The organism is Microbacterium sp. 18062, from assembly GCF_902706225.1.
Classification (GTDB): Bacteria; Actinomycetota; Actinomycetes; order Actinomycetales; family Microbacteriaceae; genus Microbacterium.
This window is the reverse complement of the sequence record NZ_CACSKB010000009.1, coordinates 1-88,862: the sequence shown is the minus strand read 5'-3', so window position 1 is coordinate 88,862 and position 88,862 is coordinate 1. Positions and strand designations below refer to the sequence as shown.

82 protein-coding genes are annotated in these 88,862 nt (G+C 70.6%); 21 read left to right on the top strand and 61 right to left on the bottom strand.

Features of this window, described 5'->3' with window-relative positions; translation table 11 throughout:
* Positions 1-157 precede the first annotated feature (157 nt).
* The 11 genes from GVL03_RS05380 to GVL03_RS05330 all read right to left on the bottom strand — a co-directional run bounded on the left by GVL03_RS05380 (position 158) and on the right by GVL03_RS05330 (position 10,951).
* Positions 158-544 (bottom strand): regulatory protein RecX, encoded by a 387-nt coding sequence (locus tag GVL03_RS05380; RefSeq protein WP_235038027.1) that lies wholly within the window; start codon positions 542-544, stop codon positions 158-160.
* Positions 545-822: 278 nt separating this feature from the next.
* A complete protein-coding gene (gene recA / locus GVL03_RS05375; RefSeq protein WP_159499967.1) occupies positions 823-1,875 on the bottom strand; it encodes a recombinase RecA in 1,053 nt (350 codons plus the stop codon).
* 223 nt (positions 1,876-2,098) lie between these two features.
* Positions 2,099-2,323: a DUF3046 domain-containing protein gene (locus GVL03_RS05370; RefSeq protein ID WP_159499966.1), complete on the bottom strand. Its 225-nt coding sequence runs from the start codon at positions 2,321-2,323 to the stop codon at positions 2,099-2,101.
* Positions 2,324-2,632 (bottom strand): helix-turn-helix domain-containing protein, encoded by a 309-nt coding sequence (locus GVL03_RS05365; protein WP_159499965.1) that lies wholly within the window; start codon positions 2,630-2,632, stop codon positions 2,324-2,326.
* A gap of 149 nt (positions 2,633-2,781) precedes the next feature.
* Positions 2,782-3,324 carry a CinA family protein gene (locus GVL03_RS05360; protein WP_159499964.1) on the bottom strand — a complete coding sequence of 181 codons (543 nt, stop codon included), beginning with the start codon at positions 3,322-3,324 and terminating at the stop codon, positions 2,782-2,784.
* On the bottom strand, positions 3,314-3,898 hold the full coding sequence (pgsA, locus tag GVL03_RS05355) for a CDP-diacylglycerol--glycerol-3-phosphate 3-phosphatidyltransferase (RefSeq protein ID WP_159499963.1): 585 nt from the start codon (positions 3,896-3,898) through the stop codon (positions 3,314-3,316). The genes GVL03_RS05360 and pgsA overlap by 11 nt, the downstream gene beginning before the upstream one ends.
* Before the next feature lie 27 nt (positions 3,899-3,925).
* The gene (locus GVL03_RS05350) at positions 3,926-6,619 is read right to left on the bottom strand and encodes a DNA translocase FtsK (protein ID WP_159499962.1); all 2,694 of its coding nucleotides are present in this window, start codon (positions 6,617-6,619) and stop codon (positions 3,926-3,928) included.
* 54 nt (positions 6,620-6,673) lie between these two features.
* Positions 6,674-7,168, bottom strand: coding sequence for a GNAT family N-acetyltransferase (locus GVL03_RS05345; RefSeq protein WP_159499961.1), 495 nt, complete (start codon positions 7,166-7,168; stop codon positions 6,674-6,676).
* A gap of 23 nt (positions 7,169-7,191) precedes the next feature.
* Positions 7,192-8,868, bottom strand: coding sequence for a ribonuclease J (locus tag GVL03_RS05340; RefSeq protein ID WP_159499960.1), 1,677 nt, complete (start codon positions 8,866-8,868; stop codon positions 7,192-7,194).
* A gap of 106 nt (positions 8,869-8,974) precedes the next feature.
* Complete coding sequence (gene dapA, locus GVL03_RS05335) at positions 8,975-9,952, bottom strand: 4-hydroxy-tetrahydrodipicolinate synthase (RefSeq protein WP_159499959.1); 978 nt, start codon at positions 9,950-9,952, stop codon at positions 8,975-8,977.
* Between the two features lie 150 nt (positions 9,953-10,102).
* Positions 10,103-10,951 carry a type IV toxin-antitoxin system AbiEi family antitoxin domain-containing protein gene (locus GVL03_RS05330; RefSeq protein WP_159499958.1) on the bottom strand — a complete coding sequence of 283 codons (849 nt, stop codon included), beginning with the start codon at positions 10,949-10,951 and terminating at the stop codon, positions 10,103-10,105.
* A 233-nt stretch (positions 10,952-11,184) separates the two neighbouring features.
* Between GVL03_RS05330 and GVL03_RS05325 the strand changes: the two genes are divergently transcribed.
* Positions 11,185-11,724, top strand: coding sequence for an NUDIX hydrolase (locus GVL03_RS05325; protein ID WP_159499957.1), 540 nt, complete (start codon positions 11,185-11,187; stop codon positions 11,722-11,724).
* Between the two features lie 27 nt (positions 11,725-11,751).
* Here GVL03_RS05325 and GVL03_RS05320 read toward each other — a convergent pair whose 3' ends face one another.
* Positions 11,752-12,252, bottom strand: coding sequence for a dihydrofolate reductase (locus GVL03_RS05320; protein WP_159499956.1), 501 nt, complete (start codon positions 12,250-12,252; stop codon positions 11,752-11,754).
* Complete coding sequence (locus tag GVL03_RS05315; RefSeq protein WP_159499955.1) at positions 12,249-13,067, bottom strand: thymidylate synthase; 819 nt, start codon at positions 13,065-13,067, stop codon at positions 12,249-12,251. Before GVL03_RS05315 ends, GVL03_RS05320 begins: the two co-directional genes overlap by 4 nt.
* 100 nt (positions 13,068-13,167) lie before the next feature.
* On the opposite strand from GVL03_RS05315, the gene GVL03_RS05310 reads away from it, so the two are divergent.
* From GVL03_RS05310 to GVL03_RS05295, 4 genes are all read left to right on the top strand, one after another.
* Positions 13,168-13,605, top strand: a complete 438-nt coding sequence (locus GVL03_RS05310) for a thioredoxin family protein (RefSeq protein WP_159499954.1) — start codon at positions 13,168-13,170, stop codon at positions 13,603-13,605.
* Positions 13,598-14,110, top strand: a complete 513-nt coding sequence (locus GVL03_RS05305; RefSeq protein WP_159499953.1) for a DUF4395 domain-containing protein — start codon at positions 13,598-13,600, stop codon at positions 14,108-14,110. Before GVL03_RS05310 ends, GVL03_RS05305 begins: the two co-directional genes overlap by 8 nt.
* A gap of 115 nt (positions 14,111-14,225) precedes the next feature.
* Positions 14,226-14,651, top strand: coding sequence for an OsmC family peroxiredoxin (locus GVL03_RS05300; RefSeq protein ID WP_159499952.1), 426 nt, complete (start codon positions 14,226-14,228; stop codon positions 14,649-14,651).
* Positions 14,644-15,552: a TIGR01777 family oxidoreductase gene (locus GVL03_RS05295; protein ID WP_159499951.1), complete on the top strand. Its 909-nt coding sequence runs from the start codon at positions 14,644-14,646 to the stop codon at positions 15,550-15,552. Before GVL03_RS05300 ends, GVL03_RS05295 begins: the two co-directional genes overlap by 8 nt.
* Positions 15,553-15,869: 317 nt before the next feature.
* Here the strand turns inward: GVL03_RS05295 and GVL03_RS05290 are convergent, their stop codons facing one another.
* Both GVL03_RS05290 and dapB read right to left on the bottom strand, forming a co-directional pair.
* Complete coding sequence (locus tag GVL03_RS05290; RefSeq protein WP_159499950.1) at positions 15,870-16,322, bottom strand: tetratricopeptide repeat protein; 453 nt, start codon at positions 16,320-16,322, stop codon at positions 15,870-15,872.
* A complete protein-coding gene (dapB, locus tag GVL03_RS05285) occupies positions 16,319-17,134 on the bottom strand; it encodes a 4-hydroxy-tetrahydrodipicolinate reductase (protein WP_159499949.1) in 816 nt (271 codons plus the stop codon). The genes GVL03_RS05290 and dapB overlap by 4 nt, the downstream gene beginning before the upstream one ends.
* Positions 17,135-17,227: 93 nt before the next feature.
* Between dapB and GVL03_RS05280 the strand changes: the two genes are divergently transcribed.
* A complete protein-coding gene (locus tag GVL03_RS05280; protein ID WP_159499948.1) occupies positions 17,228-17,698 on the top strand; it encodes a GNAT family N-acetyltransferase in 471 nt (156 codons plus the stop codon).
* A 196-nt stretch (positions 17,699-17,894) separates the two neighbouring features.
* Here GVL03_RS05280 and GVL03_RS05275 read toward each other — a convergent pair whose 3' ends face one another.
* The 3 genes from GVL03_RS05275 to GVL03_RS05265 all read right to left on the bottom strand — a co-directional run bounded on the left by GVL03_RS05275 (position 17,895) and on the right by GVL03_RS05265 (position 22,075).
* Entirely contained in the window at positions 17,895-18,497 is a 603-nt protein-coding gene (locus GVL03_RS05275; protein WP_159499947.1) for a histidine phosphatase family protein, read from the bottom strand.
* A 59-nt stretch (positions 18,498-18,556) separates the two neighbouring features.
* Complete coding sequence (locus GVL03_RS05270; RefSeq protein WP_235038026.1) at positions 18,557-19,573, bottom strand: aldo/keto reductase; 1,017 nt, start codon at positions 19,571-19,573, stop codon at positions 18,557-18,559.
* A 222-nt stretch (positions 19,574-19,795) separates the two neighbouring features.
* Positions 19,796-22,075, bottom strand: a complete 2,280-nt coding sequence (locus GVL03_RS05265; protein WP_159499945.1) for a polyribonucleotide nucleotidyltransferase — start codon at positions 22,073-22,075, stop codon at positions 19,796-19,798.
* 351 nt (positions 22,076-22,426) lie between these two features.
* Between GVL03_RS05265 and GVL03_RS05260 the strand changes: the two genes are divergently transcribed.
* Together GVL03_RS05260 and GVL03_RS21995 are read left to right on the top strand one after the other, a co-directional pair.
* The gene (locus GVL03_RS05260; RefSeq protein ID WP_159499944.1) at positions 22,427-22,624 is read left to right on the top strand and encodes a hypothetical protein; all 198 of its coding nucleotides are present in this window, start codon (positions 22,427-22,429) and stop codon (positions 22,622-22,624) included.
* 45 nt (positions 22,625-22,669) lie between these two features.
* Positions 22,670-23,899 (top strand): hypothetical protein, encoded by a 1,230-nt coding sequence (locus tag GVL03_RS21995; protein ID WP_200847070.1) that lies wholly within the window; start codon positions 22,670-22,672, stop codon positions 23,897-23,899.
* A gap of 90 nt (positions 23,900-23,989) precedes the next feature.
* On the opposite strand, the gene GVL03_RS05250 is transcribed toward GVL03_RS21995, so the two are convergent.
* Positions 23,990-25,441: a cation:dicarboxylate symporter family transporter gene (locus GVL03_RS05250; RefSeq protein WP_159499943.1), complete on the bottom strand. Its 1,452-nt coding sequence runs from the start codon at positions 25,439-25,441 to the stop codon at positions 23,990-23,992.
* 148 nt (positions 25,442-25,589) lie between these two features.
* Here GVL03_RS05250 and GVL03_RS05245 point away from each other — a divergent pair, with 148 nt between their 5' ends.
* A complete protein-coding gene (locus GVL03_RS05245; protein WP_159499942.1) occupies positions 25,590-26,849 on the top strand; it encodes an ATP-binding protein in 1,260 nt (419 codons plus the stop codon).
* A complete protein-coding gene (locus tag GVL03_RS05240; protein ID WP_159499941.1) occupies positions 26,846-27,529 on the top strand; it encodes a response regulator in 684 nt (227 codons plus the stop codon). The genes GVL03_RS05245 and GVL03_RS05240 overlap by 4 nt, the downstream gene beginning before the upstream one ends.
* On the opposite strand, the gene GVL03_RS05235 is transcribed toward GVL03_RS05240, so the two are convergent.
* Both GVL03_RS05235 and GVL03_RS05230 read right to left on the bottom strand, forming a co-directional pair.
* Positions 27,481-28,659, bottom strand: a complete 1,179-nt coding sequence (locus GVL03_RS05235; RefSeq protein WP_159499940.1) for a glycosyltransferase family 1 protein — start codon at positions 28,657-28,659, stop codon at positions 27,481-27,483. The two genes, GVL03_RS05240 and GVL03_RS05235, sit on opposite strands and share 49 nt — an antisense overlap.
* Positions 28,660-28,897: 238 nt before the next feature.
* Complete coding sequence (locus tag GVL03_RS05230) at positions 28,898-29,878, bottom strand: sensor histidine kinase (RefSeq protein ID WP_159499939.1); 981 nt, start codon at positions 29,876-29,878, stop codon at positions 28,898-28,900.
* 130 nt (positions 29,879-30,008) lie between these two features.
* On the opposite strand from GVL03_RS05230, the gene GVL03_RS05225 reads away from it, so the two are divergent.
* Entirely contained in the window at positions 30,009-30,956 is a 948-nt protein-coding gene (locus GVL03_RS05225; protein WP_159499938.1) for a CPBP family intramembrane glutamic endopeptidase, read from the top strand.
* 13 nt (positions 30,957-30,969) lie between these two features.
* Here the strand turns inward: GVL03_RS05225 and GVL03_RS05220 are convergent, their stop codons facing one another.
* The 3 genes from GVL03_RS05220 to GVL03_RS05210 are packed head-to-tail and all read right to left on the bottom strand — an operon-like array spanning position 30,970 to position 33,628.
* Complete coding sequence (locus GVL03_RS05220; RefSeq protein WP_159499970.1) at positions 30,970-31,737, bottom strand: fructosamine kinase family protein; 768 nt, start codon at positions 31,735-31,737, stop codon at positions 30,970-30,972.
* Positions 31,738-31,781: 44 nt separating this feature from the next.
* Positions 31,782-32,426 carry an FMN reductase gene (locus tag GVL03_RS05215; protein WP_159499937.1) on the bottom strand — a complete coding sequence of 215 codons (645 nt, stop codon included), beginning with the start codon at positions 32,424-32,426 and terminating at the stop codon, positions 31,782-31,784.
* The gene (locus tag GVL03_RS05210; protein ID WP_159499969.1) at positions 32,426-33,628 is read right to left on the bottom strand and encodes an LLM class flavin-dependent oxidoreductase; all 1,203 of its coding nucleotides are present in this window, start codon (positions 33,626-33,628) and stop codon (positions 32,426-32,428) included. The genes GVL03_RS05215 and GVL03_RS05210 overlap by 1 nt, the downstream gene beginning before the upstream one ends.
* Before the next feature lie 185 nt (positions 33,629-33,813).
* On the opposite strand from GVL03_RS05210, the gene GVL03_RS05205 reads away from it, so the two are divergent.
* Positions 33,814-34,992 carry an acyltransferase family protein gene (locus GVL03_RS05205; RefSeq protein ID WP_159499936.1) on the top strand — a complete coding sequence of 393 codons (1,179 nt, stop codon included), beginning with the start codon at positions 33,814-33,816 and terminating at the stop codon, positions 34,990-34,992.
* Positions 34,993-35,029: 37 nt separating this feature from the next.
* Here GVL03_RS05205 and efeB read toward each other — a convergent pair whose 3' ends face one another.
* Genes efeB through efeU form a run of 3 tightly spaced genes read right to left on the bottom strand, consistent with a single transcriptional unit; the run spans position 35,030 to position 38,555 of the window.
* Positions 35,030-36,346, bottom strand: a complete 1,317-nt coding sequence (gene efeB / locus GVL03_RS05200) for an iron uptake transporter deferrochelatase/peroxidase subunit (protein WP_159499935.1) — start codon at positions 36,344-36,346, stop codon at positions 35,030-35,032.
* A complete protein-coding gene (gene efeO, locus GVL03_RS05195; protein ID WP_159499934.1) occupies positions 36,343-37,572 on the bottom strand; it encodes an iron uptake system protein EfeO in 1,230 nt (409 codons plus the stop codon). Before efeO ends, efeB begins: the two co-directional genes overlap by 4 nt.
* Positions 37,569-38,555 (bottom strand): iron uptake transporter permease EfeU, encoded by a 987-nt coding sequence (efeU, locus tag GVL03_RS05190; protein WP_159499933.1) that lies wholly within the window; start codon positions 38,553-38,555, stop codon positions 37,569-37,571. Before efeU ends, efeO begins: the two co-directional genes overlap by 4 nt.
* Before the next feature lie 155 nt (positions 38,556-38,710).
* Between efeU and GVL03_RS05185 the strand changes: the two genes are divergently transcribed.
* The gene (locus GVL03_RS05185) at positions 38,711-39,730 is read left to right on the top strand and encodes an isopenicillin N synthase family oxygenase (RefSeq protein ID WP_159499932.1); all 1,020 of its coding nucleotides are present in this window, start codon (positions 38,711-38,713) and stop codon (positions 39,728-39,730) included.
* A gap of 245 nt (positions 39,731-39,975) precedes the next feature.
* Here GVL03_RS05185 and rpsO read toward each other — a convergent pair whose 3' ends face one another.
* A complete protein-coding gene (gene rpsO, locus GVL03_RS05180; RefSeq protein ID WP_159499931.1) occupies positions 39,976-40,245 on the bottom strand; it encodes a 30S ribosomal protein S15 in 270 nt (89 codons plus the stop codon).
* 165 nt (positions 40,246-40,410) lie between these two features.
* Between rpsO and GVL03_RS05175 the strand changes: the two genes are divergently transcribed.
* On the top strand, positions 40,411-40,632 hold the full coding sequence (locus GVL03_RS05175) for a DUF167 domain-containing protein (protein ID WP_159499930.1): 222 nt from the start codon (positions 40,411-40,413) through the stop codon (positions 40,630-40,632).
* On the top strand, positions 40,632-41,933 hold the full coding sequence (locus GVL03_RS05170) for an MFS transporter (RefSeq protein WP_159499929.1): 1,302 nt from the start codon (positions 40,632-40,634) through the stop codon (positions 41,931-41,933). The genes GVL03_RS05175 and GVL03_RS05170 overlap by 1 nt, the downstream gene beginning before the upstream one ends.
* 80 nt (positions 41,934-42,013) lie before the next feature.
* On the opposite strand, the gene GVL03_RS05165 is transcribed toward GVL03_RS05170, so the two are convergent.
* The 5 genes from GVL03_RS05165 to GVL03_RS05145 form a co-directional block, all read right to left on the bottom strand.
* A complete protein-coding gene (locus GVL03_RS05165; protein WP_159499928.1) occupies positions 42,014-42,571 on the bottom strand; it encodes a YceI family protein in 558 nt (185 codons plus the stop codon).
* Between the two features lie 258 nt (positions 42,572-42,829).
* Positions 42,830-43,198, bottom strand: coding sequence for an FKBP-type peptidyl-prolyl cis-trans isomerase (locus tag GVL03_RS05160; RefSeq protein ID WP_159499927.1), 369 nt, complete (start codon positions 43,196-43,198; stop codon positions 42,830-42,832).
* Positions 43,199-43,389: 191 nt separating this feature from the next.
* Positions 43,390-44,748 (bottom strand): NtaA/DmoA family FMN-dependent monooxygenase, encoded by a 1,359-nt coding sequence (locus tag GVL03_RS05155; protein ID WP_159499926.1) that lies wholly within the window; start codon positions 44,746-44,748, stop codon positions 43,390-43,392.
* Positions 44,745-45,743 (bottom strand): adenosine deaminase, encoded by a 999-nt coding sequence (gene add, locus GVL03_RS05150; protein WP_159499925.1) that lies wholly within the window; start codon positions 45,741-45,743, stop codon positions 44,745-44,747. The genes GVL03_RS05155 and add overlap by 4 nt, the downstream gene beginning before the upstream one ends.
* An 80-nt stretch (positions 45,744-45,823) precedes the next feature.
* Complete coding sequence (locus tag GVL03_RS05145) at positions 45,824-47,053, bottom strand: PrsW family intramembrane metalloprotease (protein ID WP_159499924.1); 1,230 nt, start codon at positions 47,051-47,053, stop codon at positions 45,824-45,826.
* Between the two features lie 40 nt (positions 47,054-47,093).
* Here GVL03_RS05145 and GVL03_RS05140 point away from each other — a divergent pair, with 40 nt between their 5' ends.
* Positions 47,094-47,957 carry a fumarylacetoacetate hydrolase family protein gene (locus tag GVL03_RS05140; protein ID WP_159499923.1) on the top strand — a complete coding sequence of 288 codons (864 nt, stop codon included), beginning with the start codon at positions 47,094-47,096 and terminating at the stop codon, positions 47,955-47,957.
* An 82-nt stretch (positions 47,958-48,039) separates the two neighbouring features.
* Here GVL03_RS05140 and GVL03_RS05135 read toward each other — a convergent pair whose 3' ends face one another.
* The 5 genes from GVL03_RS05135 to GVL03_RS05115 all read right to left on the bottom strand — a co-directional run bounded on the left by GVL03_RS05135 (position 48,040) and on the right by GVL03_RS05115 (position 52,623).
* A complete protein-coding gene (locus tag GVL03_RS05135; RefSeq protein ID WP_159499922.1) occupies positions 48,040-48,423 on the bottom strand; it encodes a DUF4190 domain-containing protein in 384 nt (127 codons plus the stop codon).
* Between the two features lie 83 nt (positions 48,424-48,506).
* Positions 48,507-49,964 carry an aspartate ammonia-lyase gene (locus GVL03_RS05130; protein WP_159499921.1) on the bottom strand — a complete coding sequence of 486 codons (1,458 nt, stop codon included), beginning with the start codon at positions 49,962-49,964 and terminating at the stop codon, positions 48,507-48,509.
* A gap of 119 nt (positions 49,965-50,083) precedes the next feature.
* Positions 50,084-50,992, bottom strand: coding sequence for a phosphodiesterase (locus GVL03_RS05125; protein WP_159499920.1), 909 nt, complete (start codon positions 50,990-50,992; stop codon positions 50,084-50,086).
* Positions 50,993-51,028: 36 nt separating this feature from the next.
* Positions 51,029-51,364 carry a peptidase gene (locus tag GVL03_RS05120; protein WP_159499919.1) on the bottom strand — a complete coding sequence of 112 codons (336 nt, stop codon included), beginning with the start codon at positions 51,362-51,364 and terminating at the stop codon, positions 51,029-51,031.
* Positions 51,364-52,623, bottom strand: a complete 1,260-nt coding sequence (locus GVL03_RS05115; RefSeq protein ID WP_159499918.1) for an inorganic phosphate transporter — start codon at positions 52,621-52,623, stop codon at positions 51,364-51,366. The genes GVL03_RS05120 and GVL03_RS05115 overlap by 1 nt, the downstream gene beginning before the upstream one ends.
* A 206-nt stretch (positions 52,624-52,829) precedes the next feature.
* Between GVL03_RS05115 and GVL03_RS05110 the strand changes: the two genes are divergently transcribed.
* Positions 52,830-54,416, top strand: a complete 1,587-nt coding sequence (locus GVL03_RS05110) for a molybdopterin-dependent oxidoreductase (RefSeq protein ID WP_159499917.1) — start codon at positions 52,830-52,832, stop codon at positions 54,414-54,416.
* A gap of 19 nt (positions 54,417-54,435) precedes the next feature.
* Here the strand turns inward: GVL03_RS05110 and GVL03_RS05105 are convergent, their stop codons facing one another.
* The 6 genes from GVL03_RS05105 to GVL03_RS05080 are packed head-to-tail and all read right to left on the bottom strand — an operon-like array spanning position 54,436 to position 60,670.
* Positions 54,436-55,362: a sugar phosphate isomerase/epimerase gene (locus GVL03_RS05105; RefSeq protein WP_159499916.1), complete on the bottom strand. Its 927-nt coding sequence runs from the start codon at positions 55,360-55,362 to the stop codon at positions 54,436-54,438.
* A 31-nt stretch (positions 55,363-55,393) separates the two neighbouring features.
* Positions 55,394-56,584: a Gfo/Idh/MocA family protein gene (locus tag GVL03_RS05100; protein WP_159499915.1), complete on the bottom strand. Its 1,191-nt coding sequence runs from the start codon at positions 56,582-56,584 to the stop codon at positions 55,394-55,396.
* Positions 56,581-57,531, bottom strand: coding sequence for a sugar phosphate isomerase/epimerase (locus GVL03_RS05095; protein WP_159499914.1), 951 nt, complete (start codon positions 57,529-57,531; stop codon positions 56,581-56,583). The genes GVL03_RS05100 and GVL03_RS05095 overlap by 4 nt, the downstream gene beginning before the upstream one ends.
* Before the next feature lie 50 nt (positions 57,532-57,581).
* Positions 57,582-58,406, bottom strand: a complete 825-nt coding sequence (locus GVL03_RS05090) for a carbohydrate ABC transporter permease (protein WP_159499913.1) — start codon at positions 58,404-58,406, stop codon at positions 57,582-57,584.
* Complete coding sequence (locus tag GVL03_RS05085; protein ID WP_159499912.1) at positions 58,406-59,353, bottom strand: carbohydrate ABC transporter permease; 948 nt, start codon at positions 59,351-59,353, stop codon at positions 58,406-58,408. The genes GVL03_RS05090 and GVL03_RS05085 overlap by 1 nt, the downstream gene beginning before the upstream one ends.
* 12 nt (positions 59,354-59,365) lie before the next feature.
* The gene (locus tag GVL03_RS05080) at positions 59,366-60,670 is read right to left on the bottom strand and encodes an extracellular solute-binding protein (RefSeq protein ID WP_159499911.1); all 1,305 of its coding nucleotides are present in this window, start codon (positions 60,668-60,670) and stop codon (positions 59,366-59,368) included.
* A 258-nt stretch (positions 60,671-60,928) separates the two neighbouring features.
* Between GVL03_RS05080 and GVL03_RS05075 the strand changes: the two genes are divergently transcribed.
* The 3 genes from GVL03_RS05075 to GVL03_RS05065 are packed head-to-tail and all read left to right on the top strand — an operon-like array spanning position 60,929 to position 65,876.
* Positions 60,929-62,419 carry a GMC oxidoreductase gene (locus tag GVL03_RS05075; protein ID WP_159499910.1) on the top strand — a complete coding sequence of 497 codons (1,491 nt, stop codon included), beginning with the start codon at positions 60,929-60,931 and terminating at the stop codon, positions 62,417-62,419.
* 29 nt (positions 62,420-62,448) lie between these two features.
* Positions 62,449-63,648 (top strand): ROK family transcriptional regulator, encoded by a 1,200-nt coding sequence (locus GVL03_RS05070; protein ID WP_306770313.1) that lies wholly within the window; start codon positions 62,449-62,451, stop codon positions 63,646-63,648.
* A 26-nt stretch (positions 63,649-63,674) separates the two neighbouring features.
* Positions 63,675-65,876 carry a S9 family peptidase gene (locus GVL03_RS05065; RefSeq protein WP_159499909.1) on the top strand — a complete coding sequence of 734 codons (2,202 nt, stop codon included), beginning with the start codon at positions 63,675-63,677 and terminating at the stop codon, positions 65,874-65,876.
* A 46-nt stretch (positions 65,877-65,922) separates the two neighbouring features.
* Here GVL03_RS05065 and GVL03_RS05060 read toward each other — a convergent pair whose 3' ends face one another.
* The 10 genes from GVL03_RS05060 to truB all read right to left on the bottom strand — a co-directional run bounded on the left by GVL03_RS05060 (position 65,923) and on the right by truB (position 77,322).
* Positions 65,923-66,762, bottom strand: a complete 840-nt coding sequence (locus GVL03_RS05060) for an endonuclease domain-containing protein (protein WP_159499908.1) — start codon at positions 66,760-66,762, stop codon at positions 65,923-65,925.
* A 229-nt stretch (positions 66,763-66,991) separates the two neighbouring features.
* Complete coding sequence (locus tag GVL03_RS05055; protein ID WP_159499907.1) at positions 66,992-68,020, bottom strand: 6-phosphofructokinase; 1,029 nt, start codon at positions 68,018-68,020, stop codon at positions 66,992-66,994.
* A gap of 134 nt (positions 68,021-68,154) precedes the next feature.
* Positions 68,155-70,308, bottom strand: coding sequence for a DEAD/DEAH box helicase (locus GVL03_RS05050; RefSeq protein ID WP_159499906.1), 2,154 nt, complete (start codon positions 70,306-70,308; stop codon positions 68,155-68,157).
* A 165-nt stretch (positions 70,309-70,473) separates the two neighbouring features.
* The gene (locus GVL03_RS05045; RefSeq protein ID WP_159499905.1) at positions 70,474-71,118 is read right to left on the bottom strand and encodes a hypothetical protein; all 645 of its coding nucleotides are present in this window, start codon (positions 71,116-71,118) and stop codon (positions 70,474-70,476) included.
* Between the two features lie 80 nt (positions 71,119-71,198).
* Positions 71,199-73,475: a cation-translocating P-type ATPase gene (locus GVL03_RS05040; protein ID WP_306770312.1), complete on the bottom strand. Its 2,277-nt coding sequence runs from the start codon at positions 73,473-73,475 to the stop codon at positions 71,199-71,201.
* Positions 73,476-73,626: 151 nt separating this feature from the next.
* Positions 73,627-74,502, bottom strand: coding sequence for a glycerophosphodiester phosphodiesterase family protein (locus GVL03_RS05035; protein ID WP_159499903.1), 876 nt, complete (start codon positions 74,500-74,502; stop codon positions 73,627-73,629).
* A gap of 96 nt (positions 74,503-74,598) precedes the next feature.
* On the bottom strand, positions 74,599-75,552 hold the full coding sequence (locus GVL03_RS05030) for a bifunctional riboflavin kinase/FAD synthetase (protein WP_159499902.1): 954 nt from the start codon (positions 75,550-75,552) through the stop codon (positions 74,599-74,601).
* Complete coding sequence (locus GVL03_RS05025; protein ID WP_159499901.1) at positions 75,549-76,001, bottom strand: hypothetical protein; 453 nt, start codon at positions 75,999-76,001, stop codon at positions 75,549-75,551. Before GVL03_RS05025 ends, GVL03_RS05030 begins: the two co-directional genes overlap by 4 nt.
* 44 nt (positions 76,002-76,045) lie before the next feature.
* Positions 76,046-76,414 carry a hypothetical protein gene (locus GVL03_RS05020; protein WP_159499900.1) on the bottom strand — a complete coding sequence of 123 codons (369 nt, stop codon included), beginning with the start codon at positions 76,412-76,414 and terminating at the stop codon, positions 76,046-76,048.
* Positions 76,411-77,322, bottom strand: coding sequence for a tRNA pseudouridine(55) synthase TruB (gene truB / locus GVL03_RS05015; RefSeq protein ID WP_159499899.1), 912 nt, complete (start codon positions 77,320-77,322; stop codon positions 76,411-76,413). The genes GVL03_RS05020 and truB overlap by 4 nt, the downstream gene beginning before the upstream one ends.
* Before the next feature lie 53 nt (positions 77,323-77,375).
* Here truB and GVL03_RS05010 point away from each other — a divergent pair, with 53 nt between their 5' ends.
* Positions 77,376-78,242 carry an A/G-specific adenine glycosylase gene (locus GVL03_RS05010; RefSeq protein ID WP_159499898.1) on the top strand — a complete coding sequence of 289 codons (867 nt, stop codon included), beginning with the start codon at positions 77,376-77,378 and terminating at the stop codon, positions 78,240-78,242.
* A gap of 85 nt (positions 78,243-78,327) precedes the next feature.
* On the opposite strand, the gene GVL03_RS05005 is transcribed toward GVL03_RS05010, so the two are convergent.
* The 7 genes from GVL03_RS05005 to infB all read right to left on the bottom strand — a co-directional run.
* On the bottom strand, positions 78,328-81,330 hold the full coding sequence (locus GVL03_RS05005) for a membrane dipeptidase (RefSeq protein ID WP_159499897.1): 3,003 nt from the start codon (positions 81,328-81,330) through the stop codon (positions 78,328-78,330).
* A complete protein-coding gene (locus tag GVL03_RS05000; RefSeq protein ID WP_159499896.1) occupies positions 81,327-83,009 on the bottom strand; it encodes an ABC transporter ATP-binding protein in 1,683 nt (560 codons plus the stop codon). Before GVL03_RS05000 ends, GVL03_RS05005 begins: the two co-directional genes overlap by 4 nt.
* Positions 83,006-83,881 (bottom strand): ABC transporter permease, encoded by an 876-nt coding sequence (locus GVL03_RS04995; RefSeq protein WP_159499895.1) that lies wholly within the window; start codon positions 83,879-83,881, stop codon positions 83,006-83,008. Before GVL03_RS04995 ends, GVL03_RS05000 begins: the two co-directional genes overlap by 4 nt.
* The gene (locus tag GVL03_RS04990; protein ID WP_159499894.1) at positions 83,878-84,837 is read right to left on the bottom strand and encodes an ABC transporter permease; all 960 of its coding nucleotides are present in this window, start codon (positions 84,835-84,837) and stop codon (positions 83,878-83,880) included. The genes GVL03_RS04995 and GVL03_RS04990 overlap by 4 nt, the downstream gene beginning before the upstream one ends.
* Positions 84,834-85,598, bottom strand: a complete 765-nt coding sequence (locus GVL03_RS04985) for an aspartate/glutamate racemase family protein (protein ID WP_159499893.1) — start codon at positions 85,596-85,598, stop codon at positions 84,834-84,836. The genes GVL03_RS04990 and GVL03_RS04985 overlap by 4 nt, the downstream gene beginning before the upstream one ends.
* Positions 85,599-85,863: 265 nt before the next feature.
* Positions 85,864-86,298, bottom strand: a complete 435-nt coding sequence (rbfA, locus tag GVL03_RS04980) for a 30S ribosome-binding factor RbfA (protein WP_159499892.1) — start codon at positions 86,296-86,298, stop codon at positions 85,864-85,866.
* 149 nt (positions 86,299-86,447) lie between these two features.
* On the bottom strand, positions 86,448-88,862 hold a 2,415-nt coding region (infB, locus tag GVL03_RS04975; RefSeq protein WP_159499891.1), incomplete at its 5' end, for a translation initiation factor IF-2.

Sequence of the window (88,862 nt, the reverse complement as noted above, 5' to 3'; positions counted from 1 at the left end):
TCCATGCGCAAACTCATCCACACCCTCCACGACCACGCAGAACCCGCCCGTCCCGAGCTCCACCTCACCGCCTGACCCCATCCATCACAGGAACAACCGAAGTGACACCACGCCACGGGACTTGACCCCGGGGCAGCTGACCCGCGCCCGACCCGCCTCAGGCCCCGATCTCGTCCAGAGCCCGGCGGGCGGCGCTCATCGCGACGCTCGACGGATACCCTCGTCGCGAGAGTTGTCCGACCAGCCGTCGCAGCGCCGCCTGATCGTCCCGCCCGCCGATCGAGGCGGCCTTGCGCCGCGCGAACTCGAGAGCGCGCTCGAGATCATCATCGGGCATCTCGGCGAGAGCCGCCGCCGCGATGTCGCGCGGCACGCCGCGCTTCGCGAGCGTCTGAGCGATGACCTGCCGGCCCTGACCGCGCCGATCGACACCCGCGTGGACGATCTGCTCGGCGAGAGTCCTGTCGTCGAGATAGCCGAGTCGACGCATCCGGTCGAGGATCGCATCGGACTGATCCGACGCGATCGCCGTCGCTCCGAGCACGGCCCGTGCCTCCTGCTCGGAGAGCGAACGCGTCCGCAGCTTTCGGAGGAGATTCCTCTCCGCGAGCTCGACACCCCCGCCAGAATCCCCGCCGGGACCGTCACCGGGCTCCCGCATGTCGTCCGGGAGACCGGAGGCTGCGACAGGGGACGGATCCTCTCGCCAAGTCGGATGCCAACCCGCCGCGTCCGCGGACGGCTCATGCGATGTCGAGCCGCCGAACAGCCTGGTCACGGGGGCGAGCCGCTCCGACTCGCCCCCGTCGCGTCCGCTCACGGTCACGCCGGACGACGCTGAGCCAGTTCGTCCTCGACGGGCGCATCTGCGCCCCGAGGAACGCCGATGCCGAGCTTCGTCTTGATCTTCTGCTCGATGTCCGCCGCGATGTCGGGGTTCTTCAGCAGGAAGTTGCGCGCGTTCTCCTTGCCCTGGCCCAGCTGCTCGCCGTCGTAGGTGTACCAGGCGCCGGACTTCTTGACGATCGCGTGCTCGACCCCGAAATCGATCAGGCTGCCCTCTCGCGAGATGCCGGTGCCGTACAGGATGTCGAACTCGGCCTGCTTGAAGGGCGGCGCCATCTTGTTCTTGACCACCTTGACGCGAGTGCGGTTGCCGACGGCATCCGTGCCGTCCTTCAGCGTCTCGATGCGACGGATGTCGAGGCGGACCGACGCGTAGAACTTCAGCGCCTTTCCGCCGGCGGTGGTCTCGGGCGAGCCGAAGAACACGCCGATCTTCTCGCGGAGCTGGTTGATGAAGATCATCGTGGTGTTCGTCTGGTTGAGCCCACCGGTCAGCTTGCGCAGCGCCTGCGACATGAGGCGCGCCTGCAGACCGACGTGCGAATCGCCCATCTCGCCCTCGATCTCGGCCTTCGGCACGAGAGCCGCCACCGAGTCGATGACGGCGAGATCGATGGCGCCGGATCGCACCAGCATGTCGGCGATCTCGAGCGCCTGCTCGCCCGTGTCGGGCTGCGACACGAGGAGCTGGTCGATGTCGACGCCCAGCTTCTTCGCGTAGTCGGGGTCGAGCGCGTGCTCGGCGTCGATGAACGCCGCGATACCGCCCGCGCGCTGCACATTGGCGATCGCGTGCAGGGTGAGCGTCGTCTTTCCCGAGGACTCCGGACCGTAGATCTCGATGATGCGTCCGCGCGGAAGACCGCCGACGCCGAGGGCGACATCGAGCGCGATGGAGCCGGTCGGGATGATCTCGACGGGAGCCCGGTCGTCGCTGCCCAGTCGCATGACCGAGCCCTTTCCGAACTGGCGGTCGATCTGGGCGAGGGCCGATTCGAGGGCCTTCTCGCGGTCGGCGGGTGATGGCATGTGATGCTCCTTCTGCTCGCGGTCCGTCGCCTGTAGGCTGTCGCGTCCCGCTCGGGATGGGAGCGGATCCTGCGACAAGGCGGGGTGTCGTTCGACGCTGTCCACGGTACGGAGTGCCTCCGACATCGAGGTCGGAACCACCGCATCCGTGGACAGACGTGTCATCGACACCGTCTGTGCAGGAGCCTATGCGCGGATCGAACGAATCTTCGACGACACGCCGTCAGGAGCGGCGGGGTTCGAGACGACCGGCACCGTGTCGGCGCGCCAGGGGGACGTCGGTCTCCGCGCAGAGCGCGAGCCAGACGGCACGGGGCGGCTCCCCCGCCGCGAGAGCCTCGGTCGCGGTGCGATCGCCGACGGCGGACAGCACCAGATCGGACACCAGGGACGGCCCGCGCGCTCCGAACTCGTCCCGGACCGCTCGATCGAACTCGCTGCGGCGCATTCAGTGCAGGGAGAGCTCGGGCGACGCCATCGCGACGAGCTCGTCGGGGACGACGTCCGGGAAGACGGTGAGCCCCTCGAGGACCGAGAGACGGTCGGAGACCTCACGCATGATCGTTGAGATCGGGACGTCGAGAGCCTCGGCCACCGAGGCGAGGATCTCGCTCGAGGCCTCCTTCTGGCCGCGTTCGACCTCGCTGAGATAGCCCAGGGCGACGCTCGCCCGACTGGCCACCTGGCGGAGGGTGCGACCCTTCTGCAGGCGCAGGTCGCGCAGGACGTCGCCGATTTCGTGACGAACCAGGATCATGTCGGGTGCCCTCCTCTAACCGTCTCGGCCGCTGTCCCGGGCGGACAACGGTACAACCTCGCGTGCTGACAATCTAATCCCGAGCGCTGTGGAACGGGTGAGAATCACCGAATGTAACCGAGTGGTAACGCGCCTTGTTCCCGGCTCGTTCACAAGGCCTCCAGCACGAGGCGCAGGGCGCGACGCACCGTCTCGTGACGGATCTGCTCGCGCGAGCCGTCGAGATGCAGCAGCTCGACGCGAGTGCCGAGCGGCGTCGACACCCCGACGTACACCGTGCCCACGGGCTGACCGTCGGGCGAGGCGGGACCCGCGATCCCCGTCGTCGACACGCCGACCTCGACACGCCCGGACCGGCCTGCCAGGGCGTCGCGCACCCCCTCGGCCATCTGCCGCGCCACCTTCGGCTGGACGGGTCCGTCGAGCTCCAGGATGGTGCCGTCCACACCCAGCACGGACTGCTTCAGATCGGTCGCGTACGCAACGATGCCGCCGCGCACGTGCGCGGACGAGCCGGGCACCGTCACGAGCTCGGCGCACAGGAGCCCTCCGGTCAGCGACTCCGCCACGGCGACCGTCCACCCGAGCTCCCCGAGCCGCTCGATGAGGCGCTCGGCATCCGTCCGGCGCCCCGGGATGATCGAGGTCGATTCGTCGATCGCGGATCCGTCGAGGGGAGAGTCACGCTGCATGACCGGTCCCCGCTGCCCGCGATCGACGTGCCCGTACCTCGCTGACCACGTAGTCGACGCCGCTGGCGACCGTGAGGATCACCGCGATCCACATGGTCACGGTGTTCACCCAGCCGATCCAGTCGCCCACGACCGAGGCGAGCGGCAGCAGGGCGAGCGAGAGCGCCACCGCCTGGGCGACGGTCTTGAGCTTGCCCATCCAGGCGGCGGCCAGCACATGGTCGCTCACGACGACGAACCGGTAGACCGTGATGCCGATCTCACGGACGAGCACGACGATCGTGACCCACCACGGGAGCTCGGCCAGGATCGACAGGCCCACGAACGCGCACCCGGTGAGCACCTTGTCGGCGATCGGATCGAGCAGCTTGCCGAGATCCGTCACGATATCGTGCGTGCGGGCGATGTGACCGTCGATGCCGTCGGTCGCGATCGCCACGACGAACAGCGCCGCCGCGGTCCATCTCAGCGGACCGTCGGCGCCGGCATCGGCCAGCAGGAGCCAGACGAAGACCGGGGCGCAGAGGATGCGCACGATCGTGATGGCGTTGGGGAGCTGGCGGGGAACCGTCACGCACCGAGCCTATCCGTGTCGCGGCCCTCAGTCGCGACCGGTCAGACCCCAGGCGTCCTCGGACTCCTCGTCGCCGTCGACGACCTCATGGCCGTCGAACTGGGCCGAGACCGCGTCGGGTCCGTACGGATCCGACACCGTTCCCGGATCGGCGGGCACGTCCTGGCCGCGCAGCCGCGCGAGCACCCCGGGCAGCTGCTCGACGGTCACCATGACGTCGCGCGCCTTCGATCCCTCCGAAGGACCCACGATCTCGCGCGACTCCAGCAGGTCCATGAGCCGGCCCGCCTTCGCGAACCCCACGCGCAGCTTGCGCTGGAGCATCGACGTCGATCCGAACTGGGTCGACACGACCAGCTCGGCGGCGGCGAGGAGAAGCTCGAGGTCGTCGCCGATGTCCGCGTCGATCTCCTTCTTCTCGGCGACCGCCTGAACGTCGGCGCGATACTCCGGCCGCGCCTGCCCGGTCGCGTGCGCCACGACCTTCTCGATCTCGATCTCGCTGACCCAGGCGCCCTGCACGCGCACGGCCTTCGACGTCCCCATGGGCAGGAAGAGCCCGTCGCCCTGCCCGATCAGCCGATCGGCGCCGGGCTGATCGAGGATGACGCGCGAGTCGGTGACGCTCGTGACCGCGAAGGCCAGACGGGACGGCACGTTCGCCTTGATCAGACCGGTCACGACGTCGACGCTCGGTCGCTGGGTGGCGAGGACCAGATGGATGCCGCTGGCACGCGCCAGCTGCGTGATCCGCACGATCGAGTCCTCGACGTCGCGCGGGGCCACCATCATCAGGTCTGCGAGCTCGTCGACCACGACGAGGAGGTACGGGTAGGGCTTGAGAACGCGCTCGCTGCCCTCCGGGAGCTGGATCTGGCCGGCCACGACGGCCTTGTTGAAGTCATCGATGTGACGGAATCCGAACGACGCGAGGTCGTCGTACCGCATGTCCATCTCCTTCACTACCCACTGCAGCGCCTCGGCCGCCTTCTTGGGGTTCGTGATGATGGGCGTGATCAGATGCGGCACGCCTGCGTAGGAGGTCAGCTCCACGCGCTTCGGGTCGATCAGCACCATCCGCACCTCGGACGGCTTCGCCCGCATCAGGAGACTGGTGATCATCGAGTTGACGAAGCTCGACTTGCCGGAGCCGGTGGAGCCGGCCACGAGCAGGTGGGGCATCTTCGCGAGGTTCGCGACCACGAATCCGCCGCCGACGTCCTTGCCGACGCCGATGGTCATCGGGTGGGTCGCCTGCTGGGCGGCGGTCGAGCGCAGGACATCGCCGAGGGTGACGATCTCGCGATCGGTGTTCGGGATCTCGACGCCGATCGCGCTCTTTCCGGGTATCGGCGCCAGGATCCGGACCTCGTTCGAGGCGACCGCGTAGGCGATGTTGTTGGTCAGCGCGGTGATCCGCTCGACCTTCACGCCGGGACCGAGCCCCACCTCGTACTGGGTCACCGTCGGGCCGCGCGAGAAGCCGGTCACGCGGGCGTCGATGCCGAACTGCTCGAAGACGCCCATGATGGCGCGGACGATGATGTCGTTGGCCTCGGAGCGCTCCTTCGGGACCGAGCCGGGGGCGAGCGACGTCATCGACGGCAGCGTGTACGGCGCGGACGGCGGCAAGCGGTCGCCGCTGCTGCCGTAGCCGTCGACGCCGGGCAGTTCCGGTTGCGGGCCCGTGTCGCCGTCGTCCTGCAGCCCGCCGGCGGCACGGCCGTCCGCGACGGCGCGTTCGGCGGCCGCGATGACGGACGGGTCGATGACCTCGGTCAGCGCATCGGGCGCGGGCGGCAGCGGCGGCGGCACCGGGACGGCGGGTTCGATGGCCTTCTCGAAGCCGCCGCGCGCCTGCTGGTCGGAGAACAGCAGCTCGGTGAGGTCCTGGGATCCGGCGGCGGGCGCACCCGGATCCTCTTCGCGCCCCGTCCTGTTGCGCCGCCACCACGGGATCGACTCGGTCGGGTCGTCGTCGACCGACGCGGGCGGCCCGGCCTCGACCGCCTGCGCCGGATCACGACGCTCGGCACCGAACATCCAGGCGTAGAGGTCGCCGAGCCGCCGACCGATGCGGTTCGGCGGGGTCTTGGTGAGGATGAGGACGCTGAGGGCGGCGAGGACGGCGAGCAGGATGCACGCGCCGATCTCGGTCAGCATCGCGGGCGGCTCGCCGACCATCCACCCGAACAGGCCGCCCGCCTCGCTGAGCGTCGGAAGCCCGGAGCTCGGCTGCGGACGCCCGCCCAGCACGTGGCAGAAGCCCGCGATCGAGAGGACGAAGAGGGCGAAGCCGATCCCGATCCGTCCGTTGTCGTGCACCGAGGAGGGGTGTCGGAAGAGCCATCCGGCCAGGATCACGAGGAGGACGGGCATCACGAAGGCGACGCGGCCGACGAGGGCGCCGACGCTGTAGGCGCTGATCGTCGCGGAGGCCTCGACGCCGATGAAGAACCACTCCGTCACCGCGCCGGCGACCGCCAGCAGCACGAGCAGGAAGGGGAAACCGTCCCGGCGCTGCTCCTTCTCGAGCGTCTCGGGGCCGAATGTCCGGAACAGACCGCCCGTCAGGTGGGCGAGCGCCATCCAGGCACGGACGACGACCGAGGGCTTCTCCTCGTCGCCGACGTAGCGCTTGGGAGCCGGGGCGGGCTTGCGCCCGCGGGTCGATGCGCCCTTGGTCGGGGCGCTGCGCGTCGAGGCGGAACTACGGGCCATGCTCCCACGCTATGCGCGGGATCCGACGTCGGGCGGTAGGCACGCGGGAACAGCTCACCGCAGTCGCACCACCATCGTGTCGCGACCGATGCCGGGCGAGGTCACCGCGAACCCCTCCGACCGGTACAGCGTCACGGCGTAGTTGCCCCGCTCCACGCTCAGACTCAGCCGCGCATAACCGCACGCACGCGCCTGGTCCATCAGCCGGCGCAGCAGCGCCCGCCCGACCCCGTGCGCACGCCAGATCGGGCGCACGCCGATGATCAGCTCCGGGACCCCCGTGGCGATGTACCCGAAACCGGGCTCGGTGCGCGGCAGCATCCGGAACCAGGCGGCTCCGATCGGCTCGTCCTGCGGCCCGATCGCGACCAACCCGTCGTCGCCCGGCCGCATCCATCCGGCGATGTAGCGTCCGTGCTCCACGGAGGCGAGGATCTCATGGCGCGGCCGCGCTCCGCCCGCTCGCCAGTTCACCGCCTCGACCACCATGTCCGCGAGGAACGCACCGTCGGCCTGCGCGGCGGAGCGGATGCGGTAGCTCGCGGACATGGCGAGATCCTAGCGCCCGACGATCACGCTTCGATCACGAGCGGCACGATCATCGGCCGGCGGCGCAGGCGCTGGTTCACCCAGCGTCCGATCGTGCGGCGGACGACCTGCGACAGCGCGTGGGAGTCGCGCACGCCCTGACCCGCGGCCTCGGTGAGCGCCGCCGCGATCTTCGGCTTGACGTCGTCGAACACCGAGTCCTGCTCCGCGAATCCGCGGGCGTGGATCTCGGGCCCGGTGATGATGCGCCCGGTCTGCGCGTCGACCACGACGATGACCGAGATGAAGCCCTCCTCGCCGAGGATGCGGCGGTCCTTGAGGTCCGCGTCGGTGATCTCGCCGACCGTCGAGCCGTCGACGTACACGAAGCCGATGTCGAGCTGGCCCACCACGTTCGCCTCGCCGTCCTTCAGGTCGACGACCGTGCCGTTCTCGCCGAGGATCGTGCGCTCGGGCGGGATCCCGGTGTCCTGGGCGAGCTTCGCGTTCGCCATCAGGTGCCGGTACTCGCCGTGCACGGGCAGAACGTTCCTCGGCTTCAGGATGTTGTAGCAGTACAGCAGCTCGCCGGCCGCGGCGTGGCCCGAGACGTGCACCTTCGCGTTGCCCTTGTGGACGACGTTCGCGCCGAGCTTCGTGAGGCCGTCGATCACGCGGTAGATCGCGTTCTCGTTGCCGGGGATGAGGCTCGAGGCGAGGATCACGGTGTCGCCCGGGCCGGGCTCGATCTCGTGGTCGAGGTTCGCCATCCGCGAGAGCACCGCCATCGGCTCGCCCTGCGACCCGGTCGACATGTAGACGATCCGGTCGTCGGGGAGGTCCCGCGCCTTCTTGTAGTCGATCAGCACGCCGTCGGGAACCGTGAGATACCCGAGGTTCTCCGCGATGGTCATGTTGCGGACCATGCTGCGACCGAGGAATGCGACACGGCGACCGTTGGCCGCAGCCGCGTCGATGACCTGCTGCACACGGTGCACGTGGCTCGAGAAGCTCGCCACGATGACACGGCGCGGCGCCTTCGCGATCACCTGGTCGAGCACCGGGCCGATCGAGCGCTCGAGCGGCGTGAAGCCCGGGACGTCCGCGTTGGTCGAGTCCACGAGGAAGAGGTCCACGCCCTCCTCGCCCAGGCGCCCGAAGGCTCGGAGGTCGGTGAGCCGACCGTCGAGCGGCAGCTGGTCCATCTTGAAGTCGCCGGTCGCGAGCGCGATGCCCGCAGGGGTGCGGATGGCCACGGCGAGCGCATCGGGGATCGAGTGGTTGACCGCGACGAACTCGAGGTCGAACGGACCGACCCGCTCCTGCTGCCCCTCCTTCACCGTCAGGGTGTACGACTTCACCCGGTGCTCCTTGAGCTTCGCCTCGACGAGCGCGAGAGTGAGCCCCGACCCGATGAGGGGGATGTCGTTCTTCAGCCTGAGCAGGTAGGGCACCGCGCCGATGTGGTCCTCGTGCCCGTGCGTGAGCACGATGCCGACGATGTCGTCGAGGCGTCCGCGGATCGGGGCGAAGTCCGGCAGGATCAGGTCGACGCCGGGCTGATGCTCCTCGGGGAACAGCACCCCGCAGTCCACCACGAGGAGCTTGCCCTCGTACTCGAAGACGGTCATGTTGCGCCCGACCTCGCCGAGGCCGCCGAGCGGCGTGACACGGAGCGTTCCGGGCTCGAGGGTGGGCGGGTCGTACAGGGTCGTGGCCATGGCGTGCCTTTCCGGGTGCGGCGGGGCGCCGCATCCGTCCTCACCGCCTCCCGGCGGCCGCCCGCGCGGTGCGGGCTCTTCGCGCTCGCCTCGTGGCGAGCTGATGTCAACGTGTCGTGCCGTGCACCTTCGGCAGAGCGCCGCCCGCGGCCGCGTTGCGGTCGGGGCGGAAGTTCGAGAAGTCCGCACCGGGGACGTCGGCGACGAGGGCGAGCTCGTCCTCGATGAGGGCGGCCTCCCACTCCTCCGGGCCAACCAGCGGCAGTCGCACGCGCGGGCTCGAGATGCGGCCGAGACCGTGCAGGATGTACTTCGCGCTCACCGTGCCGGGAACGTGGGTCATGACCGCCCGCACGAGCGGCTCGAGGCGCTTGTGCTCGGCGGTGGCCGCGGCGAGGTCGCCGCGGTTCACGGCGTCGACGATCGTGCGGTAGGGCGCCGCGGCGATGTTCGCCGTCACCCCGATGAGGCCCGTCGCCCCGATGGAGAGGTGCGGCAGCACGTTCGCGTCGTCGCCGGAGAAGTAGAGCAGCTCGGTCTGGTTGAGCACGCGGCTCACCTCGCTGAAGTCGCCCTTGGCGTCCTTGATCGCGAGGATGTTGGGGTGCTTGGCGAGGCGCAGGATCGTCTCGTACCTGATCGGCACGCCGGTGCGGCCGGGGATGTCGTAGAGGATCACGGGCAGGTCCGTCGCGTCCGCGACGAGACGGAAGTGCGTGAGGATGCCGGCCTGCGTGGGCTTGTTGTAGTACGGGGTGACGATCATGATGCCGTCGGCGCCGGCCTTCTCGCTCGCCCGGTACAGCTCGATCGCGTGCGCGGTCTCGTTCGATCCGCCACCCGTGATGATCTTGGCGCGTCCGGCCGCGACGTCCTTGCCGATCTCGACGAGGCGCAGCTTCTCGGGATCGGTCAGCGTGCTCGTCTCGCCGGTGGTGCCCGTCACCACGATGCCGTCGGCTCCGGAGGTGATGACGTCGTCGATGTGCTTCTCGACCGCGGGCCAGTCGACCTCGCCATCGGCCGTCATCGGGGTGACGAGCGCGACGAGCACCTGTCCGAAGGGATTGCCCGTGTGCGTCATGCTCCCAGGTTATCGGTCGCGGCCGTGCATGGCGGCCCGTCATGCGGCCGCGATGGGACTCGGGACGAACGGACGGGGCCCCGAACCGTCGCCGGTCGTCGGGTCGGTGGGGCGGATGCACCCGGAAGCGGCCTGTGGGGCACGTCCGGGTCAATGCATCCGACGACTGCGGATCGATCCCAGCCGGGTGAGCACCGCACGCTCGACGGTCGACCAGTCGTGCACGACCATCGCGTAGTCGAATCGCAGCGTCTCGTACCCGGCGGCGGCGGCCACCGCATCCCGCATCAGATCGCGGTGGCGCTGCGCGGGCCCCTCGTGGTTGCCCTTGCCATCGACCTCCAGGATGAGGACCCCATCGACGAGGAAGTCGACGAACCCGACGCCAGCAATGGCCGCTTGGCTCTCCATCCCGATGCCGAGACGGTGGAGGCGCAGACGCAGGATCGACTCGAGTCCGCTGTCGGCCGACGGGCGGGCGATGTCGACGAGCCATCGTTGATGCGCGGGCAGTCCGGCGCGCACCTCCACGCGCGACGCCGACGTCAGGAGCCCGCGGCGCCAGGCGGACTCGAACGCCGCGAAGAACGCCTCGTCTCCCAGGCACCGCGCGAGCTGCACGAGGGCCTGCACGACGCCGACCATGCCGAACGCGGAGGAGCCCGCATCCCGATGCGCGACGCACGAACAGCCCGGATGCCGATGAGCGCGACCCTTCGCGCCCAGCCACACGTGCGGGCGGTTCACGTCCTCGAGGATCCAGACTCCCCGCGACCGGAGCGCTGACGTGCAGGCGACCTCGCCGCCGTGCCGGGCTGCCTCGAGAAGGATCGGATCCGCGTGCGGCAGCGCGTACACGCCCTCTCGAAGACGGACGAGGGCGTCGCGGCACACGGCGCGACGCAGGTCCTCCCGGGTGGCGCCGAGGCGCAGGAGCTCCCGAGAGCGAGCCACACCGCCGTGTTGGGCGACGAGATCGGCGAGGGAAGAGGGACGCATCGCCCCACCGTGGCGTGCGGCCGTGGCCGCGACAGCGGCACGAGAGCCGACTGTGGACGGAGACGAGCTCTTTTCGGTCTGGGGAGGTCGGATGGCCGACGGCAGAATCGCGGGCAGACCCTCAGTCGTCGGATCGGTGGGGCGGATGACCTCCCCTGAGACACCTGAGGCGCCGGGAAGGCGGGTTCTCCGACGACTGAGGGCGCGCGAGCCGGGCGCCGTAGGGTGTGGGGATGGCATGGCGCACCCGCGGCTCACGCACGGTCTACGAGAACCGCTGGATCCACGTCCGGGAGGACGACGTCCTGGGCCCGGACGGCGAGGGCATCTACGGGGTGGTGCGGATGCAGCATCCCGCCGTGTTCGTCGTCGCCCTCGACGACGAGGACCGCGTGTGCCTGATCGCCCTCGACCGCTACACGACCGGTCGATCGATCGAGGTGCCGGCCGGCGGCACCGACGGCGAGGACCCCCTGGTCGCCGCACAGCGCGAGCTGCGGGAGGAGACCGGTCTCGAGGCGGCGCGCTGGGAGCACCTCGGCACGATGAACGCGCTGAACGGGATCGCCGACGCCCCCGAGCACGTCTTCCTCGCCTGCGGAGCCCGGCTCGCGACGGATGCGGACGCCACCCGCGCCGAGGAGGGCATCGACGAGGTCCGCTGGGTGCCGTTCGCCGAGGCGCTCGGGATGATCGCCTCGGGCGGGCTCACTGACGGCGAGACCATCGCCGCGCTCGCCTACGCGGGCATCCGCCTCGGCCGCTTCGTCTGAGCCGCCGCGCCCTCCCGGCGACCCCGTCTACCCGGCGGTGCGCCGATAGGTCGTGAACCGGTACCGGATGCCGCTGCGCGAGGTGTGCCACCCTCCGGCCGGATCGAGGACGACCGGCGCCCATCCGTCGAGCGCCGGAGCGTGGGTGTCCCCCTCGACCTCGAGGTCGAGGTCGGTGACCTCCAGCAGGTCGGCCCGCTCGATCGCCTCGGCGTAGAGCCGACCGCCGCCGATCACCCAGATCCGTCCGGCGCCGGCGGCCTCCAGCGCCTCGTCGAGCGATGCGGCCGGCTCCGCGCCGGGCGCCGACCACCCCGGGGTGCGGGTGACCACGATGTTGCGACGGTCCGGAAGCGGCCGGAAGCGCTCGGGGAACGACTCCCAGGTGCGCCGCCCCATGACCACCGGATGCCCCGAGGTGACCGCCTTGAAATGCGCGAGGTCCTCGGGCACGTGCCACGGCATCCCTCCCCCGGCGCCGATCACGCGGTCGCGCGCCTGCGCCCAGATGAGGCCGACGCCGCTCACACCGCGACCGCCCCGCGGATCGCGGGGTGGTGCCGGTAGTCCTCGATCACGACATCCTCGTAGCTGTAGTCGAAGATGGAGTCGGGCTTCCGCGCGAAGCGCAGGCGCGGGGCGGGGTAGGGATCGCGCGTCAGCTGCTCCTGCACCTGATCGAGGTGATTGTCGTAGATGTGGCAGTCGCCACCGGTCCAGACGAAGTCGCCGGGCTCGAGGCCCGTCTGCTGCGCGATCATCGCGGTCAGCAGGGCGTACGAGGCGATGTTGAACGGCACGCCGAGGAACATGTCGGCGCTGCGCTGATAGAGCTGGCACGACAGCCTGCCGTCGGCGACGTAGAACTGGAACAGCGCGTGGCAGGGCGCGAGGGCCATGTCCGGGATGTCCGCGGGGTTCCAGGCGGAGACGATGAGCCGGCGGGAGTCGGGCGTCGCGCGGATCTGGTCGATCACCTGCGAGAGCTGGTCGATCGTGTCGCCGCCGGCCGTCGGCCAGGACCGCCACTGCACGCCGTAGACGGGGCCGAGCTCGCCGTCCGCATCCGCCCACTCGTCCCAGATGGTCACACCGTTCTCCTGCAGCCATCGCACGTTCGACGCCCCGCGCAGGAACCACAGCAGCTCGTAGACGATCGACTTGAGGTGCACGCGCTTGGTCGTCACGAGCGGGAAGCCCTCGGACAGGTCGAAACGGATCTGCCGGCCGAACACGCTCGTCGTGCCCGTTCCGGTGCGGTCCGACTTGTGCGTTCCGTGCGCGAGCACGTCGCGGAGCAGGTCTTCGTAGGGCGCAGGGGTCGAGGCGGCGGTCACGCGCATCACGATACCCGCGCGCCGGCTGCGTACGGTGGTGGATCGATTGTTACGAGAGATCGTCATTCGACCGCGCGGCCTCCAGACGGGTCTAGCCTGGGATGCCGTGGACCTCTTCGTCGCCATCATCGTGCTGACCGCTCTTCTGGCGGTCACCGTCGGCGTGGGCGTCTTCCTCCGCTGGGCGCAGAACAGGCCGCGCCGGGTCGATCCCGCCGAGTCGGTGGATCCGCGCCGCCTCGGAGCCGACTCCCTCGGCGACCGGGCGACGCTGCTGCAGTTCAGCACCGAGTTCTGCTCCCGCTGCCCGGGCGTGCATCGCGTGCTGTCGGATGTCGCCGCCCAGCGCAGCGGCGTCGTGCACCTCGACGTCGACCTGACGCATCGGCCCGACATCGCGAAGCACTTCCACGTCCTGCAGACCCCGACGACGCTGATCCTGGATCGGCGCGGCGTCGTCCGCACCCGCTTCGGCGGAACGCCCGGACGCGACGTGATCGAGCTCGAGCTGTCCCGGATCGCCGAGGAGGCACCCTGTGTCTGAACAGACCCCGCCGCGCATCGACGTGCGCGGCCCTCGTTTTGCCGCCGGCATCACCACGGCGCTCCTGCTGGTGGCCGTGTTCCTCGGCCTCGTCGGCATCTCGACCGCCGGGGCGCTCCCGGCCTCGAGCATCGGCGAGCGCGCCCTCGACCCCGCGTTCCTGCTGCTCGTGCTGATCGCGGCTCTGTTCCTCTGGGGCGTCCTCTCGCCGCGCACCGCTCCCTGGGGCGTGCTGTTCCGCCGCGTCGTGCAGCCGCGTCTTCGCCCGGCCACCGAGTTCGAGGACCCGCGTCCCCCGCGCTTCGCCCAGGGGGTGGGCCTGTTCGTCGTCGTGATCGGACTCGTCCTGCACCTCGCCGGCGTGCCGTGGGCGCTGCCGGCCGCGGCCGCGGCGGCGTTCGTCGCCGCGTTCCTGAATGCGGTGTTCGGTCTCTGTCTCGGCTGCCAGCTCTACCTGCTGCTGCAGCGCATCGGCATCATCGGGCGCTCGCGCGCCGCCGCCTGATCGCAGGACGGTTTCCCCGGGGCGCCGCTCGCCCTGTCAAGCCGTCGCGAGCCGGTCGCGGGCGGATTAACCTGGCGTCTGGGCCGACCCGCGGCCGGATCGAAGGGAGCACACGATGAGCGTGACGAGCGAAGCGACGACCAGCTGGACGGGAAGCCTCGCGGAGGGATCGGGGGAGATCGCGCTGGAATCCTCCAACCAGGGCCCGCTCGCGGTCGACTGGAAGGCCCGGAGCGAGGGCTCCGCCTCGGTGACGACGCCGGAGGAACTGCTGGCGGCGGCGCACTCGTCGTGTTTCAGCATGGCACTGTCGCACGCCCTGTCCGAGCACGGGACTCCCCCGACGAGCATCGAGACGACGGCGTCGGTCACCTTCATCCCGGGCACCGGCATCACCGGCAGCCACCTCAACGTGAACGCCGACGTGCCGGGCCTCTCGGCTGAGGACTTCGCCCGCATCACGGAGGAGGCCAAGAGCGGGTGCCCCGTGTCGCAGGCGCTTGCCGGCATCGAGATCACGCTCGAGGCGACGCTTGCCTGAGCCGCGCCACGTCGTCGTCGCGGGCGCGTCCGGCCTGATCGGCCGCGCGCTCGTGACGTCGTTGCGCGCAGATGGCGTCGAGGTCTCGACGCTCGTGCGGCGACCGCCGCGCGAGCGCGACGAGATCGAATGGCTGAGGGATGCGGAACCGCTCGATCCCGGCGTCATCGCGGGTGCCGACGCGGTCGTGTCGCTGAACGGGGCGAGCGTCGGCCGGTTCCCGTGGACGGGCGGATACAAGAGCGAGCTGGTGTGGTCACGGCTTACTCCCACCCGGACGCTCGCCACCGCCATCCGCGCCCTCGGCACCGACGCTCCGGCGCTCGTGTCGGCGTCCGCGGTCGGCTACTACGGCACGGCGCCCGGGGTGCGCCTGAACGAGTCCTCCCCCGCGGGCTCGACGTTCCTCGCCGATCTCTGCGTCAGCTGGGAGCATGCGGCCGCCGAGGCGGGCTCGCACGCCCGCGTGGCGCTGCTGCGCACCGCACCGGTCGTGCACCGGGACGGTGTGCTCAAGCCCCTGCTGCTGCTCACGAGGCTCGGACTGTCCGGCCCGATCGGCCGGGGCACCCAGGCATGGCCGTGGATCACCCTCGACGACGAGGTCGCCGCGATCCGCCACATCCTCGCGACCGACATCGCGGGCCCTGTCAATCTCACCGGACCGACCCGCGCGACGGCAAACGACCTCGGCTTCGCACTCGCCCGGCGGATGAACCGCCCGTATCTCGTTCGCGCTCCGGAGTGGGGTCTGAAGCTCGTGCTCGGACGCGACGCCGCCGAGGCGCTTCTCACGAGCGACCTCGACGTTCATCCCGACGTGCTGGAGCGGACGGGCTTCCGGTTCACGCACCGCACCGTCGAGGATGCGATCGCCGCGGTCGTTCCCGCCGCCGTCTGAGCCGCGTCGGCGTCACGTACTCGCGGGCTCTCCGTGGAGCAGGGAAGGTCCGGTCGCTGCCCCTTGTCTCGGAGCCTCGCGCCTCGCTCGGGGGCCGAGAAGACGAGACTTTCGGGTCAGCTTCTCCGCGCCCCTGCGGGGCGCTCCGTGGGGTGGGGAAAGTCCAGGCAATGCGCCTGTTCAACAGAACCGGGGCGGGGAGACTTTCGGGTCAGCGGCCGGGGTCGCTGACGACCAACGAAGGAAGCGAAATCTCCCCACTCCGGGGAGACTTTCGCTTCAGCTCACGGGATGGCCGAGTGCCTCTGAGCCCGAGCTCAGCCTGCGGGGCGCTGGCGCCCCTCGAGTCGGATGGCGGTGCGCACGGCGGAGCGGGCGCGCCGTCGGTCGCCCGACCCGTCGTACGCGAGGCCGAGCCGATACCACGCCCGCCAGTCCTCGGGCGCCGTCTCGACGGCGTGGCGGTAGGCGGGGAACACCGCATCCGCCTCGTCCCGGAGCACACGACCGCTGGGCCGGGTGACGAGCTGCTCGTCCGGCAGTGCGTCCTCGGCCTCGAGCCGGCGTCCGAGCGCCGCGGCACGGACGCCGAACCAGATCTCCCGCCCGACAGCCCACACGGCGATCAACGGCAGCACGACGAGCGCTAGCCCCATGGCGATCCCGACCGGCTCGCCGCTGGTGACCAGCAGCCAGGCGCGTTGACCGACGAGGACGATGTACAGCGCGAGCGCGACGGTCATCACCGTGACGCCGATGCGTGCGCTCATGAGCCGGTGGCGCGGGCGACCTGACCGGGCACCTCGTCGTCGACGACGGCCTCGTCCGGTGCCGCGGCTCCGGACAGGCGGACGCCGATGTCGAGGAAGCTGTCGAGCCCGATGTGCACGCCGCGCGCATCCCGCGCGGCGGCGAGCGCGAGACGGATGCCGGGCGCATAGGCGAGGGCGGGATCGATCGTGTCGTGCACGATCGAGAGGGACTCTCCGGGGCCGGAGAGGATCACCTCCTGGCGGGCGATGACACCGGGGCGGCGCAGCGAGTGCACCGGCACGCTCGCGACCTGCTGACCGCGGGCGCGCTGATCGACGTGCGTCGCCTCGACCGGGCCGACCGTCGACCGCGCCGCGGCGATCAGCTCGGCGGTGCGCACCGCCGTGCCGCTGGGCGAGTCGACCTTGGTCTCGCGGTGCGACTCGACGATCTCGATCGAGGCGAAGAAGGGCGCCGCGACGGCGGAGAGCGCCGTGCCCATGACCGAGCCGAGCGAGAAGTTCGGCACGAAGACGGCGCCGCTCTCCGCCGCCTGGACGAGCGGACGCACGAGCGCTATCCGCTCCGCCGACCAGCCGCTCGTGCCCACGAGGACGTTGATGCCGCGCTCGATGGCGGCGCGGACGACATCGATCGACACCGCCGGCGTCGAGGCGTCGACCACCAGATCGGCGCCGTCGATCGCGGAGATCTCGTCGCGGGAGGACAGCACCGCGATGACCTCGAAGTCCGGCTCGGCGTCGGTCACCGCACGGATGACACCGCCGAGCTTCCCGGTTCCGCCCACGATGGCCACGCGCGTCGTCATGTGGTCCAGCCTAGTGTCGTGTGTCGGAGGCTCTCTGACCGTCGAGGTTCTCCGCACACACGACACCAGGCGCACGCGGCTAGGCTCGGTCGCATGCTGAGCGTGCGAGCCGTGGCGGCCGACTCCCCCTCCGCGCAGGTCCTGCTGACCGAGTACTTCGCGATGCGGGCCGAGGGATTCCCCGGCGGCGCGTACCGCACCGTGCTCCCCGATCCGGCGGCCTTCGAACCGCCTGCGGGCGTCTTCGTCGTCCTGGAGCAGGACGACGACGAAACGATCGGATGCGGCGGCGTGCGCCGGCTCGCGCCCGGGCCGGCGGGTGCGCGATACGAGGTGAAGCATCTCTACGTGCGCCCCTCGGCACGGGGCCTGGGCGGCGGCAGACGCCTGCTGATCGCGCTCGAGGAGCGGGCACGGGGACTCGGCGCCCGGGAGCTCGTGCTCGACACCCACGACTCTCTGAAAGCGGCGGCCGGCCTCTACGCGAGCAGCGGCTTCATCACGATTCCGGCATACAACGACAACCCGAACGCGACGCGCTGGTACGGCAAGCCGCTCGGGTGAGCACGGTCACGGCGACGCCCCGGCTGTGGGCCTCACCCGCGTCGTGCACGACGGCGGGGGCGTCGGGCGACACACGGCCGCCCCACGACCGGGAACGGCGCGTCGGAGACGATCTCCGCCGTTGTGCATGTACGAACGCGGCGCCCGCGACCGCGGCACTCCGCACGGGCGCCTCCGGGACGGGCGGTACCGGGGCTCAGACGGGCGGCACCTCGGGCAGGCCGGTGCGCAGCTCGAACGGCAGGTGGGCGAGGTCGTTGTGAGAGGCGAGCGTCCACGGACGTCCGTGCCGCTGGGCGATGACGGTGAGACCGCAGTTCGCCTGGTTGAGGGTCATCCAGCGCCACTCGGGCGCGCCGAGCACCTCGCGGACGAACCATCCGATGACGGTGTTGTGAGTGATGAGGAGCTCGTGGACATCACCGGTCTTGCGCACGAGGAACGCACCGAGCGCATCCGCCATCTGCGCGCGTCCGGCATCCACGTCGGCCTCGGTGACGCTGCCGAAGAACGGCTCGAACACCGCCGGGGTCTCGGGCGTCATCCCCGTCGGCACGCAGTCGAACAGCAGCGCCGACGGCTCGGGAGAGATGGCGGGAAGCCGCTCGGCGACCGTGCGGGCCGTCTCGGCGGCGCGGACGAGCGGCGAGTGCCAGACCGCGTCGAACGGCACGCCCGAGAGCCGGTCGGCGAGCAGCTCGGCCTGCCTGCGTCCCCGCGGCGACAGCGGCCCGTCGATCAAGCCGTGCTCGGCATCCTGATGCTCACCATGACGGACGAGATAAACGTAGTGCGTCACTGCTACTCGCTCCATCGGGATCCGGACGCCCGACCGGACGCTCCCAACAGAATACCCGGCTACTCCGAGGCGCGAGCGATGTCCGCCAGCTGCGAACGCGTCAGCCGCACCCCCACGCCCTGCACGATCTCCTCGACGTGGTGCGGTGCGTACGCGTTCACGATCGGTGCGGCGACGATGCGCTGGGCGAGGAGCCAGGCGACCGCGACGGCCGCATCGGGCACGCCGAGCTCCGTGCCGACGGCGTCGAGCGCCCGCAGCACCCGGCTGCCCCGCTTGGTCAGGTTGCCGGCGATCTGGGCGGCACGCACCGAGGTCACGGTCTTCTCCCGCGTCCGGTAGGCACCCGCGAGGAACCCGTGCTCGAGCGGATGCGACGGCGTGAGCGCGATGCCCTGCGCCCCCGTGACGAGCCGCAGGTCGCCGTCGAGCTCCTTGCGGCGCAGCACGTTGTAGGGGACGTCGAGCACCGTGATGCGCGGTAACCCCGCCGAGGAGAGGATGCGTGCCTCCACGAGCTGCTCGGCGCCGAAGCCGAACGCGCCGATGGCACGCACCTTGCCGGCTTCGATGAGCCATTCGGCCGTCGCGAGGGTGTCCTCGAGCGACGTCGTGCCGGCCGACCCGTCGAGGTACAGCACATCGATGCGGTCGGTGCGCAGCCGCGTCAGCGACGCCTCGACGGCGCGCACGAGGTTGACCGGTCCGAGACCGGGATGGTCGGGATGCTGGCCGATCCGCGTCGCGAGCACGATGTCGTCGCGCACGCCGCACGTGTGCAGCCACTGCCCGATGATGTGCTCGCTGCGACCGCCGGTGAAGCTGTCCGCCGTGTGCACCGCGTTGCCGCCATGCTCGACGTAGCTGTCCAGGATCGCGTGACTGGTGTCGATGTCGACGTTCCACCCGAACTCGGCGCCGCCCAGCATCAGCGGAAAGATGCGAAGACCGCTCTCGCCCAGGTCGACTCGGATGCCGCTGCCCACCGCGGGACCCTGCACCGGGATGGGTGCCGACGGATGCGGGGGCGCCGCGACCTGCGACGGCACGCCCGGCCCGATCCCGAAGATCTTCACGCGCACCCCCTCCGCTTTAGGTAGGCGGACGCTGTGACTGCGCATCGCGCGCCCCCTGACGCGTACTTCGAGCGTAGGTCAGTCCCGAACGGATGAGTTCCGCCACGGCGATCGGCGGGTAAACATTCCATAACGCTTTGATCACACTCCGGCCGTCACCCCGGACGCGGATGTGCCCACCCTGCAGCGCAGCGGCGGGCACATCCGGCGTGACGGGCGGGATCAGCCCTCGGCGGGAGCCTCGGGTCCCGGGTTGGCTGCGGCCCGACCCTCCTGGTCCGCGGCCTCCTCGAGGACCGGCTCGAGAGACAGCTTGCCGCGATCGTCGATCTTGGTGATCTTGACCAGCAGCTTCTGACCGACCGAGAGCACGTCGTCGACGTTCTCCACGCGCTTGCCGCCGGCGAGCTTGCGGACCTCGCTGACGTGCAGCAGGCCGTCCTTGCCGGGAAGCAGCGAGATGAAGGCGCCGAACGTGGCGATCTTCACGACGGTGCCGAGGAACTGCTCGCCGACCTCCGGGTTGGTGGGGTTGGCGATCGCGTTCACCTGGGCACGAGCGGCCTCGGCCGAAGGACCGTCGGTCGCGCCGATGTAGACGGTGCCGTCGTCCTCGATCGAGATCTGCGCACCGGTCTCGTCCTGGATCGAGTTGATCGTCTTGCCCTTCGGGCCGATCAGCTCGCCGATCTTGTCGACCGGGATCTGAACGCTGATGACGCGCGGCGCGGTCGGCGCCATCTCGTCGGGAGCGTCGATCGCGGCGTTCAGCACGTTCAGGATGGTCAGACGCGCCTCCTTGGCCTGCGTCAGAGCGGCAGCCAGCACCGACGACGGGATGCCGTCGAGCTTCGTGTCGAGCTGGATCGCGGTCACGAACTCGGACGTGCCCGCCACCTTGAAGTCCATGTCGCCCAGGGCGTCCTCGGCGCCGAGGATGTCGGTCAGCGCGGCGTACCGCGTCTGGCCGTCGACCTCGGCGGAGACCAGACCCATCGCGATGCCCGCGACGGGGGCGCGCAGCGGCACACCCGCGTTGAGCAGCGACAGCGTGGATGCGCAGACCGAGCCCATCGAGGTCGAGCCGTTGGAGCTGAGCGCCTCCGAGACCTGACGGATCGCGTACGGGAACTCCTCGCGGCTCGGCAGCACCGGGACGAGCGCGCGCTCGGCGAGGAAGCCGTGCCCGATCTCGCGGCGCTTCGGGCTGCCCACCCGGCCGGTCTCACCGGTCGAGTAGGGCGGGAAGTTGTAGTGGTGCAGGTAGCGCTTGCTCGTGACCGGGCTCAGCGAGTCGATCTGCTGCTCCATCTTGAGCATGTTCAGCGTGGTGACGCCCAGGATCTGGGTCTCACCGCGCTGGAAGATCGCCGAACCGTGCACGCGCGGGATGACCTGCACCTCGGCGTCGAGCGCACGGATGTCGGCGAGGCCGCGTCCGTCGATGCGAACGCCCTCGGAGAGGATGCGACCGCGCACGATGGTCTTGGTGACCGACTTGTAGGCGCCGGAGAACTCGAGCGTCGCGGTGGCGGGGAGCTCCCCCGCCTCGACGGCGGCGAGGAGCTCGGCCTTGACGGCGTCCTTGACGGCGTCGTCGGCGTTCTGGCGCTCCTGCTTGTCGGCGATCTGGTAGATCGGGACGAGCTTGTCGTAGGCGCGCCCGGCGACGAAGTCGTACGTCTGCTGGCTGTACGCCGGGAAGACCGGGTAGGCCTGGATCTCCTTGGCGGCGGTGCTCGCGACCACGTTCTGCGCGGCGACGAGCTCCTTGATGAAGGGCTTCGCGGCCTCGAGACCCTCGGCGACGACCTGCTCGTTCGGCTTCGTGGCGCCGGCCTTGATGAGGTCCCAGCTGTGCTCGGTGGCCTCGGCCTCGACCATCATGATCGCGACCTCGCCGTCGGGCAGCACCCGGCCGGCGACGATCAGGTCGAACACGGCCTCCTGCAGCTGCTCGGCCTTCGGGAAGGCGATCCACTGGTCGGCGTGCTCGCCGTGGCCCGGGATGAGCGCCAGGCGCACACCGGCGATGGGACCGGAGAACGGCAGACCCGATATCTGGGTCGACAGCGATGCCGCGTTGATCGCGAGCGCGTCGTAGAACTCGCCGGGCGCGATCGAGAGGATCGTGACGACGATCTGGACCTCGTTGCGGAGGCCCTCAACGAACGACGGGCGCAGCGGGCGGTCGATGAGACGGCACACCAGGATCGCCTCGGTCGAGGGGCGACCCTCGCGACGGAAGAACGAGCCGGGGATCTTGCCCGCGGCGTACGAGCGCTCTTCGACGTCGACGGTCAGCGGGAAGAAGTCGAATCCTTCACGGGGGTGCTTGCCGGCACTGGTCGCCGACAGGAGCATGGTCTCCTCGTCGAGGTAGGCGGCGACGGCGCCCTGCGCCTGCTGCGCGAGTCGACCGGTCTCGAAGCGGATCGTACGGGTGCCGAAACGGCCGTTGTCGAGAACGGCTTCGGCGGCGGTGATTTCAGGACCTTCCAAGAGGTCTCTCCTTCTTTGTTTAGGCTCGCCGCCCCGTGTGGGCTGCGAGCGACATGCGAAGGAGCAGGAACAGACAGTTATGGGCGTGCGGCAATGATCTGCGGATCGCCTGCGCTGGCCACCAGTAGAAAGTCACCCGGCGGGATGCGCGCACGCACCGACGGGGAACCCACCACAGGGGACCAGCATTCCTGCCAACCTGCTCCGTTGAGCTCGTATGTAGTTGAGCGATCGCCGGAGGCGACCTCCCACACCCTATCAGCGGCACCTGCGCCCGACGGCCCCTGGCACCGCGTCGAGGCCCGACCTATCGTGGGGGCATCCCCCGTCCCAGAGCAGAGGAGCACGGCGATGAGCGATGCACAGAATCCGACGGCCGGCGACGACGCCGGGACCGAGCCCGCCGACATCGACGAGGTCGCCCTCCAGGAGGAGGGCGCGCTCGACGGCACGCCCCCGGTCGCCGATCCGCGTGAGGAGGCGGAGCTGCGCGCGCAGATCGAGCGCGAACTGCGGTTCGACGGCTTCGAGCAGGGCATACAGGGCTGAGGCCCCGATGTGGCACGGCGCAGCATCCTTGAATACCGTGAGCGCATGCGTTCTCCGGATCTGCGCCGCCGCCCCCTGCTCGCCGCCCTCGCCGTGGCGGCGCTGGTGGGCGGGGCGCTGAGCACGGTCACGCCGGCGCAGGCCGTCGACTACCCGTCGTGGCCGGACGTGCAGAACGCGCTGGCCAGCGAGCAGGCCACGCAGGCCGAGATCGCCCGGATCGAGTCCGCGCTCGCGGCCGCCGAGATCGTTGCGGCGACCGCATCCGCGCACGCCCTGGAGGCCGCGAGCGCCGCCGCGCAGGCGCACACCGACCTGGCGGTGGCGAGCGAGCGAGCAGAACGGCTCACTGGACAGAGCACGGCCGCAGACGCCGAGCTCGCCCGCAGGACCGCCCAGCTCGGGACGCTCGCCGCGGGGCTCTACCGCAACGAGTCCAGCGGACCGCTCATCGCGCGCGTGCTCACCTCGGCCGAGCCGGAGACCCTGCTGGCGCAGCTCGGGCTGCTCGACAAGCTCAGCGCGACCTGGCGCGGCGTCGTCGCCGAGGCGCAGGTCTCGGCGAACGTCGCGTCCTCTCTCCACACGCAGGCTGCGGAGGCGGAGGCGGAGAGGGCGCGGCTCGCGCAGACGGCGGATGAGACCGCCTCCGCCGCGGATGCAGCCGCGCAGGCCGAGAGCGCGGAGGTCACGACCGCGCAGCAGCACGTGGATACGATGTACGCGCAGCTGGCGACGCTCAAGCGGACGACCGCCGAGACGGAACGCCGGTACCGGCTCGGCCAGCAGATCGACGAACAGGCGCAGGCCGATGCCGGCTCCTCGGGATCCTCTGGCTCGTCGGGATCCTCCGGCTCGTCCGGATCCGGCTCCTCCGGATCGGGCTCCTCCGGATCGGGCTCTGGCTCCTCCGGATCCGGCTCGTCCGGATCGTCGGGATCCGAGACGCCGACCTACGGCGTGAGCGTGGACCCGGCCGGTGCGCAGGCATACGCGCGCGGCGCCATAGGCTCGTACGGGTGGGGCGAGGATCAGTTCTCCTGCCTCGTGCGGCTGTGGAATCGCGAGTCCGGCTGGCGCGCCGACGCCCTGAACCCGTCGAGCGGTGCCTACGGCATCCCGCAGGCGCTGCCGGCGGAGAAGATGGTCTCCGCCGGAGCCGACTGGCGCACGAACGGCAACACCCAGGTCGACTGGGGACTCGCCTACATCAACGGCCGCTACGGCTCCCCCTGCGCCGCGTGGGACCACTCTCAGCGGGTCGGCTGGTACTGATGCGAAGCCTCCCCGGAGAGGGAGGCTTTTCGCATCCGACGACAACGGGGCGGTGGCCCGGATGCCCGAACCCACCGCCCCGTCGTTCGTTCAGCGGGCCGCGACCCGCGCGCGCTCGCGGGCCCGCTCCTCCTTCGCCGCGGCCTCGGCGAGCGCAGCCTCCTCGAGTCCCTGCGTGCCGACGGCGTCCTTCGCGTCCGACATCCCGTCGTGACCGTGCCCCGACAGGGTCGCCTCGTCGAAGGGCAGCTCGCCGCGCAGCACCTGCCGGGCACGGGCTGCGTCGAACTGCTTCGTCCAGGTTCCGATCAGCACGGTGGCCACGGCATTGCCGGTGAAGTTGGTGACCGCGCGTCCCTCCGACATGAACCGGTCGATGCCCACGATCACCCCGACGCCGTCCACGAGGTCGGGGCGGTAGGCCTGGAGGCCTCCGGCGAGGGTCGCGAGGCCCGCGCCGGTCACTCCCGCCGCGCCCTTCGAGGCGATGATCATGAAGACGAGCAGGCCGATCTGCTCCCCGATCGACATGGGCTGGCCCATGCCCGTCGCGATGAAGAGCGATGCCATCGTGAGGTAGATGGCGGTGCCGTCGAGGTTGAACGAGTAGCCGGTCGGCACCGTGATGCCGACGACCGGCTTCGAGACCCCGAGATGCTCCATCTTGGCGATGAGCCGCGGAAGCGCCGACTCCGACGACGACGTACCCACGATCAGCAGGTACTCGCGGCCGAGGTACTTGATGAGGGTGAACACGTTGATCCGCGTGACGGCGTACAGCAGCACCCCGAGCACCACCGCGATGAACAGGAAGCAGGTGATGTAGAACGCGACCATGAGCAGCCCGAGGCTCCAGATCGCCGAGGCGCCCACGGCGCCCACGACCGCCGCGATCGCACCGAACGCGCCGACCGGGGCGAGCCAGAGGATCATGCCGAGGATGCGGAAGACGAGCGCCTGCAGGTTCTTGACGAAGCTCATGACCGGCGCGCCCTTCTCCCCCATGGCCTGCAGCGCGAAGCCGACCAGGAGGGCGATGAACAGCACCTGCAGCACGCTCTCGCCGGTGAACGCGGAGAAGAACGTCGTCGGGATGATGCCGAGGATGAACTCCTGCGTCGTCTTGGGCTCCGACGTCACGTCGTACGACGAGTTCGCCATGTTGAGCCCCTCGCCGGGGTGGATGATGTTGCCGACGACCAGGCCGATCGCGAGGGCGAAGGTCGACATCACGATGAAGTAGCCGAGCGCGAGACCGCCGATCTTGCCGACCGTGGCCGCCTTCGCGATCGAGCCCACGCCGACCACGATCGTGCAGAAGATGATGGGGGCGATCATCATCTTGATGAGCGACACGAACCCCTTGCCGAGCGGCTCCAGCGTCGTCGCGAAGTCGGGCCAGACCAGCCCGACGACCGCACCGAGCACCACGGCGAGGATGACGGACACGTACAGCCACGTGTGTCTGTCCCATGCGCGCTTGCCCCGCCGCCAGTTGTAGCCGGGGAGTTTGAAGGACTGGGTCTTCGAGCTGAGAGTCATCGTCGCCTCCAGGTAGAACGTCGTTGTCGGTGCAGGGGCTCCGTCACGAGGCTCCCTGGGATGAGACGATGGACTGCTCCGGATCACCGCACGATTTGTGGTCGTATTGGTCACGAGCCGACGGTCGGGGTCGGCAGAAGGGGACGCCATGACACAGCGCACCACGAGCGCCGCCTCACGGGTCTTTCTCATCGTGCTGGTCGCGGTCCTCGCACTCGGGTCGATCCTCGCGGTGCTGCTCGTGCTCGATGCCCAGCGCGCCGAGCGCGAGGAGGCCGAGGAGCTCACCCGGGCGGTCGCATCGACGATCGCCGCTGAGCCCGGCATCGCGAAGGCCCTCGGTGACGACGACCCCGTCGCCGCGCTCCAGCCGTACGCCGTGCACGTCATGCAGGACGCCGGCGTCGACTTCGTGACGATCATGACGACCGACGGCACCCGGGTCACCCATCGCGACCCCGCACAGATCGGCGCGCACTACCTGGGCACCGTCCCGACGAACCCCGAGACGCTCACCGAGGAGTCGACCGGCACGCTGGGGCCCTCCGTGCGCACGATCGCTCCCATCGAGACGTCCGACGGGATCGTGGGCTGGGTGGCCGTGGGCGTCACGCTCGGCAGCATCGCCTCGGGCATCCTCCCCCGGCTGCCGTTCGTCCTCGCGATCGCCGCCGCGGTGCTCGCCGCGGGAGTGGTCGGTGCGGTGCTGGCCCGGCGCAGCACGCGCAAGGTCGCGGGAGACCTCGCACCCGGCGGCATCCGCGACGCCCTCTCGTCGCACGAGTCGATGCGCACCCTGGGCGAGGCCCTCCGAGCGCAGACGCACGAGCACGGCAACCGGATGCACACGGCCGTCACCCTCATCGAGCTCGGGCGCACCGAGGACGCGATCGGCATCCTCACCGAGACGTCACGACAGTCTCAGGCGCTCGTCGACCGGGTCGCCTCGGGTCGTGACGGCGACCCCGCCATCGGTGCCCTTCTGCTGGGAAAAGCCTCGCAGGCGGCCGAGAAGGGCATCGCGTGGTCCGCGGAGGTCGCCTCCGATGCGCCCCGTTCACCGCTCACCCCGGTCGACGGCGTCGCGGTGATGGGCAACCTGATCGACAACGCCCTCGACGCGGCCGCGGCGGGCGGCGAACCGCGGTGGGTGCGCGTGGAACTCGCCCCGACCCCGGGCGGCGACCTGTCGATCGTCGTGTCCGACAGCGGGCGCGGCGTCCCTCCGGCGCTCCGCGAGCGCGTGTTCGAGCGCGGGTTCTCGACGAAGCCCGCCGGCGCAGAAGGGCGCGGCGTGGGCCTCGCGCTCGTCCGCTCGGTCGTCGAGTCCGCCGGCGGCTCGATCGACATCGACCGGTCGCAACCGACCACGCTGCGGGTCGTCCTTCCGGCCGGAGGACCGGCATGATCAACGTTCTGCTGGTCGACGACGAGGCGCTCACCCTCGAGCTGCACCGCGCCTACGTCGAGCGGCTGGACGGCTTCCGCGTCGTCGGCGAGTGCACCGGAGCCCGCGCCGCCGTGAACGCGATCGTCGGCGACGGCTCGGCGGAGCCCATCCACCTGATCCTGCTCGATCTGACCATGCCCGACGGGTCGGGCCTCGACGTGCTGCGACACGTGCGCTCGCGGGCCGCGGATGTCGACGTGATCGCGGTGACGAGCGTGCGGGATGCCGAGACGGTGCGCCGGATGGCGGCTCTCGGCGTGGCGAACTACCTCGTCAAGCCCTTCTCGTTCGCGGTGTTCCGGGAACGCCTCGAGCAGTACCGCGACTTCCGCCAGCGGGCGCACGATGCGGCCGGCGACGCCACCCAGGCAGAGATCGACGCGCTCCTCGGCGCCCTGCGCCCGCCTCAGCATGTGCCGCTGCCCAAGGGTCTGTCGCGGGAGTCGCTCGAGCGGGTGCTCGAGGCCGTGCGTCGCTCCGCAGGTCTGTCGGCATCCGAGGCCGCAGAGGAGCTGGGCATGTCGCGGGTCACGGCGCGACGGTATCTTGAGCATCTGGTCGCCTCCGGACGCATCGCCCGCACGCCGCGCTACGGCACGCCGGGAAGGCCCGAGTCCGAGTACCGCTGGCTCGACTGAGAGACGCCGCGCTGCATCCCCGACCGGCTCAGCATCCGCGCCTCGTCGTAGTGCGCCAGCAGCTGACCGCACAGCGCTTCCCACGTGCGGCCCCGCACCAACTCGCGCGCCGCGAGGGCGAACGCGGCACGCTTGGCGTCGTCGCCGATCAGGTCCTCGACCCGCGCGCGCAGATCCGCGAGGTCGCCGGGCCGATAGAGCCAGCCGTCGATGCTCGAGCGCACGAGGTCGACGGGCCCTCCCCTGCCCGTGGCCACGACCGGAACGCCGCTGGCGAGAGCCTCCTGGATGGTCTGGCCGAACGTCTCGCTCTCCCCCGGATGCACGAACACGTCGAAGCTCGCCATCGCCTCGGCCAGCGCGTCGCCCGACAGGTGACCGAGGAACACCGCGCTCGGCAACCGGCGCTCCAGTGCCGCGCGGGCCGGGCCGTCGCCGACGACCACCAGGCGCGTTCCCGGGAGCGGAGCCAGCGCGGTCAGGTCCTCGACCTGCTTCTCCGGCGCGAGCCGTCCGACGTAGCCGACGATTCGCCGCCCCGGAGCCACGCGCGCCCGCCACGACTCGCTGCGCCGCTCGGGACGGAACCTCTCGGCGTCCACGCCCCGGCCCCACACCCGCAGCCGGCCGACACCGAGTCCCTCGAGCTGGCGCATCGACGCGGTCGAGGGCGCCAGGGTGAGCGCGGTCCGCTGGTGCAGGCGCGCGACGTGAGCGGCGACGAGTGCGGTGGCGTGCGGCATCCCGTATCTGCGCGTATAGGCGATCACGTCGGTCTGATAGACGGCGACGGATGCGGCGCGCACGGCGTCCGCGGCGGCGAGCGCCTGCCAGCCGAGCACGAAGGGCGAGGCGAGGTGCACGACGTCGGGGCGGAAGGAGCGCAGGATCGCCGTGATCCGCGCGACCCGGGCTACCACGACCCGCACCTGCGGGTAGGCGGGAAACGGCAGCGAGGCGAGCAGCTCGGTGCGGGCGCCCGCGACCGGAGCGACGGCGCCGGCCGCCCGAGGGGCGATCACGAGCACCTCGTGCCCGCCCGCCGAGAGATGTCGCAGCACCTGCAGGACGGATCCGGTGACCCCGTTCATGTGGGGCAGGTACGACTCGGCGATCAGCGCGACTCTCACGCGTCCAGCGTGGCGCGTGCAGGGCCCGAGCGGACAGCGCGGCGCCCCGGATCACGAACCGTTCACCCGATCGTCACCGCGCGTGCTCCTGCCCGTGCACGACGGCGTATTCGGCCGTGCGCAACAGCGGGTTCGGCCCGTGCACAACGGCGGGGATCCTGCCCGACATCCCGCCATCCCGGCGCCCGAGCACCGCGTGTCGTGGTCGATCTCCGCCGTTGTGTCGCTCGAGCAGGGCTCAGTGCTGCACGAGACGGCGGGTGACCGCCGGAGACAGCGGTGTCCCGCCCGAGGCGGCCTGCCGGACGGCGGCCACGAGCTCCGCAGGAGGCGTGTCCTTGAGCAGAGCCGCCTGCACCCCAGGATCGAGGCGGGTCGCCAGCGGCATCCCCGCATCCGTCGCGGCCGTCACCAACTGCGCGATCCGCTCGCGCACGTCCGGCGAGGGCTCGTCGTCGACGCCGGACCGGCGCAGCATCCCGAGCGTCGATCGCACGTCGAGGAGAGCCTGCTCTGCGGATGCACGGATGACTCCCGCGGTCTGCCTGGCACGATCCGCGGGCACGTCGTCGCGGTACTCGAGAGCACCGGCGTGCAGCGCGATGAGCGACAGCCGGTGACCGAGCTCGTCGTGCAGCTCCTGCGCGATGCGCGTGCGCTCGGCGACGCGGGCGCTGTCCGCGCGCGCCTCCTGCTCGTCGCGGGCGCGCTCCGTCTCCGCGCGCAGACTCACGATCAGCGCGCGGCGCGCACCCAGGTTCGTTCCGACGAGCACCGGCACGGCGAGCGCGAGCGGCAGGATGAGGACGAGCATCAGCCATTCGGCGGTGCCGGAGGGCTGGGTGAGGCCGAGTCCGCCCGCCACCGCCTGCCACGCCAGCGCGAATGCGAGCGTCACGCCGACGGCGGCTGCGATCCAGCTCGCGCGGCGTCGCGCCGACAACGACACGATCGCCAGCAGCGACGCCCCGACCGCGAGCGCGGAGACGCCGCCGACGGCGCAGACGACGAGACCGATCGCCAGCGGCGCCCGGTTCCGGAAGCCGACGGCCATCAGCGCTCCGACGCCCAGGGCCAGATCGATCAGCAGCGGTGCCGGGGGCAGGTCCGGGTTCTCCATGATCTCGACGCTCCACACGCCCACGAACGCGGCCGCGCCGATGAGTGTCGCCAGCAGGAGACGCCACGTCGCGCTCCAGATCGGGTGCGGGCGAGCCATCCGCTCATCGTAGGCGGGAGCGCGTGCGGGCGGCATCGGCCGAAAGTCGCAGGACGGCATCCGACCTTCCCCGGCGGACCCGACACCTCGGTCCGATCCGTCGCCTGCGGGCCTTCGCGAGGCTGGAGGCATGTCCGACTCCCCCGCGTCCGCGCCGTCCGAACCTCCCGCCGTCGCCCGGGCAGGGTCCGCGCCGCCGTGGACAGACCTGCCGTACCATCGCCTCGCCGCACGATGGCGCCGTCCCGGCAGGTGGCGCCCGCTGCTCGGGATCGCGCTGTCCGGCGTGCTGTATGCGACCTTCCTCGGTGTCGGCATCGTGACGGTGGCCGTCGCGACGGTCGTCGCCGGCGTCGATCCGGGAGTGTCCGACACGCTCGACCTGTACCGGCCCGCCGACTTCGCGTTCGCGATGCTCGCGATCATCCTGCTGCTGCCGGCGACGCTCCTCGGCTTCCGCCTCGCGGGGTGCGCGCCGATCGGGCTCCTGTCATCGGTGGCGGGACGCCTCCGCTGGCGATGGATGCTGCGCCTCACGGTGCCGGCGCTGGTCGTCCTCGTCGTCGCGCTCGTCGCGATGGCCGCGTTCGATCCGGCATGGCGCGGCGAAGGCGCCCCACCCCCGACTCGCGCGGACCGACCGGCGCTCGTCGCGCACGTGGTGCTGCTGGTGCCGTTGCAGGCGGCCGCCGAGGAGTACGTCTTCCGGGGCACGCTCGCGCAGACGATCGGAGCCTGGCTGCGGCATCCGGCGTGGGCCATCCTGCTGCCGGTGCCCCTGTTCGTGCTCGGGCACGACTACGACCTGCCCGGTCAGCTGTCGGTCGGCGTCTTCGCCGTCGCCACCGGCTGGATCACGTGGCGCACGGGGGGCTTGGAGGCGGCGATCGCCCTGCACGTCGTCAACAACGTCGCCGCGATGCTCCTCGGCGCGCTCGGCCGCACCGACCTGAACGCGACCGATCAGGGGTGGGTCTCGGGCATCGTGAGCGCCGCGATCCCCGTGGCGTTCGCATGGTGGGCGGACAGGATCTGGCGCAGAAGCGCATCCACGCAGAGTCGGCGGATGCGCCGATGAGCCGGCGTCCGTCTCACGCCTCGAGCAGCTGCTCGACCCGCCGGGCGGCGTCCGCCAGCGCCGCTGCGTAGGACGGCCCGTGCCCGACGGCGTGGACGGCGAGCGGATGCAGCTGGTGCAGCGGAACGCGCTCGCGCCAGCCCGCGCGGAACGGCTGCTCGGACTCGTACCCCGACAGGATCTCCTCGAGGAACGGGCATCCGAACAGCCGCAGCATCGCCAGGTCCGTCTCGCGATGCCCGCCGTGGGCGGCGGGGTCGATCAGCACGGCCCCGTCCGGCGACCACAGCACGTTGCCGGTCCACAGATCACCGTGCAGCCGGGCGGGAGGATCATCGTCGTCGAAGCGTCCGCCCGCGATCACGTCGCACACCCGCTGCACGAGCGCCGCGCCCAAACGCGACAGGTTCCCGTTGGCTTGCGCGGGCTCCAAGTACGGCCGCACCCGGCACTCGGCGTAGAAGCGCCCCCAGGACGTCTCGCTCGCCCTCGGCTGCTCGAGCCTGCCGACGAAGAGCGGGCCCTCCCACCCCGTCGGCGGAGCGCCGAAGGCCGCGGCTCCCGCGCGGTGCGTCACGGCGAGCGCCCTCCCGAACGCACGGGCGCGCGCCGCATCCGGGCGGCCCTCGCGCACGCGCTCGAGCTCGATGCGTCCCGGGACCGCCTCCCGCACCCGCACGACCCGGGCACCGCCCGCGCTCTGCGCCTCACCGAGCCAGCGCAGCCCGGCCGCCTCCGCCTCGAAGAAGCCGGGCAGCGCGTCGACTCGCTGCTTGACGATGGTCTCCACCCAGGCGAGGGTACCCGCGGACGCGGGGCCGGGCGCTACTCCCCCGCGAGTCCGCCGAGGAGGTGTCCGAAGGACTTCCCCTCGCCGAGGTAGTTCGCCGGGTCGAACGGATCCGTCGCGGTCGCCGGCTCCCGGCGCGCGATCGCCTCGGCCAGCTCGCGCGCCGCCTTCTCGATCCGCTCGCCGAGCGGGGCGACCTGGTCCTCCGAGCCACCCCAGTCGGCGGATGCGGCGAACACGCCCGTCGACATCGCGTCGGCGTGCAGGTACGCGAACAGCGGCCGGATGGCATAGTCGATCGCCAGCGAGTGCCGCGGCGTGCCCGCGTTCGCGCCGATGAGCACCGGCGTTCCGCGCAGCGAGTCGGGGTCGAGCACGTCGATGAACGACTTGAACAGACCCGAGTAGCTCGTGGAGAAGATCGGGGTCACGACGATCAGCGCGTCCGCCGAGACGACCGTGGCGATCATCGACTCCAGCGCGGGCGGGGCGAAGCCGGTGAGCAGGTTGTTCGTGATGTCGTGCGCGTAGTCGCGCAGCTCGAACGTCTCGGCCTCGACCGGGATGTCGCGGGCGGCGAGCTCCCGCACGGTGGCGGCCAGCATCCGGTCGGCGAGCATGCGCGTGGACGACGGGTTCGAGAGCCCGGCCGAGACGACGGCGATGCGACGGCCGGCCATCAGAGGCTCCCGGTCGCGGCGGCGCCGAAGGCGGAGCCGGCGGGCTGGGGCGTGTCCGCGTAGGGCGATCCCGCGGTCAGGTTGTCGCCGCGGTTAGCGCGGGGGCGCGCCTGGCGGGCGGGACCGTCGCCGTAGGCGGCGCGGACGAGGTTCGCGTGCGTCGGCGCGTCCGGCACCTCGACCGGGCGGTTCCGCGCGAGCTCCCGGCGCAGCACCGGCACGACCTCGCCGCCGAGGATGTCGAGCTGCTCGAGCACCGTCTTCAGCGGGAGCCCCGCGTGATCCATGAGGAACAGCTGGCGCTGGTAGTCGCCGAAGATGTCGCGCATGCCGGCGTAGCGGTCGATGACCTGCTGCGGCGACCCGACGGTGAGGGGCGTCATCTGCGTGAAGTCCTCCATCGACGGGCCGTGCCCGTAGACGGGGGCGTTGTCGAAGTACGGACGGAACTCGTCCACCGCGTCCTGCGAGTTCGCGCGCATGAAAACCTGGCCGCCCAGGCCCACGATGGCCTGCTCGGGCGTGCCGTGGCCGTAGTGCGCGAAGCGCTGGCGGTACAGGCCGATGAGGCGCTGGTAGTGCTCGGCGGGCCAGAAGATGTTGTTGGCGAAGAACCCGTCGCCGTAGTAGGCCGCCTGCTCGGCGATCTCGGGGGTGCGGATGGAGCCGTGCCAGACGAACGGCGCGACGCCGTCCAGGGGCCGCGGCGTCGCGGTGAAGCCCTGCAGGGGTGTGCGGAAGGTGCCCTCCCAGTCGACGACGTCCTCGCGCCACAGCCTGTGCAGCAGCGCGTAGTTCTCGAGCGCGAGCGGCAGTCCCTGCCGGATGTCCTTGCCGAACCACGGGTAGACGGGGCCGGTGTTCCCCCGCCCCAGCATCAGGTCGGTGCGTCCGCCGGACACGTGCTGCAGCATCGCGAAGTCCTCGGCCACCTTCACCGGGTCGTTCGTCGTGATGAGCGTGGTCGCGGTCGACAGCAGCAGGCGCTCGGTCTGCGCGGCGATGTAGGCGAGGGTCGTGGTCGGGGAGGACGACCAGAACGGCGGATTGTGGTGCTCGCCGAGGGCGAAGACGTCGAGCCCCACTTCCTCCGCGTGCTTCGCGATCGTGAGGGTGTCGCGGATTCGCTCGGCCTCGGTCGGCGTGCGACCTGTGGTCGGGTCCTCCGTGATGTCGCTCACGGTGAAGATGCCGAACTGCATCCCGGGCCAGGTGGTGTTCTCGGTCACGATCTCTTTCCGCTCCTCGGATGCGGCGGCATCCGTTTCCATTCAGATGAATATATCGGATCTAACGCGCCCTTCGCCAGAGTATTCCCGGGAAGCGCGCTCCGGCATCGGGCAACCCCCCTCGGGTCCCGGCCGCAGGGCGATAGGGTCGAGGTTCGATGAGCGATCCGACCCCTGCCGCCGCGTCCGCCCCCGCTCGACCGAGGCGGCGCGTGCCGTTCTGGGACAACGCGCGCTTCGCGTGCATCGTGCTCGTGGTGCTGGGCCACGCCATCCAGCGCCTCATCTACGACTCGGACGTCGCGCTCGCGGTGTATCTCGTGGTCTACGCGTTCCACATGCCGGCGTTCGCGATCATCTCTGGCTACTTCTCCAAGGCCGGGGCTCTCGGGCGGCGGCAGATGGCACGGGTCATCACCGACATCCTGCTGCCCTACCTGATCTTCGAGACGCTCTGGACGCTCACCAAGTGGCTCGTGGAGGGCCAGGCGAATCCCAACCCGACACAGCCGTCGTGGACCCTGTGGTTCCTGCTGGCGCTCGGCATCTTCCGGCTGGTCCTGCCGTACCTCGCGCTGCTGAAGTGGCCCGTGCTCTGGGCCGCGATCGTCTCCGTCGGCGTCGGCTACCTCCCCAACGTCGACTCGACCCTCTCGCTGTCGCGGACGCTCGGGCTGCTCTTCTTCTTCACCCTCGGCTGGTGGCTGCGCGAGCGCGACGTCGTGGCCAGGGCCGATCTGCTCGGCCGGCGCCCGTGGTGGCTGGTCACGGGCGCGGCCGGCGCCATCGCGGTGGCCGGCACGATCGCGTGGCTGTTCATCGATCAGTGGCGCGAGATGGACCTGCGCGCGTGGCTCTTCTACGAGGACTCGTACGCCGCCCTCGGCGGCACGCAGTGGTGGGCGGGCGGCGTGCGGATCCTGCTCATCGCGATCGCCCTGCTCCTCAGCGCCGCGTTCTTCGTGCTCCTGCCGCGCTCGGCGACGTGGTGGACGCACTTCGGTCAATACACGATGTACGTCTACCTCCTGCACTCGTTCGTGCTCTACCCGTTCCGCGAGTCCGGAGTCCTCCGCGGGCTCGACCCCACCTGGTTCTGGCTGCCGGTCGTCTCCGTCGCCGCGGTCCTGATCGCACTGGGTCTCGCGACGAAGCCTGTGCGCACGGTCTTCCGACCGCTCGTCGAACCGCGCTGGCACTGGTTGTTCGCCGATCCCGCGCTGGCGGGCGCCGAGGGTCATCGCAACGACCCGACCGGCTCCCGCCGGCCCGCTTCTGCATCCGATGCGCGGGCGAGGGCTGCGGCGCTTCATCCGGATCCACGCCAGAACGGCTGACAGACCTGAGTCTCCCCCCCTCCGGGGAGACTTCGCATCAGGCGAACAGACCCGCCCCGACGTACGACCCTTCGCGCGCTCCGGGCGGCACGGCCCAGACGCCGGAGCCGACGTGACGGAGGTACTCCGAGAGCAGATCCTTCGCGAGCGCCCGCTGGACCGTGATGAACTGCTGCGGCGACCTCTGGAACGAGAGGAAGAACAGCCCCGCGTTGAGCGCGCCGAGATCGTCGTTCCCGTCGACGAAGTTGTAGCCGCGGCGCAGCATCCGCGTGCCGTCGTTGAAGTCCGGATGCGCGAGACGCACATGCGAGGCGACGTCGATCGCCGGCGAGGCGCTCTCGCCGGCGGCCTCGAAGTCCGGGTCGGTGTTCTCCGTGCCACCCGACAGCGGCGCCCCCTCGCCCTTGCTGCGACCGACCGTGCGCTCCTGCTCCGCCAGGCGCAGCCGGTCCCACACCTCGATGGTCTGGCGGATGCGGCGCGCCACGAGGTAGCTGCCGCCGACGAGCCACGCCGGACCGTCCGCGGCGGGGACCCACACGTGCTCGTCGAGGGCCGCGACGTCGTCGGCGAGGATGTTGGCGGTGCCGTCCTTGAAGCCGAACAGGTTGCGGGGCGTGGTCTGTGCGACGGTCGTCTTCGACGTCCGCCCGAAACCGAGCTGCGACCAGCGGAGCGTGGCGCGCCCGAAGGCGATCCGGGTCAGGTTGCGCACGGCATGCACGGCGATCTGCGGGTCGTCGGCGCAGGCCTGCACGCACAGATCGCCGCCGGAGGCGAGCGGGTCGAGGTCGTCCCCGAGGAAGGCGGGCAGCTCCGTCAGCTCGGCCGGCCGGCGGGCGGCGAGACCGAACCGGTCGATGCCGTCCTTCTCGAACAGTCCCGGACCGACGCCGAAGGTGACCGTGAGGGCGCTCGCGGGCAGTCCGAGCGCCTCGCCGGTGTCGTCGGGCGGCGCCTGCGGGGACCCCCCGACCGCACCGGAGGCGCTGACGTCGAGCCCCTGCGTCATGCGGGCGGCCGCATACGACCAGTCCTGCAGCAGCGCGACCAGCTCGTCGCGGGTGGTGTCGTCGTCCACGTCGAAGGCGGCGAAGTGCAGGTGGTCCTGCACCGGGGTCGTGATCCCCGCCTGGTGTGCGCCGAAGAACGGGTGGACCGCCGCCGTCGAGGCCCCACCGGACGCGGTCACGGATGCCGTGATCGCCGCCCCGACCCCGGCTCCGATCGCCAGCCCGGCCGTTCCTGCGCCGATCAGCCCGAGCAGGCCACGCCGACTCAGGCCGGGGCGGGCACCGGAACCCTCAGCGGGTTCCGGTGCCTCGGGGACGAGGTCGGACGCTTCGGTCACGAAAGGACTGTGGACGTCAGCTGGGAGAGCGGCTCGGCGAGCGCGTTGATGAGATCGGTCAGGGTGCGCTTGTCGGCATCCGTCAGCTCCGAGTAGTTCACGAAACCGTCCGCGAGACTGCCATAGGTCGTCAGCTGGGCGTCGAGGTCGGCGTAGCCCTCGTCGATCTCGGCGACGAGCGCCTCGCCGTCGCTGCCCGCCGCCGCCGCGAAGTCGCGGACGAGATCGTAGGCCATCTTCGATCCCTCGACGTTCGCGGCGAAGTCCCAGAGGTCGGTGCCGCTCCACCAGTCCTCCTCGCCCGAGATCTTGCCGGTGGCGACCTCGTCCAGGAGAGCGATCGCACCGTTCGAGATGCCGGCGATGCCCTGCTCGTCGAGCGCAGTCAGGAAGTCGTCGCCGTGGACGTAGTCGTTCAGCTCGCCGATGTCGGACACCAGCTGGTCGGCGTACTGCTGACGCTCCTCGGTGGTCGACGGCACCCAGTCCTGCCACGCCGGCGTCACGCCGTCGGCGTTGAGGGCGTCGGCGGCGGGAGCCCACAGGTCCTTCTCGATGCGGTGGAAACCGGTCCAGTCGAGCCCCTCGGCGACCGCGTCGACCTCCCGGTAGTCGATCTTCGGATCGAGGTCGCCGAGCGACTCGGCGACGGGCTCGATGCGCTCGTAGTACGCACGCACCTGCGGGAACAGCGTGCGCGCGGTCTCGTCATCGCCCGAGGTGTACTCCGCGGTGAACTCGGCGACGGCCGGCATCAGCTGCTCGACCTGGTCCTTCACGAACGCGGCGTACAGCGTGACCGCCTGCTGCTTCTGCTCGGCGTCGTCGCCGGTGACCTCCACCGCGTCGCCCCCGACGGTGAACGCGGCGCGCCCGACGCCCTCGCCGATCATGCCCGGCTTGCAGAGCGTGAAGTAATCGCCCGGCTGCGCCACGACGGTGAGCGTCCGCGACGCGCCTGGCGCGATGTTCTCGACCTCGCCGACGATCCGCAGCCCGTCGCTGGCGAGCAGATAGAACTCCGTCACCTGCGCGCCGGAGTTGGTCACCTCGAAGGCGAGCGTCCCGCTGGTCGCCGACGACGCCGAGACGGCGCAGTCCGCATCCGACGAGTCGACGGCGAGGGTGTCGGACGCGGCGACGTCCGCCTTGGCGACGCAGCCGGCCAGGACGAGCGCGGTGAGGCCGAGTGCGGTGGCGGCGGAGAGGGTGCGGTGGGCGATCATAGGATTCCTTGCGGTGCGGGAGCGACGGCTTCCCTCGCTCGTGGGGTGGACTGAGGACGTCGACGAGCGCCGGCGAGGAAAGCCGTGCCGACGACGAGCACGTAGACGATCCAGGCGATGACCTGGAGCCAGGTCATCTGCGGCATGAATCCGACCGTCGCCTGCAGGATCGCGGCGATGGGGCTTCCGGGCGGCACGGCAGCGGTGAGGTCGAACGCCCACCCGGAGGGGAACCCGGCGACCCCGACGAGCACGGCGCCCGTGACGGGATCGACCGGCGCCCCCGAGGTGAACGGGCCCTGCAGGACGCCCGCCTCCTGCAGGTCGTGCACGGCGTAGGCGAGCACCCCCGCCGCGACGACGATCAGAAGGGCGCCGGTCCACGTGAAGAAGACGCGGAGGTCGACCCGCACCATCCCGCGCGCGATCAGCCAGCCCAGCACCACCGCGAGCAGGAGCCCGAGCAGCGCGCCGAGGAGAGCGGCGGGGGCATCGCCGAAGGACTGCACCATCGACCACAGCAGCAGCGTCGTCTCGAGTCCCTCGCGGGCGACCGACACGAACCCGATGACGACGATGCCCCATCCCCACCTCGCCCCGCGCGTGGCCGTTCCCCGCGCTGGGCCTCCGAGGCGTGGAGCCCCTGAGCCCGCGGCGAGCGCGCGGTCGACGTCCGTCTCCAGAGCGTGCTTCAGGCCCCGGCCCGCGCGCTGCATCCAGAAGACCATCCAGGTCACGAGCGCGACGGCGAGCAGGGACATGGCTCCGCCGATGATCTCCTGCGCCTCGAACGTCAGACCGTACGCGCCGAACGTCAGCACCGCACCGATCGCGAGCGACAGCGCGACGGCGAGGACGACGCCGATCCACAGGCGCGGCAGCACGTCACGGCGTCCGGAGCGGGTGAGGTAGGCAACCAGGATGCCGACGACGATGGCCGCTTCGAGCCCTTCTCGCAGACCGATCAGCAGTGCCGGCAGCATGGATGCTTCTTCCCGAGGATAAGGTTAGGTTCACCTAACCACGGAGCGACAGTACTCCTCCGCGCCCTATCGGACAACCCGGCGCGCGGCACCTCGATCGGTAACGGTCTGCAACGAAGCGCCCCCCACCGCGATCGGCGACGTACGGTCGATGGGTGAGCTCGCTGAATCTTCCCGTCCTCGACCTCTCCCGCCTCGGCGACGGCCCCGAAGCCGCGGCCTCCTTCCGTGCGGATCTGCGCGCCGCAACGCACGAGGTGGGCTTCTTCTACCTCGTCGGCACGGGGATCACGCCGGAGCTCGAGGGGCGGCTCCTGCAGGGCGCCCGCGATTTCTTCGCGTTGCCCGAGGCCGACAAGCTCGCGATCGAGAACGTGCACAGTCCGCACTTCCGCGGCTACACCCGCGTCGGCGGCGAGCGCACGCAGGGCCGGGTGGACTGGCGGGAGCAGATCGACATCGGTCCCGAGCGTGCGGCGGTCGACGATCCCGACGCCCCAGACTTCGCGCGCCTGATCGGTCCGAACCTCTGGCCCGAGGCCCAGCCCGAGCTGCGTGGGATCGTGACCGAGTGGCACGACCGGCTGACGGACATCGCCCGCGTCCTGCTGCGCGAATGGGCGCTCGCCCTGGGCGCCGAGGAGGACTACTTCGACCGTCATTTCGGCGAGCCGTCGACCCTGATCAAGATCGTGCGCTACCCGGGCAAGAACGACCCGTCAGCGGGCGCGCGGGCCCAGGGCGTCGGCGCCCACAAGGACTCGGGGGCGCTGACGCTGCTGTGGGTCGAGCCCGGCAAGGGCGGGCTGCAGGTCGAGCGCGACGGCGAATGGGTCGACGCCCCGCCCGTCGAGGGGGCGTTCGTCGTCAACATCGGCGAGCTGCTCGAGTACGCCACGCAGGGCTACCTCATCGCGACCAACCACCGGGTCATCTCCCCCCGGTTCCCGGAGGATCGCATCTCGGTGCCGTTCTTCTTCAACCCCGCGCTCGACGCCCGGCTGCCGCTGATCGAGCTGCCCGCGGAGCTCGCCTCATCCGCCCGCGGCGTGACCCAGGATCCCGCCAACCCGATCCACGCGCTCTATGGCGACAACGCCCTGAAGTCGCGTCTGCGCGCGCACCCCGACGTCGCCGCCATCCACCACGCCGACCTCGTCGCCGCCCGGGCCTGATGCGGAAGTCCTCACGCTTCGTCTCGCTGCGCTCGCGGTTCCTGAGCGAGGAGCGCAAGCTCCGAGACGAAGGGCAGCGACCGGATTCTCGCCGCCCACGGATGGCGAGAGGCGCCGCGGGAACGACGAAGGCCGCCTCACACCGTGAGACGGCCTTCGAAGAAAGCGATATACGCGGCTCGCGCTGGCGGCGTTCGTGGCGACTCACGCCGGCACTCCCGAGACTGCGTTGATCGGGGCTGCGCCTAGCGGCGGAGCCCCAGACGCTCGATCAGCGAACGGTATCGCGTGATGTCGATGTCCTGGAGGTAGCCGAGCAGGCGACGGCGCTGACCGACGAGCAGGAACAGCCCACGACGCGAGTGGTGGTCGTGCTTATGCTGCTTCAGGTGCTCGGTGAGGTCCTTGATGCGCTGCGTCAGCATCGCGACCTGCACCTCGGGGGATCCGGTGTCACCGGGGTGCGTTGCGTACTCTTCGATGATCGCCTTCTTGACGTCTGATTCCAGTGCCATAGATTCGATCCCCTCTCTCCTTGTTGCGCGGCGCCCGACGCCTGATGCGCGAGCTCTCTTTCTCCGCGGCCGATCCAACGGCAACTGCACGAGTCTACCAGCGAACGGATGCGGCGGCGACCGCGTGCCGGGCCGAGCCGAGCGCGCGCCCGATACGCTCGATCCGTGCAGCACACCGTCCGCGTCAAGCCCTCCAGCCGGAGGGGACCGCTCGTCGAGGTCGTCGACGGCGAGCTGACGGTGCACGTGCGGGAGCGCGCCGGGGAGGGGGCCGCCAACGAAGGCGTCGTGAAGGCGCTCGCGGCTCATTTCGGAGTTCCCCCGCGCGACGTGCGGATCGTGCGCGGCCACACGGCGCGGATCAAGCGCGTCGAGGTCGACGAGTGATGGCCCGGCTCGTCTCCCGGCACCTCATCGACCTGCGCCCCCTCAGCACGAGCCCGTCCTTCGCCAGGATGTGGATCGGGTCCACGCTCTCCGGACTCGGCGGCCAGATGACCATCGTCGCTGTCATGCTGCACGTGTACGCGCTGACCGGCTCGGACCTCGCCGTCGCGATGGTCGCGGTCGCCGGCCTCGTGCCGATGGTCTTCGCGGGGCTCTACGGCGGGATGCTGGCCGACGCCTTCGACCGGCGCACGGTCGCGCTCTCGGCGGCGTCCGTGACGTTCGTGTCGACCGCGCTCCTCGCGGCGCTCGCCTGGTCCGGAAACGAGACGGTGTGGTGGCTCTACGCCCTCAGCATCGTGAACTCCTCGGCGAACTCGATCGTCATGGCGACCCGCTCGGCGATCACCCCCCGCCTCATCGCCCGCGAGCTCCTGCCCGCCGCCGCGGCGCTCCAAGGGGTCACGGTCGGGATCATGGTGATGGCCGGCCCCGCCCTGGCCGGGGTCCTCGTGGCGGTCGCGGGCTACGCGTGGACCTACACGGTCGATGTCGTGCTGATGACGTCGCTCTTCCTCGGTCTCTGGACCCTGCCGACGCTCCGCCCCGAGGGGCCCGTCGTGCGCCCGGGGCTCGCCTCCCTCCGCGACGGGATCGCCTTCCTCCGCCGGGCGGCGAACATCCGGCTGCAGTACATCCTCGACATCGTCGCGATGACGTTCGGACAGCCACTGGCGCTCTTCCCCGGGATCGGCGCCGTGCTGCTGGGCGGCGACGCGGTCACGACCGGCATCCTCACCGCCGCGGTCGCTGCCGGCGCATTCCTGTCGAGCCTCTTCTCCGGGCCCATCGGCCGGGTGCGCCGCCACGGCATCGGCATCGAACGGGCGATACAGGTGTACGGAGCGGCCATCGTCCTGTTCGGACTCGTCCTCGTCGCGGCGCAGCTCGGATGGTTCGTCCCGGCGACGGCGGCCTCGCCGAACACCGTGCTCGTCGTCGCCGCGTGCATCGCTCTCGCGATCTCCGGAGCCGCCGACAACGTCAGCGCGATCTACCGGTCGACCATGATGCAATCGGCCGTTCCCGACGCCATGCGAGGGCGCCTGCAGGGCGTGTTCATCGTCGTCGTCGCGGGCGGACCACGCCTTGGCGCGCTGTACGCGGGCACGCTCGCTACCGTGACCGCACTGTGGATCCCGCCGCTCGTCGGCGGGATCGCGATCATCGCGCTGGTCGGAGTGCTCGTGCGCCTCAGCCCCGCGTTCCGCGCCTATGACGCGCGGCATCCCGTGCCCTGAGGCATCGCGGGCGCGCTCCGGCACCAAGAGACGACGAGGGGCGGACGCCGTGGCATCCGCCCCTCGCGATCCAGGCCTGATCAGGCCTGGATCGAGCCCTGCAGGTCGAGCTGGATCGTGACGTCCTTGCCGACCAGCACACCGCCGGTCTCGAGCGCCGTGTTCCAGGTGAGACCGAACTCCTCGCGGTCGATGACCGTCTTCGCGGTCGCACCGGCCTTGTAGTTGCCCCACGGATCGGTGCCGAAACCGCCGAACTCCACCTCGAAGGTGACGGCCTTCGTGACGTCCTTGATGGTCAGGTCGCCGTCCACCAGGAAGTCGCCGTCGTCGTAGCGCACCCCGGTCGAGACGAAGGAGATCGTCGGATACGTCTCGACGTCGAAGAAGTCCGCCGAGCGGAGGTGGGCGTCGCGGCCCTCGTCCTTGGTGTCGATCGACGCGACGTCGGCGGTCGCCTCGACGCGCGCCTCGAGCGGGTTCTCGGGGGCGATGATGGTGGCGCTGGCCACGCTGAAGAAGCCGCGGACCTTGGAGATCATCATGTGGCGCACCGAGAAGGTGACCTCGCTGTGCGCGGGGTCGAGCACCCAGGTGCCCGCCTTGTAGCCGGGGATCTCGATCGTCGTGTCGGTCATGTCTTCTCCACGTTCGCGGCCGCGACTCTCACGGCACGTCACCAGCAAACCAGATCTCGGCCGGATCCATTCCCGCGAATGGAAGATTCCCTGCGAACCGGAAGCGGACGACGGATGCGAGAGTCCGATCGCCGCCCTTCGTCTCGGAGCTGTGCTCCTCGCTCGGGGACCGAGAGCGGAGACTTTCGGGTCAGCGGCCGGGGTCACTGACGACCAACGAAGGAAGCGAAATCTCCCCCCTCCGGGGAGACTTTCGGATCAGCCGACCTGCAGCAGGTCGATGATGAAGATCAGGGTCTTGCCACCGAGGAAGTGACCTCCCGCAGGACCGTAGCCCAGGTGCGGCGGGATGATCAGCTCGCGACGACCGCCGACCTTCATGCCCGGGATGCCGTCCTGCCATCCCTGGATCAGGCCGCGCAGCGGGAACTGGATGCTCTCACCCCGGCTCCACGACGAGTCGAACTCCTCGCCCGTGTCGTACTCGACGCCCAGGTAGTGCACGGTGACGCCGTCACCGGGCTTCGCCTCGGCGCCGTCTCCGACGATGAGGTCGCGGATGGCGAGGTCGGCCGGGGCGGGGCCAGCGGGGGCGTCGATCTCGGGCTTCGTACGGTTGTCAGTCATTCCTCCATCCAAGCACGCCGGGCCCCTCGCACGACGGCCCCCGCACCGCTCTTGACACGGGCGGACGGCCGGAGCATCCTGGATCCAGAACAACTCAGCGCTCGGGAGTCACGCAGGCATCGCCGCGGCACCGGGCGCTGAGTCTTGGTCGGCCTCGGTCGTTCCGCCGCTCTTCACCGCTCTCCCCTGCGTCACGCGCGGGGCAGACGGGCTCCGGGGGCCTCCCGCATCCGCTCGCGCAGGCTCGGTCCCGCGGGCTCGGGCAGACGCCCGCGCGTACGCAGTCGCGGCAGCACGAGCTCGCCGAACGCCGCGACGTCGCGCGTGCCGAACACCGGCTCGAGGAGGAACCCGTCGAGCCCGGTCTCCTCCGCGAGCGCCTCGACGCCCCCGGCGACGGAGTCCGCATCGCCGACGAGCCGGAAGCCCCGCGTCCCGCGTCCGCGCAGCTCCTCCAGGATCTCGCGCACCGTCGGCGCCGGTCGCCCGTCGCCGCCGAGGAAGCGCTCGATGTTGCTCGTGCCCATCTGACCGACCGGTCCCCCGGCATCGAGCACCTGATGGAGGGTGCGATCGGGGTCGAGCCGCAGCAGATCGATACCGGTGTTGCCGGCGTAGAGCGCGGCGACCACCTCGTCGGACTGCATCGCGTGGAACTCGTTCCAGAGCCGCTGGGCACCCGCATCCGTGTCGTCGACGATGGCGGTGAGCCCGGCCATGATCCGGATGCTCCCGGGATCACGGCCGGCCTCGGCGGCCAGGCGCCGGATGTCGGCGACGTTCCGCGCGGTGTGGGCCGGCGTCGTGGCCTGGACGAAGACGCCCTCCGCGTGGGCTGCGGCGAGAGCCCGCCCCTTCGGAGAGGTTCCCGCCTGGAAGATCACGGGCGTGCGCTGCGGCGACGGCGGGGCGCCGAAGTAGCCGCGGGAACGGTAGTGGGCGCCGGTGAACTCGGTGCGATGGATGCGGGAGGCGTCGATGTACACACCCGCCGCCGCGTCGGCGACCAGGGCGTCGTCGTCCCAGGAGCGCTCCCAGTAGCTGCGCGCGAGCGAGACGTACTCGTCGGCCATCGCGTAGCGGGTGTCGTGCGCCACCATCTCGGGGTGCCCGAAGAGGTCCGCGACCGCGTTCTGCGATGCCCCCGTCACGACGTTCCAGCCGATGCGACCGCCGGTCAGGTGGTCGAGCGTGGCGAAGCGGCGCGACAGCGGCAACGGGTGGTCCATCCCGGTCGTCGCCGTGACGACGAACCCGAGCCGCTCGGTCTCGCGAGCGAGGATCGGGATGAGGGTCGACGGGTCGAGACCGGAGAAGTTGATCGCCGCCGACAGCGAGGCCGGGCTGATGTCCCCGCCGATCATCGGGTAGCCGAACCCGTCGGCGAAGAACAGGAAGTCGAATCCCGTGCGATCCATGACCTGCGCCATTCGCACCCAGCGCTCGGGGTCGAGGTAGTCGACGGCGTCGTTCTCAGGGTGTGCCCAGCTGTAGGTCCCGCCCACCTGCGGTGCGTACACCTCGAACACGCCGAAATGCAGGGCGCTCATGCGGCGTCTCCCTCGGCGAGCCATGCATCGATGCCGGCGCGGGCACGCCGCTTGAGTCCGTCCGAGGCCAGGGTCGCCTCGATCGAGCTCCAGGCGCACTCCGCGAGCTGCTCGTCGGTCAGTCCGACCCGCTCGCGCGCGACGAGATACTCCTGAGCGATGCCCGGACCGAACAGGATCGGGTCGTCGGCGTTGATGGAGCACCGCACACCCGCGGCGAGCAGCTGCGGCAACGGATGGATCGCAAGGTCGTCGACGACTCCGAGGAGCAGGTTCGAGGTCGGGCACACGTCCAGGCAGATGCCCCGCTCGGCGAGCACGGCGACCAGCCGGGCGTCCTCGACGGCACGGATTCCGTGCAGCACCCGATCGGCGCCCAGGTCGTCGATCGCCTGCCAGACCGATTCCGGCCCGACGAGCTCCCCGGCATGGGGAGCGGACTGCAGCCCGGCCTCGCGCGCGATGCGGAACGCGTCGGCGAAGTCCGCCGCGGGGTGCCCGCGCTCCTCGTTCGCCAGTCCCAGAGACACGACACCCCGTCCCGCGCGGGATGCGGCGATGCGGGCGAGCTCGACCGCGTCGGCGAGGTCGCGGGTGCGGTCTGCGGTCACCATGAGCCCGACCTCCACGCCGTGCCGCGCGCCCGCCGCCCGGGCGGCCTCGATCTGGGCATCGAGGGCGGCCTCGATCGAGCCGAAGGCCGTCACGTAGAACTGCGGGCTCACGCCGAACTCGACGTAGACGACACCGTCCGCGGCCGCGTCCTCGACCGCCTCGTCGATGAGCCGGTGGAGGTTCGCGGGCTCGGCCAGCACCGCGAGGAGCCCCTCGTACATGCCGGCGAAGGCGGTGAATCCGGAGAAGCCGGTCACCGGCGGGATCTCGATCCGCATGCGGGAGGCGAGTTCGGCGAGGGTCTCGGGACGCATCGCCGCCTCGAGATGGACGTGCAGATGTCCCTTGGGCAATGCCGTCAGATCGCGACGTGCGGCCATGGCGTCTCCTGTGCGGGGGTTGGGTGAACTGTTCGGTTCACCGTATCCGGAGCGTGTTTCGGCCAGATGTCGCCGACCGGTCAGATCGCGAACAGCGCTGCCCGCGTCGCCGCCGTGCGTTCGAGCAGGGTCTGCTCGTCGGCGAGCGCCGCGCGATCACGGCCCGTGATGATCCGCTGACGGGCGGCGGCGAGCGCGGTGGCGTCCGCGATGAACCGCCTCATGATCGGCACGCGGTCACCGTGGAGGGTGCGCGCCCAGGCGATCGCCGCACGCCGGCCGGCAGCCGTGGCGAGCATGTCGACCTCCTGAGCGGTGAACCATCCGGCGGCGGCGTACTCGCCCAGGCGAGCGCGGGTCAGGCGCGACTCCTCCCGACGCAGCATCAGCACCCCGACGATGAAGATCACGAACAGCGGCACCTGCAGCGCCGCGTAGAGCCCGAAGAAGTCGCCGAGAAGCGCGGAACCGTTCCACAGCGCATGCAGAGCGATCGCGCCGACGAGCCCCGCCGCCCACGGCCCGAGCGCACCGCCGACCGACGCTCCCCGCCGCGCGGCGAGGCCGAGCGCGAACCCGATGATCGCGGTGAACATGACATGGGCGAAGGGCGACAGGATGCCCCGGATGAAGAAGGTGGCCGTGGCGAGCTCGACCCCGCCCTCGATCCACGAGTCGGCGAAGTACTGGATGTTCTCGGTGAACGCGAAGCCCGCACCGATCAGCCCTCCGTAGACGATCCCGTCGACCGGGCCGTCGAACCACCGGCGCGCCGCCGCGAAGATCAGCAGCACGCCGAGACCCTTGATGACCTCCTCCACGACCGGCGCCTGGATCACCGACTGCACGAACTGTCCCGCGATCGACGTGTCCCGCCCGAAGGTCAGCAGGAGCACGAGGTCGACCCCGAGCGCGACGGCCACCGAGACGATCGCACCCCAGCCGATCGCGAGGAGGACGAGACCACGCGGCTCGGGCTCCCACCGGTCGACCAGACGGAGCGCGAACAGCACGCCGGCGAGCGGCAGAAGCGCCAGGATCATGCCGACGAAGGACGCCCCGGGGCCGATCGCGCGCAGGAAGTAGCCGACCAGCACGACCGCGACGACCACCAGGACCCCGCCCAGCCAGAGGTAGAGACCCCACGAGCGACGGGGTGCCGCCGGCAGCGGCGCCTGGGCGATCGACGGCGGAGCGATGTACGGGGCCGCCTGCTGCGCGGGCTGCGCGAGCGGCGAGGCGAAGTCGGGCGGGGCGGACGAGGGACGGCCGGGGTTTCGGTCATATCGGTCGGCCGCCTGATGGGTCACATCGACAAGACTAGGCGGGCGCTGCCGGTAGCGTGGAGGGATGCGTTTCGCCCATGTGAAGACGGATGGGACACCCCTCGCTCGCCTCGTCGTCGTCGACGGCGAGGAGGGTCGGTTCGTCGACGAGCTGTTCCCCGACGCCCCGCGCACGCTCGAAGGGCTCATCGCCGGAGGCGACGCGCTGCTGGATCGCGTGCGCGAGTCCGCCGGGCGGGGAACCCCCTTCCCGATCGCCGGATCGGTCTTCGCGCCGGGGGTGCTGACACCGCCGGTGATCCTCGCGGTCGGGCTGAACTACGCCGCGCACTCGGGCGAGCTGGGCCTGAAGACCGACAAGACCCCGACCGTCTTCGTCCTGTGGCCGAACTCGTTGACCGCTCATGAGCAGACGACGTCGTGGCCGCGTTCGCTGAGCGAGTCGGTGGACTACGAGGCGGAGCTCGGCGTCATCATCGGCACGCCGGCCAAGGACGTGCGCGCCGAGGACGCCCTCGACCACGTGTGGGGCTACACGGTCGTCAACGACATCACCGCGCGCGACATCCAGTTCTCCGAGGCCCAGTGGTCCCGGTGCAAGTCGTTCGACGGGTTCACCCCCGTCGGCCCGTTCGTCGTCACGGCCGACGAGGTGCCCGACCCGCAGGCCCTGCACATCTGGACGATCGTCGACGGCCACACCGTGCAGGACGCCTCGACGGGTCAGATGATCCGCGGCGTCGCGACGCTCGTGGCGCATCTCTCCCAGTCCGTGACCCTCCTGCCGGGAACACTGATCTCCACCGGCAGCCCGGGCGGCGCCGGCTACTCGCGCGACCCGCAGATCTTCCTGCGCGACCGGTCGACGGTGACCGTGGGGGTCGACGGCATCGGCTCGCTCACGACGCACTGCCGCATCCTGGACTGACCGGGGACCCTGATCGACATCGGTCGCTGACGCGGGAACGACGAAGCGCGGGAGCCGATCGGCCCCCGCGCTTCGGTGCGGCTCAGCTGCAGGTGACGGTGACCCCGTCGATCGTGTGGGTTCCGGCACCCAGTTCGAGGCACCGCTGGTACAGCTCGGTGCCAGCGGAGAACGCGACCACGACGACCACGACGGCGACGATGATCCCGACGACCAGGAGCACCGCGCCGATGATGATCGCCCAGACGGCCGGCAGGTTCTTCACTCCGGCCTTGCGGCTCTGCACGAGGGCGATGATGCCGAGGACCAAGCCGATCACGTTGAAGAAGATCGCCACGATCAGGGCGACGATGCCGAGCGTCTTGCCGGGGACGGGAGCGCCCGGCGCGGGTGCGCCCGGGCCCGCGGGCGGCGCGCTGGGGTAGGCGGGCGGCGGGGTGTACGGCGTTCCGGATGGGTCTGTCATGGTTCCTCCTGGGGCTTCGGGGGGATGCCCGGATGCTTCGACCGTAGCGGCTCGCGGCGGCGACGTACAGCTTTCGCCCAGGTTCAGCCGAGCCGGACGTCCGGTCCGATCACCGGGATGGCGGCGGTGATCGCCTCGAGGCCGGACAGTCGCGCCGGCGACAGCTGCTTCAGCACCTCCTCGCGCGACATGAGCCCCGCCTCCACCACGAGGTCCGCGACGTTGCGATGCGTGAGGAGCGCCGTCTTCGCGAGGGCCGCGGCCGCGGCATAGCCGATGAAGGGGGTCAGCGCCGTGATGACCCCCACCGAGGAGCCGACCATCGCACCGAGCCGGTCGAGGTTGGCGGTGATGCCCTCGACGCAGTTGACCCGCAACGTCCACATCGCCTGCCGCATCCAGGTGATCGACTGGAAGATCGAGTGCGCGAGGACCGGCTCGAACGCGTTCAGCTGCAGCTGTCCGCCCTCCACCGCCATCGTCACCGTCATGTCCGCTCCGACGACCGCGAACGCGACCTGGTTCACGACCTCCGGGATCACCGGGTTGACCTTGCCGGGCATGATGCTCGATCCCGCCTGGCGCGGGGGAAGGGTGATCTCCCCCAGCCCCGCCTGCGGGCCGCTCGAGAGCAGCCGCAGGTCGTTGCAGATCTTCGAGAGCTTGATCGCGTTGCGCTTGAGCGACGAGGAGAACGACATGAACGAGCCGGTGTCGCTCGTGGACTCGACGAGGTCGACCGCGGTCTCGAGGTCCAGGCCGGAGATCTCGCGGAGGTTCCGCAGCACCGCCGGAGCGTAGTCCGGGTGCGTGGTGATGCCGGTGCCGATCGCGGTCGCGCCCATGTTGATCTCGTGGAGCAGCGACGCGTTCTCGCGCAGCCGCAGCAGATCCGCCTCGAGCGTGGACGCGAACCCGTGGAACTCCTGGCCGAGCGTCATGGGAACCGCATCCTGCAACTGGGTGCGGCCGACCTTCAGGACGTCGTGGAACTCGACCGCCTTGGCCAGGAACGCCCGGCGCAGCAGCTCGAGCTCCTCGAGCAGGCTCTGCAGGGTGAGCGAGAGGCCGACCTTGATCGCGGTCGGGTAGACGTCGTTCGTCGACTGGCTGCGGTTCGTGTGGTCGATCGGCGAGAGGAACGCGTAGTCGCCCTTCGATCTCCCGGCCAGCTCCAGCGCGATGTTGGTGATGACCTCGTTCGCGTTCATGTTGGTCGAGGTCCCGGCGCCGCCCTGGATCACGCCCACGACGAACTCGTCGTGGTGCTCCCCCTCGATCACCCGCTGCGCCGCGCGGTCGATGAGGTCGGCCCGCTCCGGGTCGAGCACGCCGATGCTGCGGTTCGCGCGCGCCGAGGCCTGCTTCACCATGGCCAGGGCGACGATCAGGTCAGGGTACACCGAGATCGGGCGCTTGGAGATCGGGAAGTTCTCCAGCGCACGAGCGGTGTGGATGCCCCAGTAGGCATCGTTCGGGATCTCGAGGCTGCCGAGCGAGTCGGTCTCCGTGCGGGTGCGCGTCGTCGCGTCCGAGTCCATGCGGTGTCCTTGCGGGTCGGCCGGTCGGGGATGGCTCGAGCCTAGCCACCCGCACGCAGCGCGCCGCTGGACGTGTCGTACAGAACGGACGGCACGCACGCCGCGGTGTACACCGCGTCTCAGGACGGCTTGCGGGAGAAGGCCTCCAGCCGGGCCTCGGGCGAGAGCGCCGCCATCCGCGCCACCCACTCCGCGTCGAAGAAGTCACCGGCCTCGGCGTCGACGACCGGGACCACCGCATGCGTGACGGTGTCGTCGTAGACGTGCACGAGATGGAACGACTGACCCGCGTCCATCCCGTTCACCGTCTCGGCGGGGCGGGCGAGATCCATCGTGTAGCAGGTGGCGGCCGCGACGCTCACCGGGACGCCGGCGAACGTGCCCGAGGTCGAGTAGTGCAGGTGTCCGGCCAGGATCGCCCGCACGTCGCTGCCGGCGACGACCTCGGCGAGGCGGCCCTGGTCGCGCAGCTCGAGGATGTCGAAGAACGGGATGTGGCTCGGCAGGGGCGGATGGTGCAGCGCGAGGATGGTGCCGAGCGGAGCGGGCTCCGCGAGCACCTCGCCGAGCCAGCGCAGCTGCGTCGCGTCGATCTCACCGTGGTGCCAGCCCGGCACGGTCGAATCGAGCACGATCAGACGGAGGCCCCCGAGGTCGTGCACGGAGGTGATCGGCTCCTCGCCGGGCTCCTCGCCGAACAGCCCCGCCCGCAGGGGTCCGCGCTCGTCGTGGTTGCCGGCGACCCAGACGACCGGTGCGCCGAGCCGGGCCGCGGCGGGCTCGACGGTGCGCCGCAGCGCCGCGTAGGCTTCGGCCTCGCCGAGATCCGTCAGGTCGCCGGTGAACACCAGGGCGTCGGGAGCGATGCCGAGCCGCTCGATCGCCTCGATCGTGCGCACGAGGTTGCCCTGCGTGTCGTACCGCCCGGCCAGCGGGCGGTCGTCCGCCAGCAGATGCGTGTCGCTGACATGCACGATGGTGCGACGGGCGGGCGGATGCTGTCCGAAGCGGACGGAGGGAGCGACCATGGGACGAGCCTAGGGGCCGGTACGGACGCGGCCCGCTCAGAGCCCGATCACGATCAGCAGCAGTCCGCCGAGGACGGCGAGCGCGCACACCGCGAAGCAGAGGATCGCGGCGATCCGTGCGATCTGCTTCTGCCCGTCCGTCAAGGGACTCCGCTTGGCCGCCTTGGCGGCGGCCTTGGCCGCCCGTGCCCGCTGCTTCTCGGACATGACGGTGATCGCATCCGTGAACTCCGCCGGGGCCACGACGGGTGCACGACCCGCGCGCACCAGCATCCGCAGGCCCAGCGAGTAGGACGCGACGACCACGATCGTGGCGACGAGCGCCGCCAGGAAGACCTGCACGAAGGCGAGCCAGTCGATCTCGAACCCCATCAGCTCGCCCCTTCGTCGCGCTCGCGGTTCTCGGGTCCCGCGGAGCGCGCCGCACGCGCCTCGTCGCGGAGCGCCCGGCGCCGGCGGCGGGTGGGCGGAGGGTTGCGGGTGACCTTGACCGCGCGGCCCGAGTCCGCGACCTCGCTCATCGCGTTGGCCGCGCTCACCCGGTTGCGGCGCGAGCGCAGGAACAGCCCCAGCACGATCGCCACGGCGATCACGGCGTCGATGAAGATGCCCCAGTTGCCCAGCCACGCGACCACGAGCGCCGCGGCCGCGCCGACGAGACCGGCCGCGGGAAGGGTGAGCAGCCAGCCCACCGCGATGCGGCCGACCGTCCGCCAGCGCACCGTGGAGCCGCGACGCCCGAGACCCGAGCCGATCACCGATCCCGACGCCACCTGGGTCGTCGACAGCGCGAAGCCGAGCGCGCTGGAGGCGAGGATGGTGGCCGCGGTCGACGTCTCCGCGGAGTATCCCTGCGCGGGCTTCACGTCGGTGAGCCCCTTGCCGAGCGTGCGGATGATGCGCCATCCGCCCATGTAGGTGCCGAGCGCGATCGTGAACGCGCACGCGAAGATGACCCACAGCTGGGGATCGGCGTGGGCCGAGTCCTGCCAGCCCGCCATGATCAGCGCGAGCGTGATGACGCCCATGGTCTTCTGCGCGTCGTTGGTGCCGTGCGCGAGGGCGACGAGGGAGGAGGAGAAGATCTGTCCCCAGCGGAAGCCGTCGCGTCCGTCGGGCTTGCTGTCGTTCCGGCGGGTCAGCGCGTACGCCGCCTTCGTCGCCGCGAACGCGATCAGTCCCGCCGTGAACGGCGCGATGAGAGCGGGCAGAATGACCTTGCTCATGACCACGCCGAAGTCGATCGCGAGCACGCCGACACCCACGATCGTCGCGCCGATCAGGCCGCCGAAGAGCGCGTGCGACGAGCTGGAGGGCAGACCCAGCAGCCAGGTCAGCATGTTCCAGGTGATCGCGCCGATCAGGCCCGCGAAGATCAACGGCAGGAACTCGGCCGGAGTGATCTGGTCCTCTCGGATGATCCCGTGCGAGATGGTCTTCGAGACCTCGGTCGACAGGAACGCCCCCACCAGATTCAGGACGGCCGCGAGGAGCACGGCCACCTTGGGCTTCAGTGCGCCCGTCGCGATGGGCGTCGCCATCGCGTTGGCGGTGTCGTGGAAGCCGTTCGTGAAGTCGAAGAACAGCGCCAGGCCGATGACCAGGACGACGATCAGGGCTGCGGTTTCCACCGTTCGCTTTCCGTGAGGGGAGGATGAGGAGCACCGAGACGATCGGCGGCGCGAACGAAGAGTTCACCTGTTGGTCAGCATCCGTTTACCGGGCCACACGAATCCTTACACCGCCCCGCCGTCCGGTCAACTCGCACCCATCCGATCGCGGCGCGGCGCCGAAGAACCCCTGCGCGACCGCCGGTTCGCGCGGGAGGATGACGTCCATGAGCACGACACGGAGAGCCCGCTGGTCGATGCTCGCCGCCCTCGCCGGCGTGATCGCCGCGGGCGCCTTCCTCGCGACCGCCGAGCTGACCGCGCTGATCGTCGCCCGGGGCGCGAGCCCGCTCGAGGCGGTGGGCGCCTTCGTCATCGACATCGTGCCGCAGCCGCTGAAGGAGCTCGCGATCTCGACGTTCGGCGACGCCGACAAGGCGGTGCTGCTGGCGAGCCTGGCCCTGGCCGCGCTGATCGGTGCGGCGATCGCCGGAGTCCTCGAGCTCTTCCGTCCCCCGTTCGGTGCCGTGCTGTTCGCGATCGTGACGGTCGCCGCCGGCGCCGCCCTGGTCACCCGAGCCGCGGCCGGCCCGCTGGACGCCCTCCCCGCCGCCACCGGCGGTGTCGCCGCGATCGGCCTGCTGCGGCTGCTCGCGGGGGCGCTCCGGCGCTGGCGACGGGGCACGGCGGTGCCGGCGCCCGGGAACGATGCACGGGCGGTCCCGGGTCCGGACGCGCCCTCCCTCGCCGGGCGGCGCACCTTCCTGCGACTGGCCCTGATCGGCACGGCCGCGGCGGTCGTGATCGGCGCGGGATCACGCGTGATCGCTGGAGCGACGGCCTCGATCGCCGCCATCCGCGAGGCCCTTCGCCTGCCCGCGCCGCGCTCGCGCGTGACGATCCCCGCCGGTGCCGAGCTCGACGTCCCCGGCATCTCGCCGCTGTTCACCCCCAACGCCGACTTCTACCGCGTCGACACCGCACTCACCGTGCCGCAGGTGGACCCTGCGACCTGGCGTCTCGTGATCGACGGGATGGTGGACCGACGCGTGGAGTTCACGTTCGAGGACCTGCTCGCCCGGGGGCTCGACGAGTACGCCGTCACCCTCACCTGCGTCTCGAACGAGGTCGGCGGCGGCCTCGTGGGCAACGCGCTCTGGCAGGGGGTCCCCGTCCGCGACCTCCTGAAGATGGCGGGCCCCTCCGCCGACGCCGACATGGTGCTCTCGCGGAGCGTCGACGGGTTCACCGCGAGCACCCCGCTCGAGGCGCTGACCGACGACGGCCTCGACGCGATCCTCGCCGTCTCGATGAACGGGGAGCCCCTTCCGCTCGAGCACGGCTTCCCGGTGCGGATGGTGGTTCCGGGGCTCTACGGATACGTGTCGGCGACGAAGTGGGTGACCCGGCTCACGGTGACGCGCTTCGACCGGGACGAGGCCTACTGGACGCCCCGCGGATACAGCGCCGAGGCGCCGATCAAGATGTCCTCGCGGATCGACACGCCCCGTGTCGACACGCCCGTCGACGCGGGCACGATCGCGATCGCAGGGATGGCCTGGGCGCAGCCGATCGGCGTCGGCCGGGTCGAGGTGCGCATCGACGACGGCGACTGGCAGAAGGCCGCGCTGTCGGCGCCGGTGGGCACCGACACATGGGTGCAGTGGATGCTGCCGTGGGAGGCCTCCGCCGGCATCCACAACCTCACGGTGCGCGCCTACGATCTGAACGGCGAGCAGCAGACCGAGGAGCGCGCCCCCATCGCCCCCGACGGCTCGTCGGGCTGGCAGCGGTCGCTCGTGACCGTGCGCTGACGAACGCGCGCGTGTCCGATCAGCCCGTGTGAGCGATCAGCGGCCGCAGGGTGCGGTGCGCGATCCGCAGTCCTTCGAGCGTCCGCTCATCGTCGCCACCCCAGAGCGGATCCTCGTGCTCGACCGACAACGTGCCGGCGAATCCCGCCTCGTACAGGCGATCCACGATGTGCGTCCAGTCGATCTGCCCGCGGCCGGGCACGCGGTAGCGCCACCATCCCGTCTTCCACGGATCGCCGTCCTTGTGCACGGTGCCGAAGCCGCCGTACCGGTTGCGCCGCTCGGGGAACAGCTCGATGTCCTTGGCCTGAGCGTGCACGATCGACGACGCGAACGGGAGGATCGTCTCGAGCGGGTCGATCCCGATCCACACCAGGTGCGACGGGTCCCAGTTGAGACGGAGACCGAGGCCGATCATCCACTCCCACAGCTCGGGGCTGTACGCGATGTTGCCCGGGTAGCCGTCGGGATGCCATCCCTCCATGACGCAGTTCTCGATCACGAGGGTCACGCCGTGATCGGCGGCGAACGAGACCAGCGGCGGCAGCACACGCTCGGCCTCGCGCATGTTCTCCGGCACGCTGCGCGCGATGTCGCGTCCGACGAACGTTCCGACGTACGGAACGCCCAGACGCCCGGCGGCCTCGATCGTGGCACGCAGGTGCGCATGGATCGCTGCCCGGTGCGCACGGTCGCCGTGCAGGTTGTTCTCGTAGTAGGCGAGCGCGCTGATCCGCAGGCCCGTATCCGTGAGGATCTCGCGGGTGCGCGCGATGTCGTCGTCGGTGAGCGTCGCCACCGGCAGGTGGGACGCCTCGAAGTCGCGGCCTCCCGTGGTCGGCCACGCGGCGACCTCGAGCGCCTCGTAGCCGGTGTCGGCGGCGAAGCGCGCGATGCGCTCCAGATCCCATGCGGGCAGGCAGGCGGTGAGCAGTCCGAGTCTCATGCGGGTTCCTCCGGGGTGTTCGCAGTGATGGTCACGGCGTCGAGCACGGGATGTCGACCCAGGACCGGGATGCCGCCGAGTCCAGCACCGCATCGACGATGCCTGCGGCACGCGCGCCGTCGTCGAAGGTGGGAAGCCCCTCGGGGCTCTCCCCGCGCACCGCGGCGTACACGTCGGCGACGAACGCGTCGAACGCGTCACCGAACCCCTGCGCGTGCCCCGCCGGAAGGTGGTTGAGACGTGCCTGGTCGGCGCTCACCTCCCCCTCGCCGCGGTGCAGGATCCTCGCTCCGTCGACACCGGCGAGCCAGGCGGTCTCGGCATCCTCCTGGTCGAACACGGCACTGGCCCGGGTGCCGTCCAGCTCGAACCAGAGCCGGTTCTTGCGTCCGCCCGACACCTGCGAGACGACGAGGCTCACCGGCACGCCGCGCGCGGTGCGGAAGATCGCGGTGACGATGTCCTCGGTCGTGACCGCGACGGGGTCCGCGGCGGCGTCGGAGGGCGCCGCGAACGACGGCGCCGACGCCGCGGGACGGGTGGCGTGCGCGATCGAGGTGAGAGCGCTGACCGCCGCCAGCTGCTCCCCCGACACGAACTCGACGAGATCGCACCAGTGCGAGCCGATGTCGGCAAACGCCCGCGACGCACCACCGCGGGCCGGGTCCACCCGCCAGCTCGACGAACGGGGGTCCAGCATCCAGTCCTGCAGATAGGTCCCGTGAGCCAGCAGGATGTCGCCGAGCTCACCCCGTCCGCGACGGGCGCGGACCTCGCGCACCATCGGGTGATAGCGGTACACGAAAGGCACCGCCGCCACGACGCCCGCCTCCCGCGCGAGCGCGGCCAGCTCCGTCGCCTCTGCCCGTGTGGTCGCCAGCGGCTTCTCGCAGACGACGTGGCTGCCCGCGGCGATCACCGTTCGCACCTGATCGGCGTGCAGGGCGTTCGGGGTGCAGATGTGCACGACATCGGGCGCATCGCGCAGGAGCGCGTCGAGGTCGGCGTACCCGCGGGGAAGGCGCCACTGCTGCGCCGTCTCCTGCGACCGGGACGACGACGAGCCGAGCACGCCGAGCACCTGCTCCCCGGCCGCGCGGGCGGCACGCGCATGAACGCGCGCGATCATTCCGGTGCCGACGATCGCCACGCGAAGGGGATGGACACGGTCGCGGGGCCCGCGGGCCGGCGCCGGGACCGCCGTCGAGACGGCGCCGCTCATGACGCGAAAGTCGACTCGACCCAGGCCCTGCTGAGCGCGGCGCTTCGGTCGGGATCGCCGTGCACCTGGTCGACCTCGATGATGATCCACCCGGCGAAGGCCTCGGGAAGAGCGGCGAGCACGCCGTCGAGATCGATGTCGCCGCGCCCGGGCTCCACGAAGAACTCCGCGGTGGAGATCGCGTCGTAGGGCCCGGGCTGATCACGCGTGCGCGCCGCGAGAGCGAGGTCGAGGTCCTTCAGATGCAGGTCGAGGATGCGGTCGGCGTGCCGCGCCGTCATCTCGACGGGGTCGATGCCAGCCCAGGCCAGATGACCGATGTCGAACGATGCGCTCAGGCGCTCGGCGGGGATCGCCGCGAGCACCGCCTCGATCTCGTCCTCGGTCTCGATCCAGGTGCCGACGTGGTTGTGGAGACCCGCACGCACGCCCTCGGCGGCGAGGACGTCCGCCGCTTCGGCGAACATCTCGATCTGGCGTTCGAGCCGCGCCGAGTCCCGCAGATGCCCGATCGCCGCCTTCTCCGACCATCGCGGCAGACGGTAGTCGACCTCGGGCGCGAGGAACACGGTGTCCAGGCCGAAGTAGTTCGACTCCTCGGCCTTGCGGCGCACACCGTTGAACCACCGCTGCCACTCGGCGCTGCCGCGCTCCAGTTCGACGCCCGCGTCCTCGGGCAGACCGATCGACGCGTACCCGGGCGCCACCCGCAGACCGGCCTCGGTGACCATCCGCGCGTAGTCCTGCAGTGTCTGCGTGTCGAGCACCTCCATCATCGTCGCGTCGAACCCGGCGGCGGCGACCGAGCGCAGCACGCGCGGATAGTCGGCGCGGAAGGACGGCTCACCGTACAGCCAGCGGGAGACGCTCCCCGGCACCGAGGGGTCGGCGGGGAGGTTCGTCCACTGGATCGGGTTCAGTGCCACCTGCGAAAGGCGAAGGGTCATGGGGTATTGCTCTCCTCACTCGGTTGCACACGCCGACACGGCGCGCGCCACTATTTCACGCCTGTCGCGGCGATTCCCTGCACGAAGTACTTCTGCAGGAACAGGAACAGGATCAGCACCGGCAGGAGCACCACGACCGCGCCGGCGAGCAGCACGCCGAACTGGGTGGTGTTGCTCCCCGCCGCGGCGACGGCCAGGCCCACCGGCAGGGTGTAGGTGCGCTCGGACTGGGCCATCACGAGCGGCCAGATGAACGCGTTCCACGATGCGAGGAAGGTCATGACGCTGACTGTCGCGAGAGCCGGGCTCAGCAGGGGCAGGAACACCTGGCCGAAGATGCGCAGCTCGCTGGCGCCGTCCAGACGCGCGGCTTCCATGATCTCCTCCGGGATGGAGCCGGCGAACTGCCGCACGATGAACACCGCGATCGGCTGCACGAGCATGGGAAGCGCGACCCCGAAGAGGGTGTCGACGACCCCGAGCTGCACGGCGACGAGGAACTGCGGCACGAAGATGGCCACGATCGGCACCATCATCGAGGCCAGCACGAGGGCGAAGACCGCGCTCCGGCCGCGGAAGCGGAGCTTGGCCAGGGCATAGCCCGCGAGCGAGCTGAACACGAGGTTGGCGACGACGACGATGACCGACACGGTGACGCTGTTGAGCAGGTAGCGCCCGAATCCCCGTTCGAACAGCACCACGAAGTTCGAGAGGTTCCCGAAGGACTCGGGCAGCCAGGCACCGGGATTGGCGGTGAACTCGCCCTGCGTCTTGAACGCGCCGAGGACGACGAGGACGAACGGAAGCATCATCGCGGCCGAGACGAGGGTCATCGCGATGTAGAGGAGAGCGGTACGGAGCGGTGCGGTGCGCATCAGTGTTTGGGCCTCAGCATCCGGAACTGGATGACACTCACGGTCAGCACCAGCACGATCAGCACGAACGAGCCCGCCATGGAGGCGGCGACGTTGCCGAAGCCGAACTGCTGATAGACCCAGAGCGAGAGCGAGCGGGTGGAGCCGAGAGGACCGCCACCGGTCAGGAGGTACGGCTCCTCGAAGATGTTCATGTACATGACGGTGATCAGCACCGACACGAGGAGCGTCGTCGGGCGCAGCAGCGGAAGCGTCATGTGGAAGATGCGCTGGAAAGGACCCGCGCCGTCCAGCGCGGCCGCCTCGTAGATCTCTTCCGGAACGGTCTGCAGCCCCGCCAGGAACAGGACCATGGCCGTCCCCACGTTGCGCCACACGGTCAGCAGCAGCACCGAGGTCACCGCCCAGGCCGGATCACCGAGCCAGTTCGGGCCTTCGATGCCGATCGCGGCGAGCGCTTCGTCGATCGGACCGCCGTAGCTGAGCGCGTACTTCCAGATGACCGAGACAGCCACGATGTTGGCGATCACTGGGATGTAGATGATCGCGCGGAAGGCGGGACGCAGACGACGGACGCCCGCGTTGAGGACGAGGGCGATCACGAGCCCGACCCCGATGGTGACCGGCACGCCGATCGCGACGAAGATCACGGTGTTGAGCGCTGCCCGCTGAAAATCGCTGTTGCCGAGCACCCTCGCGAACGTCTCGAACCCGACGACCTCGACCGCGAGCGGGTCGCGCATGTCGCTCAGCCCCAGATCGGTGAAGCTGAAAAGGAACGCCGCGAAGGTCGGGATGACGGTGAACAGGCCCACGATCACGAGGGTGGGCACGAGGAACAGCCACGCCGTCGCCGTCTGGTGACGCCGGCCACTGCCCGGGCGCGGAGGCGAACCCGTGGGAGGGCGCCCGGTGGACGCCTTCCCACGGGTGATCGCGAAGGTCATTCGACGCTGCTCCTACTCGACGCCGGTGGGGATCTCGTCGGCCTTGGCCTGAGCCGCCGCCAGCACCTCGGCGGCCGTCGCCTGGCCGCGTGCCACGCGTTCCATCTCAGCGCCCAGCATGGCCGAGACCTCGCTCCAGCCCGGCACGGCCGGAACGGAGCCGGCCAGCGGGATCGCCTCTTTGATGACGTCCAGCAGCGGGTCGTCGGCGATCGCCGGCGCGTCCCATGCGGCCTCGACGGCCGGGAGATTGCCGAAGGTCTCGTACCATGCGACCTGGGTGTCCGGCTCCGACAGCCAGCGCACGAGCTTCCAGGCCGCCTCCGTGTTCTTGCCGTCCTCGAGCACCGCGAGGCTGCCGCCGCCCAGGGCCGAGGTGGTGCCGGCAGGACCGGCGGGCACGAGCGCGATGCCGAGGTTGTCCTCGTTCCATCCCTCGCCGTTGGCCTCTTCCAGCCAGCCCGGGAACCAGGGGCCGTTGATGTACGAGGCGATCTCACCGGAGGTGAACCATGACACCGTGTCGAGGAAGGAGGGTCCGTCGGGTGACGCGTAGCCATCGGTCACGAGGCCCGCGTACGTCTCCAGAGCCTCGAGGTTCTCGGGCGTGTCGATCGTCCACTCGGTCAGGTCGTCGGAGATGAGCGATCCCCCGGCCTGGCGGACGAAATCGTTGAACTGCTGAGCCGTGTAGCCATCCCACTCGGCGGACAGGCCGACCCCGAAGGTCGCACCCTGGTCCTGCACCGCCTCGGAGAACGTCGCGTAGTCCTCCCACGTCTCGGGCGCTTCGACACCGGCCGCCGCGGCCAGGTCCTTGCGGTAGTAGAGCGCTTGCGCGTAGGTGTACCAGGGAACGGCGTGAGCGGCTCCGTCGTACTGCACCGTGTCCCACATGGATGAGAAGAAGTCGGCGCTCTCGACGAGACCGTCGGGCACCTCCGCGAACGCTCCGGTGTCGAGCATCGCCGCCTGGGTCTGCGAGTAGAGGTAGACCATGTCGGGCACGTTCCCCGCGGCGATGGCCGCCGACAGCTTCGCGTCGTTGTCGCCCTCCGGGATGGTGGTGACGTTGATCTCGACGTCGGGGTTCTCCTCCTGGAACTCCGCCAGGAAGTCCGGCAGCGCCTCTCCATCGGCGCCGCCGGCCCAGAACTCGATCGTGCCGGTCGCCGGCTCATCGTCGATCGTGACGGTCGCCGACGTCCCGCCGGTCTCCGATGCGCGGCCGCAGCCGGCGAGGACGATGGCGGCCGTCAGTGCGGCGCCGGTGACGAGCAGGGTTCGACGGGTGGCGCGCGAACGCAGTGCGTTCATCGTGGTTGCCTTTCTCAGCATGCGGGTATGGGCGAGGGGTGGTGCGACTTCGGGTGTCCGCCCGCGCCACGAGATTGCGGCGCCTGCGACAGGCTATGCAGCGAGGAGGCCGCGACGAGGGCCGCGGAGGCAGAATTTACATCGGCGTCACATCACGCATCTTTCTTTTACACAGACGAAACTTGCGCTGATTCATGCATAACTTTTTAGATGCAATAGTCGTCTTATCATTATTTATGTCATAAGTCGGAGGCAGAGATGACACCCGAACTCCTCATCGTCGGCAGCGGGATCATGGGAGCCGCGGTTGCGGCGGAGGTCCGGCGGCTCCGGCCGCACACCCGCATCACGATGGTCGAGGCGGGTCCGCTCCTCGGCACGGTGCCCGCACAGCATCTCCACGATGTCGCCGAGGAGAGCGAGCGGGCCTCGTACAACGCGAACGTGGCGGCAGGCGTCCAGTCGATGTACGTCGGCGCCGCGACCGCCGGGCACTTCTCGGATCGTGCGTCGGCAGCTCCCGGCCTGTACGCCTTCGGCGCCCTCGGACATCGCTCGGATGCGATGCCCGCGGCGGCGAGCGCCTGGAACGTGGGCGGCATGGGGTCGCGCTGGACCGCCGCCTGCCCCACGCCCTGGGGTAGCGAGATCCCGACGTTCATCTCTCCGGCCGAATGGGCCGATGACTACGACAGGACGCGCAGGCTTCTGCGCGTGACCACCGACCGGTTCGGGCCGACACCGGCCGGGTCCGCGGTCATCGACGCGTTGACGGACGCGTTCGGAGCCGTCTCCGCTCCGGGCAGAGGACCTCAGATCATGCCGATGGCGGTGTCCGGTTCGTCCGCCGGCGGGCTGCGGCGCACGGACCCCGGGAGGATCTTCCCCGAGATCGTCGCGGGTTCGGAGCTCTTCGAGCTGATCCCGGACGCTCTCGCGCGGCGGATCCTCGTCGACGGCGACCGTGCCCGCGGCGTGGAGATCGCCGATCCGACCGGCGCGACACGAGTCGTCGAGGCGTCCGCGGTCGTCGTGTGCGCTGACGCCCTGCGCTCGCCGCAGCTGCTGTTCGCCTCCGGCATCCGTCCCCCGGCGCTGGGCCGCTACCTGAACGAGCACGCTTTCCTCACCGGCCGTGTCTTCGCCGAGCCCGGCACGTTGGGGGTCGGCGGTGTGCCCATCCCCCGTCCGGGCGAATGGATGAGCGACTCGCTGTGGCTTCCGCACAGCGGGTCGGCGCAGCCGTTCCACTGGCAGGTCAGCGTGGGACCGCTCTATTCGGACGATCTGACAGACGCCGTGGCGATGGCGGTGAGCATCAGCGTCTATGTGCCCACCACCGTGCGCGCCGAGAGCCGCATCGAGTTCTCCGACACCGAGACCGATGCGGCCGGGATGCCCCTCGCGCACATCGTGTACGAGTACACCGACGAGGATCTGGCGCTCATCGAGCGCGCTCGCGAACAGCAGCAGCGCGCATTCGAGGCAGTCGGCGGCGCCGACGCGCTCGCCGACACCCTTCTGCTCCCGCCGGGATCGTCGCTGCACTACTCGGGCACCGTGCGGATGGGCGCTGCCGACGACGGCACCTCCGTCACCGATCCCGAAGGGCGCGTGTGGGGTGTGCAGGGCTTGTACGCGGCCGGCAATGGCGTCCTGCCGACGGCCGTGGTCGCCAATGTCACCCCGGCCGGCACGGTCACGGCCGTCCGTGCGGGGCGCTCGGTCGCGGCGGCGCTCGGTGAGTGAGCACGACGGCACGACACCAGGCCCTGTGATTGACTGACACCGTGTTCGCCGCCGTTCCTGGACCCTCACCGGTCGTCGACGCGGGCAGCCTTCTGCACGGACTGCGCGACGGCGTTCCCCGCACCCGAGCCGAGCTCTCGCGCGCCATCGGCATGTCGCGCTCCACCATCACCGGCTGGATCGACCAACTCATGGACGCCGGCCTGGTCGCGCCGTTCGGAGACGCCGCCTCGACAGGCGGACGGCCCTCGTCTCAGTTCGCCTTCCGCCCCGGCGCGTACGTCGTGCTGGCGGCCGATCTCGGTGCCTCCCACATCCGTCTCGCCGTGACCGATCTCGCCGGCGGCGTCCTCGCCGAGCAGCGGGAGGAGATCGACATCGCCACGGGTCCCGAGGTCGTCCTCGCCGCGCTCGAACGCATCGGCGGGGAGCTCCTGCACGAGGCGGGGCGCGGGCACGCCGACCTGGTCGGAGTGGGCATCGGGGTGCCCGGACCCGTCGAGTTCGCCACCGGGCAGCCCGTCAACCCTCCGATCATGCCGGGATGGGACCGCTTCGACATCAAGGCGCACGTCGCGTCCGCGTTCGATGTTCCCGTCGTCGTCGACAACGACGTCAACGTGATGGCGCTGGGCGAGCGCACGATCGCCTGGCCCGAGGTCGAGGATCTGCTCTTCGTCAAGGTCGCGACCGGTATCGGTGCCGGCATCATCGCCGGAGGCGATCTCCGCCGCGGAGCCAGCGGGGCCGCGGGCGACATCGGTCATGCGCCGCTGTCGCGCCGATCCGACGTGCTGTGCGCGTGCGGCAACCGCGGATGTCTGGAGGCGGTCGCCTCAGGACGCGCGATCGCAGCCGAGCTGCGCCACCACGGGATCGGGGCGACGGGCTCCCGCGAGGTCGTCGAGCTCGTGAAGTCGGCCAACGTCGACGCCATACAGGCCGTGCGACAGGCAGGTCGCGACATCGGCGAGATCCTCACGCTGTGCGTCACCCTCCTCAACCCTGCGGTGATCGTGATCGGCGGGTCGATGGCTCAAGTGGCCGAGCACCTCGTCGCGGGCGTGCGCGAGGTCGTGTACGCCCGCAGCATCCCGCTGTCCACCGAGCATCTGACCATCGCGCCGGCGCGTACCTCCGACGACGCCGCGATCGCCGGAGCGAGCCGTCTCGCGACGGATGCCGCTCTCTCGCCGTCGCGGCTCGGTGCGCTGCTCATGCGTCGTTGAGCCGGCACGGCCGCTAGCGTGGTCGAGTGACCGACAACGCCGCATCCGTCCATCCGCCCACGGCCCCTCGCGAGCCGCAGCCGCGTCGTCACCACGGCGACACCTTCGACGACCCGTACGAATGGCTGCGCGCCAAGGACGACGACCGCGTCACGGCCCACCTCGAGGCGGAGAACGCCTACACGCGGGCGCGCACCGCGCACCTCGAGCCGCTGCAGGAGCGGATCTTCGGGGAGATCAAGGCCTGGACTCTCGAGACCGACCTCTCGGTGCCCTCGCGCCGCGGGAACTGGTGGTACTTCTCCCGCACGGTCGAGGGCAGGCAGTACGGCATCCACTGCCGGGCGCCCATCGCCGATCCGGCCGACTGGACTCCGCCGGAGCCCATGGCGGGCGAACCCCTCCCCGACGAGCAGGTGCTGCTCGACGGCAACGAGGAGGCCGACGGCGAGGAGTTCTTCTCCCTCGGCACCTTCGAGGTGTCGACCGACGGCCGCCTGCTGCTCTACGGCATCGACGTCACCGGCGACGAGCGCTACACGCTGCGCGTGCGCGACCTGATCACGGGAGAGACTCTCCCCGACGTCATCGAGGGCACGTTCGCCGGCGCCTCCCTCTCCCCCGACGGCCGCTTCGTCGTGTACTCGACCGTGGACGACGCGTGGCGCCCCGACACCGTGTGGCTGCACGAGCTGGGCACGCCCGCCGCATCCGACGCGAAGCTCTTCCACGAGCCCGACGAGAGGTACTGGGTCGGAGCCGGGTTCACCCGCAGCGACCGGTTCCTGGTGATCGGGCTCGGGTCTTCGATCACGTCGGAGGAGTGGCTGGTCCCCGCCGACGACCTCCGCGCCCAGCCCCGGGTGGTGTGGCCGCGGCGCGAAGGCGTGGAGTACGACTCGTCGCACGCCGTGGTCGACGGACAGGACGTGCTCTACATCCTGCACAACGACGAGGCACTGGACTTCGAGCTCGTCCGGGTGCCCGCATCCGATCCCGCCGGCGAGCGCGAGGTCGTCGTCGCGCACGAGCCGGGGCAGCGTCTGCTCGGCGTCTCGACGTTCCGGGACTGGGGCGTCGTCGGCTACCGGCGCGAAGGCATCGCCCGCATCGGAATGCTCGACTACGCGACCTCCGCCGTCGCGGAGATCCCGTTCGACGAGCCGATCTACTCGGTGGGCACCGCGGGGAACCCGGAGTGGGCGCCGCCCCTGCTGCGCCTCGGCTACGGCTCTTTCGTCACCCCTTCCACCGTCTACGACTACGATCCCGCCACCGGCGCCCTCGCGCGGCGCAAGCAGCAGCCCGTGCTGGGCGGCTACGACCCCGCGGACTACGCCCAGGCGCGCGTCTGGGCGACCGCGCAGGACGGCGTGCAGGTTCCGGTGTCGCTCGTGTGGAGGCGTTCCTTCGGCGATGCGGGGATCGCGCCCCGACCGGTGCATCTCTACGGCTACGGCTCGTACGAGCACTCGATCGAGCCCGCCTTCTCGGTGGCCCGCCTGTCGGAGCTGGACCGCGGCGTGATCTTCGCGGTCGCGCACGTGCGCGGCGGCGGGGAGATGGGCCGCGGATGGTACGAGGACGGCAAGCTCCTCGCCAAGCGCAACACCTTCACCGACTTCGTCGACAGCGCCCTGCACCTCGTCGACCACGGGTACACGACGCCGCAGCAGCTCGTCGCCGAGGGAGGCTCGGCCGGGGGGCTGCTCATGGGCGCGGTCGCGAACCTCGCACCGGAGCTGTTCGCCGGGGTCCTCGCCGACGTCCCGTTCGTCGACGCGCTGACGACGATCCTCGACCCGTCGTTGCCGCTCACCGTCATCGAGTGGGACGAGTGGGGCGACCCGCTGCACGACGCCGACGTGTACGCGTACATGAAGTCGTACTCGCCGTACGAGAACGTGCGCGAGGGCGTGCGGTATCCCCGCATCCTGGCGGTCACCTCGTTCAACGACACCCGGGTCCTCTACGTGGAGCCGGCGAAGTGGGTGGCGCGGCTGCGCGAGGTGGGGGCGGATGCGCTCCTCAAGTGCGAGATGGTCGCCGGTCACGGCGGCGTGAGCGGCCGGTACAACGCCTGGCGCGAGCGCGCGTTCGAGCTCGCCTGGCTTCTCGACGTGCTCGGCGCCACCGACCGCGGAGCGCTGGCGTCCGCGGTCGCGCCTGCGGGTGCGGGTGCGGGATGCCTCGGAACAGGACATATCCGCTGCACAGGAGGATCCTGACGACGGCCTCCTGCATTGCGGATATCTCCTGTAGCGGAGCATGTGCTCATCGGTGCAGCCCCTGCGCGATCGCGTTCGCGACGACGGCGATGACGTCGTCGGGCTCGAACATCACCTGGTGGTAGTCGAACCGCAGCACGGTGTAGCCGCGCAGGGCGAGGCGCGCATCGGCCCGGATGTCGCGACGACGGTCGCGGGCCTGATGATGCGCGAACCCGTCGAGCTGGACCACCAGGCGTTCGCCGATCAGGCCGTCGACGCGATGACCGTCGATGCTCACCTGTTGCGCGACGACCACGCCGATCGAGCGCATGAGCAGGACGAAGCGCGTCTCGATTCCGGAGTCGGACAGCGACGACGCCGTCGCCGCCAGCCCGCGCGCGACCTCGCAGCGCCAGTCCACACGAGCGAGCACGTCGGCGGCGACGTGCTTCTTGCGGATCGCGGACTCCCACACCGCGGCCGCATCGGGTCGCGGGATGCAGCGCGCGACGTGCAGGAGCACGTTGATGACCGGATCCTCGAGCGCGGTCGCGGCGACGGGCACCGGGCCCCGCGACCAATGGAGCCGGAGGCCGTCGCCACCGATCCGCGAGGCCGTGGGCGCCACTGCGACGTGGACGAGATCGCCGTGGACGGGCGTCCACAGACCTGCGCGGGACGCGGCGCTCAGACAGGTGAGCCGGCCGCCGGTCTCGGCTGCGCGGCGCAGCAGCGGATCGCACCCGGGCGTGGCCAGCCAGGATCTCCGGACGCGCTGCAGCATCCCCGTGTCCACCGCACGACGGATGCCGTGCACGGTGAACCCCGCGTCACGAACCGCTGTGACATGACAGATGCCGGCGCGCGCGTCCATCCATTCCCGTAGCTCGTCGAGCGATCGCATGTGTCCCACTCTGCGACCGCGCCGAATGCAGGAGTCGACGATCCCGCCGACCGGTGGACACGTGCAGGCCTACACGACCTGGGGAGAAGACGTCGATGCAAGCCAGAACCACGACGATGACCAGCACCAGCGCACGCGAGACAGGAGAAACCACGGAGACAGGATCATTGCGTGCCCATCGTCCTGTTCCCGGGCATATCTCCTGTCGACCCTCGACGCGACCTCACGCTCAGCCGAAGAGCGCGGCGGCCTCCTCGTACCGGTACAGCGGCACGGTGTTGAGCTCGCCCAGAGCCTCGGCGAAGGGCACCCGCACGATGTCGGTGCCGCGCAGCGAGACCATCTGGCCCCAGGCCTCCTCGACGATCGCGTCGGCCGCGTGCAGGCCCAGACGCGTCGCGAGCACGCGGTCGAAGCCGGACGGGGATCCGCCGCGCTGGATGTGGCCGAGGACCGTGGCGCGCGTCTCGATGCCGGTGATGCGCTCGATCTCCGGCGCGATCACCTCGCTGATGCCGCCCAGGCGCGGGCGGTTGAAGGCGTCGAGCCCCTTGTCGCTGAAGGCCTCCTCCATGCCCTTGAGCTTGAAGCCCTCCGACACGACGATCAGCGGCGCGCGTCCCCGGTCGTGCGCCTTCGACACCTGCTCGCAGATGTCGTCGATCGACATCGGCACCTCGGGGATGCAGATGACGTGCGCCCCCGCGGCGACGCCGGCGTGCAGCGCGATCCAGCCGACGTGGCGCCCCATGACCTCGGCGACCATGCACCGCTGATGCGAGTCGCCTGTGGTGCGGAGGCGGTCCATCGCGTCGGTGGCGATGTTGACCGCGGTGTCGAAGCCGAACGAGTAGTCGGTCGCACGCAGGTCGTTGTCGATCGTCTTCGGAACGCCCAGCACGTTGATGCCGTCGTTCGCGAGGCGGTTGGCCGCCGCCAGGGTGCCCTCGCCGCCGATCGCGATGATGCCGTCGATCCGGTGCCCGTACAACGTCTTCGCGATGTTCTCCGCGCCGCCGCGGGGACCCTCGTAGGGGTTCGTCCGACTGGTGCCGAGGATGGTGCCGCCGACCTTCGACAGACCCTTCACCTCATGGCGGGTCAACGGGAAGAAGTCGGCGTCGACGACGCCGCGCCACCCGTCGCGGACGCCGACGAACTCGAGGTCGTACGTCGTCGTGCCCTTGAGCACGACGCCGCGGATCACCGCGTTGAGGCCGGGGCAATCGCCGCCGCTGGTGAGGATGCCGATCTTCATGCTGGAGTCCCTGCTTTCCGGGTGATGGTGCTCCGGGGAATGGGGCGACGCTGCCTCCCCGACACTATCGCCCCGGGGCGGTCGCCGCATCCGGGCCGCCCGGCACAAATCCCTTCGGCGGGGCCTCGCGGTCGTCAGCCGCCGAGTGCGGTGCGCGTGAGGTGCATGAGCGCCGACAGCTGCACCGAGTCGCTCGAGCCCTCTTCGACCGTGTGCCCGTCGAGCGCGCGTAGCGACAGTCCCTGCTTCGAGTCGATGAGCTCGGCGATCTTCGTGTCGATCGTGTGCGCGGCGATGATGCGCCACGCGGTGACCGGCTCGTCCTGCCCGATGCGGTGCACGCGGTCGATGGCCTGCGTCTGCTCGGCCGCCGTCCACGACAGCTCGGCGAGCACGACGTTCGAGGCCGCCTGCATGTTCACGCCGACGCCGGCGGCCGTCAGCGAGCAGACCGCCACCGCGATCTCGGGGTCGGAGTTGAAGGCGTCGATGGCGTCCTGCCGCACGGTGGCGGACTGGTCTCCGCGCAGCGACACCGTCTTGAGCCCGGATGCGGCGAAGTGCGCCTCGGCCGCGTCCATCACGTCGATGTGCTTCGCGAAGAAGACGACCTTGCCGACCGAGCGCTGCAGCTGCACGGCGTAGTCCGCGGCGAGGTGCGCCTTGGCCTGGCCGATGCGGCGCACCATCGTGAACACGTTCTCGCTGCCGGATCCGGCGGCCTTCGACTCGTCGAGCTCGTGCTGGGCGACGAGACGCACGATGTCCTCGTCGATGTCGCCCGGCGCGAGTCCGCGGTCGCCGCGTGCGTCGAGGATGCGGCGGTAGCGCGCGGCGAGCCGTTCGCCCAGCTCGCGCTCGGCCTGGCGGATCGAGCGGCCGTACTCGTCGTCGAGCTCGACCGGCAGATCGGCGATGAGCTTGTCGGGCAGATCCGCCGCGACGTCGGTCTTGCGCCGCCGCACGATGCCCATCGAGATGACCGCGCTGCGCGCCTCGGGATAGAACGCCTTGTCGGCGGGGGTGAGTCCCGTGGCGTCGAGCTTCTCCATGAGCTCTGAGCCGGGCTTCTCGCCGTTGGTCCAGCCGAGGAACCGCCAGATCGCGTCGAAGTCCTCGACGTCGTTGATCAGCGGTGTGCCGGTGAGGGCGAGCAGGAGCGGGTCGCGCAGGCGTTCGCGGATGCGGCCGGCGAGTGCCAGCACGTTGCGCGACCGCTGCGAGGTGAGGTTCTTGATGAAGTGCGCCTCGTCGACGACCATGCCGGCGAGCCCGATCGAGCTCAGCCACGACAGGTGCCGGTCGAGCACCTCGTAGTTGACGATGAACACGTCGGCGAAGGCGTCGATGTCCTCGCCGTCGCCCTGGATGACGGTGGCCCGGCGCTGCGGGGTCCAGCGCTCGACCTCGCGCGCCCAGTTCATCTTCACGACGTTCGGCACGACGACCAGGAGCGGATACGCCCCCGCGACGGATGCGGCGAGCACCGACTCCGCCGTCTTGCCGAGGCCCGGCTCGTCGGCGAGCAGGAAGCTGCGGTGTCCTGCGCGCACGGCCTCGAGGAACCGCGACTGGTGCGGCATGACCTCGAGCCCCTTGGGCGACAGACGGTCGAACTCAGGGACGGGTGGCAGCTCCATCGTCGCCGCGCCCCCGCCCGCGCCGGTCTCGAACGCCTTGTACAGCGGGCCCATCAGCTCCCAGCCGTCGAGGCGGCGACGTGGGGACTGCGCGGGCGTGTGGACGGTGAGGTCCGGGGCGAGGAACGGGTTCGACAGCTGGCGCGCCTCGACCTGCGGGGGCAGCACCTGGCGGGCGGATGCGGCGGCGGGGACGACCGGGCCGGTGACGGGTGCGGCATCCGTGATGATCAGCTCGTCGGGAGCGAGCTCGGCGCCCGACTCGAGCAGCCAGTCGCGGCGCATGCGCCTCGCGACCGGCGACGTCGCCTGGTCGACCTCGAGCAGCTGGATGAGGGAGGTGTCGCGGGCCGCGGTCTTCGCGAGGATCGTCGCGACCCCGTCGAGACGCTTGAGCAGCTCGGCGCGGACGGCGTCGGTGAGCTCGGCATCGGCCTTGACCCGGGCGCGCTCCTCGCGCACCAGGAAGGCGATCACCTGGAACTTCACGCGGTTCGTCGGGCCGAGCTTGCCGCGCTGGGCCTTCGCCTCGACCTCGCGCACCTTGCGGGCGAGGATGGGGATGACGGGCGCCTCGTCGTCGCGTCGGGCGGACGAGGTCTTCCTGCGTCGCTGCGCGGTGTGCGCGGCGGGAGCCGTAGTCGGCATGCTCCTCCTGAGCGTCGGGTCCGAAAGGACCTGCGACCGGTGGTCAGAGTCCCGCGGGCGGCTCGGTGCCGGGACGGACGCGGGAAGATCGGGGGCGCGCGATGCGATGCGCGACCGGACCGATCGAGCCCAGTTTACGCCATCGCGACGCCCGTCGTCACCGCCTCAGCCCCAGAGGGTCGCGGCGATGTCCTCGGTGTACCCGTCGGGGAGCGCTCCGATCCACGCGGTCGCGACCCAGCCGTTGCCCCGCAGGAAGTGCGACTCGCCTCGGCCGTCGCCCCCCGATGATGTGCAGAGGATCCCCCCGACCGCGTCCGCGCACGTGAATCCGGCCGCCGCGAGCACGTCCTGCAGGCGCGGCACGTCATCGACCGCGAGGATCGACACGTTCGTCGACAGTCCGTTCTCGCTCGGCGTCCCCCACGAGCAGCGCAGCGTGGGCACGCCGGACTCGAGGAGCCCCAGCGCGGAGGCCACGTCGGTCGATGCCAGGGTGACTCCCGGATCGTTCAGGGGCGGCAGCGACGCGTCGAGCGTCGCCCGCATCTGAGCGGAGTACAGGGCCTCGCAGGAGGCGGGCAGGGATATCTCGGTGACCTGGGGACGGTCGGTCGGCGCCTCGGTCGCGTCCACGGTCGGCTCGCCGGTCGCCGTCGGCGCTCCCCCGCCGGTCGCCGTCGGGCTCGACGGGCTCGACGGGCTCGACGTCGACGCGGGCTCGGGAACGCAGGCCGCCAGCACGAGCACCGCCGCCGCGAGGGCCGCCGCCGCGGTCAGCGTACGGATGCGGGCGCGGGTCGTCGTCACAGTGTCCTCCGGGGGTCGTCGTCCTTCGACCCTAACCGTCGCCCGTGCCGGACGACCGAGGCGCGCGGCGTCGGCGAGCGTCAGCCCGCGCGACGCAGGCGAAGGCTGTTCAGCACCACGAAGACGCTCGAGAACGCCATCGCCGCGCCCGCGATCATCGGGTTCAGCAGGCCGAGCGCCGCGAGCGGCAGCGCCGCCACGTTGTACGCGAAGGCCCAGAACAGGTTCCCCCGGATGACGCGCATCACCCGGCGGCTGAGCCGGATGGCGGTCGCCGCCTGCCCCAGACGCGAACCGGTCAGCGTGATGTCACTGGCGTGGCGGGCGGCATCCGTCCCGCCGCCCATCGCGATCCCGAGGTCGGCCGTGGCGAGCGCGGCCGCGTCGTTGACGCCGTCGCCGACCATGGCGACCCGGCGGTCCCCCGCCTGCAGCCGGGCGACCTCGGCGACCTTGCCCTCGGGAGCGACCCCGGCGATCACGTCGTCGATCCCGACCTCGGCGGCGACCCGCCGGGCGACCGGTTCGGCGTCGCCGGTGACCAGCAGCACGTGCAGCCCGGCGGCGCGGAACGCCGCCACGGCCTCGGCGGCGTCCGGCCGGAGGGCGTCCGCGACGACGAACACGGCTCGCGCCCGCGGCGATCCCCCGGTCTCGGCCCAGCCGCCGACCACCGCTGTGCCCCCGTGCGCGTGCTCGCGCAGCGCCGCTGTCAGCGCGAAGGGGAGGATGACGCCCTGGGCCGCGGCGTACGCGGGGCTCCCGGCGAACGCGCGGCGTCCCTCGACGACGCCGCTGACGCCGCGACCCGGCTCCGCACGGAAATCCTCGACCCCGGGCGGATCCGCGATCGCGAGGGCGTGCGCGACCGGATGCTCCGAGCGCGCCTCGAGCGCGCCGACGATCCGACGCGCCTCGTCCTCGTCCACGCCGGGAGCGACGACGACCTCGGCGAGCGTCATCCGTCCGGCGGTCACCGTGCCGGTCTTGTCGAGCACGAGGGTGTCGATGCGGTCCGCGTTCTCGAGCGCGTCCGGCCCCGTGATGAGCACGCCGAGCTGCGCGCCGCGGCCGGTGCCGACGAGCACCGCGATCGGCGTCGCGAGGCCCAGCGCGCAGGGGCACGCGATGATCAGCACGGCGACCGCCGCGATGACCCCGTCTGCGACGGACTGTCCGGCGAGGATCCAGCCGACGAGGGTCGCGACGGCGAGCGCGATCACGATCGGCACGAAGACGCCGGAGATGCGGTCCGCGAGCCGCTGCACGCGGCTCTTGCCCAGCTGCGCGTTCTCGACGAGCCGGGAGATCTGTGCCAGCCGGGTGTCTGCGCCGACGGCCGTCGCCCGCACGGTGAGCGCGCCTCCGTGGGCGATGGTCCCTCCGGTGACCGCCGAGTCCGCGCGCACGTCGACGGGGGCGGACTCGCCGGTCAGCATGCTCTCGTCGACCGCGGCGGCGCCGGCGACGACGACGCCGTCGGTCGCGATCGTCTCGCCGGGCCGCACCTCGAACTCATCCCCCGCCCGCAGCTCGGCGACCGGGAGGCTCCGTCCGTCCGCCAGCCGCACCTCCGGCGCGACGAGCTCGCCGAGAGCGCGCAGCGCCGCCCCGGCCCGCCGCCGGGACCGCTGCTCGACGAACCTGCCGAGCAGAAGGAAGACGGTGACCGCGGCCGCGACCTCGAAGTAGACGAGGGATGTCGCATCGTGCGCGCGGCCGAAGAGCACGACCTCGTGGGTCATCCCGATCGTCCCCGCCGCTCCGAACAGCAGTGCCCAGGTGCTCCACGCGAACGCGGCGAACGTGCCGAGCGTGATGAGGGTGTCCATGGTCAGCGCACCGTGGCGCAGGTTCGCGAACGTGGCGCGGTGGAACGGCCATCCGCCCCACAGCACGATCGGCGCGGTGAGCACGAGCGACGCCCACTGCCACCCCGGGAACTGCCAGGCGGGCACCATTCCCAGCGCAACGACCGGAACGGCGAGCACGAGGCTCACGAGCAGCCGGGTGCGAAGGCTCGTCGCGCCCGGCACGTCCTGCGTCTCGTGCACGTGCCCGCCGTCGCTCGCCTCGTGATCGTGATCGGCGGAGGCGTGATCGTGCCCCGCGGAGGGGCCGGGGGTGAGGTCGCGGATCCGGGCGGTGTATCCCGCCTCGGCGACCGCGCCGACCAGCCGTGCGGCGTCGACCTCGGCCGGGAAGGTCACCCGTGCCGTCTCGGTGGCGAGGTTCACCGCGGCCGCGACGCCCGCGACCGACTGCAGGCGCTTCTCCACCCGCGCGACGCAGCTCGCGCAGGTCATCCCCATGATCTCGAGCACGGCCTCACGGGTGGCGGGGGTTTCGACGGTCACGGTCCCTCCTTCGTTCATCGTCTCGCAACATGATACCCCCCAGGGGTATTCCACGGCGGATCGGCGCCCACTGCCCGGCACGTCCCCTCGAGGAGCCGGGCACGATCTCCGCCGCCGTGCACGCCGGCGACGCCTGACCGTCGCCGGGCGCTCAGGCGGTGCGCTGCCAGCGCTCGAGACCGGTCGGGTCGTCGGTGATGATGCCGTCCACGCCGAGCTCGGTCACCTCGCTCCACTCGTCGTCGGAGTTCAGCGTGTAGACGGCGATGCGCACGCCGGCGTCGTGCAGCTCGGCGACGACCTCGGGCCGATCGAGCACCGCCCGACGACTCGCGATCACGCCGCGCACGCCCGCGGTCGACGCCGCCACGACGATGTCGTCCGGCAGCGTCCGGAGGATCATCATCCGCGGCAGCACCGTCGATGCCGCGCCCACCAGGGCGAGCGTGCGTGCGTCGAAGCTCGCGACCGTGATGCTCCGGTCGAGTCCACGCGCCTCGACGGCACCGACGACGGATGCCGCGGCCTCCGCATCCCACTCCCCTTTCAGCTCGACGAGCGCGCGGCCCTCCCGGACGACCACGAGGTCGAGGAACTCCTCGAAGCGGGGGATCCTCGTCCCGGCGTGGCTCGACGAGAACCAGGCACCTGCGTCGAGCCGGGCGAGCTCGGCCCACGTGAGATCCGCGACGGCGCCGGTGCCGTCGGTCGTCCGGTCGACCGTCGGGTCGTGCAGCAGCACCGGCACCCGGTCCCGAGAGAGCGCGACATCGACTTCGACATAGGCGAATCCGGCGTCGAACGCCGCGGCGACCGCGGGCAGCGTGTTCTCCGGCGCATCCACGGCGCCGCCGCGATGGCTCGCGACGAACGCCTGCTCGCCGGGACTGCGCACGGCTCCCAGCGCCTCGGTCGCGCCCACCGCTCGCGGCGTCGAGCCGAGCGCGGCCACGACCAGGGACGCCGCGACGAGCGTTCCCACCGTCAGCAGCGTCGGGATCCCATGGGGTGCCGGGGTCGATCGCATCGTGCCTCCTGGTCGTCACCATCGACGTCCAGACACCCTATCGCCCGGCGTTACCGTTTCGTTACCTCCGACGGAGGGCGTGTCGCCCGCCCTCCGTCAGGCGAGGACCCTGCGCACCTGCTCGACGTCGTCGGTCATCTGCCGCATCAACGTCCCGATGTCGTCGAAGGCGACCATCCCCCGGATGCGACGCACGAACTGCACCTCGACCTCGTGACCGTAGAGGTCCAGGTCGTGCTCGTCGAGGACGTAGGCCTCGACCTGGCGGGTGACGACGTCGCCGAAGGTCGGATTGGTGCCGACCGAGATCGCCGCCGGGTAGCGGATGCCGGAACGCAGGCCCGGCGCCTCGTCGATCAGCCATCCGGCGTACACGCCGTCAGCGGGGATGAACCCCTCCAGAGCCGGCGAGAGGTTCGCGGTCGGGAAGCCGAGCTCGCGCCCCCGTTTCGCGCCGTGCACGACCTCGCCCCACACCGACGGCGGACGCCCGAGCAGCTGCGCGGCGGACTGGACGTCGCCCGCCGCGACGAGCTCGCGCACCCAGGTCGACGAGACACGGCGACCTTCGTGGATGCCGCGGACCTCGTCGACCACGTCGACACGGAATCCGAACTCGGCACCGAGCTCACGAAGCGTCTCGGGCGTGCCGGTGCCGCCGCAGCCGAACCGGAAGTCGGTTCCGACGAGCACGGTCGACATGCCGAGCGGCCGCACGAGCACGTCGACCACGAACTCGCGCGGATCGAGCGCGGCGAGGCTCTCGTCGAAGGTCAGCACCATGGTCGCGTCGATGCCGGTCTCGGCGAGCAGGCGGAGCTTCTGCGTGATGCCGACGAGCTCCTCGGGCGACAGATCGGGGCGGAGCACGGCGAGCGGGTTCCGGTCGAACGTGACCGCGACCACCTTGGCGCCGCGGGCCGCCGCATCCACCTTGGCGCGCTCCAGGACGACACGATGACCGGCGTGCACGCCGTCGAACTTGCCGATCGCGACGACCGACGGCCCGAAGGCGGCCGGGACCTCTTCGGGACTGCGGAAGACGATCACCAGACGGACCTCTCGACGGGGGCGGGGGCCGGTGCGACGGGATCGGCGCCGGGGCGATGGGACAGGAGCCACGAGATGCCGACGAACGGCAGCACGAGCGGCACGAACACGTATCCCGAGCCGAACCACGACCAGACGGTCTCCTCGGGGAACAGATCGTGCCGGAAGAGGCTGTAGGAGCCCACGATCAGCACCCCCGCCAGCTCGAAGACGATCGCCGCCCAGGCGACGACGTACCATCCGCGCGATGCGGAGAAGACGAGCGCCAGCGTCGCCAGGATGTACACGACGGCGGAGACGGCCGAGAGGGTGAACGCCAACGGAGCGGTGTCGAAGCGCTCGACGATCTGCACGAGCGACCGCCCGGTGGCGGCCAGCGCGAGGACACCGTAGACGGCGACGAGGACGCGGCCGAGACCGGTGATCCGAGGGCGGTTCGCAGACGGCATGACAGGTCAATCATAGGTCGCAGGCACCGGGCGTCCGGGCCCGTTCAGGCCACCTGCACGGTCCAGATGGTGTGCATGCGCCAGAGCATCACCGCGACCGCAGCCGCGGCGATCCCCATGATGACGGTGCTCCACCTGCTGCGCTCCAGCAGCGCCCAGACGATCCCGGCGGGCAGCAGGAGCGCCGCCGAGACGAGATACACCCAGTACTCCAGCAGACTTCCGCTGGGCGGGTTGCCGGCGAACGGGGCGACCAGCGCCACGACGATCTGCACGATCAGGAGCACCTGGACGAGGGCGAGGGAGCCGACCGACAGGTCGCTGGGACGACGGCCCACGAGTCCCAGCACGACGCACAGGAGCGCCGCGGCCGCGGCGACCGCGACCTGGACGAGCGTGAGCCAGAGGATCATGCGCCGCACTCCGGCATGTTCATCGCGCTCTTGAGATCCGCGCCGCGCCGCTCCAGCACGCCGACGAGTCGTCCCTCCGGATCGACGGCCGCGACGGGGCCGGGGACGGTCCCGGACGCGGCGCCCACGAGCCTCTTGCCGTGGCGCAGATCGCGGGCCTGTGCGGCGTCGACGTCCAGACGCGGCATGACGCGGGACGCCGCGGTCGCCGGGTCGAGCAGTGCGGCCTCCGCGATGGCGTCGGTCGCCGCGGCCCGGGCGACGTCGAAGTCGCCGATCCTGGTGCGCCGGAGGGCCGTCAGATGACCGCCGACGCCGAGCGCGGCACCGAGGTCGCGGGCGAGGGCACGGATGTAGGTCCCGCTCGTGCAGTCCACGACCACGTCGAGGTCGATCGCCGTGCGATCGCGCCGGAGTGCGAGGACGTCGAACCTCGAGACCGTCACCGCGCGAGCCCGCAGCTCGACGCTCTCCCCCGCACGCGCGAGGTCGTACGCGCGGCGCCCGTCGACCTTGATCGCCGACACCGTGCTCGGCACCTGCGAGATGTCACCTCTCAGCGCCCCGACACCCGCCTCGATCGCGGCGTCCGCGACACCGGCGAGCGCCGTTGCGTCGGCGGTGTCGACGACCGTCCCCTCCGCGTCGTCGGTGTCGGTCGCAGACCCGAGCCGGATGGTGGCGAGATACGTCTTGTCGAGACCCACCAGGTACGTGAGCAGCCGCGTCGCAGGGCCGACGCCCAGAACCAGCAGGCCCGTCGCCATCGGGTCGAGGGTGCCCGCGTGCCCGACCCTGCGGGTTCCGAGCGCCCGCCTCGCACGAGCCACGACGTCGTGGCTCGTCATCCCGCCCGCTTTGTCCACGAGCAGGATGCCGGTCGAGGCATCCGCCTTCTTGTCACGCATCCTCCCAGCCTACGGCGGAGCCGACGCGGCTCCCGCCCGCATACGCTGTCGGGGTGCCCGATCTCGTCGCCCCGCTCACCACGTGGTTCCGCGTCCACGCGCGGGACCTGCCCTGGCGTGCGCCGGGGTACGGGGCGTGGGGCGTCCTGGTCAGCGAGTTCATGCTGCAGCAGACGCCGGTCGCCCGGGTGATCCCGCTTCTGGAGGCCTGGCTGGAGCGATGGCCGACGCCGACCGATCTCGCCGCGGCCGCCCCCGCGGAGGCCGTGCGGCACTGGGCGAACCTCGGATACCCGCGGCGGGCGCTGTGGCTGCATCGGGCCGCCGTTGAGATCCGCGACCGGCACGCCGGCGCGGTGCCGCGCGACGTCGACGCCCTGCTGGCGCTGACGGGCATCGGCGACTACACGGCACGGGCCGTGGCCGTCTTCGCCTACGGCGATCGGCACCCGGTCGTCGACACGAACACCCGGCGCGTGCTGGCACGCGCAGTGGACGGGCGTTCGCAGCCCGGCCCGCCCTCTCGCCGGGATCTCGAGGCTATGGCGGCGCTTCTGCCCGAGGACCGGAGCGAGGCCGCCGCCGTCAACGCCGCGGCGATGGAGCTCGGGGCCCTCGTGTGCACGGCGCGGGCACCGAGGTGCGACGCATGCCCGATCGCGCATGCGTGCGCGTGGCGTGCCGCGGGCTTTCCCGACACCGGCGACACCCGTCGCCGACAGGCGCGCTACGAGGGCAGCGACCGCCAGGCGCGAGGCGCGGTGCTGCGCGTTCTCCGGGATGCGACGGACCACGCGGCGCCCTGGGACTCGGTGATCCCGGACTGGGCGGATCCGCGACAACGCGACCGTGCGATCGACTCCCTCATCGCGGACGGCCTCGCCGAGGCGTCCGACGGGATGCTGCGCCTGCCGCGATGACCGGGACGGGTCTTCGACGATCCTCCCCGACCCGAACCCCGGCGCGCCTGCCGCCGGGGTTCGACCGTGGACCGATTCGCGGCGATCAATGCCCCGACAGGGAGGGCCACAGGGGTGCGGAGGCCGCGTCCTCGTTCTCGCGCAGTACGCGCAGCGTGTTGCCGCCCGCGAACGCGATGAGGTCCTCGCGACTCCAGCCCGCGTCACGCAACGCCGTCAGCAGCCTCGGGAAGGCCGAGACGTCCTCCAGCCCGACCGGCTGGTCGGGGCTGCCGTCGAAGTCGCTTCCGATTCCGACGTGCGCAATACCGACGACCTCGCGGAGATGCGATACATGACAGACGACATCATCGAGCGTCGCTACTGGGCGAGGATTACACCGAGCCCATTCGTCGAAGCTTCTCTCCGCCGCCGCGTGCGCCTCGATCGCTTCGCGCTCCGCGGCAGCGTGGGCCTCTCGATGCGCTTCGCCACTCACCCCGGGAACGGGCGTCGCCGGCCAGAGTCCTCGGCGCGGCGGCAGACCGAGTCGCAGGCGCTCCTCGCCCGCCCGGCCGTACCACGCCCCGACGTCGGCCGAGACGAAACCGGGGACGAACGTGACATGCGCGACGCCGCCATTCGCCGGCAACAGTTCCAAGACGTCATCGGGGGCGTTGCGCACGTGGTCGGTGACTCTCCGGGCGGATGAATGGCTGAAGACGACGGGGGACGTGCTCGAGGCCAGAGCGTCCCTCGCCGTGGTGTCGGCCACGTGCGAGACGTCGACGATCACGCCGATCCGATTCGACTCGGCGACGATCGCACGCCCAACCTCGCTCAGCCCGTCGCTACGTGGCGCGTCGGTGGCGGAATCGGCCCACGATGTGCTGCTGAAGTGTGTGAGTGTCAGATAGCGCACACCGAGACGCGCGAACACACGCAGCACTCCGAGCGACGTCGCGATCTGGTGCCCGCCCTCCACCGCGAGGAGCGAGGCGACACGTCCCGCCCCGTGGATCCGCCGCACGTCGTCGGCCGTATAGGCGAGCTCCAACGCATCCGGGTATGCGGCCACGAACCGATGGATCAGGTCGAGCTGTTCAAGGGCGTCGACCGTCGCCTCGGCCTCCGAACGTCCTGCAGGCACGGACGACGCCCAGAACTGCCCGCCGACGCCGCCGCGGTGCAGCCGTGGGATATCGGTCTGCAGCTCCGGCAGTTCGGTGTCGAGCGCAGCGGTACGGGACCCATGGTGTTTGCGCAGCACGAGCGCCCAGTCGTTGTGCGCGTCGACGAGCGGGTGCTCCGCCATCAGCGCGTCGATGTCGAGGGGGTGGTCGGTCATGTCGTTCTCCAGCGTCAGTCGTGTTCGGATGATCGTTCGCGGGACTCGCGGCTCCGCTCGGCAGCCGACGCAGCGTCTGCTCGTCGCGGGCGAGACGACGCTCGCCATCGGTGTTCGCCTGCGGCGAGCGCATTCATTCGGCAGCGGTCTTCCACGCGTCGTAGAACCGCGTCGAGGCTGTGCGTCGAGCCGGACGTCTCGCACCGTGTCCCGGAAGGAGAACACGAACGTGCGTTGCTCGATCGGCACCGCGTAGGCATTCTCGAGAATGATCCGCTGTGTCTCGGCGAGGATCTCGTCCCGCTCGGGACCGTTGGGCACACCCGGCTGACGGTCGAGCAGTTCATCGAGATCCGTGGACGTGTCGGTGAAGTTGCGTGTGGTCGGGTTCGTGAGAGATGTGGAGAACCAGCCCCGCAGCAGATCGGGATCCGCGCCGGTGTTCGCGTGCTGGAAGAAGTGGTATTCGCCCGAGTTCCATTCTTCCCCGATGTTCGCCGCCGAGGCGAGCGTCACCTGCAGGTCGATTCCGATCTTTGCGAGCTGCTGCGCCTGCAACTCAGCCGTGGCTTTCTGGTAGTCGAACACGACGCCGGAGATGACGAGCCTTTCGCCGTCCTTCTCCCGGATGCCGTCCTCGCCGGGCTCCCAACCGGACTCCTCGAGCAGGTCCTCCGCGCCGTCGGGATCATAGGCCAGGAGATCCCTGAGGTCTTCGAACCCGAGGATCGTCGACGACAGGATCGACGTCGCCGCGAGGCCGTACTCGCCGAACACGGTCTCCTGCAACTCCTGACGGTCGATGCCTTTGAGCACCGCGAGTCGCACGTTCTCGTCCCGGACCACGTCGAAGTTGTAGTTCCAGTCGAGGCTGGAGACGATGGCGGGATTGGGCCGGGTGATCGTCCAGTACGGGTCCGCGCCGAACGTCGCCTCCTGACCCTCCGAGGGCGTACGGATGCCGTCCACCTGGCCGCTCGAAAGCGCACCGTCCCGAACGCTGGCCTCGGTGACGATCTGCACCAGGACCTCGTCCAGGTAGGCCTCCCCGTCGTGCAGGGCGTATGGCGCGCCCCATCCGTAGTCGGCGCGCTTGGTCAGGAGCACCTCGGACGTGGGCGCATAGTGGTCAAGCACGAAGGGCCCGGTGCCGACCACCGCGCCCTGGCAGCGCTCCTCCGGGGCCGTGGTCAGAGTGGATTCGGAAACGATCCCGAGAGAGGGGCTCGAGACGGCCTGGACGAAGGGGAAGTTTGGCGCACTGAAACGAACCACCACGTCCTGTCCCTCGACGATCGACTCCACGTACGTCGAGAAGACTCCGACGACATAGCCGGCCTTCGCACCGAGGTCGTTCTTCACCGAATCGAAGTTGCCCTTCACGGTCTCGGGAGTGAGGGCGGTGCCGTCCGAGAAGGTCACCCCCTCGCGGATCGTGAACCGAAACTCGGTGCCGTCCTCGTTGGCCTCATACCCGGTGGCGAGCCATGGAGCGAACTCGAGGGTCTCGGCGTCCTGCTCCAGCAGGGAGTCCACGATGTTCCGGCCGAGGTCCAGGCTCCAGCTCGCGGCCTGCTGCGGATCGATACAGCCGGGATCGACATCGTGCGCGAACACGAGGGTGCCCCCGGACACGGGTGCGGTGCCATCGCCCGCAGATGGCGCGTCCGCGGGCTGCCCGCCGGCGCATCCGCCGAGGGCGAGTGCGCCCGTCAGAATGGTGAGGGCGATCGCGGGGCGTCGCCGAGTGCGGAGTGTCATGGGGATGGGACTTTCCTTTCCTCGTGGTGAAGTTCCTCGAACGGGGGTCGGGCGGAGCGCGAACGCGCCGGATCGGGGATGGCGGCCAGGAGCCGCCGTGTGTACTCAGATGCGGGCGCATCGAAGATCTGTGCGAGAGCGCCCTTCTCGACCACCTGCCCGGCACGCATGACGACGACCTCGTCGGCGATCTCGCCGGCCACGGCGAGATCGTGCGTGACGAAGAGGTATGTCAGTCCTCGCTCCGCCTGCAACTCGCGCAGCAGATGCAAGATCTGCGCCTGCACGGACACGTCGAGAGCCGACACCGGTTCGTCGAGCAGCAGCAGCTCGGGTTCGGCTGCCAGGGCGCGGGCGATCGCGACCCGTTGGCGCTGGCCTCCGGACAGCTCGGCAGGGCGACGTTCGACCAGCGCGGGAGACAGCAGCACAGCCTCCAGGAGCGCGACGACGCGATCGCCACGATCCGCACGATCGCCGATGCGGAACGCCTCGAGGGGTTCCGCCAGAATGCGCCCCACGGTGTAGCGCGGGTCAAGTGATGTGTACGGATTCTGGTAGACGTACTGAACGCGTCGCCGCAGGTCCTTGGCCCTCTCACGTCGCCACTCCTGTAGAGGCCGACCGTCGAACCGGATCTCACCGGCGCTCGGAGCGACCCATCCCGCGACGACTCGGGAGAGCGTCGTCTTGCCTGACCCGGATTCCCCCACCACCGCCACAGTGCGTCCGCGCCGGACCGTGAGATCGATATCCGTCAGCGCATCGATGACCCGTGTACGACCCAGGCGGTATCGCTTGGACAGCCCGGAGGCCTCGATGAGGGCAGGGGGCAGCGGCTCCTGCCTCCGTACGGTCTCGGGCGCGACGGCGCGCACCCAGCGCACGCTCGTGCTCGGTGCGGCCTCGAGCAGCGCTCGCGTGTAGGGCTCGCGCGGCTCACGGAAGAGCTGCGCGGCCGGACCCTGCTCGACGATCCGTCCGGCGCGCAGGACTATCACCCGATCCGCGCGTTCGGCGGCGACCCCCAGATCATGCGTGACGAGCAGCACAGAGGTGCGGTGCTCGGCGATCTGCCCGGCGAGAGCATCGAGAATCTGCTTCTGCACGATGACATCCAGCGCACTCGTCGGCTCGTCGGCGACGATGAGGGCCGGCCGGCAGGCCAGGGCAGCCGCGATCAACGCGCGCTGCCGCATCCCGCCGGAGAACTGGTGGGGATACTGGCGAGCCCGGAGCGCAGCATCCGGGATCCCCGCTTCATCGAGCAGCTCCACGGCTCGCCGAAGCGCCTGCGCGCGGTTCGACACACGGTGGTTGCGCAGCGCTTCGGCAACCTGCTCGCCCACACGCTTGACGGGATTGAGCGAGACGGTCGGATCCTGTGGCACGAATCCGATGCGGCGACCTCGGATCGTCTCGAGAACCCGATCGGATGCCGTCGCCAGATCCAGGCCTTCGAATCGGATCGCCCCGCCGTCGATCCCCGCAGCACCGTGAAGCAACCCGAGGATCGCATGAGCGATCGTGCTCTTACCGGACCCCGACTCTCCGACGAGCGCCAGCACCTCTCCGCGTCGCAGTTCGAACGCCACCTCGTCGACGGCACGCACCTCTGATCGACCCAGGCGGTAGGAGACCGTCAGATCCTCCACCGCGAGCAGTATCTCCTCGCTCATCCGTGCGTCTCGCTTCCGATGGCGGCCGCGACGCGGTTGGTGGAGAGCACGAGCGCCACCACGACCAGACCGGGCAACGTGATGAGCCACCATGACGTGGAGAGATGATTGCGCCCTTCCGCGATGAGGGAACCCCACTCCGGAGTCGGAGGCTGCGCTCCGTACCCGAGGAAGCTCAACGCCGACACCGCGAGCACCGCCGCACCGAACTCGATCACGGCCATGGCGAACACGGGACCCCAGGAGTTCGGCAGGATGTGACGCACGAGGATTCCCACAACACCCAGGCCCGACCCGGCCGCGGCCTCGATGTAGTCCACGTGGCGGATTCGCAGCACCTCGGCTCTCGTCACACGCGCGAAGCTCGCCACGGCGCCGACACCGACCGCGATCGCGACGTTGATCGTGCCGAAGCCCAAAGCCGCGATGATCGCCATCGACAGGAGCAGACCGGGGATGGCGAGCAGCACGTCCACGAATCGCGAGATGATCACGTCCGCGATCCCTCGCGCATAGCCCGCGATGATGCCGAGCGTCGATCCCACGACGACAGCGATCGCCACCGCGATCCCCGTGGCGACGAGCGACAGCGATGCCGCGTAGACCGTGCGGCTGTAGAGGTCGCGTCCCAGGTAGTCGGTGCCGAACCAGTACGTCGTGCTCGGCGGCAGCAGACGATCAGTGGGGATTCCCTCGTTTGGCGGGAACGTCGCGAACAGGCCGGGGGCGAATGCCCAGGCGAATGCGACGATCAGTATGAGCGCCGACACGACGAAACCCGGCGCGAGGAGCCGGGCGGGGAGCCGCCTCGCCCCCTTGCGGACATCGGCCGGTTCGGAGGACGTCGTCACCTCCAGCACGGATGCGGTCATGCGAGCACCTCCCTCGCGGGCGCCCGGAGTGAGACGCGAGGGTCGAGCACCGGATACAGAAGGTCGGTGACGAGATTCGCCAGCGCGAACACGCCGGCGGCGAGGATCACCACTCCCTGCACGACCGGCAGGTCCTGCGCCGTGACCGCGGTAAATGCCACCCGCCCGATCCCGACTCGCGAGAACACGGTCTCGGTGACGACGGAGCCGGCGAGGAGACCGCCGACGGTGACGGCCAGCAGAGTCACGCTCGGCAGCAACGCGTTCTTGGCCACATGCCGGAAGAGCACGTCGACGCGGCGCGTGCCCCTCGCACGCGCCGCGTCGACGAACGGCTGACGACCCGCATGATCGAGTCCCTGGGCGAACACCTTGGCCAACGCTGCGGAGGTCGGAATGGCAAGCGTGACGGCGGGAAGCACGAGACTCGCGAGGCCTGCGTTGCCGATGGCCGGGAAGAGCGGAAGCCGGAAGGAGAACAGCTGCAGCAGAGTGAGCCCGATCCAGAAGGTCGGCACCGATACGCCGAGAGGAGGGAGGGACAGAATTGTCTGCCTCAGCCGCGGGCTGCGCGTGTACGCTGCCGCGAACGCGATCCCCGCAGCGGCCGCGATGGCCAGCGTGAGTGCCGTGAGCGTCAGGATCAGGGTCTCGGGAAGCGCGCCCAGGAGCGTCCCGACGACAGAAGCGCCCGTCTGGATCGAGACCCCGAGGTCCCCGCGCAGCACATTCCCCAACTGCACGAAGTACTGCACGTGCGCTGGCTGATCGAGTCCGTAGTGCTGACGCAACCGCTCGATCTCGGCCGGATCGATGTACGTCTCGGTGCCCAGGAGCACCGTCACGGCGTCACCCGGCAGCACGTACAGGATGATGAAGCTCACTGTGAACGCCGCCCAGAGCACGAAGAGCGCTTGTCCGAGACGACCCAGCGCGTACCGCGGAAGTCCACTCATGACGCCGTCCGAGCGAGCACGGCACCCGGTCTGCTGCTGGCCAACGCATGGAAACGGGCGAGCAGCCCGTCGGACAGCACGTCGATGCTGTCCACGACACCGGCACGGTCAGCGTCGCCGAAGGCGACCGGAAGCTCGGTGCAGCCCAGGATGACGGCGTCGAGCCGCTCCTCGTCGCGAAAGCGCGCCACAAGGTCGCGGAACTCCTGCTGACGCGCCGGCGTCTCTCTGCCTGTGTAGACGTCGACGATGTGCTCGGAGACCTCCGCCGTGAGTGCGCGGGATGCGGCGATCAGCTCTGTCACCACGCCGACGGGATCGTAGAGCCCCAGATCGAGCGTGCTTTGCGTAGCGAGAAGGCCGACGCGCCGGTAGCCGTCGCGAACGACCACTTCGGCCACATGCTCGGGAATTCGCTCGACTTTCGCATCTGTCGCCGCCTCGACGGCAGGCAGCAGCAGATGAGCCGTATTGCACACCAGTCCGATGACCACTGCACCGGAATCCACGAGCACCCGGGTCGCCCTCGTGAGCGCGTCGACCGCTGCCGCCCGGTCGGGCCCGGGTTCCGTGAAGTGGCCGACCCTCGTCGAGAAGTGCACGATCTCGGGGAAAACGTCGGCACGCCCCTCGGCGACCGCCAGCGTGGCCCTGTCGACGAGCACGCGGTGCAGACGAGCGCTCGCCTGGGGACCGATGCCGCCCAGCACCCCGATCACCGTGCGTTCCGGGGGAATCGCCGATCCGGTCGGGTGGGTCACGCCTGTCATGCTGTCCTCGGTCACGATCGATCAGTTTGATGTATACATAGGCATGTTTACATACGAGAAAGACCGCGCCTCAGCCGATTTCACACCGTTTCTGTTTGCTGCGCGACGTGACGAGACGATTTGCGCACGCCGCGCGACGTGATCCGATCCCCCGGCGGATCCTCATCGACGGCGGACAGCAGCGTCTCACATGACGATCCAGAGCACGCGGATGCTCGCGCCGGCCCTGAGGGAGTATCCCCGTGCCGTCGTCGGCCTATGCCTCAGAGTCGTCGGGGCGCGGCTTGACGTACGGGTCTGCATCGCCCGCATGGTTCGCGTTCGCCGCGAGACCCGCCACGGTCTGGTCGCGTTCGCGCGCCTCTCGGAGGAGCTCCTCGATGTGCCCGGCGTTCTCGGGGATCCCGTCGGGGATGAACTCGAGCGTCGGGGTGAGGCGGATGCCGAGCTGGCGCCCGACGTCGCTGCGCAGCATGCCGGTCGCCGCTGCGAGGGCCGCGGCGGAGTCCAGACGCTCCTGCTCGGTGCCGAGCACGGTGTAGAACACCGACGCGTGCTGCAGGTCGCCGGTCACCCGCACGTCGGTGATGGTCACGAAACCGAGGCGCGGGTCGCGCAGCCCCTTCTCGAGTCGCTCCGCGATCAGCACGCGGATGCGGTCCGCGAGACGTGCCTGACGTTCGCTGGCCATGGGCTGCTCCTTACTACTTTCCCATCAGGATGATGACGGAGGTCACGGTGGAGGCGGAGGTGACGGATGCCTCTGAGGCGATCGGGGTAGGCCCCGCTCTTGCCGAAGAGGCATCCGTCACCGCGGCCGGAGACGCGACGGGCGCAAGATCAGCCGCGCGGCTTCTCCACAAGCTCGGTCGTCTCGATCTCGTCGCCGATGCGGATGTCGTTGTACTTGCCGAGTCCGATACCGGCCTCGAAGTCCGTGCGGACCTCGGTGACGTCGTCCTTGAAGCGACGCAGTGACTCGATGGTCAGGCCATCGGCGATGACGACGCCATCGCGGATGACGCGGGCCTTCGCGTTGCGCGTGATCGTGCCGCTGCGGACGATGACGCCGGCGATGTTGCCGAACTTGGAGGAGCGGAACACCTCCCGGATCTCGGCCACACCCGACTGGACCTCTTCGTACTCCGGCTTGAGCAGGCCCTTCAGCGACTGCTCGACATCGTCGATCGCGTTGTAGATCACCGAGTAGAACCGGACGTCCACACCCTCGCGAGCCGCGCGCTCGCGCGCCTTCGCGTCGGGACGGACGTTGAACCCGATGACGATCGCGTTGTCGATCGTCGCGAGGTTGATGTCCGACTCGGTGATGGCGCCGACACCGCGGTGGATGATGCGCAGCTGGACGGAGTCGTCGACCTCGATCTTGAGCAGCGATTCCTCGAGCGCCTCGACGGCACCCGACACGTCGCCCTTGATGATGAGGTTGAGCGACTCGACCTTGCCCTCTTCGAGAGCGCGGGTGAAGTCCTCGAGCGAGATGCGCTTGCGTGCCTTGGCCAGGGCGGCGTTGCGCTCCGCAGCCTCGCGCTTCTCGGCGATCTGACGCGCCATTCGGTCCTCGTCGGTGACGATGAAGACGTCGCCGGCGCGCGGCACGGAGTTCAGACCCTGCACCTGCACCGGACGCGAGGGCCATGCCTCTTCGACGGCGTCGCCGTTCTCGTCGATCATGGCGCGGACGCGGCCGTACGCGGTGCCGGCGACGATCGCGTCGCCGACGCGCAGCGTCCCGGACTGGATGAGCACCGTCGCGACCGAGCCGCGGCCCTTGTCGAGCTTCGCCTCGATGGCCACACCGCGCGCCGCCTTGTTCGGGTTCGCCGTGAGGTCGAGTCCCGCGTCGGCGGTGAGCAGCACCGCGTCCAGAAGCTCCTGGATGCCGATGTTGTTGCGCGCCGAGACGTCGACGAAGATGACCTCGCCGCCGTACTCCTCGGCGACCAGACCGTACTCGGTCAGCTGCTGACGCACCTTGGCGGGGTTCGCGTCGGGCTTGTCGATCTTGTTGACTGCGACCACGATCGGCACGTTCGCCGCCTGGGCGTGGTTCAGCGCCTCGACCGTCTGCGGCATGATGCCGTCGTCGGCGGCGACCACGAGGATCGCCAGGTCGGTCACCTGCGCACCGCGGGCACGCATGGCGGTGAACGCCTCGTGACCGGGGGTGTCGATGAAGGTGATGGCGCGGTCGATGCCGTCGTGCTCGGTCCAGACCTGGTACGCACCGATGTGCTGGGTGATGCCGCCAGCCTCGCCCGCGACCACGTTGGTCTGGCGGATGGCGTCGAGCAGTCGGGTCTTACCGTGGTCGACGTGGCCCATGACGGTCACGACCGGCGGCCGGATCTCGAGGTCCTCTTCGCTCTCGGCCTCGAGCTCGGCGTCGAGGTTGAGACCGAAGCCCTCGAGGAGCTCCTTGTCCTCGTCCTCGGGCGAGACCATCTGGATCTTGTAGCCGAGCTCGGCGCCCAGCACCTCGAAGGTGGCCTCGTCGAGCGACTCGGTCGCCGTCGCCATCTCGCCGAGGTTGAAGAGGATGGTCACGAGCGTGCCGGGCTGCACGGTGTAGCCGGCGATCGCCTCGATCTTGTCGGCGAAGTCCGCGATCGACGCGCCTCGGCGCATCCGGATGATCTGGCCGTTGCCCTTCTGGACGTTGACGCCGCCGACGACCGGCGCCGACCGCATCTCGAACTCCTGCCGCTTCGCCCGCCGCGACTTGCGCTGCTTGGACTTGCCGCCGCCCTTGCCGAATGCACCCGCGGTGCCACCGCCGGGACCGCGACCGCGACCGCCGCCGCCGCCGGGACGACCGGCGAAACCGCCGCCGGGAGCCCCACCGGGCGCGCCGGGACGCTGGAAGCCGCCGGCGCCGCCGGGACGACCGGGGCCGCCGGGACGCTGCTGGAAGGGAGCACCGGGACGACCGCCGCCGCCGGGACGACCGGCACCGCCGGGACGGGGGGCACCGGGACGGGGGGCACCCGGCCGCGGAGCCTGCGGACGCGGGATGTTGCCGGGCGTCGGGCGCTGACCCATGCCCTGCGTGCTCGCGAACGGGTTGTTGCCCGGACGCGGGCCGGCGGGACGCTGGCCCATGCCCTGCGCGCTCGCGAACGGATTGTTGCCCGGACGCGGGGAACCGCCGGGGCGCGGCGGTTGCGGGGTCGCACCGCCGGGCTGCGGGGCGGCGGCGTCCGGACTCGGCGATGCCGGAGCCTCCTGCGCGCTGTC

What these genes read in the sequence shown, in the direction of transcription:
- GVL03_RS05100 (WP_159499915.1), bottom strand. Translation starts at nt 56,584, where the DNA reads ATGAGCGGCGCCGTCTCGACGGCGGTCCCGGCGCCGGCCCGCGGGCCC.
- GVL03_RS05000 (WP_159499896.1), bottom strand. Translation starts at nt 83,009, where the DNA reads ATGAGCGAGGAGATACTGCTCGCGGTGGAGGATCTGACGGTCTCCTAC.
- GVL03_RS05280 (WP_159499948.1), top strand. Translation starts at nt 17,228, where the DNA reads ATGCTGAGCGTGCGAGCCGTGGCGGCCGACTCCCCCTCCGCGCAGGTC.
- GVL03_RS05085 (WP_159499912.1), bottom strand. Translation starts at nt 59,353, where the DNA reads ATGACCTTCGCGATCACCCGTGGGAAGGCGTCCACCGGGCGCCCTCCC.
- GVL03_RS05350 (WP_159499962.1), bottom strand. Translation starts at nt 6,619, where the DNA reads ATGGCCCGTAGTTCCGCCTCGACGCGCAGCGCCCCGACCAAGGGCGCA.
- efeU (WP_159499933.1), bottom strand. Translation starts at nt 38,555, where the DNA reads ATGCTGCCGGCACTGCTGATCGGTCTGCGAGAAGGGCTCGAAGCGGCC.
- GVL03_RS04990 (WP_159499894.1), bottom strand. Translation starts at nt 84,837, where the DNA reads ATGAGTGGACTTCCGCGGTACGCGCTGGGTCGTCTCGGACAAGCGCTC.
- GVL03_RS05090 (WP_159499913.1), bottom strand. Translation starts at nt 58,406, where the DNA reads ATGCGCACCGCACCGCTCCGTACCGCTCTCCTCTACATCGCGATGACC.
- GVL03_RS05260 (WP_159499944.1), top strand. Translation starts at nt 22,427, where the DNA reads ATGAGCGATGCACAGAATCCGACGGCCGGCGACGACGCCGGGACCGAG.
- recA (WP_159499967.1), bottom strand. Translation starts at nt 1,875, where the DNA reads ATGCCATCACCCGCCGACCGCGAGAAGGCCCTCGAATCGGCCCTCGCC.
- GVL03_RS05215 (WP_159499937.1), bottom strand. Translation starts at nt 32,426, where the DNA reads ATGGCCGGCCGTCGCATCGCCGTCGTCTCGGCCGGGCTCTCGAACCCG.
- GVL03_RS05290 (WP_159499950.1), bottom strand. Translation starts at nt 16,322, where the DNA reads ATGAGCGCACGCATCGGCGTCACGGTGATGACCGTCGCGCTCGCGCTG.
- GVL03_RS05240 (WP_159499941.1), top strand. Translation starts at nt 26,846, where the DNA reads ATGATCAACGTTCTGCTGGTCGACGACGAGGCGCTCACCCTCGAGCTG.
- GVL03_RS05095 (WP_159499914.1), bottom strand. Translation starts at nt 57,531, where the DNA reads ATGACCCTTCGCCTTTCGCAGGTGGCACTGAACCCGATCCAGTGGACG.
- GVL03_RS05075 (WP_159499910.1), top strand. Translation starts at nt 60,929, where the DNA reads ATGACACCCGAACTCCTCATCGTCGGCAGCGGGATCATGGGAGCCGCG.
- efeO (WP_159499934.1), bottom strand. Translation starts at nt 37,572, where the DNA reads ATGATCGCCCACCGCACCCTCTCCGCCGCCACCGCACTCGGCCTCACC.
- GVL03_RS05170 (WP_159499929.1), top strand. Translation starts at nt 40,632, where the DNA reads ATGGCCCGGCTCGTCTCCCGGCACCTCATCGACCTGCGCCCCCTCAGC.
- GVL03_RS05360 (WP_159499964.1), bottom strand. Translation starts at nt 3,324, where the DNA reads ATGCAGCGTGACTCTCCCCTCGACGGATCCGCGATCGACGAATCGACC.
- GVL03_RS05300 (WP_159499952.1), top strand. Translation starts at nt 14,226, where the DNA reads ATGAGCGTGACGAGCGAAGCGACGACCAGCTGGACGGGAAGCCTCGCG.
- GVL03_RS05365 (WP_159499965.1), bottom strand. Translation starts at nt 2,632, where the DNA reads ATGATCCTGGTTCGTCACGAAATCGGCGACGTCCTGCGCGACCTGCGC.
- GVL03_RS05340 (WP_159499960.1), bottom strand. Translation starts at nt 8,868, where the DNA reads ATGGCCACGACCCTGTACGACCCGCCCACCCTCGAGCCCGGAACGCTC.
- GVL03_RS05165 (WP_159499928.1), bottom strand. Translation starts at nt 42,571, where the DNA reads ATGACCGACACGACGATCGAGATCCCCGGCTACAAGGCGGGCACCTGG.
- GVL03_RS05060 (WP_159499908.1), bottom strand. Translation starts at nt 66,762, where the DNA reads ATGCGATCGCTCGACGAGCTACGGGAATGGATGGACGCGCGCGCCGGC.
- GVL03_RS05225 (WP_159499938.1), top strand. Translation starts at nt 30,009, where the DNA reads ATGTCCGACTCCCCCGCGTCCGCGCCGTCCGAACCTCCCGCCGTCGCC.
- GVL03_RS05230 (WP_159499939.1), bottom strand. Translation starts at nt 29,878, where the DNA reads ATGGCTCGCCCGCACCCGATCTGGAGCGCGACGTGGCGTCTCCTGCTG.
- truB (WP_159499899.1), bottom strand. Translation starts at nt 77,322, where the DNA reads ATGCGTGACAAGAAGGCGGATGCCTCGACCGGCATCCTGCTCGTGGAC.
- GVL03_RS05025 (WP_159499901.1), bottom strand. Translation starts at nt 76,001, where the DNA reads ATGCCGTCTGCGAACCGCCCTCGGATCACCGGTCTCGGCCGCGTCCTC.
- dapA (WP_159499959.1), bottom strand. Translation starts at nt 9,952, where the DNA reads ATGACGCACACGGGCAATCCCTTCGGACAGGTGCTCGTCGCGCTCGTC.
- GVL03_RS05370 (WP_159499966.1), bottom strand. Translation starts at nt 2,323, where the DNA reads ATGCGCCGCAGCGAGTTCGATCGAGCGGTCCGGGACGAGTTCGGAGCG.
- GVL03_RS05250 (WP_159499943.1), bottom strand. Translation starts at nt 25,441, where the DNA reads ATGACTCTCAGCTCGAAGACCCAGTCCTTCAAACTCCCCGGCTACAAC.
- GVL03_RS05055 (WP_159499907.1), bottom strand. Translation starts at nt 68,020, where the DNA reads ATGAAGATCGGCATCCTCACCAGCGGCGGCGATTGCCCCGGCCTCAAC.
- GVL03_RS05020 (WP_159499900.1), bottom strand. Translation starts at nt 76,414, where the DNA reads ATGATCCTCTGGCTCACGCTCGTCCAGGTCGCGGTCGCCGCGGCCGCG.
- GVL03_RS05005 (WP_159499897.1), bottom strand. Translation starts at nt 81,330, where the DNA reads ATGACACTCCGCACTCGGCGACGCCCCGCGATCGCCCTCACCATTCTG.
- GVL03_RS05345 (WP_159499961.1), bottom strand. Translation starts at nt 7,168, where the DNA reads ATGTCCGCGAGCTACCGCATCCGCTCCGCCGCGCAGGCCGACGGTGCG.
- GVL03_RS21995 (WP_200847070.1), top strand. Translation starts at nt 22,670, where the DNA reads ATGCGTTCTCCGGATCTGCGCCGCCGCCCCCTGCTCGCCGCCCTCGCC.
- rbfA (WP_159499892.1), bottom strand. Translation starts at nt 86,298, where the DNA reads ATGGCCAGCGAACGTCAGGCACGTCTCGCGGACCGCATCCGCGTGCTG.
- add (WP_159499925.1), bottom strand. Translation starts at nt 45,743, where the DNA reads ATGGCCGCACGTCGCGATCTGACGGCATTGCCCAAGGGACATCTGCAC.
- dapB (WP_159499949.1), bottom strand. Translation starts at nt 17,134, where the DNA reads ATGACGACGCGCGTGGCCATCGTGGGCGGAACCGGGAAGCTCGGCGGT.
- GVL03_RS05120 (WP_159499919.1), bottom strand. Translation starts at nt 51,364, where the DNA reads ATGGGGTTCGAGATCGACTGGCTCGCCTTCGTGCAGGTCTTCCTGGCG.
- GVL03_RS04995 (WP_159499895.1), bottom strand. Translation starts at nt 83,881, where the DNA reads ATGACCGCATCCGTGCTGGAGGTGACGACGTCCTCCGAACCGGCCGAT.
- GVL03_RS05130 (WP_159499921.1), bottom strand. Translation starts at nt 49,964, where the DNA reads ATGGACTCGGACGCGACGACGCGCACCCGCACGGAGACCGACTCGCTC.
- GVL03_RS05035 (WP_159499903.1), bottom strand. Translation starts at nt 74,502, where the DNA reads ATGCGATCGACCCCGGCACCCCATGGGATCCCGACGCTGCTGACGGTG.
- GVL03_RS05140 (WP_159499923.1), top strand. Translation starts at nt 47,094, where the DNA reads ATGCGTTTCGCCCATGTGAAGACGGATGGGACACCCCTCGCTCGCCTC.
- GVL03_RS05210 (WP_159499969.1), bottom strand. Translation starts at nt 33,628, where the DNA reads ATGCAGTTCGGCATCTTCACCGTGAGCGACATCACGGAGGACCCGACC.
- GVL03_RS05050 (WP_159499906.1), bottom strand. Translation starts at nt 70,308, where the DNA reads ATGCCGACTACGGCTCCCGCCGCGCACACCGCGCAGCGACGCAGGAAG.
- GVL03_RS05325 (WP_159499957.1), top strand. Translation starts at nt 11,185, where the DNA reads ATGGCATGGCGCACCCGCGGCTCACGCACGGTCTACGAGAACCGCTGG.
- GVL03_RS05080 (WP_159499911.1), bottom strand. Translation starts at nt 60,670, where the DNA reads ATGAACGCACTGCGTTCGCGCGCCACCCGTCGAACCCTGCTCGTCACC.
- GVL03_RS05245 (WP_159499942.1), top strand. Translation starts at nt 25,590, where the DNA reads ATGACACAGCGCACCACGAGCGCCGCCTCACGGGTCTTTCTCATCGTG.
- GVL03_RS05155 (WP_159499926.1), bottom strand. Translation starts at nt 44,748, where the DNA reads ATGAGCGCCCTGCATTTCGGCGTGTTCGAGGTGTACGCACCGCAGGTG.
- GVL03_RS05315 (WP_159499955.1), bottom strand. Translation starts at nt 13,067, where the DNA reads ATGCGCGTGACCGCCGCCTCGACCCCTGCGCCCTACGAAGACCTGCTC.
- rpsO (WP_159499931.1), bottom strand. Translation starts at nt 40,245, where the DNA reads ATGGCACTGGAATCAGACGTCAAGAAGGCGATCATCGAAGAGTACGCA.
- GVL03_RS05135 (WP_159499922.1), bottom strand. Translation starts at nt 48,423, where the DNA reads ATGACAGACCCATCCGGAACGCCGTACACCCCGCCGCCCGCCTACCCC.
- GVL03_RS05110 (WP_159499917.1), top strand. Translation starts at nt 52,830, where the DNA reads ATGAGCACGACACGGAGAGCCCGCTGGTCGATGCTCGCCGCCCTCGCC.
- GVL03_RS05160 (WP_159499927.1), bottom strand. Translation starts at nt 43,198, where the DNA reads ATGACTGACAACCGTACGAAGCCCGAGATCGACGCCCCCGCTGGCCCC.
- GVL03_RS05105 (WP_159499916.1), bottom strand. Translation starts at nt 55,362, where the DNA reads ATGAGACTCGGACTGCTCACCGCCTGCCTGCCCGCATGGGATCTGGAG.
- GVL03_RS05125 (WP_159499920.1), bottom strand. Translation starts at nt 50,992, where the DNA reads ATGGTCGCTCCCTCCGTCCGCTTCGGACAGCATCCGCCCGCCCGTCGC.
- GVL03_RS05205 (WP_159499936.1), top strand. Translation starts at nt 33,814, where the DNA reads ATGAGCGATCCGACCCCTGCCGCCGCGTCCGCCCCCGCTCGACCGAGG.
- GVL03_RS05330 (WP_159499958.1), bottom strand. Translation starts at nt 10,951, where the DNA reads ATGCGTCCCTCTTCCCTCGCCGATCTCGTCGCCCAACACGGCGGTGTG.